Raw genomic sequence first — 94362 nt, 5'->3', positions numbered from 1 at the left:
TCGTCCGGGCCCAGCCACAATTCGGGCAGGATGATGATGTCGGCTTCGGGGTCGTCTTCGATGGCGCATGCCGGGTTGACCGGGATCTGGTTGCCGCAGGTGAAGGGGTGCTTTTCGGGCGACACGATGCGCACGTTGAACACGTTTTTCGCAGTTTCCGACCGCACCAGAGTCTCCCAGACATTCCCGGTGGCCAGTAGGACGTCGACCATCCCATAGAGGGCGGAGCCGGCGGTCTCTTTCACGGCAACGATCAGGACTTCGATGGGCGCGGTGCTGGCCGTCATGCTGAAGCCTCTTTCGTTCTTGCCTGTGGCCCTGCGGCTGTTTTAGCTGATGGCACCTTCCCGGCTACGGGTCCGCCGTGCATTCGCCTGCTGACCCGGTTCTCTGTTGCCCCCGGTCGCGTTCGCGACCACACCCGCCCTCCCCTCATTTAGTGGCACAAATGCCCTGTTATTGTCAGATATCCATCTGAAAAGACCGCTTGTCAAGTTTCATCATGGTGTCAAGCCGCTCTGGAAGACCGGAAGCCATCCCAGCCTCCGCCCAAGCGGCCCATTCGAAGTCCATGAAACCGAAAGGAGACTGCCATGACACAGCATGACCAACACACCCGTAACGGCCTGAATCTCGACCAGATGGCGCAAACCGTTGAGGCGTTGAAGAACGATCCTGCACTGGCCCGGTTCCAGTTCCGCGCACGCAACCAGTGGATCGATGGCGGTGAAAACCGCTCGAGCATCCGGGACTTTTACGGCGCCGGTGCCGAGGACACCTCGCGCACGGAGCCGTTCGTGTTCACCAACGGCGAGCCGCCGGTGCTGCTCGGCGCCAACGAGGGCGCCAACCCCGTTGAGTATCTGCTGCATGCCCTTGCCGGCTGCGTCACCACGACGACAGTGCTGCATGCGGCTGCACGCGGCATCCGGATCCACCGGCTCTCTACCGAACTGACCGGTGACATCGACCTGCAGGGCTTTCTCGCCCTGGATGACTCGGTCCCTGTCGGTTACGAGTCGATCCGTATCCGGATGGACATCGAAGCGGATGCGACGGATGAGGAGATCGATCGTCTGCTGGCATTCGCCCGCGAGCATTCACCGGTCTGCAGCACGGTTTGCAAACCCGTTCCAGTGACGCTGGAGAGGGTGGCAAGAGATGCGTCGCAAACGGCGGAAGGTAACGAAGCTGTTGCCTGATAGCCGGGATGTGCTCTGCAAGCCATCCATTCGTACGTGGCCATCGCCGTCATCGCGAGCGTTCGCGCGGTTTTGCCGGCAGAAGAAACGTCCTGCCACAAAAGGTTCGCCGTGCCGACGCTCGCGATGAATGTCCAATGATAGTGATCGCGGAGCATGCAGACGCCGTCTCTCTACAAGAACCGCACCACCAGAAATAGTGCCACCATGGTGATGCCCAGGGCCACCTTGGCGGCGGTACCCAGTATCAGCCCGAGGGTGGCTCCCCAACCGGCACGCCCTGCGGCCACCAGGTCTCGACGGGCCGACAGTTCACCCAGCACGGCGCCTATGAAGGGACCCAGCAACAAACCGATGAGTCCAAAGAACATCCCCACCACGGCCCCCAGGGCAGCCCCGAGGATGGAGCGGCCGGAGGCCCCGTAGCGCCGAGCCCCGAAGGCACCTGCCACGAAATCCGCCAGAAAGGCCAGCGCCGCCAGCAGGCCCAGCACGATCAGGGTTTTGGATCCCACGTGGGCGAATCCCTCCGCCCAAGCCGCAGTCCACAGACCGGCAAATAGCAGCAGTGGGCCGGGCAACGCCGGCAGGATAAGTCCCGCGAGTCCCAGAATGACGAGCAGAGCGGCAAGGAACCAGGCAATGGCAATCATGGGAACGATATCAGTGGGAAGCGTTTTTCTCGGAGAGAGGGTGAATCGTACACCAAGCTGAGGGATTGGAAGACCAACTTTCTTGACCAGGGCAGGATCACACCAGAACCGTCGGGTCTCCGAAGCCTTGAGGCACATAAAGGTTATGAAGGCCCAGCCGGGCTACATCGGTCTCGCCGCAGAGCGCCATCGTGATATCCAGTTCCTTGTGAATGATCTCAAGTGCCCTGGTCACCCCCTGCTCACCCATGGCCCCCAGCCCATAGTTGTAGGCCCGGCCGATATAGGTGCCTCTCGCCCCCAGTGCCAGCGCCTTGAGAACATCCTGCCCGGAGCGGATACCACCGTCGAAGTGGACTTCAACCTGGTCGCCCACAGCATCCAGAATCGAGGGCAGCATGCGAATCGAGCTGACTGCCCCATCGAGTTGGCGTCCGCCGTGGTTCGATACGACGATCGCATCCGCCCCCACATCGACCGCGCGGCGCGCATCCTCAGGGTCCATGATGCCCTTGATGATCATCTTGCCGCCCCACATGTCCTTGAACCGGGCGATGCGTTTCCAGTCCAGGGAGACGTCGAACGCCTCTGCCGTCCAGGTGGAGAGTGAGGAAGGGTCCGTCACGCCTTTGGCGTGCCCCACGATGTTGCCGAAGAAGCGGCGCCTGGTGCCGAGCATTTCCAGCCCCCAGGGGATTTTCGTCATCAGATCGGCGATGGATTTCACCGTCAGCTTCGGTGGCGCGGACAGTCCGTTTTTCAGATCCTTGTGCCGCTGTCCCAACACCTGCAGATCCACCGTGACCACGATGGCCGAACATCGGGCGGCGCGGGCGCGCTCGAAGAGCCGGGCCATGAAATCATCGTCTTTGAGTGTGTAGACCTGAAACCAAAAGGGCTTGGTGGTGTGCTCCGCCACATCCTCGATCGAACAGATGGACATGGTGGACAGCGTGAAGGGTACGCCGAATGCCTCGGCGGCCCGAGCCGCCTTGATTTCGCCATCCGCCGATTGCATGCCCGTCAGCCCCACCGGGGCCAGCGCCACCGGCATGGCCACTGCTTCGCCGATCATTCGTGATCGCGTACTGCGCCCGGACATGTCGACCGCCACACGCTGGCGCAGGCGGATATGCGAAAAATCGGTGGTATTTTCGCGGAAGGTCTGCTCAGTCCAGCTACCGGATTCCACATAGTCATAAAACATCCGGGGGACACGGCGTTCATGGATGCAGCGAAGGTCTTCGATCCGGGTGATGACGGGCATATCGGTTCTCCCCCTCAATGTTCGGGCTCATGCCCAGCCTGTTGATTCGACCGGGCGGCAACGCCTTGTTCTTCACATCCGCCGTTCCATTCCTGCAACTGCTCGACTATCAGCGGAATTGCCGGCGGTTTCTGGTCGGCAAAAGGCATCTGCACCAGCAGGCCGCGATGGGATGCGGGCACGATCACCGGCTCCGGGGCACCGTCAAATGCCAACGAGATCACCGGTACGGCACCATCTCCCAGGGACTCCCCGGTGGAAGACCACCAGGCCTCGAGCCGGGTCGGTAGGTCCTCAATACCCAGTTCCTCGGACAGGACATCCAGGCTGGCGCGCATGGTCGGTGTGGGTTCGGTGAGCTGACCGCCGATCACGCGAACGGGCACCTCGGCGGGCCAGGGCCTGCGGTTCAGATCTCGCAAAAATTCACTGTCGGGTTGCAGGTCGATCTTGGCCGCGCCGGTGCCGTCACGCAAACCAGCCCAGAGGGAGAACCTGCCTTCAGGGATATCCGCCAACCATTCGCGCACCTCAAGCCAGACCCGCAGTCTGGCCCATTCGGAACCCTGGTTGGGTGTACCCACCATAACGGTGCCCATCACCCGGGGACCGGATAACTCGGACGTTTCTTCAACGGGATGTCGCCAACGGGAAACGAAGTCCCGGATGACCAATCCTCCCATGCTATGCCCGATCAGGGTCACCGAACGGCCTGCATCCAGTGTTTTCCAGTGTTCCGCAAGAAGGTCGGCACTCCGGTCAATGGCCTGATCATTGGGGTAGCGAAACTCCCATACCGTCAGGCAGGCCGCCTCCAGCAGAGGTATGAGGTCATCCCAGATTCCGCCCGGCTCATCCAGACCATGGATCAAGACTACATCAGGGACGGTGTCTTCACGAGCGTCGCCACGGGGGATGAACCCGATCAGTTCCGGCGGCAGCGACATGGCCTCGGGAAACCAGGTTTCCAGCCGTTCCTGTACGGTAATACGGAATTCCCGTTCCAGATCGGGATTGCGCTCCGTCCAGACGACCCACCCGGTAAACGGTGTAAAGACGACCAGCAGCAACAGCAAAAGGATGAACAGAGTCAATCGGCGCATCATCTCCGTATCCCAAAATTATCGTGAAACACGCGATGGCCGGCACGGATGCACAAGAGACTGGCCTGGAATCAGATCTCCTGCCCCAGCAACCGGCGCAAGCCATTCTTGTCCTTGAGCAGCAGGGTCTCCCCGGATACTTCCACCAATGCCTGCGTCCTGAGTCGAGCCAGGATTCGCGATAGGGTTTCGGGTTTCATGGACAGACGTGAAGCAATGACCTGCTTGGGCAGGTCCAGACGCACCTCTCCCGTATCGTCCTGAGGCTGTGACAGCAGGTAGGCTACCAGGCGGTAAGTGGCATTGTGGAGGGTGAGTTCATCAATATGACTGAGCAGACCATGGACCCGTCGGCTGAGACTACCCAGCATCTTCAGGGCCAGGCCGGGGGTCTCGGCGAGCAGGGACAGGAAGGTGTCATGGTCAAAGATCACGAGTTCCGTGTCCGCCAGAGCGGTGGCATTCACCGGATAACGCCGCTGCTCCATGAACATCACGGCCTCGGCAAAGAGCTGCCCTGTCTGGATGACTTCAACGACCTTCTCGTCCCCCTCGCGAGAAAGCAGGAACAGCTTAATCCCCCCACGCCGCACCAGAAAGAAATGGCGGGCGGCATCACCCTGCGTGAAAAGGGGCTCGCCGGCCATGCACGACCGCTCCCGGGCGGTGCTGCGGACGTACTCCAGCTGCGCCACCGACAGGGGTTCGAACAGGGGCAGGCGCTGCAATTCAGCGGGCTGGATCATGGAGTTTCCCACCTCGGGCAATTCACCATTGCCCCCGTCAGGTACGCAATGTTTGGTAGGCACCACGAAAATACAGCAACGGAGGCGCTTCCCGAGGAGTTGACAGGGCGAGCACCTCACCAATGAAAATGACATGATCGCCGCCTTCGTGAGTGGCCACGGTGCGACACTCAAAGCTTGCCAGCATATCGTGGAGAATCGGTGCCCCGGTGGACCAGACTGCGTGTCCAACCCCTGCCCAACGATCCGGATCACTGGATGCGAAACGGGCGGATACCTCGGTCTGGTCTTGCGCCAGCACATTGACGGCAAATGCGCCGCTGCCAAGAAACGCAGGCAGGCACTGGGCCTCCTTGCGCAGGCTGAAGAGCACCAGCGGCGGGTCCAGTGACACCGAACTGAAGGAGTTCGCGGTAAATCCCTGGGGGGTTCCGCCGTCCGGATCACGACAGGTGATCACGGTGATGCCCGTGGCAAAACGCCCCAGGGCATCACGCAACACGCGATCATCGGTGACCGGCTTCGGCTCGGGAAAGATCATGCCGGAAGGCTTCATCGGTTTGGCCTGCAGTGGAAGTGTGCCGCAAGGTACACCCGAGCTCCCGTACGACCTTGCGCCACGGAGGGAGCCAGGGATTTGTACTGATTATGAAGGAAAGCCGGGCAGCGCTGGGTTATGATGCCACGGTCAACCCTGTGATGCAGCTCACATGAATATGGACGCTCTTTCGGCCGTGTCTGCAAGAGACCCTGTTCCATAGCCCCAATATGCCAGCAAGCTGATGTCAAAAGACGAACACACCCAGGAAAACATCAAACTCATCCGAGAGCAGGCCCAGGAGGCCCTGCGAAAGGGTGATTTTGACCTGGCGGAACAGATGCTGGAAAAGGGGGAAACCAACCTCGCCGAGATCACCCAGAAACTGAGGATCTACCAAGCGGAACTGGAGATCCAGAATACCGAACTCAGGGAGGCACAGCTCACCACGCAACGGGCCCTGGACCGCTATACCGCCTTCTTTGCAGGCATTCCCATCGCTGCAATCGTGATGGATCGCCATGGCCTGATTCTGGACTCCAACGACCAGGCGCATCGACTACTGGGCTTGCGGACCAACCAGCTGCGTCGCTATTTCCTGCGTCGGCTGATCCCCAAAGAGGAAGAACGCAGCCTCCATCAGGCCCTGCTTCGCGCTGAAGAAAAGGGTCACCATATCGTTGAACACATGGACTTTATCCGCCCGGAGGGTGACTCCTTCATGGCGGAACTCCACCTTGCGCGACTCCCCGGCCGGGACGGCAATACCCATGAGTTCGTCTGCGCCGTGGTGGACCTGACGGAACATGTCCGTCACGAGATGGAAATCTCTCTGGCCCATGACGAACTGCGCAAAAGTGAAGCCCGCTACAAGATCCTGGCAGACTACTCTCCGGTATGGGATTACTGGCTGGGAGCGGACGGCCGCTACCGTTATGTATCCCCGGGATGCCTTGAGATCAGCGGCTATCAGCCCGAAGTCTTCATGAAAAATCCCCGCATGATGGATCAGATCCTGATCCCTTCCGATCTTTCCCGCTGGATTGCCCATCAGGCAAATATCAGGCATTCACAGGGACGGGTCTCCGCCTGCAACATGGAACTGCGCATTCGCCATGCCGACGGAGACATCCGCTGGATCGAGCACGAATGCCAGCCCGTCATCGGCGAGGATGGCCAATATCAGGGTAGAAGAGGCGTCAATCGGGATATTACCGAACGCAAGCGGGCAGAAATGCAAGTGGCTCAGATCAGCATGCTCTATGCCACCCTGAGCGCGGTCAATCAGGCCATCGTGCGCATCGAGGACGAACAGCTGCTGCTGGATAATCTGACCCGTATCGCCGTGGATTACGGCCGTTTCAATGCCTGTGTCATCAGCCTGTGTCCGGAACCCGGGGCAGATCCGGTGCCCAAGTCCTTCAACGGTTTAACACCGCAGCAATGCCGCTCCATGCCGCTCATGGAGGCTTGGCGCACCATCAACCGCCAGCCTTACGTCTACGCCCACCGCGATGACCCGGACGCCCCGCCCCAGTGGCGAGCCTGGGCCCAGCTCAACGGTGTCCACACCTTCGGGCATTACCCGCTCATGCGGGAATACCGCTTGGTCGGCATCGCCAGTTTCATGTCGGACACGGCGGAGAGTTTTACCCCACAGATCGACCGCCTGGTACAGGACATCACTGAAGATTTTTCCTATGCCCTGCAGCATCTGGCTCTGGAACAGAAGCGGCGGGCCACCGAAGCCGCTTTGCAGGAAAGCGAATCCCGCTACCGCAGCCTGTTCGAAAACAGCCACTCCGTCATGCTGCTGATCGATCCTGAAGACGGACGTATCGTGGATGCCAATCCCGGTGCCTGCCAGTTCTACGGCTGGGACCGAGCAGCCCTCTCGAAAAAGTGCTTTACCGACATCACGACCCAAGCCCCCGGGGAAACCAGGATTCAGCCGGCTCACCTGTCCCTGGAAAAACAGGAGCATTTAAGAGATACCCATCGCCTGGCCTGCGGGGAACTGCGGCAGGTCGAGATCTATACCGGGATGATTCAGGTCAAAGGCAGGAATCTGCTCCATGCCGTCGTACATGATATTACCGAAAGAATCCGCATCGAAGAGCGCCTGCGACTGGCAGATCGAGTGTTTCAGGCGGCAGCAGAAGGCATCATGGTCACGGATGTGCAACGGCGCATCGTGGCGGTCAACCCCGCCTTCACCGAGATCACCGGCTATTCGGAGCAGGAAGCCCTCGGCCATACACCGGCCTTGCTCAAATCGGGCAAACATGACGAAGGCTTCTACGAAGCCCTCATGCGGCAACTGCATGACTCCGGCACCTGGCGGGGAGAAGTCTGGAACAAACGTAAGGACGGTACGCTCTACCCCGAATGGCTGACCATCAGCGCAGTCAGGGATGACCAGGGCGAGATCACCCACTATGTGGGTGTGTTCAGCGATATCGGTCAGGTCAAGGAAGCCCAGAAACAGCTGGAGTTCATGGCCCATTTCGATCCTCTTACCGGCTTGGCCAATCGGGTCCTGCTCAAGGATCGCCTGAGCCACAGTCTGCTCAGAGCGCAGCGCCAGGGCAATACCCTGGCCCTGCTGTTCATCGATCTGGATCGATTCAAGACCATCAACGACACCCTGGGACATAGCCTGGGGGATCGTCTGTTGCAGACCGTTGCCAAGCGCATGGCCGATAACGTGCGCGCCTCGGACACGCTGGCACGACTGGGGGGAGATGAATTCGTGCTGCTCCTGGAAAACGATGCCTCCATGGCCAACATCCAGACCCTGTGCCAGAAAATTCTCGGCGTGCTGGCAGTCCCCATCAAACTGGATGAACACGAAGTGATCGTCACCGCCAGCATCGGCGTTGCGGTCTATCCGGAAGATGGGCGGGATGCGGACACCCTGCTCAAGCACGCAGACCTGGCCATGTATCAGGCCAAGAGCGACGGACGCAATGACTACCACTTCTTTGCCCCCAACCTCTCGGCGGGCGTCCTGGAAAGGCTGAAACTGGAGGCCGCCCTGCGCGGCGCCTGTTCCCGCAACGAACTGATCCTTCATTATCAGCCGCAGATTGAACTTAACACTCAAGGCTTCCTGGGTGTTGAAGCACTGGTGCGATGGCACCACCCCAGCCTGGGCATGACGGGTCCTGCGGACTTCATCCCACTGGCGGAAGATATCGGCATCATCGGCGAGATCGGCAACTGGGTCCTGAGAAATGCCTGCCGACAAATGAGCCTGTGGCGCAGGGAAGGCATTGACGTACCTCAGGTCGCCGTCAACCTGTCTGTCCAACAACTGGAACGGGACGCTCTGGTGACCCAGGTCAAGCAAGCATTGGCTGACTTTGATCTCCCGGCCCAATGCCTGGAACTGGAAGTCACGGAATCCCTGATCATGCGAGCCCCTGAAAAGACCCTGAGCGTATTACAGGAACTCAAGTCGCTTGGGGTCAAACTGGCGGTTGATGACTTCGGCATCGGTTATTCATGCCTGTCATATCTGAAGCGTCTGCCCCTGGACCGGATCAAGATCGACCAGTCCTTCGTCCATGACGTAGGGCGTGACACCAATGACGAAACCATCGTCCGGGCCATCATCGGCCTGGGCAGGAGCCTGGGACTGGAGACCGTGGCGGAAGGCATCGAGGAGGAACGTCAGCTGAACTTCCTGCTCAAGGAAGGATGCCTGGCAGGCCAAGGCTACTTGTTCAGCAGGCCCCTGTCCGCCGAAGCCCTGATCCTGCAGTGGAGAGACCGGATCCCGACTCAGGGCACCCAGCCACACTGACGCCATTGCTACCCCTGCGTTTCCGCAGAATCCTCCTCCCGCCCGACTATCCAGTCCGTAATCTCCAAATGGCTGACAATCGCCCCGCCGTCCGGATGACGCAGCTTACCGGCATGCATCAGAAACCAGCGTTGCCTATCCAGTGAATGGCAGGGATACTCGAAACCGAAACCTTCCAGTTTGCCTTTGAGCAACCCCTGCAAACCTTGCAGTGCCTTGCGGGCATAGAACGCCTCCTGACCGCCCACATCATCCGCCATCTTGCAGGCATCCAGATAATTGGCGCCCACTCCGAAAGCCCTGAGCGTCCGGTCATCGTGCCTTTCCGCAAAGGTGTGCCAGGCCTTGTTGATCATCAAAACGATCCCGTCATTGTCGATCACGGCCACCTGGTGATCGAGAGAGTCCAGCACGGCCTGCAACAGGGCCACATCCCGGACGGACGTAATATCCACCAGAGTGATCACGGCTCCCCGGGTGGAAGCCCCCTGCAGCGTGTAAGGCAGAATACGAAGCAGGTAATGGCGCCCCGATTCCGAGTTGACCTCGTGCTCCTGCATTCCGCCTTCACGCAGGCTGGTGCGCAGGTCATGCATGAGCCCCGGGTAATGCAGGGAATGGGTGAAATCATCGATGGGCCGCCCTACATCCCCGTCCCGGATCTTGAAGATCTGCGTCGCCTCCGGGGTGAAACGGGTAATGCGCATGGACTCATCCAGGAATAAGGTGGCGATGGATGCCGCCTTGGCCATGCCGTCCAGGTCGGCATTGAGCCGGTTGAGTATCTGGATCTTTTCCTGGTTTTCCGCGTTGACCGTATAGAGCTCTTCGTTGACGGACTGAAGTTCTTCGTTGGAACTTTGCAACTCCTCATTGGCGGCCATCATCTCCTCGTTGGTGGCCTGGAGCTCCTCATTGGACGCTTCCAACTCCTCGATGGTGGCCTGGAGGCTTTCCCGGGTCGCTGCCAGCTCCTGCTCCAGGGACTGGATACGTTCCATCGCTTCCGCATTCACATCCAGGGGCGGGGCACCATCCGACAGGTTGGCATTGCCGGTATCCAGGGGCTCAAAGGACAACAGCATGAACACAGCACTGCGATCATCGCCCACCAGCGGCTGGGCTGAGATGCACAATCGCTGCGATGACCCGTCAGGCAGCCTGAAGGTACTGGCCTCGGAGCGGACCGGCTCACGACTCTTGGCAGCGCGCCGCAACAACGCCTGAGCCACCGGCACGATACCGCTTGGCAACAACTTGGATATCTCCAACGAAATGCTACCGGAGGGAAAGTGCAGATAGCGCTGAGCCAAACCGAAGATATGGACCAACTCCATGGTCTCGGACAGCAGGATGCTTGGCGGTGCATGATCGCGCAGCAGCTGCTGCTGGGCCGCATCGATGGCAGAGGCATCCAGGCTCTGTCCCACCTGGGCACCCACCAGGCGCCGTCCCCGGCTCGACGATGGCCGGCGCGAACTCAGGAGCGAGGAACCGGAATGGGATTCCAGCGGCAAGGTGGTACTGCGCAGCATCTGGAATAACTTGTGTTTGCTGTTCACCGGGGTGAAATCCGAACTCAGGCCCGCCAGAGATTCACTGCTGCCCAGGAACAGATACCCGCCGGGAGCCAGGGCATACTGGAAGCGGCGCAGGGCGCGTTCCTGGGCTCCGGGCACGAAATAGATCAGGACATTACGGCAGGACACCATATCCATGCGTGTGAACGGCGGGTCTTCCAGCAGATTGTGGCGGGCAAAGACCAGCGTCTGCCGCAGATCGGGCTTGACCACGAAATGGCTGCCACGCTTGATGAAGAAACGCTCCAACCGTTCGGGAGACACTTCGGCCATGATGGCCTCGGAAAAGGTGCCGGCACTGGCGGCGTCCACATTTTTCTGTTCTACATCCGTGGCGAAGATCTTGATATCCGGCCAGCGCCGAGCGCGATCAAAGGCCTCGGCAAACAGGATGGCGATGGAATAGGCCTCTTCACCGGTGGACATCCCCGCTACCCACACCCGGATGGGATGAGAGGTGGAAGCCTGCTGCACGATCTGCTCCACCGCCTTGGAGGCGATGGTATCAAAGGCCTCCGGATCACGGAAAAAGTTGGTCACCGGGATGAGGATCTCACGGCGCAGCACCGATACCTCACCGGCATCGTTCTCCAGCAGTTCCAGGTAACGCTCGAAATCCGGCACGTGACGGACCTGCATGCGGCGCTCGATGCGCCTGAGTACCGTGGCCGGCTTGTACTCCCGAAAATTCACGCCGCCATGGTTATGCAGGAGGTGAAAGATGCCTTCCAGGGCCGAGCTGTTATCCAGGTCCGTGGCCATCCTGGGAGGGGGACCCACTCGGGTTTCCGGCTTTTGCAGGATGTGGTCCTTGATCCGTCGCCCCAGGGTTTCCGCCGGCAGGATCTCATCCACCAGCCCGGTGGCAATGACACTGCGGGGCATGCCGTCGAACTTGGCGCTTTCCGGGTCCTGGGCCAGCAGCAGGCCGCCGGCATCATTGATGGCCACCGATCCGCGTGTCCCGTCCGAACCCGTACCGGAGAGGATCACGCCGATGCAACAATCCCGAAACTCCCGGGCCAGGGAGGAGAAAAACAGGTCGATGGGCAGAGACAGCGCCTTGGGATTCTTCGGGCTCAGTCGCAACTGCCCCTCGGAAATGGTCATCAGATTGCCCGGCGGGATCAGATAGATGGTTTCCGCCTCGATCTCCATGGCATCCCGAACAGTCACCACCGGCATGCTGGTATGGCGGGCCAGCAGGTTGGCCATCAGGCTCTTGTGGTCGGGAGAGAGATGCTGCACCACCACAAAAGCGGCCCCCGTCCCCGTGGGCATGGCGTCAAAGAGCTGTTCCAGGGCTTCCAGGCCGCCGGCTGACGCCCCGATACCGACCACATGGCCGGAGAAATCGCTCCGGATCACTGCCGGCTCCCCGGAGCCCTCGCGCGCTTCAGGATCGTCCTCCCGCCCATCCTGGTCACTGGCATTCGGCATCTTGTTCTGCAACACCTCCGCCATGCCCATCTCCGCATCCGCAACATCATCGTCATGCTCGCTGCCGGTATCCGCGGATAGAGAATCCGGCAAGGCGTCTTTGTTCCGGGTCATGGGGTTCCTTTGCAGGATCGGGAGGACTCATGGGGGATTGTAGTGCATGGCAGCACGACTTCAGAACCGCCGGGCCGGGAGGAAAGCAAGAAACGGGGGAGGCGTTGGCAAAACGCAAAAAAAAACCCGGCAAGGCCGTACACATGAAGGCCTTGCCGGGTGATGAACATTTATCTGGCGGAGAGGGAGGGATTCGAACCCTCGGTACTCTTGCGAGTACAACGGTTTTCGAGACCGCCCCGTTCGACCACTCCGGCACCTCTCCAATAGGTCGAAAAGTTACCGATAAGGCGCAGGAACATCACCATGCGGCCTGACGGTAAAGTGGGCTATCATAGCCGATTCCAATATTTTTTTTAAGCCCTTGAAACGTCGACGCCCCCGATGGACGCTGAACCAGCGCCTGGAAGCCCTCGCCTTTGTGCTGATGCTGACGCTGATCCTGCTATTTACCTTCATGCGGCCGATGACGGAACTGGAGCGGACGCTCGTGCGCGGCGAACTGGTGGTGGCCACCCGCATCAGTACCACCACCTACCAGCCATGGTCCGAAGGTTCCGACGGGCTGGAGTATGATCTGACCACCGCCTTTGCCGACAGCCTGGGCGTGCGCCTCAAACTGGTCGTCCCTGGACGATTCGATGAGATCCTGCCCATGGTCGCCGGCGGCCGGGTAGACATGGCTGCGGCCGGCATCACGATGACGCGCGCCCGTCTCGGGGAGGTCCGGTTCGGCCCTGCCTACCATCAGGTCACGGAACAGGTGGTCTATCGCAGCGGCGAACCTGCTCCCGAGTCACTGGACGAGTTGCAACAGCATCCACTGACCGTCATTGCCGGCAGCAGTCATGTGGAAACCCTGGCGATGCTCAGACGCCAATACCCCGACCTACAGTGGGAAGAACTGGCGGGCATCACCCCCGAGGAACTGCTCAGGCAGGTCTGGGAAGGCAAGGTGGCACTGGCCGTCGCCGACTCCATTGAGCTGGCCTCCATGCGCCGATTCTATCCGGAGCTACGCGCCGCCATGGACCTGTCCGAACCCCACTTTCTGGCCTGGGCCTTCCCCAGACACAAGGATCGGACCCTGATCCAGGCCGCAGAACGATTCTTCGAAGCATATGCCGCCGACGGCCGGCTGGCCCAGCTGCTGGAACGTCACTACGGCCACATGGAGGTGCTGGACTATCCGGGCATCCTCACGTTCATGAATCGCATTCGCGAGCGCCTGCCCCGCCACGAGCCCTTGTTTCGCGAGGCGGCCGAGTACTATGACGTGGACTGGAGACTGCTGGCCGCCATCAGTTACCAGGAATCCCACTGGAACCCCAACGCTGTTTCCAGAACCGGGGTACGGGGCCTCATGATGCTGACCCAGGCCACCGCAGGCCAGCTCGGTGTCCAGGACCGGACCGACCCCAGGGAATCGGTGTTCGGCGGCGCCGAATATTTCATGAATCTCCATGAGCGCCTGCCCATGGGCATTAGCGAGCCGGATCGCACCTGGATGGCCCTGGCAGCCTATAACGTCGGCATGGGCCATCTGCATGACGCCAGGCGCATCACCCGCGCACAGGACAAGGACCCGGACCGATGGATCGATGTCATGGAGCATCTGCCCCTGCTGAGCCAGCCGAACTGGTACAGCAATACCCGCTATGGCTATGCCAGGGGCTGGGAGCCGGTGCAGTACGTGCAGAACATCCGCGGGTTCTACGACATCCTCACCTGGTTCACCACGCCGGAACAGAGCCGCGAGCAGAGGCCACCATCGGACTCTGCCCCGCCCGCCACTCACCCGCCGGATCCCCTGGAGATATTACCCCTCGGACTGTGATCCTGATCTATCTGTCCCATTCCCGTTTCTGCGGGCACGAAAAAAAGACCTGAGGCACTCACCGCAGACTTCCGCCATCACCCCACCCGTCACCGCCATCGCATGGTTGTAAAGGGGTAGATCCAGCGCATCGGCAGCCCCCCCGAGCGCCCCGGTCTTGGGATCGTGGGCACCGAACACCACCCGCCCCACCCGGGCATGCACCATCGCCCCCAGACACATGATGCAGGGTTCCAGGGTCACATACAGGGTCGTTCCGGGTAGACGGTAATTACCCGCCGCCGCGGCAGCGGCCCGCAAGGCCTGGATCTCCGCATGAGCTGTGGGATCGCACAGGGCGATAGGACGATTCCTGCCCTCTCCCAGCACCTGTCCGTCCTTGACCAGCACGGCACCGACGGGGACTTCTCCCTCATCGGCGGACTGTTCGGCCAGCGCCAGCGCCCGTGCCATCCAGTATTGATCCTGCTTTAAGACCATATCACCCCACACGCGCCTGGAGCGCAGTTATGTCATACTGGAATCCCTTGTCACTCTCCTCCGCCTGCCCCACGTGAACAAGCGTCTCGACCCCAAAGAAATCGTTGACGAGTTCATCAGCGATCTGCGCCAGGACCTGCAGAACAACGGGATACAGATCCCCACCTTGCCAGACATTTCCATTCAGGCACTGTTCACTATCAACCGGGACGACAGCTCCATCGACGAAATCACCGCCGTGGTGGCCCGGGACACCGCCATGGCCGCCCGACTGATCCGTTACGCCAACAGTCCCATCTACCGGGGACTGAGCCGCTGCACCACCATCAAGTCGGCCATCACCCGGTTAGGCCTTGAGAAGACCAAGAATGTGGTATTGACCCTGGCCATGCGTGACGTCTTCAACACCGGACACCGGGGCATTCGCAGCCGCATGGAAACACTGTGGAGTCACAGTGTGGAGGTGGCCATCATCAGTTCCCTGCTGGCCTGGCAACACCGCCATCTGGATCAGGAAGTGGCCCTGCTGGCAGGACTGGTCCATGACGTGGGTATCATCCCGATCCTCAATAAGGCCAAGAATATCGACGTGATCGTGGAAAACGAAAAGTACCTGGACATGATCATTTCCAGCCTGCACATGAGCGTGGGCCGCGCCATCCTCAAGGCCTGGAACTTTGACCAGCAGATGATCGACGTGGCGGCCGAACACGACAACCTGAAACGGGACCCCGGTGACGACGTCCCCATCGACTATGTGGACATCGTCCAGGCCGCCAATATCGAAAGCTACCAGTCTACCGGCCATCGCCTGGCCAAGGTCGATCGCCTGAGTGTCCCATCACTCAGGCGCCTGGGCTGCACCCCCGAAGATCCCACCCTGCACTGGGACGCCGATCAGGCGGCCATGGAGCAGGTGAGCCGGATCTTCATGTAGGACCCGGCCCTTTCCGCGGAATCACTCCCACTCAATCGTCGCCGGCGGCTTGCCGGAGATGTCGTAGACCACGCGGGAAATGCCTTTCACTTCGTTGATGATGCGCCGCGAAACCTTATCCAGGAACTCGTAGGGCAGGTGCGCCCAGCGGGCGGTCATGAAGTCGATGGTCTCAACGGCGCGCAGGGCCACCACATAGTCATAGCGGCGACCGTCCCCCATCACACCGACGGATTTCACCGGCAAAAAGACCGCGAAGGCCTGGGAAACCTGGTCATACAGGCCGGCACCGCGCAGCTCCTCAATGAAGATGTGATCCGCCTGGCGCAGCAGGTCCGCGTAGGGCTTGCTCACTTCGCCCAGGATGCGTACCCCCAGGCCCGGCCCCGGGAAGGGATGCCGATAGACCATCTCGGACGGCAGTCCCAACTCCACGCCGATGCGGCGCACCTCGTCCTTGAACAGTTCCCGCAACGGCTCCACCAGACCCATCTTCATGGTCTCCGGCAGGCCGCCCACGTTGTGGTGAGATTTGATCACATGGGCCTTGCCGGTCTTGGAACCGGCGGACTCGATCACATCGGGATAGATGGTGCCCTGGGCCAGCCAGCGGGCATTCTTGAGCTTGGCGGCCTCTTCGTCAAAGACCTCCACGAACAGACGCCCGATGATCTTGCGCTTGGCCTCGGGGTCCGACTCCCCCGCCAGGGCCTTGAGGAAACGTGCTTCCGCATCCACCCGGATCACCCGCACGCCCATGTGACGGGCAAAGGTGGCCATGACCTGATCTCCTTCATGGAGACGCAAAAGGCCGGTATCGACGAACACGCAGGTGAGCTGGTCGCCGATGGCCTTGTGCAGCAAAGCACCCACCACGGAGGAATCCACGCCGCCGGACAGGCCCAGGATGACCTCGTCGGTGCCCACCTGTTCCCGCACCCGTTGAGTCATGTCGTCAATGATGTTGCCGGCGGTCCAGAGGTTCTCGCAACCGCAGATCTCATGAACGAACCGGGACAGGATGCGCTGTCCCTGACGGGTATGGGTCACCTCGGGATGGAACTGGACGCCGTAGAAGCGGCGCGCCTCATCGGCCATGCCGGCCATAGGGGCCGAGTCCGTGGAGGCCATCAGGGAAAAGCCTTCAGGCAAGGCGCAGACCCGGTCACCATGAGACATCCAGACATCCAACAGGCCGTGGCCCTCCGGGCTGGTATGGTCCTCGATGTCCGTGAGCAGGCGGGTATGACCATGGGCCCGGACCTGGGCATAGCCGAATTCCCGGTGGTCGGAGCTTTCCACACGCCCGCCAAGCTGGGCCGCCATGGTCTGCATGCCGTAACAGATGCCCAGCACCGGCACCCCCAGTTCGAACACGCACTGGGGGGCTCGCGGCGGGTCACTTTCGATGACGGACTCCGGACCACCGGAGAGGATGATGCCGCTGGGGTTGAAGTCGCGCACGGCGGCGGCGTCCATGTCCCAGGGGTGAATCTCGGAATAGACCCCGGACTCACGCACCCGCCGGGCGATGAGCTGGGTGTACTGGGAGCCGAAATCGATGATGAGAATACGATGGGCGTGAATATCCGGGGCAGACAGGGGCATCTTTTTCAATCCATCCGGTAGTTGGGGGCTTCCTTGGTGATGGTCACGTCATGGACGTGACTCTCACGCATCCCCGCCGAGGTGACCCGCACGAAACCGGGACGGGTTCGCATTTCCTCGATGTTGCTGCAACCCACATAGCCCATGGAGGAACGCAGCCCGCCCACCAGCTGATGGATGATGGCCACGATGGTGCCCTTGTAGGGGACGCGGCCCTCGATGCCTTCCGGCACCAGCTTGTCCACCACGCCGCTGCTTTCCTGGAAGTAACGATCCGAGGAGCCCTGCTGCATGGCACCCAGGGAGCCCATGCCCCGGTAGGACTTGTAGGAACGGCCCTGATAGAGTTCGACTTCACCAGGGGCCTCCTCGGTACCGGCAAACAGGCTGCCCAGCATGACGCAGTGGGCGCCGCCGGCGATGGCCTTGGCAAAGTCACCGGAGAAGCGCACGCCGCCATCGGCGATCAGGGGTACCCCCGTGCCTTCCAGGGCCTGACGCACGTTGTCGATGGCGGTCATCTGGGGCACACCCACGCCGGCGACGATGCGGGTGGTGCAGATGGAACCAGGCCCGATACCCACCTTCACGGCATCCGCGCCCGCTGCCACCAAGGCACGGGCGGCCTCGGCTGTGGCGATGTTGCCGCCGATGACCTGGACGTCCGGATAGGTTTTCTTCACCCAGGCCACCCGGTCGAGCACGCCCTGGGAATGGCCGTGGGCGGTATCCACCACGACCACGTCCACCCCGGCTTCCACCAACGCGGCACAGCGCTCCTCGGTACCGGCGCCCACGCCCAGGGCCGCCCCCACCCGCAGACGACCCCGATCGTCCTTGCAGGCACTGGGGAAGTCGGTGGATTTCTGGATGTCCTTGACGGTGATCATGCCCCGCAGGTGGAACGCATCGTTCACCACCAGCACCTTCTCGATGCGGTGCTTGTGCAGCAAATTCTGGACCTCTTCCCTGCCGGCCCCTTCACGGACGGTGACCAGGCGGTCCTTGGGCGTCATGATCTCGGATACCGGCGAATCCATGCGGGTCTCGAAGCGCAGGTCGCGACTGGTGACGATACCCACCAGATCGACCCCCTTGACCACGGGGACACCGGAGATGGAGTTGGCGCGGGTGATGGCCAGCACATCACGGATGCTGGTGTCCGGGGTGACGGTGATGGGGTCGCTGATGACCCCGCTTTCATATTTCTTGACCAGACGCACCTGCTGGGCCTGGGCATCGATGCTCATGTTCTTGTGCACGATACCGATGCCCCCCTCCTGGGCGATGGCGATGGCCAGGCGGGCCTCGGTGACCGTATCCATGGCAGCGGAAACCAGAGGGATGTTCAGGGTGATGTCGCGGGTGAGGCGAGTGGAGAGGTCCACGTCTCTGGGAAGCACCGCCGAATGGGCGGGGACCAGGAGGACGTCGTCGAAGGTGAGGGCTTCCTGGACGATGCGCATGATATTTCTCGGGGGGAGGTATTGGTTAATCGGACGATTATAGAGGGGCACCCGGGTGGGGTAAACCCGACCAGGCCTGTGGGGACTAGATATGATGCCGGTTTCCGTGGCATGGTTCCCGGTTATTTTCCTCAACCACGGAGCGCCTGCCCTTGCCTGACCAGGTCCCGGAACCAGAGATTTACAGTGTCTCCCGCCTGAACCAGACGGTGCAGGAGCACCTTGAAAGCGGTTTTGCCTTGTTGTGGGTGGAAGGCGAACTGTCCAATCTGGCGCGCCCCGCCTCCGGACACTGGTATTTTTCTCTCAAGGACGCAGGGGCCCAGGTGCGCTGTGCCCTGTTTCGCAACCGGGCCCAGGGGGTGCGATTCCGCCCCCGGGACGGCATGCAGGTACTGGCCCGTGCCAGGATCAGCCTCTATGTCCCACGGGGTGACTATCAGCTCATCGTCGAGCATCTGGAGGAAGCCGGTGACGGCGCCCTGCGACGGTCCTTCGAGGCCCTGCACCGCAAGCTCAAGGCGGAAGGGTTGTTCGATACCGCCCTCAAACGCCCCCTGCCCCGGTTTCCCCGGCGCGTGGGGGTCATCACGTCCGCCACTGGCGCGGCGGTCAGGGATATCCTGGCGGTCCTCAAGCGCCGCTTCCCGGCCCTGCCGGTGATGATCTACCCGGTGCCCGTACAAGGGAGCGAGGCAGCACCGCGTATTGCCGCGGCCCTGGAAGCGGCCTCCGCACGGGGGGACTGTGACGTGCTGATCCTGGCCCGGGGCGGCGGCTCCCTGGAGGACCTTTGGGCCTTCAACGAGGAGATCGTGGCCCGCGCCATTCGCACCTGCACCATCCCCGTGGTCAGCGGCATCGGCCATGAAACGGATATCACCATCGCCGATTTTGCCGCCGATCAACGTGCCCCCACCCCGTCGGTGGCCGCCGAACTGGTCAGCCCCGACGGCCGTGAACTGCTGCAGCGGGTGAATCAGCTGGAGCGGCTGCTGAGTGAACGTTTTTCCCGCAGACTGCAGGCACGCAGCCAGCAACTGCAGGCCCTGGAACAACGGCTGCGGCACCAGCATCCCGAGCGGCGCCTGCGGGCCCGCGCCCAGCGCCTGGATGAGTTGGAATCAAGACTGCGCCAGGCCCTGGCACGGCGGATGCGGGAACAGCGCGCCGAACTGGCTCATCTCTGGACCCGTCTGGGGCGATGTTCTCCCCAAGCCCGGATAACCGACATGGCGCAGCAGCGGCGGGATCTGTCCCTGCGCATGGAACGGGCCATGGCCCTGCGTCTGGAACGCCTGGGTGCGCGAGTATCCCTGCAGGCCCGCACCCTGCACGCGGTGAGCCCCCTGGCTACCCTGGGGCGGGGTTACAGCATCCTGCTCAGCGCCGAGGGCCGAGCGGTGCGCGCGCCGGAGCAGGTCAAGTCCGGCGAGCGCCTGGAAGCCCACTTGGCCCAAGGCCGACTGTGGTGCCGGGTGGAATGAGCCCAGGAAATCAGTCCGTGACTGGATTCCCGCGTGCGCGGGAATGACGCCCACCTCGACGATCACGGCCAGGATCCAGCCGCTGGATTCCCGCGTGCGCGGGAATGACGGCGGGTGGGCATGGGAATGATGGGGCTGGATGTGGAAATGACGGGGTTGGATACGGAAATGACGGGCTAGACGCCGGGATGACGCGAGGGAAGCAGGGAATCCAGATAACGGACATCAACAACCCCGTTTCCCGGCCCTCGTCCCCGAACAACCCGCCCGGGCATCCCCGGCTCCCCCAGATGCTCCAGCACCGCGGCGGCGCCGGAAAAATCATCCTCCACCGTATACCCACTCACGGTGATGACCGTGGTGATCGCGGCCCCCCGCGAGGCCCGCAGCCCCTGGGCGGAGTCCTCAATGGCCACGCAGGCCCGGGCCGGCAGGTCCAAATGTTCCAGAACATAGTGGTAGATATCCGATGCCGGCTTCTTCGCCGGCACCACGTCACCGGCACCGATCACCCGGAACCACCGTACCGATGCCTCCCCCAGGTTGGCTCTAAGCAACGATTTCACGTTGGTCAGCGACGTGGTGGTGGCGATTGCCAGCATCAACCCCGCCGACCGGGCTTCGTGAATGAGCCGGCAGACCCCCGGCCGCAGAGGGATCTCGCCCCGCTCCAGCATGTCCACGAAGTGCTGGGTCTTGCAGGCATGCAGATCGCCGATGAACCGGTCCAGGTCGCCGGGCGGTGTGAACCCCGGCGCAAATTCGTCCAGGTAATGGCGAATCCGCTCCTTGCCGCCAGCCACCTGCAACAACTGCCCATAGAGGGGCACGGTCCAGTCCCAGTCCAGTCCCATCTCCCGGAAAGCGGCATTGAAGGCAGGCCGATGTCCATCCTGCTCCGTATCCGCCAGGGTGCCGTCCACATCGAATATCAGGGCCTTCAGATCAGACATACCGCCTCCTCGTGGTAATCATCGTTTTGGTGGACTCTGCCGGGCGGACGCTCGGCCTTTTGCTTGCACCCGACCCGATTCTCTGGTATCTAGACTCGCCTTTTGACACTCAGGAGTTTGCGAGCGATGGCCTCCAGCAAGAGTACGCCAAACGGTTCCGGCAGTCTTTCCCAGTACGGTCAGGGTATCGCCCCCTACCAGCCGGCCGAGGGCGAGGAGTACATGTGCAAGCCCCAGAAGGATCACTTTCGCGCCATTCTGCTGGCCTGGAAGCAGGACCTGATGGAAGAAGTGGACCGCACTGTGGGCCACATGAAGGAAGACGCCGCCAACTTTGCCGACCCGGCGGACCGCGCCACCCAGGAGGAAGAATTCAGCCTGGAACTGCGCACCCGCGACCGGGAGCGCAAACTGATCCGCAAGATCGATGAAGCCCTCAAGGACATCGAAAGCGGCGACTATGGATACTGCGAGGCCTGCGGCGTGGAAATCGGTGTCCGTCGCCTGGAAGCCCGCCCCACCGCCACCCTGTGCATCGACTGCAAGACATTGCAGGAGATCAAGGAAAAGCAGATGGCCTGATGGAGCGGCCGGTCGGCGAACCGCGGCTGCAACCCTTGCCCCGTGAGCAGACGCTGCCCTGCCACGGGGCGGCCTGATTCGCCGACCGGCCACCCATGACATACGTCGGCCGTTTCGCCCCCTCCCCCACCGGCCCCCTGCACCAGGGTTCCCTGGTCGCCGCTGTCTTCTCCTTTCTGGATGCCCGCGCCCACCAGGGCACCTGGCGGGTGCGCATCGAAGACCTGGACCCACCCCGGGAACAGCCCGGCGCCGCCGACGCCATTCTGCGCACCCTGGAAGCCCATGCCCTGTACTGGGACGGGGACATCCTCTACCAGAGTACCCGCCTTGATGCCTATGCCGAGGCCATGACGGCGTTGCGCGATCGCGGGCAAGCCTACGACTGTGGCTGTACCCGCAGGGAGATCGCCGCCATCGGCCGCACCGGACTGGAAGGCCCGGTCTATCCGGGTACCTGTCGGCAGGGACTGGCACCCGGACGGTCTCCCCGTGCCCTGCGGGTATGCACCCATGACGATCCCATCGGCTTCCACGATCGTCACCACGGCCTCGTCAGCCAGCGCCTGAGCCGGGAAATCGGTGACTTCGTGATCCGTCGCGCTGACGGACTCACCGCCTATCAGCTGGCGGTAGTGGTGGATGATGCCTTCCAGGACATCACCCATGTGGTACGGGGCAGCGACCTGCTGGACTCCACTCCCCGCCAGCTCCACCTGCAGCGACTGCTGGGACTGTCCTCACCGACCTATCTGCATCACCCCCTGGTCCTGAACGGCACCGGCGACAAGCTCTCCAAGCAGACTCACGCCCCGGCGGCAGATGACACCACACCCCTGACCAACCTGGCCGCCGTCATGGATTTTCTGGATCTGCCCCTGCCCGTGGATTGGCGGGATGCTACCCCGACCGCACTACTGGAACATGCCTTGGCGCACTGGCCGTTCCGGGCCTGATGCTGGCCTGAGCCCGTCGGATGCTGCATCCTTGCGGGTTTGAAGGATCAACATCAGGCTCCATTCCATGTCATCCCAGGACAAGACGCTTCTGCTGTTCCTGCTCGGCGTACTGCTGTTCGCTTCGCCGCTGGTGGCGTGGTGGACCCGGCCGGGCATGCCCTGGTACCTCCCGTACCTGCTCTGGGGCCTGGTCATCGGCCTGGCCTGGCTGGTGCAATGGCGACGAGGCCGCCATGATTTCTGAGATCGGTCTGCTCTACGGGGTCGGGGTCGCCTATCTGGCAATGCTGTTCTTCATCGCCCATGCGGCGGAAAAGGGCTGGCTGCCCGCCCGGCTGGTACATCACCCGCTGGTCTACACCCTGTCGCTGGGGGTCTATGCCACTTCCTGGAGCTTTTACGGCAGCGTAGGCTTTGCCAAGAACGAGGGTTATCAATTCCTCACCATCTATCTCGGGGTCACCCTTGCCTTCCTGCTGGCCCCCCTGCTGCTGGCCCCCCTGCTGCGTCTGGTGAGGGAATATCAACTGACGTCCCTGGCCGACCTGTTTGCCTTCCGCTATCGCAGCCAGTGGACCGGGGTCATCGTCACCCTGTTCATGCTGGCGGGCATCCTTCCCTACATCGCCCTACAGATCAAAGCGGTCACCGAATCCGTCTCCGTGCTCACCCAGCAGGACACGCCCCATCTCCTGGCCCTGGGCTTCTGCGCCACCCTGATGCTGTTCGCCATCCTCTTCGGCGCCCGTCACATCACCCCCCGGGAAAAGCATGAGGGCCTGGTGGTGGCCATCGCCTTCGAGTCCGCCGTCAAGCTGCTGGCCCTGCTGGCCGTGGGCGGCTTCGCGCTGTTCGGGATCTTCGGCGGTTTCGGCGGACTGGATGCGTGGCTGACCGCCCACCCGGAAGCCCTGGAGGCCCTGTACGAACCGGTGCGTGAAGGCCCATGGATGACGCTTATGGTGCTGGCATTTGCCGCCGCCTTCCTGCTGCCTCGCCAGTTCCACATGACCTTCGTGGAAAACATGAACCCCCGCTCCCTGCAGGTGGCCACTTGGGCCTTCCCCTTGTTCCTGCTGCTGCTCAACCTGCCGATCCCCCTGATCCTCTGGGCCGGTCAGGCCACCAGCCTGCAGACCGCCCCTGATTACTACGTACTGGGGCTGCCGGTGGCGGCAGACCAGAGTTGGCTGGCCCTGTTCACCTTCATCGGCGGGATTTCCGCCGCCAGCGCCATGATGATCGTGACCACCCTGGCCCTGGCCGCCATGTGCCTGAATCACCTGATCCTGCCGGCCCATTATCGCCAGCAATCCCTGCCCCGGAACAATCTCTACGGCTGGCTGTTGTGGGGTCGGCGGGTCCTGATCCTGCTCATCATCGGCATGGGCTACGGCTTTTACTGGCTGCTGGAATTCAACCAGGGCCTGGCCCAGATCGGCCTCATCTCCTTCGTGGCCGTGGCCCAGTTCCTGCCCGGCATCCTGGCTCTGCTGTTCTGGCCCCGCGCCAACCGGGTGGGATTCATTGCCGGACTCATGGGCGGCATCGTGGTGTGGCTGCTGGCCCTGATCGTCCCGCTGATTCACGATTCCGGCCTGCCGATGGTGGACTTCAACCTGATGCGATGGATGGGGGCCGAGGAGGAAAACCGCTGGGCCTTCGCCACCTTCTGGTCACTCACCCTCAACAGCCTGCTGTTCGTCGCCGGCTCCCTGCTCACCCGCCCTACCCGGGAGGAGCTGGAAGCCTCCCAGAGCTGCCGCCGTGAACAACTCACCCCGAGCCGGTTGCTGGGGGATGGAGAGATTCGCAACGTCGAGCAGCTGCAAACCAATCTGTCCCAGGTCATCGGCCCACAAACCGCCACCCTGGAGATCCAGCGCGCCCTGGGCGACCTGAAGCTGGATCTCCGTGAACAGCGCCCCAATGAACTGCGCAAGCTGCGGGCACGCCTGGAACGCAATCTGTCCGGCCTCATGGGGCCGCTGCTGGCGCGCATGATCGTGGACAACCGACTGGAAGTACCGCCCCAGACCCAGGTCGCCCTGGCGGACAGCCTGCGCTTCGTGGAGGAACAGCTAGAACACTCCACCGTGCGGCTCAAGGGACTGGCGGCGGAGCTGGACACCCTGCGCCGCTATCACCGCCAGGTACTCCATGAACTGCCGCTGGGGGTCTGTTCCATCGCCTCGGGCGGCGACATCCTGATCTGGAACAACACCATGGCCGCCATCTCGGGCATCTCCTCATCCTTTGCGGTGGGACAAACCCTGGACGGACTCAAGGATCCCTGGGACGGGGTGCTGCGCACCTTCATCAACGGTGATGATCGGCATCTCTACAAGCTGCAACTCACCGTGGACGGCCGCCAACGCCGCCTGAACCTGCACAAGGCCGCCATCGAATCCTCGGGGCTGGGCAGCTCCGTGGCCCATGGGCTGGGGGGGATGGTGGTGCTGGTGGAGGACCTGACGGAGCTGCACAATCTGGAAAGCGAGGTAGCCCACAATGATCGCCTGGCCTCCATCGGCCGCCTCGCCGCCGGGGTGGCCCACGAAATCGGCAATCCGCTCACCGGCATTGCCTCTCTGGCCCAGAACCTGCGTTACGAAAAGGACCCGGCGGAAGTGGACCTGACCGCCCGGCAGATCCTGGAACAGACCCGGCGCATCAACGACATCGTCCAGTCCCTGATCACCTTCAGCCATGCCGGCGAGGTCCCCCGACTGCGCCCGGCCCCGGTGAACATGCGGGCCTGCGTGGACGAGGCCATCCACCTGGTACAGTTGAGCGACAGCGGCCGGGATATGGGCTGCTTCAACGCTGTGCCCGACAGCCTCATCGCCCGCGGCAACGCCCAGCGACTGCTGCAGGTCTTCGTCAACCTGATCAACAACGCCCTGCAGGCCAGCCGACCCGGTGACCGCATCGTCATCCGCGGGGGATACGTCCTCGGCAGCGTGGAGATCCAGGTGGAAGATGAGGGCAGCGGCATCCCGGAGTCCGTGCTGGACCGGATCTTCGAACCCTTCTTCACCACCAAGCCACCGGGCGAAGGCACCGGCCTGGGGCTGTCGGTGGTATACAGCATCATTCAGGACCACGGCGGCATGGTCTACGCGGACAACCTGCCCGAGGGCGGGACCCGTTTCCACATCCGGCTGCCGGCCGTCGAAGAGGAGACCCTGGCTTGAACCGAATCCTGATCCTGGAAGACGAGGCGGTGATCCGCCGCGCCCTGCGGCGTCTTCTGGAACACGAAGGCTATCGCATCGAAGAGGCGGCCTGTATCGCCGACGCCCGCCGTCTGTGCGGGGAAGCCCGCTTCGACCTGCTGATCTGCGACCTGCGTCTGCCCGACGGGGAAGGCATTGAGATGCTCGCCCACTGCGGCGACACCCCGGCGCTCATCATGACCAGCTATGCCAGTGTGCGCTCTGCGGTGGAGGCCATGAAACAGGGGGCAACGGACTATATCGCCAAACCCTTCGACCATGACGAGATGCTGTTGTGCGTGGCCCGCATCCTCAAGCAGCGACAACTGGAACAGGAAAATGCCCAGCTACAGTCCCAACTCGGCCAGGCCTATCCGGTGGAAGGCATGGTGGGAGAGTCACCCGCCATGCAGCAGGTGTGCAGGACCCTGGAGAAAGTGGCCCCCACCGATGCCACGGTACTGATCCGGGGAGAATCCGGCACCGGCAAGGAGCTGGTGGCACGGGCCATTCACAAAAAAAGTCGGCGCGCCCGGGCTCCCCTGGTCTCGGTCAACTGTGCCGCCATACCCGAGGGTCTGCTGGAATCGGAACTGTTCGGTCACGAAAAGGGGGCCTTCACCGGGGCCGCCCAGAGCCGCCAGGGATTGGCGGAGGCCGCCGACGGGGGCACCCTGTTCCTGGACGAGATCGGCGAACTGACCCCGGCCGCCCAGTCACGGCTGCTGCGGGTGCTGCAGGACGGCGAGATTCGCCGGGTGGGCGCCAACAGCAGCCGCAAGGTGGACGTGCGCCTGCTGACAGCCACCCACCGGGACCTGGAACAGATGGTGCGCGAAGGCAGCTTCCGCGAAGACCTCTACTACCGGCTCAAGGTCATGGAAATCAGCCTGCCGTCGCTGCGCGAGCGGCTGGAAGACCTGCCCCGCCTGGCGGACTTCCTGCTGGAAAAGGCCTGCCGCCGTCTCAAGCAGGCGCCGGCACAGATGGATCCGACGGCCCTGGCGGCCATGCAGGCCCATCGCTGGCCCGGCAACGTACGGGAACTGGAAAACGCCCTGGAGCGAGCGGTGATCCTCGCCGACGGCGACCGGATCACCGCCGAACACCTGGGCCTGTCCCCCGGACCGGCCCAGGAGGAGAGCCCGGATACCAGCCTGGAAGACTATTTCCGCCGCTTCGTACTGGAAAACCAGGCCCAGATGACCGAAACGGAACTGGCCCGGCGACTGGGCATCAGTCGCAAGGCCCTCTGGGAACGACGCAACCGCATGGGCATCCCCCGCCCCAAGATCTGAGCTTGGGTGTTACCTTGGGTAACACCTGTTACCCAAGGTAACACCCCCCAGGCGCACCCATATCCCAACTCCTTGTTTCCACAGGGAACAAAAACCTGGCACACCTTCTGCATCCATGATCGCCAAGACCACGGCCATCCATGGATACCATGCAGACAGATCCAGGCAACAGCGCAGACCGGCAACGGGGGGTCCTCATTCCCGTGATGGAATTTCTGGGCCGCCACGAGCCCTTTGCCCGGATGGACCCGGTCCATCTGGAATTCCTCGCCAAGCGCCTGCGTCTGGTTTTCTATACCCGTGACGAGCAGATCCTGACCCCCAAGTCCGGGCCCGCCGACCGCTTCTTCATCGTCAAGCAGGGTCGGGTGCTGGGGGAGTCCCTTGACCCCAACGGCAACCCCGTCAGTACCGCCTGGGTCCTGGCACCGGGGGAATGCTTTCCCATCGGTGCCCTGCTGGCCCGACGGCCGGTGAAGACCCGTTATCGGGCGGCCGAGGACACCTTCTGCTTCGAGATGGACCGGGACGACTTCAACCATCTGCTCAAGATGTGTCCCGAGTTCCATGATTTCTGCACCCGCCGCCTGGCCAGCCTGCTGGACACCGTCCAGCGCCATGTGCAGTTCAGTACCGCCTCGGGGCTGGGCGGCGATACCTCCCTCAACACCACCGTCGGCGAACGCCTCCAACGCGAACCCGTCACCCTCCGCCCCGACGCCCCCATTCGCCAAGCCCTGCAGGCCATGCAGGATGAACGCATCGGCAGCGTCATCATCACGGACGCAGAACAAAGACCCTTAGGCGTATTCACCCTGCACGATCTGCTCAAGCGCGTGGCCCTGCCCGAGATCGGCCTGGATCAGCCCATCAGCGCCGTGATGACCCCCGACCCGGTCACCCTGCCCTCCAGCGCCTTTGCCTTCGAGGCCGCCATGCTGATGGCCAGTCACGGCTTCCATCACCTGTGTATCGTCGACCGGGGCCGGCTGCGGGGCGTGATCTCCGAAGGCGACCTGTTCTCCCTGCAGCGGGTCAGCCTGGCCAATCTGAGCCGCTCCATGAGCCAGGCCGAAGACATCAATGCCCTGGCCCGCCTGGGCACCGATGTCCACCTGCTGATCGGCCAGATGATCGCCCAGGGGGTACGGGTGGACCAGATCACCCAGATCATCGCCATGCTCAACGACCAGCTCACCCGCCGCATCATCACCCTCTGCCTGCACGAGGCCGACGGCGACATCCCCGAATTCGACTGGCTCTCCTTCGGCAGCGAAGGCCGCCAGGAACAGACCCTCAAGACCGACCAGGACAACGGCATGCTGTTCCTGCCCCAGGACGGCATGACCGCGGACCAGATCCGTGCCCGGCTGCTGCCCCTGGCGGAGCAGATCAACGAAGCCCTCCGGATCTGCGGTTTTCCCCTGTGCCGGGGACGGGTCATGGCCGGCAACCCGGAGTGCTGCCTGAGCCTGGAAGAATGGCGCACCCGCTTCTCCCGCTGGATCGAACAGGGCACCCCCGAACATCTGCTCAAGGCCAACATCTACTTCGATTTCCGCGTCCTGTACGGCGGTGAGCAGCCGGGTGCCGAACTGCGCGCCTGGTTCCTGGAAAAGACTTCCAAAAACAGCCGGTTCCGCCGTCAGATGGCGGAAAACGCCCTGCGCCTGCGCCCCCCTCTGGGGCTGTTCGGTGACTTCAAGGTGAGTTCCGGCAGCGGGCGTCACCCACGCAGCCTTGATCTGAAGGTCAATGGCACCACCCCCTTCGTGGACGTGGCCCGCATCTTCGCCCTGGCGCTGGAGATGCCCGACAGCAACACCACCCGCCGCTTCGAGGCCTGTGCCGAGGCCGGCGTCATGAAGCGGGAAGACGTGGCGGCCTGGCTCAATGCCTATCACTACATCCTGCTGCTGCGCATGCGCAATCACCATGAGCAGGCCCAGGCCGGCCAGCCCCTGAGCAACTTCATCAACCCCGAACGTCTGGATGAACTGGAGCAGCGGATCCTCAAGGAGTCCTTCCGACAGATCCGCAAGCTGCAGTCACGCCTGGCGCTGGAATATCAGCTGTAAGCACATCAAGGTAGAGCCCGGGCCCAAGGGAATACAGAGCCCGTCACCCACAACAGGACAAAGGACGGCAACCCTTTGGTTCATGAATTAAAGATGGAGGCAAGACAGCATGCAGTCCGACCCTAACCCGGCATACCGATTTGATCGGAGGAGTCAATTATGAGTGAAAAAATGAGAGATCTTCTCAAAAAGATCCTGGCGGAAGAAAACAGCATCAGCGACAGGACCAAGGAGCAGATTCGGCAGACCCTGGCCGGTACCGCGACCGCCGGCGGCATCGCCGAGCAGAGGACGGCCTACTGGAAGGCCAATCTGAGCATCCTCGGCTGGTGTCTGGCGGTGTGGTTCATTGCCGGCTTCCTGCTCCCCATCTTTATGGTGGATGCACTCAACACCATGTCCATCGGCGGTTATCCGCTGGGCTTCTGGATGGCACAGCAGGGCGCCATCTACACCTTCCTGGTACTGATCTTCTTCTACGCCTGGTGGATGAACCGCCTGGACAAGAAGTTCGACGTCCACGAAGAATGATAACGACTGGGGGATAATCCTATGGATCTTAAATTAATGATCTACCTGGTGGTTGGTGCCACCTTTGCGCTGTATATAGGCATCGCCATCTGGGCCCGGGCGGGCAGCACCGGGGAGTTCTACGTGGCCGGCAAGGGCGTCAACCCGATCGCCAACGGCATGGCCACGGCGGCCGACTGGATGTCCGCGGCCTCCTTCATCTCCATGGCGGGTCTGATCGCCTTCTTGGGCTACAGCGGCTCGGTCTATCTGATGGGCTGGACCGGCGGCTACGTGCTGATGGCCCTGCTGCTGGCACCGTATCTGCGCAAGTTCGGCAAGTTCACGGTGCCCCAGTTCGTGGGTGATCGCTTCTACTCCAACGGCGCGCGCATCGTGGCGGTGATCTGCCTGCTCATCATCTCCATCACCTACGTGATCGGGCAGATGCGCGGTGTGGGTATCGCCTTCTCGCGCTTTTTGGAAGTGGACATCCTCTGGGGCCTGATCGCCGGTATGAGTATCGTGTTCGTGTACGCCGTACTCGGCGGCATGAAGGGGATCACCTATACCCAGATCGCCCAGTACGTGGTGCTGATCTTCGCCTACACCGTGCCTGCGGTGTTCATCTCCATCCAACTCACCGGCCACTTCCTGCCTCAGACCGGTCTGGGCGCCACCCTCTCCGGTGACGACAGCCGTTACCTGCTGCAGGCACTGGACGGCATGATGGTGGATCTGGGCTTTGCCGAGTACACCACCAACGCCACCTTCAGTACCCTCAACATGTTCCTGCTGACCATGGCGCTGATGATCGGTACCGCCGGTCTGCCCCACGTCATCATCCGTTTCTTCACCGTACCCCGCGTGCGTGACGCCCGTAAGTCCGCCGGTTGGGCCCTGATCTTCATCGCCCTGCTCTACACCACCGCTCCGGCCGTGGGTGCCATGGCCATGTACAACCTGGTGAACACCCTCTACCCCGGCGGGGTGGGCAATACCAGCGAGGCCATGGTCTACGACGAGCGTCCGGAATGGATGCGCACCTGGGAAAACACCGGCCTTTTGGTGTTCGAAGACAAGAACGATGACGGCCGTATCCAGTACTACAATCAGGGCAACCCGCCGGCCTTCGCAACCGAAGACAACCTGCAGGGCAATGAACTGGTACGCCTGGACCGTGACATCATGGTGCTGGCCAACCCGGAAATCGCCAGTCTGCCCAACTGGGTGATCGCACTGGTGGCGGCCGGTGGTATCGCGGCGGCCTTGTCTACTGCGGCGGGTCTGTTGCTGGCCATCTCCTCGGCCATCTCCCATGACCTGCTCAAGGGGGTGTTCATGCCCAAGATCTCGGAGAAGAACGAGCTCATGGCGGGACGCATCTCCATGGCGGGCGCCATCCTCCTGGCCGGCTACCTGGGGCTTAATCCGCCGGGCTTTGCGGCCGAGGTGGTGGCGCTGGCCTTCGGTCTGGCGGCCTCCTCCCTGTTCCCCGTGCTGATGATGGGCATCTTCTACAAGCGGATGAACAAGGAAGGCGCCATCGCCGGCATGCTCACCGGCCTGATCAGCACCCTGGTCTACATCTTCCTGTACAAAGGCTGGTTCTTCATTCCGGGCACCAACCTGCTGGCCGACAACGCCAGCGGCTGGATCCTGGGCATCTCGCCCCAGGGCTTCGGTACCATCGGTGCGGTGCTCAACGTCACCGTGGCGCTGATCGTCTGCAAACTGACGGCCCCGCCGCCGAAGGAAATCCAGGCCCTGGTGGAGAGCGTGCGCGTACCGCGTGCCGACACCGCCTGATCTTGTAACCAACCGGGGGACCCGCGCCGCGGGTCCCCTTCGCACCGAAACCGGATCAAGATGTCTGCGCTGGAATCATTCCGTAAGGCGTGACTCCAGCACAGATTCCTTGTTGAAAGCCTGGCCGGACTGATGGCCAGAATGACGTCGGATGGGCATGATACGGGGTTTCCCCGCACCAGCCCGGAAGACGAGACGGATGGACGTACAGACCCTGATCAGCCAGGTCAAGGAGGCTGAGACACGACATGACCTTGAGCAACTAGGCCATCGGCTCCCGGCATTGCAGATACAGCTGATCCGCGCCGGCGTGAACGCCGACGAACTGGGACACATCATCTCGGACCTGGCAGATGCCTTCACGGGACGTTTCATCCATCTGGCAGAGGTCTCCCTGGGTCCGGCCCCCATGCCCTACGCCTGGGTGGCCTGCGGATCACAGGGGCGACGGGAACAGACCGTACACACGGATCAGGACAATGCCCTGATCCTGTCCGGACCTGCCGACCGGGGAGTGTCAGGGTATTTCGACCAGTTGGCGGAACAGGTGACCACGGGGCTGGATGCTTGCGGCTTCGTCCTCTGCTCGGGAGAAGTGATGGCCCGCAACCCGAAGTGGCGCCAGCCGCTGGATACCTGGGAGAGCGACTTCAAGCAGTGGATCGAACAACCGGAACGAAAATCCGTGATGCTGGCGCAAAACTTCCTGGATCTGCGCTGTATTCATGGGGAAGCCGATCTGCTTGAGCGTTTGCGCCGCCGCATCCTGGCCTTGACCCGGCACAACGCCGGATTCATGGCGGCACTGGCCGTGGAAGCCCTGCACGATCGCCCGCCGCGCCGGCTACCCGGCGACTGGCTGACGGTACTAACCCGACAAGCGCCGCTGCTGAATATCAAGCGTGTCGGCATCTTGCCCATCGTCAGCCTGGCCCGCCTGCTGGCCCTGGCGGACGGAGTGATGGTGCTGGGTACACGGGAACGACTCCAGGCAGCCGTCGACTCGGGACGCCTCAGCGAGGCCGGCGGACGGGACCTGACGGCGGCTTGGGACTGCATTACCTTGTTGCGGGCCCAGCACCAAGTGCGCTGCCTGGAACAGGGCCGAAAGGCAGATAACCGGGTCGCTGTCGACACGTTGTCGCAGGAAGATCGGCAACGGTTGCGGGAGGCATTCAAGATGGTGCGGATCATCCAGAGCACGACGGGCCGGCGCGTCGCCGGTTTTTTGCTCCAATAAGGTGCGCAACCGCACAGGAATGTGGCAGCAACAATAAGCTCGGGTTATTCTGGAATAAATAGCGCCGTTGCAGGCCGTGACCGGAACCAGGCATCCAGGGTCGACACACAGCGACAAGACACAGACAGCACAGTCCGTAGAGACCCGGGAACAGGATTTCTGCCGACCCCGATGGCGGTTGGCGATGTTTCAAATGTCTTTTTGAGGAGGAACCCATGTCGGAAGTGAAGATTCACGAAGTACCGAAAGACTTTGCCGCCAGCGCCCATGTCAATCTGGAGCAATACGAATCCATGTACCGGCAGTCGGTGCAGGATCCCGACGGCTTCTGGGCCGAACAGGCCAAGACCTACCTGGACTGGTTCCAGCCCTGGGACTCCGTCCTGGAAGGCAGCTTCGACGGTGAAGCCCGGGTCACCTGGTTCAAGGGCGGCAAGCTGAACGTCGCCCACAACTGCCTGGACCGTCATCTGGACACCCGGGGCGATCAAGCCGCCATCATCTGGGAAGGCGACGATCCTGCCGAAGACCGCACCATCACCTACCGGGAACTGCACACCGAGGTCTGCAAGTTCGCCAACGTGCTCAAGTCCAAGGGTGTGAGCAAGGGTGACCGGGTCTCCATCTACCTGCCCATGATCCCCGAAGCCGCCGTGGCCATGCTGGCCTGCGCCCGCATCGGCGCCGTGCACTCCATCGTGTTCGGCGGTTTCTCCCCCGACGCCCTGCGTGACCGTATCCAGGACGCCGAGGCCAAGGTGGTCATCACCTCCGACCAGAGTCTGCGCGGTGGCCGCAAGGTGCCCCTGAAGGGCAATGCCGACAAGGCTGCCGCCCAGTGCCCCACCATCACCACCATGGTGGTGGTCAAGCGCGGCGGCGAGCCGGTGGAATGGAAGGAAGGCCGTGATGTCTGGTACCACGAGGAAGTAGCCGCCGCCAGTGCCGAGTGCCCGGCCGAGCCGATGGACGCCGAAGACCCGCTGTTCATCCTCTACACCTCCGGCTCCACCGGCAAGCCCAAGGGCGTCATGCACACCACCGGCGGCTACCTGCTGCAAGCGGCCATGACCCACAAGCTGGTGTTCGACTACAAGGACGGCGAAGTCTACTGGTGCACCGCCGACGTGGGCTGGGTCACCGGCCACAGCTACATCATCTATGGCCCGCTGGCCAACGGCGCCAAGAGCCTGATGTTCGAAGGCGTGCCCAACTACCCGGACAACGGCCGTTTCTGGCAGGTGTGCGACAAGCACAACGTGTCCATCTTCTATACCGCCCCCACCGCCATCCGCATGCTCATGGGTGTCGGGGACGAGTTCGTCACCAAGCACAAGCGCTCCACCCTGCGCCTGCTGGGCACCGTGGGCGAGCCCATCAACCCCGAGGCCTGGGAGTGGTACCATCGGGTGGTGGGTGACGGCCGCTGCCCCATCGTCGACACCTGGTGGCAGACCGAGACCGGCGCCCACATGATCGTCAACCTGCCGGGTGCCGTGGACATGAAGCCCGGTTCCGCCACCAAGCCATTCTTCGGCGTGGAACCCCTGCTGGTGGACGATCAGGGCAACGAGATCACCGAGACCCCGGCGGAAGGCAACCTGTGCCTCAGAAACCCCTGGCCGAGCATGATGCGCAGCCTGTGGGGTGACCACAAGCGCTTCGTCGAGACCTATTTCAAGATGTACCCGGGTCTGTATTTCACCGGTGACGGTGCCCGCCGTGACGAGGACGGTTACTACTGGATCACCGGTCGCGTGGACGACGTGCTCAATGTTTCCGGTCATCGCCTGGGCACCGCCGAGATCGAATCCGCCCTGGTGCTGCATCCCAAGGTGGCCGAGGCCGCAGTGGTGGGCTATCCCCACGACATCACCGGCCAGGGCATCTACGCCTACGTCACCCTCATGGCGGGCGAGGAAGGCAGCAAGGAACTGGCCGATGAACTGGTCAAGCTGGTCCGCACCGAGATCGGCCCCATCGCCAAGATCAATCTGATCCAGTTCGCCGCCGGCCTGCCCAAGACCCGCTCGGGCAAGATCATGCGCCGCATCCTGCGCAAGATCGCAGCCAACGAACTGGAGAGCCTGGGTGACACCTCCACCCTGGCCGATCCAGAGGTGGTGAACGTGCTGATCGACAGCCGCCTGAACAAGTAAGCAGGCATCCCCGCCCTTCTCCCGCAACAGGAGAAGGGCGGCTTCCTACCCGCCCCAGCGCTCCCGCAGGCCCTCCCGGTTCAGTCGCAGCCACTGCAGTGCGATGATGGTCATGGCGGTGTCCACCTGCATCCGATCCAGCTGGTCAAAGGCCTCTTCCGCGGGCAGCACATGCACCCGGATCTCCTCTCCCTCATGGGCCAGACCATGAATCCCCCCGGCGCCGGACAGATCCGCCCGCGCCACGAACAGGGAAATCCGCTCCGTGGAACTACCCGGTGTGGCGTAATAGTCGTGCACATGCACCAGTTCGTCCAGATGACAACCCGCCTCTTCCAGGGCCTCCCGCCGCGCCACTGATTCGGCCCGTTCACCCGCATCGATCAAACCAGCGATGATCTCCATCAGCCAGGGACCATGGGGCGACTCAATCGCACCCACCCGGAACTGCTCCACCAGCAACACCTCGTCGCGCACCGGATCATAGGGCAAGACCCCGGCGGCATGGCCCCGATCCAGGAGCTCCCGATCGACGACCATCGGTTCCCCGCCTTCAAAGCGGCCATGGGACAGACGCAGATGCCGCAGGTGAAAGAAACCCCGATACAGGTCCTGGAGCTTGAGTATTTCCCATTTCATGCAATGATCACCTATGAACGGCAAGGGTATAGTACGCCTACCACATCATGACGCCGGGCCGGACCCTCGGGCCGGCCCCTGACATCGAGTATACTGACCGCCATGAAAGACCTGCTCAAACTTCTGGAATCCCTGATCGGCCGCGAGGCCATGGTGGACGGCATTCACTGCGAAGTGATCGAGATCCTGGAGGCCGGCCCCCGGGTGGTGGTGGGCCAGATGGATGGCGAACATGTGATCCAGCCGGACCAGCATGGCGAGCCCCACCGACGGGTGCTGCGCACCTTCACCCTGCCGGTACTCAATGACGAAGCCACGGACATCCACCCCGTCATCATGACCATGGCGGGCGCCCCCCTGTCGGGCCGGATCCGCGAGGCCCTGCTGGAACAGCACCGGCTGCCCTGACCAGCCTCTAAGGCTCCACCTTGCCCCGCAGGGCCTTGGTCCTGCCACGCTGAATCTTGCCCTCCAGACGCCGCCGCTTTGAGGCCAGAGTGGGCCGCGTCGCCTTGCGTATCTTGACCGGCTTCATGACGTCCAGGATCAGATCCTTCAGACGGGCGAGGGCATCTTCCCGGTTCTGCTCCAGGGTGCGAAAACGCTGCGCCTTGATGATCACCACCCCCTCCTTGCTGATCCGCTGATCGGCGCGTTGCAACAGCCGGTCCTTGTACACCCTTGGCAAGCTGGATCCGGGGATGTCAAAACGAAGATGTACGGCGGAGGACACCTTGTTTACGTTCTGCCCCCCGGCACCCTGGGCCCGGATCTGAGTCAGTTCGATTTCCCACTCGCCCAGGGCCACACTACTGGATATCTGCAACACGATTCATCCCCGAGATAAGCCGGGCGATGCCTTGCCAAGCCCACCCCGGCGGTTATCGAACGGCATTGTTCAGAAAATTTAAATTAAAGTCTGCGCCCAATCAGCCGATCTACTGACTGAGGAGCCTTGCAGGCGCCTCGGACATTCACGCAAAACCCAAAGGTGTTCATTATGGACGTCAACGCAATCGCCAGTCTGGCCACCCGGATGTCCCAGCAGCAGCTCGCTCAGGACGTCGGCACGGCGGTGCTCAAAAAGGCCATCGACACGCAGGCCCAGGGTGCCCTGGCCCTGGTGGAGGCATTGCCGGACGTGAGCAGTGCCGCACTCCCCGCCAACGTGGGTACCATCATCAATACCACGGCCTGAGCATTTCAGGCAGTCCCTGCCCACAGGTGGGTCACATCCCCCGGTGGGCATGGCTTTTCACGGCAGACTCCCTGTATCATGGCGCCCCCTCGAAAACCCCGGCCTACGGGTACACGCCCTCTTGACCATCAAAGACAATACTGCGGGAGTGGGAGTCCTTCATGCAGGATAACAGCATACTCAAGCTGGCCTATGAACTCTCGGAAACCAGCCGCGACAAGGTCGGCCTGATCGAAAAGATCATGCGCCAGACCCAGATCCTGGCCCTGAATGCGCGTATTGAAGCCGCACGGGCCGGCCCGGCCGGGGCGGGATTCGGCGTCGTCGCCCAGGAAATCAGCAGTGTATCCACCCGCATCAATCAGATCGCCGCGGATTTCCGTGAAGATGTAGACCTGTACGCCAGCCACATCCAGGAGGCCGGCCACCGAATGAGCAGCGAACTGCGAGGTCGACGCTTCACCGACCTGGCCCTGAATGTGGTGGAACTCATCGACCGTAACCTCTATGAGCGCTCCTGCGATGTGCGATGGTGGGCCACGGAAGGGGCACTCGTGGCGCTGGCGGAAAACCCTTCAGACCCCAACCTGCAAGCCTTTGCCTGCGATCGCCTGGCCACCATATTACGTTCCTACACGGTCTATCTGGACCTGTGGGTGGCCGACTGCAACGGCCGGGTGATCGCACACGGGCGCCCCGACACCTACCCCTCGGTCCTGGGCGGCGACGTCTCCTCGACCCAGTGGTTCCGAAATGCCATGGCAACTCGCCATGGAGATCAGTACGCGGTTGCCGACATCGAAATCAATCCCGCACTGGATGATGCCCCCACCGCCACCTATGCCACGGCCATTCGCAGCAAGGGCGAGACACACGGCACTCCCCTGGGAGTCCTGGGCATCTTCTTCAACTGGGCGCCCCAGGCGCAGACCATCGTATCCGGCGTGGCCCTGGATGATGCAGAACGCAACCGCAGCCGCGTGATGCTGCTGGACGCCCGACATCGCATCATCGCCGATTCACAGGGCCGGCACTCCCTTGAGGAGCGCTATCCACTCAACCCCGGCACCCGAAGCAAGGGGGTGGATATCGGCGACGGCCGCTTGGTGGCCTTCGCTCGAACCCCGGGCTATGAAACCTACGAGGGACTCGGCTGGTTCGGGGCCATTGAGTATCGGATGGACACCACCTCCACCTCCGCCGTCGACGCTCACACGGAAAACATGGCTTCCAGATCGTGACGTGAATAGGCTTTGAAGGCCAGCAAGGTGTTGGTCTTCTCCAGCCCCTCAATGGTAAGCAGATGGCTGGTGACCAAGGCGGCCAGGTCGTCGTTGTGCGGTACACGGGCGATGGCGATCAGGTCGTAATTGCCGCTGACCGAAAATACCTCGGATATCTCCTTCATGCCCGCCAGACGATCCGCGATCGCATTGATTCGGCTGCGTTCCACATTCATGAGAATGATGGCTGTGACCATGCTGATTGGCTCCTGATGCGTTGGTGATTGGGAGCAGGCTAACCCGAACCGCCCCACGGGTCCATGACCCCTTGGCGGCTCGGCGGGGTATCTCCCGTCTACTGACTGATGCCGTGCTCCCGGGTGGCGCTGAAGGTGATATCCGGCCACTTCTCCACGGCCATCTGCAGATTCACCCGGGTCGGTGCGATGTACACCAGATCACCCCCGTGATCGATGGCCAGATTGCTCGCCGCCTTGTCCTTGAACTGTTCCAACTTGCGTTCATCGTCACAGGTCACCCAGCGGGCGGTCTGCACCGACACATTCTCGAAGGCCGCATCCACGTTGTACTCGGACTTCAGGCGGTGGGCCACCACATCGAACTGCAATACCCCGACCGCCCCCAGGATCAGATCATTGTTGGTGATCGGCCGATACAGCTGGGTCGCCCCCTCCTCGCAAAGCTGCTGCAACCCCTTGGTCAGCTGCTTCATCTTCAGGGGATCCCGCAGCTGGGCACGGCGGAACAGTTCCGGCGCAAAGTTGGGAATCCCCGTGAAGGATAAGGCTTCTCCCTGGGTGAAGGTATCCCCGATGCGGATGGTGCCGTGGTTGTGCAGACCGATGATATCCCCGGGATAGGCCTCTTCCAGGTGTTCCCGGTCCGAGGCCAGGAACGTCAGGGCATCGGAGATGCGTACATCCCGCTTGATCCGGACATGATTGAGCTTCATGCCCTTGGTGAAGGTGCCGGAGCAGATACGCATGAAAGCAATACGATCCCGGTGCTGGGGGTCCATGTTCGCCTGGATCTTGAAGACAAAACCGGAAAAGGTCTCTTCCTCGGGTGACACTTTCCGCACATCAGTGGGGCGGGGCTGAGGGGCGGGAGCGAATTCCACGAAATCGTCCAACAGCTCCTGGATGCCGAAGTTATTGATGGCGGAACCGAAAAACACCGGCGTCTGGCGCCCGGCCAGGTATTCATCCTTGTCGAACTCATGGGAAGCGCCCATGACCAGTTCCAGTTCTTCCCGCAGTTCTGCCGCCTGAGAGCCCAGCACCTCGTCGAGCCGGGGGTTGTCCAGCCCTTGGATGACCTCACCCTGCTGGATCTTGCCGCCGTGGGTGGGCGAGAACAGGTGCACGGCATCCCGCTTGAGGTGATATACCCCCTTGAAGCGCTTGCCCATGCCGATGGGCCAGGTCACCGGAGCACACTGGATCTTGAGCACATCTTCCACTTCATCCAGCAGTTCGATGGGCTCGCGCCCTTCCCGGTCCAGCTTGTTGATGAAGGTCATGATGGGGGTATCGCGCAGACGGCAGACCTCCATCAACTTGATGGTGCGTTCCTCGACACCCTTGGCCACGTCGATGACCATCAGCGCCGAGTCCACCGCAGTGAGGGTGCGATAGGTGTCCTCGGAGAAGTCCTGGTGGCCAGGGGTGTCCAGCAGGTTGACGATGCGGTCCTTGTAGGGGAATTGCATCACCGAGGATGTGACGGAAATACCGCGCTGCTTTTCCAGTTCCATCCAGTCGGAAGTGGCGTGCCGGGCGGCCTTGCGGCCCTTCACGGTGCCCGCCTGCTGGATCGCACCGCCGAACAGCAGCAGCTTTTCGGTCACTGTGGTCTTGCCGGCGTCCGGGTGCGAAATGATGGCGAAGGTGCGGCGACGGGCGGTTTCGGTGGTGTAGCTGGAGGGCATGAGCGGCACGGCCTGTGGGTAAAACCGTGTATTTTACGCCAGATGGGGGGATGGCCCAAGGATTGCGGGGCAGATTCAGTCCCCGGACACTCTGCCCCGCTCCCGGATCGCCCGCCGCTCCTCCGGACTCATCTGCAACCAGCGCTCCCGCAGGTGCTCACGCTCCTCCGGCGACAGGCGCTGGAAGTGTTCCAGCCGTTCCCGATGCAATCGACGCTCATCCTCGGGCAGGGCCTCAAGCCGACGACGCTGGTCACGCAGCTGCCGGCGCTCCTCGGGCGACAAAGACTCAAGGCGCCGCAGATCACTACTGAAACGGTCCCGCTGTTCCGGGCTCATGTCCTGCCAGCGATCGGCGACACGCAGCAGGTGCAGGCGACGACGCGGGGACAGATCATCCCATTGCTCCGCCAACGGCGCCAGTACGGCGCGTTCGGCTCGGCTCAGTGCCGACCACTCCGGCGCGGATTCGGCCACCGGCGCCATCATGCGCTCGCCGCGCCCGGGATCTCCCGGCCCCCGCTCAGGAAAAGGACCCAGGCCTCGCTCGGGCGGCGCCCCCGGGGCCACGCCCGGCAGACACAACAGCAACGCCACCATCAATCCAGGCAGATACCGACTCATCCCATCTCCTCCATCACCCATTGCAGAAACGCCGGATCATCCATCCAGAAACCCTCATCCAGCTCCAGCACCCATTCGATGTCATCCAACTCCGCCAGGACCACCGGTAAGGGCGGGTGCTGCATGGTCTCCAGATTGAACACCATCACCACCGCCAGCATCACCGAAGCCGCCGCCGCAAGGCCTCCCAACGGCATCCACCCGCGCCTCTTTCCACTCCCCGACACCGGCCGGGGCCGTGCCGCGGCACCCGCCTTTGCAAAGGCTTCCCGGCGGGCACTTTGCAGACGCATCGCCTCCTGCAGGGACAGGCCGGCCTGCCGGTCAAGGGTCCGGCGGGCCTGGGCCAACCACGGTTCCATCTCGCGATCTTCGGGACTCATCGGTAGGCCTCCAGGTGCTGTCGCAAAGTCTGCAGGGCGCGGTGCAGATGGGTCTTCACACTGCCCTCGCTGACGCCCAGGGCCGCCGCCGTGGCGGCGGTATCAAGCCCCTCCCAGTGACGCAGCAGGAAGGCCTGCTGCTGGCGAAGGGGTAGTTGTCTCAGGGCCGATTCCAGGTCCACGGCAAAACGGCCATCCTCCAGGGATCGATCGGGCTCGGGCGTGAAGGTATCCGGCAGTGTCAGCATGGGGTCCTCCTGGGGTTCATCCCCGAGACCCAGTACGGCCATCACCCGCTGCCGGACGCGCCGACGTCGGTAAACATCCCGGATCCGGGTCTGCAGGATGCGCCAAAACAGGGGTTCCCAAGCTTCTGCCGGCCGGTCGCGATAACGGGAGATCAGCGCGGTCATGGCATCCTGCACCACGTCCAGCGCTGCCTCCCGATCGCCCAGGGCCAGGGCCGCCATCCGCACTCCGCGCCCCTGCACCTGTGCCAGGAATTGATCCAGGGTCGCGGGTGATGCCGCCTCGGCGGGCGTGGCGGCATGCACCTCGGCATCATCCACACACACCTCCGTTCGCAAGGCAAGACCTGGCATCACAGTGACTCCGGCTCGGCATCAAGGCTCCTTGTCATGGTCTTCAGCCGCGTTGCCGTTCGAACCAGGCGCGGCGTTCATCCGGTGTCATGTCCCGCAATCTTTCTCGCAGTTCAAGACGTTCCTGCGGGTCCAGGCTGCGCATTTGTTCACGCATGCTGCGCATATTATCCCGCATTGACTGGCGTTCTTCCGGGCTCATGGCCTCCCAGGCCGCGCGCCGCTCTTCACGCTGGGCACGAAACGCCTGTCGTTCCTCATCCGTCATCCGGGGAGCCTCGGCCTTGTCTTGCCTGGATTCAGCCCGGCGATCCTCTCGCCACGAACGTTCCCCGGGCTTGCCTTCCGCCGCTGTCAGGTACTGTTCACGACGCTCGGCACGGGTGGCCTGCATACCCTCGCGGCAGGCAGCCCTGACTTCGCCCGTCAGATCCCGGCAGGCCTGCCGGGGCGCATTATCCCGGTCCACGGCGCCGGGACTACCCGCAACAGCCAGGCCCCCCAGAGACAGGGACAGGACAACGGCGCCGGCCAACATGGAAGCGCCCAGGGCGCGGCGGGGGAAGTGCGGTTGGGATGGTTTCATGATCGTCTCCTGGTTATGCCGGCCTCATCATCCGGCCTTCAACCCGCAATACGCACGGCCCGGACATCGGTTGACCCGGCACGACAACAACAATCAACCCCATAGGCAGAGATGACTGCAGCCATATCCGTGAATTGATAGAATCCATCCGGATCGCTCCCTACCCGTCCCATCATTTGCATGAAGGCGCCATGCCTGAAGATACACTCCCCCAATCATCAGATACGCGCGCACGCGCGGCCAAGGCCGTCAAGGAGGGAGATATCGAACTGGTTCGGCAACTCATGGAAGAAAACCAGCTCGACCTGCCCGGGCTGCTGGAGACCTTGCGGGTCTACCAGAGCGAGCTGGAACTGCAAAACCGAGAGCTGAGAGAGTCCCAGAACCTGAACCAGCGGCTGCTGGATAATTACGCCGCGTTCCTGGGCGGCCTGCCCATCGCCGCCCTGGTGGTGGATCGCTACGGCCTCGTCCTCCAGGCCAACCCGGCGGCCGAAGCACGCTTTGATTTCAGACTGCACTCAAGCCGCCACGTCTTGCTGCGACGCCTGGTCCATCCCGAGGATGAAACAAAGTTCAACCAGACCCTGCTGCAGGCGCAGGCCGAGGGCCATGCCAGCGCGCATCAGATCACGCTGCTGTCCGGGCGGGGACGAGGCAAACCGTTTCCGGCGGAATTGCATATCGCCCGTCTCCCGGGACGAGAGGATGGCCCCTGCGAGTTTTCCTGTGCCGTCGTGGATCTCACCGAACAGGCGCGCCACGAGGAGGCGCTGCGTATCGCCCATGAACAGCTCCGTGAACAGGAGATCTGCTACCGCATCGCCGCCGATCACTCCCCCGACTGGGATTACTGGTTCCACCCGGAAGGCAGGTACGTCTATGTCTCTCCCGGATGTCAGGACATCAGCGGTTATCCCCCCAAAGCCTTCAAAGATGATCCGCTGCTCATGGAGCGCCTGCTCATCCCCGAGCATGTCGAGCATTGGCAAAGACACCTGCAGGAAGTGAAGGAAGGCTCTGAAAGCCCGCATGTGTGCATGGAGTTCAGCATTCGCCGTGCCGATGGGGAACTACGGCACATTGAGCACCAATGTCTAGGCATCGTGGACAGGGATGGCAGGTATCTGGGACGACGGGGCGTCAATCGTGACATTACGGCCCGCAGGAAGGCTGAAACCCAGGTGGCCCATCTCACCCGGCTCTACAGCACCCGCACCGCCGTCAATCAGGCCATCACCCGCCTCGAAGATGAAGTACGCCTGCTGAAAACCACGGCACGTGTTGCGGTGAAACAGGGAGGCTTCAGCGCCTGCATTTTCACCACAAAGGCACGCCCGGGGCAGCCGTCAAGGATATGGGCCTCCCACGGCCTGTCATCAGCACAGTTGGCCGTTATCCCGACAGACGCGCTCTGGGAGTCCATCCGGAAGCACACCTGGACCTTCATCAACGAGCACCCCCTGATCTGCAGCAACTGCAACCACCCCGATATCCACGTGCCCGCCCGGTGGCGATCATGGGCCATTAACGAGCAAATCCAAAGCTGCGGACATTTCCCCCTCTTCGTCGGTGACGAATTGGTGGCCGTTGCCAGTTTCCTTGCCGCCGAGCCCGACCACTTCACGCCCCAGGTCATCGACCTGCTCAAAGGCGTCATGGAGGATCTGTCCCATGCCCTGAGGCAAATGGCCCGGGAGCGGCAACGCAAGGCCAAGGAAGCGGAATTTCAAAAACAGGAGAGCGAGACCCGGGCCTTCACTCAGGCCATCATCGACTCCCTCATCGCCAACATCTGCGTGCTGGATGCATCGGGAACCATTGTCGCCGTCAATCGCTCCTGGCGGGAATACGGCCGCAAGGGACAGGCCCGGGAAGAGCGGGTGTCCCAGGGCGTCAACTATCTTGAGGTCTGCGACCGGGCAGCCGCGCAGGGTGATGAGGATGCGCGCCGCATCGTGGAAGGTATCCGCCGTGTCATCGCCGGAGACCTTGAGGTCTACGAAGATGAATACCGCCTTGATCCACAGACCCACATGATCCGGGTCACCCCCCTGGACAACACCTCGGTGCGACAGCGTCATCTGGTGATCAGTCATCAGGATATCAGCGATATCAAGCGCAACGAGGTCGCCCTGGTGGTGGCCAAGGAAGAGGCCGAGCGGGCCAACCGGGCCAAGTCCGAGTTCCTCTCCAGCATGAGCCACGAGCTTCGCACCCCCATGAACGCGGTGCTGGGATTTGCCCAGCTCATGGAAATCGATCTGACGCTGAATCAGGAGCAACAGGAATACGTTCAGGAAATACTCCGGGGCGGCCGGCACCTGCTGCAACTGATCAACCAGGTACTGGACCTGGCCACCGTGGAGTCGGGCCGCATCGAGCTGTCACTGGAAAACGTCCCCCTGCGGGAACTCATGGACGAATGCATCATGCTGGTACGTCCCCTGGCCCAGGAACGCCAGATCCGCATCCACAGCCGCTGCCCACCCTACTGCGTGGCCCTTGCCGACCGCATGCGCCTGAAGCAGATCCTGATCAATCTGCTCTCCAACGGCATCAAGTACAACCGCCATGCCGGCCTGCTGGAAATCAGCGGTGAAGATCAGCCGCAAGGGGGGGGCGTCACCATCAGTGTCACGGATACCGGCCGCGGTATCGCCCCTGACCGCCTGGCGGAACTGTTCGAACCCTTCAACCGGCTGGACGCGAATGCGCTGGAGACCGAAGGGACAGGCATCGGGCTCGCCATTTCCCGGCGTCTGGCCGAGGTCATGGGCGGCAGTATCGACGTGGACAGCCGGACGGACACGGGCAGCACCTTTCGGGTGCACCTGCCGCGGGGGGAGTGGATCGACGACAGCACCCTGCTACCCCACCAGGATGGCCCGGTGAGCCGGGACCCGGCCCGACAGCAACCACCGCGCACCATCCTGCATATCGATGACAATCCGGCCAATATCCGGCTGGTCGCACAGATCCTCCGGCGTCGCGGTCACCTGCGGCTGCTCAACTCACCCAACCCCAGATTCGGCCTGGAACTGGCCGGTGCGCACCAGCCTGACCTGATCCTGCTGGACATCAACATGCCCGACCTGGACGGCTACCAGGTCCTCAGAAGACTGCGGGCCAACCCTGCCACGGCCGGCATACCCGTCATGGCATTGACCGCCTTTGCCACTCACAGGGACATGGAGCGAGGTCGTTCGGAAGGTTTCAATGCCTATCTCACCAAGCCCCTTGATGTACCCCAGTTCCTGCAGATCCTGGAAAAGCTGCTGGCTCAGGCCCCAGGCGACGCACCCTTGCCCGCGCCCCCCCGGCACTGACCGAAGGCCGACAGCAGTTCATCCAGGACTTCCAGCCGGAAAGGCTTCTCGATATAGGTGTAAAAACCCCGCTCCAGGGCCTCGGTGACCCGCAACTCCCCGGCATCGGCACTGACGGCCACCACGGGGATGCCCGCCGTGCCCCTGTCCGCCCGCAGCCGTCGCAACACCTCGAAGCCATGGATGTCGGGCAGACCAAGATCCAGCAGGATCAGGCCCGGCCGTTCGGCGCCCGCCCGCGCCAGACCGGACTGCCCATCCACCGCCTCCAACAGCCGAATCCCGGGGCGGTGGACCAGCATGCGGCGCACCAGACGCAGGTTGGCCGGGTTGTCCTCCACATAGAGCACTTTGAGCACCCGCGTACAGCCTGATACATCACGGTCGTCCTGTAATCCGACCTCTTCCTCACTCCCGGCGAAGCCGAGAGACGCATCCTTCAGGGCAGGCTCATCAGTGGATGCCCGCAGCAGGTCCAGAGTAAAGACGCTGCCCTGATCCGGTGCGCTCTCCACACGGATCTCGCCCCCCATCATCTGCATCAGACGCAGGGACAGGGACAGACCAATCCCGATACCGTCCTCGGAGCAAACCCCACGACTCATGCGCACGAACGGCCGGAACAGGTTGGCGATCTGTTCCGGAGTCATGCCCAGACCGTCATCCTCGACGCTGATCAGTAGCCGTTCCCGTTGCCGGGCAACGGAGACCCGTACCGTCCCCCCGGGATGATTGTACTTGATGGCATTGGAGAGCAGATTGATCAGTACCTGGCGCAATCGGGTAGGGTCGGCACGAACCAGCCATTCCGGCCCTGAAACAACGGTCACCGTGATTTCCTTGGCCTGGGCCGCCTGCCGCAGGGTAGCCACACACTCCTGAATGAGGGCATCCACGCTGACGGAGTCCGCCTGCACATGCAGACGTCCGCTTTCCAGCATGGAGAGGTCCAGAATATCGTTGATCAGGGCCAGCAGATGCCAGCCGGCCCGCAGGATCTCGCCAATCGGCTCGCTCACGGCAGGATCTTCGGCGTGCTCGTGTTCCAGAATCTGGCTGAAACCCAGAATGGCATTGAGCGGGGTACGTAGCTCGTGGCTCATGTGGGACAGGAATTCGTTCTTGGCCCGATTGGCCCGCTCCGCCTCGTCCCGCGCCTTGGCAAGACGGTATTCATCCCGTTTGCGCCGGGTGATATCCAGTGCCTTCATGCAGGCGGCATAGGCCAGTCCCTTCTCATCCCGCAGGGCAAAATGCTGCGCCAGCAAGATCACTTCACCTGTCTCGAGACTCAGGTGGTGCTCCCGCTCCACCACGTCGTCCCGGCACATGGCTTCATGATCCGCCTGTCGGAACAGCCGTGCCACGGCATCAGGCAGGCATTGTTCGTCCACATGCCCGACCACCTGGTCCAGCGCCACACCCAGGCCGACCAGGAAACGATGACTCACCATCTGGTAGGAACCGGCCCGGTCCTTGACGTAGGCCCACAGGGGGGACTTGTCCATGATCTGCCTCAGCCGGGACTCGCTCTCCCGCAGGCCTCGGTGAACCCCGAGCATCTCTGCATTGTCCTGCAGTTCCTGATTGACGATGGATAGCTCCTCAGTCGGGACGGGAGGTGATGCCGAGGTCACTGGATATGCTTCGCGTTCCATAAGATATCAAGAGTCCTGTCGACAATGACTACTGATGCCATCACTACCGATGCTATAGGCTTATGCCTGGATTTCCAAGCAGCGGGCAGTAAGAGTCATGGTGCTGGCTACAGTTGCATGGCCAGGACCAAGGCATCTTCCCGGCCTCGGCCGGCGGGGTAATATCGCTTGCGGATACCCACTTCATTGAATCCCAGAGTACGGTAGAGACCAACCGCAGGGGTGTTGGATGGGCGCACTTCCAGAAAAACCGTCTCGGCCTGACGCTCTCTGGCGATATTCAGCATGGCATTGAGCAAGTGACGCCCGAACCCCTGACCCTGGCATTCGGGGCGAATGGTGAGATTGAGTACATGGCACTCACCCACCCCCAGGGACATCACTCCGTAGCCGATCAGTTCGCCGCCGTCCCCGGACGTCAGAACCCAGCAGGAATACCCCACCCGCAGACAGTCACGAAAGATCCCTTCCGACCAGCAAAAGTCATAGGCCCTGGGCTCAACCTCCATGACGGCCTGAAGGTCATCGGCACGCATGGGGCGAAGCTGCAATGGAATGGCGATCACGGCGTCCATGGGAGGGATGATTGCCGCTATGCGACCGGTTTATCAGGCGACCTGATCATCAAGCGGCGGGCCACGCACAGATCCTCCCAGGCCTTGCGCTTGTCCAAGGGTTTTCTCAGCAGATAGGCCGGGTGATAGGTGACCACCACAGGGATGCCCTGGTAATCCCGGGGCCGTCCACGCAGGCTCCCCAGGGCCGCATCCGTATCCAGCAGATTCTGCGCCGCAATACGTCCCAGGGCAACGATGACCCGGGGCCGGATCAGGGCAATCTGGCCATCCAGAAAGGCCCGACAGGCCCGGGCCTCTTCCGGCTTCGGATCACGATTGCCGGGCGGACGGCACTTGAGGATATTGGCGATGTAGACGCCCTCCCCCCGCGCCAGACCCAGGGCGGCCAGCATGCTGTCCAGCAGCTTGCCGGCCCGGCCCACGAAGGGCTCGCCACGGCGGTCCTCGTCCACCCCCGGGGCCTCGCCGATAAACAACCAGGGGGCCTGGCGATCGCCGACCCCGAAGACGGTCCGGGTGCGGCTTGCCGCCAGTTCGGTGCAGCGGGTACAGGTTTCGACCTGCCGTGTCAGGGTTTCCCAGTCAGGTACCCTGTCGCCCAGGGAGTCGGCCTGCCGGGGAACGGGTGCTGCTTTCGCGGCCGAGGGCCGCTCCCACGCAGGTGTTTCCACACAGGGGGCACGGGGCACCCACTGCGGGATGCCCATGGCCTCAAGATAACGACGCCGCAAGCCCTCTTCCATGCCGGATCAGACGTCGCCGCGCTGGGGATGGGCACGACGATCCGGCATCACCAGACGGTTCAGGGCATTGAGATAGGCCTTGGCGGAGGCGATCACGATGTCCGTATCCGCCCCCTGGCCATTGACGATGCGCCCACCTCTTTCCAGCCGGACCGTCACCTCGCCCTGGGCATCGGTGCCGCTGGTGATGTTGTTCACCGAGTAGAGCAGCAACTGTGTGCCGCTGGGCACAATGGTCTCGATGGCCTTGAAGGCTGCATCCACCGGGCCGCTGCCCTCGGCCCGGCCGCTGCGCTCGGCGCCGTCCACACTGAGGGTGACATTGGCCACCGGCGTCTCCCCCGTCTCGGAGCAGACCCGCATGGATACCAGTTTGAGCTGCTCGCTGTCCATGGCCATGGTGGCCTCCGATACCAGGGCCTGAAGGTCCTCATCGAAGATCTCATGCTTCTTGTCCGCCAGTTCCTTGAAGCGGGCAAAGGCCTCGTTCAGTTCCTCCTCGGCCGTGAACTCGATCCCCAGATCCTTGAGGCGGGTGCGGAAGGCATTGCGACCGGAATGCTTGCCCAGCACGATACGGTTTTCCGACCACCCCACATCCTGCGCCCGCATGATCTCATAGGTATCCCGATGCTTGAGCACCCCGTCCTGATGGATGCCGGACTCATGAGCAAAGGCGTTGACACCCACGATGGCCTTGTTGGGCTGCACCGGGAAGCCGGTGATGCTGGACACCAGGCGGGAGCAGGGCACGATATGGGTGGTATCCAGGGTGGTGTCGCAGGGGAAGACATCCTGACGGGTTCGCACCGCCATGACGATCTCCTCCAGGGCTGCGTTGCCCGCCCGTTCACCCAGACCGTTGATGGTGCACTCCACCTGGCGGGCGCCGTTGAGCACGGCGGCCAGGGAGTTGGCCACGGCCACGCCCAGGTCATTGTGACAATGGACCGAGAACACGGCCTTGTCCGAATTGGGCACCCGCTCGATGAGATTCTTCATCAACTCGCCGAACTGCTGGGGGATGTTGTAACCCACGGTGTCGGGGATGTTGATGGTCCTGGCACCGGCGTCGATCACCGTCTCGATCACCCGGCAGAGGAAATCCAGTTCGGAACGGCCGGCGTCCTCAGGGGAGAATTCCACGTTATCGGTCCACTGCCGAGCCCGCTTGACGGCGGCCACCGCCTGAGTAAGCACCTCGTCGGGGGACATCTTCAGCTTGTACTGCATGTGAATGGGCGAGGTGGCGAGGAAGGTGTGGATGCGGGCGGAATTGGCCTCTTTGAGGGCCTCACCGGCACGATCAATGTCCACATCCTTGGCTCGGGCCAGGCCGCAGACGGTGCTGTCCTGCACGGCACGGGCCACTGCACGCACGGACTCGAAGTCACCGGGGCTGGCGGCGGGGAAACCGGCCTCGATGATGTCCACCCGCATCTTTTCCAGGGCCTTGGCGATACGGACCTTTTCTTCCCGGGTCATGGAGGCGCCGGGGCTCTGCTCGCCGTCGCGCAAGGTGGTATCGAAGATGAAGAGTTTGTCTTTGCCTGCCATTGTCTCTGACCTCTGCCACCGGAGGGATCCGGTCGCTTGCTCTCTGGGGAAATTCTACATGACCCGCACCCGGCCTGGGGCGGATGTCATGGGATCAACGGACGCGTTTGGCCTCGCCAGGCATGAGAGAGTGTGCCGCTAGCGCGGCAGTCGCAGCAGGGATAGCAGACGGGCAATGCGGGACGCACGCATCCGGATACCGCACCTTGAGGGCGGGCCCTGGATGAAACCATGCTGTGCGAGCAGATTGGTCATGGAGGCCTGATTTCTGGACTTGGTCTTGACTCTAACAAAGCCCGCCCCAGGATGCAAAGCCTGCTGCAACCTTCAACCAGCGCGCGCCTGCATTGAACCACGGTTCGCTCCGAGGGCCGTGCCCCCCCGTTGGGGCCCGGCCTGCCGGCAAAATCCACCGTTGGCCACGGACGATTGGACGATCAGGAGATTCAATGGGAAAATACCGCCCATTCCAAAGACACCCGCCCCCTCTGTCAGGACCTCGCCCATGCCCGCCCGACTCATCGATGGCCGCGCCATTGCACAGACCGTTCAACAGGAAGTCCGCCAGGCAGTGCAGGCCCGCCTTGCCTCGGGCAAGCGGGCGCCCGGACTGGCCGTGGTGCTGGTGGGAGACGACCCGGCGTCCCATGTCTATGTCCGCAACAAGCGCCGCACCTGCGAAGCCATCGGCATGGAGTCTCGCTCCGTGGACCTGCCGGACAATGTCTCCCTGGGGGACTTGCTGGATGTGATCGACGAGCTCAACGCCGATCCCTCCGTGGACGGCATCCTGGTCCAGCAGCCGCTGCCCAGGCACATCGACACCGAGCAGGTGGTGGAGCGGATGGACCCGGCCAAGGACGTGGACGGATTTCATCCCTACAACATGGGTCGACTGGCCTTGCGCCTGCCCCGGCTGCGTCCGTGTACTCCCTATGGCGTGCTGCGACTGCTGGAAACCACGGGGGAAACCTACAAGGGACGCCATGCGGTGATCGTCGGCGCCTCCAACATCGTGGGTCGGCCCATGGCCCTGGAACTGATGCTGGCGGGTGCCACGGTCACGATCTGCCATCGTTTCAGCACCGACACCCCGCAGCATGTGGGGCGTGCGGACATCGTGGTGGCCGCCGCAGGCAAGCCGGGACTGGTGCGCGGGGACTGGATCAAACCGGGGGCTACCGTGATCGACGTGGGCATCAATCGGCTGGAGGACGGCAGTCTGGCGGGAGACGTGGAATTCGAGGCGGCAGCGGAACGGGCCGCCTGGATCACCCCGGTGCCCGGCGGCGTGGGGCCGATGACCGTGGCGATGCTGATGAAGAATACCCTGCAAGCCTGCGAGGATGCGGAGCGGGTGGCCAGCTGCTTTTTGCCGTAGGCCTCTTTCCTCGCTGGCTTTCCCCCCTCACCCCAACCCCTCTCCCACAAGGGGAGAGGGGCTTGAAAGCTTGCCTTTGCCTCAACCCCAGGGCTTGGAAGCCTCCCTTCTCCCCTCGGGGGAGAAGGGCCGGGGATGAGGGGGATGCCCCACCCCACCGCCGGGGCTATTCCCTCAGCCGCGCCGCCAGGTGGTGCCGCCCGGACCATCCTCCAGCACGACGCCCTGCCCCTTGAGGGTATCCCGAATCCGGTCCGCCTCGGCAAAGTCCTTGCGCCGACGCGCCTCCAGCCGGGCCTCGATCAAGGTCTGGATCTCGGCCTCGTCCGGCCCCTGGCCGTCCCCCCCCTGTAGGTAGGCATCCGGGTCCGCCCCCAGAATCCCCAGCGCACCCCCCAGTTCCCTGAGCACCCCGGCCAGACGGCCGGCCGCTTCCGGTTCAGCCTCCCGCAGACGATTCACCTCATGGGCGATGTCGAACAGCACCGCCAGCGCCACCGGCGTGTTGAAGTCATCCTGCATGGCGGCATCGAATCGTGCACGGAACCGAGTCCCCTCCCCTTCCGGCGGCAGGAGATTGATCCCACGCATCGCCGTATACAACCGGTTCAGGGCGGCACGGGCATTGTTGAGCGGCTCGTCACTGTAATTGAGCGGACTGCGATAGTGGCTACCCAGGATGAAATACCGCACTTCCTCAGGCTGATAATGTTCCAGCACCTGGCGCACGGTGAAGAAGTTGCCCAGGGACTTGGACATCTTCTCCTCATTCACCCGCACAAACCCGTTGTGCATCCAGTAATTCACATAATGCTCGCAGGAGGCCGCCTCGCTCTGGGCGATCTCGTTCTCATGGTGGGGAAACTGCAGGTCCTGGCCGCCCCCATGGATGTCGAAATGATGTCCCAGGTAATGGGTGGACATGGCCGAGCATTCAATATGCCAGCCGGGACGCCCCGGCCCCCAGGGGGAATCCCAGGCCGGCTCACCCGGCTTGGCCGCCTTCCAGAGCACGAAATCCAGCGGATCCCGCTTGGACTCGTCCGGGGCCACCCGTTCGCCGGCCCTCAGGTCCTCAATCCGTTTGCCCGACAACTTGCCATAGCCCTCGAACAGGGAGACGCTGTAGTACACGTCCCGGTTGTCCCCCACATAGGCATAGCCTCGCTTGAGCAAGGTATCGATCAGGTGCAGGATGTCGTGGATATGAGCGGTGGCCCTGGGCTCGAAGCTGGGCCGCGCCACCCCCAGGGCATCGGCATCCTCGTGCATGGCCTGGATAAAACGGTCGGTCAGGGCCTCGATGGATTCACCGTTTTCCGCCGCCCGGCGGATGATCTTGTCATCGATGTCGGTGATGTTGCGCACATAGGTCACCTCGTAGCCCAGGGCCTTGAGGTAGCGGTAAACCACATCGAACACCACCAGCACCCGGGCATGACCCAGATGACAGTAGTCGTACACCGTCATGCCGCAGACATACATGCGCACCTTGCCGGGTTCCATGGACTGGAACGGGTCCTTGCGGCGGGTGAGGGTGTTGTAGATATGGAGCATCGAGGATTCTTCGGTCTGGTTCATCAGTAGCAGGATCTTATCAAGCCAGGGGGTACGGGGCCATCACCCCGGACTTTGCCCGCCCACGCCTCAGCGGCTATCATCGCAGCTCGTCAACCGTATCACCGACGGACATCCACCAATGAAATCAATGATTCGACAGCTTGCCCTTTGCCTCACCCTGCTGTCTGCAACCACGGGAACTCAAGTCATGGCCGAAAACACTGCCCCCAGGGTCACCCTCGAGACCAACAAAGGCACCATCGTCCTTGAACTCTACGCCGACAAGGCCCCCGAGACCGTCGCCAACTTCCTGGCCTACGCCGGCGAAGGCTTTTATGACGGCACCATCTTCCACCGGGTGATTCCCGGCTTCATGGTCCAGGGTGGCGGGTTCACCCAGGACATGCAGCAAAAACCCACCAAGGACCCGATTCGCAACGAGGCCAACAACGGCCTGAGCAACGAAGTGGGTACCGTGGCCATGGCCCGCACCCCGAATCCTCACTCCGCCACGGCCCAGTTTTTCATCAATGTCCAGCACAACCGTTTTCTGGACTTCACCGCCGAGACCCCCCAGGGCTGGGGCTACGCCGTGTTCGGCAAGGTGGTGGAAGGCATGGACGTGGTGGAAAGCATCGTTGGTGTGAGCACCGGCAACCACGGCATGCATCAGGATGTTCCCCGTGAACCCGTCATCATGACCCGCGTCAGCGCAGAGTGATTTCACGGCTGTGAGCGAGACGCTATTCATATCGGATCTGCATCTGGACAAGGAACGTCCACACAGCCTTCGACTCTTCGAGCGCTTCCTGCAAACCCGTGTCCCCGGTGCGGACGCCCTCTATATCCTGGGTGACCTGTTTGAGTACTGGGTCGGAGACGACGATCCAGCCCCTCACCTGGACCGGGCCTTCGACCTGCTCAGCGCCCTCAGCGAGCAGGGCATGTCCCTGTTCTTCGTTCACGGCAACCGTGATTTCCTGGTAGGTGAGACCTTTGCCCGGCGCTGCGGCTGCCAGCTGCTGGAGACGGAGACCGTGGTGGAACTCTACGGCACGGCCGCCCTGATCATGCACGGCGACAGTCTGTGCACGGACGACGTGGACTACATGGCCTTTCGCACCCTGGTCCGCGACCCGCAGTGGCAGGCCGCGTTTCTCGCCCGCCCCCTGGACCGGCGCCACGCCGAGGCGGAGGCGGCCCGCGCCCGGAGCCGTTCGTCCACCCGCAACAAGTCCGCCGAGATCACCGACGTGAATGCCCGGGCCGTGACGGACGCCCTGCGCCGCCATGGTGTCCAGACCCTGATTCACGGCCACACCCACCGCCCCGCCATCCATGACCTCACCGTGGCAGGACGCCCCGCCCGGCGCATCGTCCTGCCCGACTGGTACGACACCGGGGGACTGCTGGTGTGCCGCCCGGATGGGATGTCCCTGGAAAACCTCTGAGCCGATCCGTGGGAGACGCCGTCCCGCCGGTGAACCGAGGGCTATCGCTCCTGCAGACGGTACAGGGACAGGCCGATGTTGGCCTGCTGAACGAAATGCCGGAAGGCGCGAAAATCCTCCTCGGTCAGCGGCATCCCGGTATAAGCACGATCACAGTAGATGAGCCCGATGGGCTTGCCCTCGGAATAAATGGACATGAGAAAACAGGGATGCCGACCCACCACCGCCACATCGTGGGCGGTGTGCAGGCGGCTGTCGTGGCCGGTGATCCAGTACCCCTCACGGCTATAGAGGGCCTGATGGAACAGATTGGGCGGTGACTGACTCAGCGGGAAGGAAATCGCCCGCGAAGGATCATTCCTGCGCCAGCCCAGCGCCACCTTCTCCCGCAACAGGCCCCTGTCCGTGGACAGCATCGTGAAAATGGTCCGGTCCATACCGATGCCACGCTGTATACCCTCCAGGATCATCTCCAACAGGCAACTGATGTCCAGCTTGCCGCCGCTGAGCATCCCCGAAATCTCCTGCAGGATCTGAAACTGTAACTCCTTCCGGTCCGGCACCGCGATGGCCGCGGATTCTTCCTCCGCATCCAGTTGCCGCGCCTTGTGCTGAATCAGCTCGGCAGCCTCCACGGCACCAAACTGACGCGCAATGCGGGCAGCGGCATCGGTATTGGCCCGCAGGCCTTGCTTGACCTCATCCCGTGTCTGACCCGTGATCTCACCAATCCGGTCCAGACAGGCATTATAGGGCTGCGATCCGGTCGTCTCCTTCAGGATGACGACCACCTCACAACCCAGGTTGACGATTCGCATCCGGGGGTCGAAGACCTTCGGACTCTTGCGAATGGCCTCTTCGATCAGGCCTTTCAGGTTCCAGCTCTTGCACAGAGATACATCCAACTCCGCCAGCCGGAACCCCAGCACCTGGCGCTCCGCCGCATCCTGGGGAATATGGCCCTCTTGCAGCAGGCCTTCCAGACGCTCGCCTTGATCCCGACAGAAACACCAAAAGGCGATACGGCCGATGTTCTGCAGCAAGGCCGCAATGAACACTTCCTCGGGATGGGCATCTCCGGCGGCAATGGCGATTGCTTTGGCGTGAACCGCGGCATGAATGGCCTGCGCGATCTCCTCGTGGGCCCGGCGCTTGTTCCTCGGGGAGAGGATGGCCTCAAAAAACGAGCAGGCCAGTACCAACTCACGGATGACGTCGATCCCCAGGATGACGATGGCGCGACTGACCGTGACGATCTTCTTGCGATAGGGGTTGTAATAGAGGCTGTTGCTCAGCTTCAGTAGCTTGGCCGTCAGGTTGGGGTCCTGAAGTATCGCGGTGGCCAGATCCATAGCACCCTTGCGCTCGTCTCCGATGATGTCATGGATGGTCTGAACGGTACTGGAGAAGATCGGCATCTCCTGTTCCCGCAGCATGTGTGTCCAGTCCTCCAGCGTGGTGGGGTCTGCAGCAGGGGGAACAGCGAGGTTATTATTCATGCGGCATCAGGTCATGGCAGGGGGATGCGCAACGGCACGGAAGGGCAGCCGCTGCATGTCTTCGTCAAGAATCCGTCCAAGATTGCCTGATACCGATCATCAGGTCCATCACATTGGTCCCGGTCGGCCCCGTGGTCACCAGATCACCACAGGCCTTGAGCAGCGCGTGGGCGTTGGCACCGGCCAGGGCCTGCTCCAGGTCCAGCCCCAGGGCGCGGGCACGGGCCACCGTCCCGGCATCCACCAGGGCACCGGCCGCCTGGGTGTTGCCGTCGGAACCATCGGTACCGGCGGCCAGCAAAGTCACGCCGGGATGCCCCTCCAGCACCCGGGCCGCCGCCAGGGCCAGATGCTGGTTGCGCCCACCCTGTCCCGGATCGGCCGGCAGGGTGACCGTGGTCTCGCCACCCCAGATATGGATGCCCGGCGGCCCGGCCAGTAGTTCCCGGGCCAGGCGCTCGCCACAGACCGCAGCCTCTCCGCAGAGGAACTCCCCATGCAATGTCACGTCCATGCCGCAACGTTCGGCTGCGGCCGCGGCACCCTGACAGGCATCCCGCAAGGTGGCGATCACATGGACAGGGACGGGGACCACCGGGGCATCGGCGCAATCCGGCACCCGGGCCGCCATCGAGGTCACCCACTCACGGATGCCCGACGGCAGCTCGGGCAGAGGGCGCAGCACCGAAGGCGGCACCAGCAGACCGGAGCCGATCACCGCCGGATCATCCCCCGGCACATCCGAGATCAGATAGGCCTCGGTACGCCGCTGCCCCAGTCGGCTTCGCAGGCGCCCGCCCTTGATGCAGGAAATCGCCGTGCGCACCCGGTTCATGGCCACGATATCCAGACCGGAGCCCAGCAACCAGCCGTTGATGCGCTGCAGTTCTCCCAGCCCTGCCCCCGGCGGCAGAACCTCCACCAGACTGGAGGCACCACCGCTGATGAGAAATACCAGATGTCCCTGCTCGGGGGTCAGCCGGATGAAGTCCAGCAGCCGACTGCCGGCCAGCAGGCTGTCCGCACCCGGCAGGGGATGATCCGCCTGCAGACAGATGAAGCGCTGATCCCGCGCCAGTCGGGAATCATCATGGCCGTGGCGGGTAATCACCAGTGCGCGCACCAGACGGGTGCCCAGGGTCAGGCGCGCCCCTTCCGCCATGGCCGCCGCAGCCTTGCCGATGGCCACCAGATGGATCGGGTCCCGCCCCTTGAGCCGCCCCAGGGCACGACGAACCACCGTGCCGCCATGGACTGCTTCCAATGCGGCATGGAAACAGTGCTGCAAGCAGTCTCGATCACGCATCGGCGGACAATGGCAGCCTCAGCACAGGCTATCCAGTCCGCGGGCCAGATCCGCCTGGATATCCGTCGGGTCTTCCAGCCCCACGGCCACCCGTACCAGCCCTTCAACAATCCCCTGCTCCACCCGCTGCTCGGGCGTGATGCGTCCGTGAGTGGTGGTGGCAGGATGGGTGATGGTGGTCTTGGCATCTCCCAGGTTGGCGGTGATGGAGAGCATTTGCGTGCTGTCGATCACCCGCCAGGCCGCCTCCCGGCCCCCCTTCACCTCGAAGGCGACAATGCCGCCGAAGGCGGCCTGCTGACGGGCAGCCAGGGCATGCTGGGGATGGGAGGCCAGACCGGGATAATGCACCCTCTCCACCGCCGGATGCTTCTCCAGCCAGTGGGCCAGGGTCAGGGCGGATGCGCTATGGGCACGCATGCGCAGGGGCAGGGTTTCCAGCCCCTTGTGAAAGACCCAGGCATTGAAGGGGCTCATGGTGGGACCGGCAGTACGCAAGAAACCGAAAACCTCTTTGCCCACCCGTTCCGCATCTCCGACCACGGCGCCACCCACGCAACGGCCCTGGCCATCCAGATACTTGGTGGCAGAATGGATCACCAGATCCGCCCCCAGGCTCAGGGGACGCTGCAGGACCGGGGTACAAAAACAGTTATCCACCGCCAGCAGGCAGTCGTGGGTATGGGCCAATTCCGCCAGGGCACGGATGTCCACCAGTTCGGTGAGCGGATTGGAGGGAGTCTCGGCGAACAGCATCCGGGTATTGGGGCGCAGGACCCGCGCCCAGGCCTCCAGATCCGACAGGGGCACATAACTGACCTCGATACCGAAGCGGGTGAGGTAATTGCTGAACAGGTTGGTGGTGGAACCGAACACGGACCGGGACGAGATGATGTGGTCCCCCGCCCTGAGCAGGGACAGACAGGTGGACAGGATCGCCGACATGCCGGACGCCGTGGCCACGCAGGCCTCCCCCCCTTCCAGGGCAGCCAGGCGGTCCTGAAAGGCACGTACCGTGGGATTGGTGAAGCGGGCGTAGATATTACCCGGCGTCTCGCCGGCAAACCGGGCCGCCGCCTCCGCGGCACTGGCGAAGACGAAGCTGGAGGTGGCGAAGATGGGATCGGAATGTTCCTGTTCAGCCGTGCGGGTCTGACCGGCGCGAACGGCCAGGGTATCGAAACCGGGACGACGGGAACCGGAAGTATCCAGAGGATGGGACATGGGCACTCCTGTAACACCCGCCCCGTCGGGCAAAGAAAAAGACCCGCCAAAGCAGGTCGTCACCCGCTTTAGCCGTATTTCTTGAGCGCCCGCAAGCTGGAATCAAATCGGCGCTGTCCACCTGCCTGAATGCATCGGGAACCGGCTACAGGGCAAGGGATTCCCTTGATTCTGGAAAAACGATTGCGAAGTGTCAATGCCTGGGCTTGCCCGTCAGCGACATGGACAGGACTTCATCAGCCCAATGGCCCGCTTCCAGCATGGCCTCGCTGATGTCGGTGGTGGACAGTCCGGCACAGCCTGCCGCCTCGATATCGCCCTGCTCGCAGGCCCGGGCACAAGCCAGTGCCTCGGCCATTTCCCCCGTCCCCCGGAGCAAGGCTGCCTTGACCGCATCCCCCAGGGGCAACGGCTGAATGATCTGCTCCAGGGGGCGCTCCATGATCAGATCCAGGGCGGAGAACAGGCCACAGGTGAAGTAGTTTTCCACCGGACCCAGGCCGGCGCGGCGGGCCAGGCCCTCGCACAAGGCAGCCCGCTCCAAGGCCAGCTGCACCAATCCCGCCGGACGATCCGCCAATCCTCGTATCACCAGCATGCAGGCCCAGGTAGCCAGCTTGCGGCGTCCCAGGATCAGGATGGCCCGGGCCAGGGAATCCACCTCCCGGCTCAGACCGAAGAACGGCGAGTTGATCAGCCGCAGCAGTTTGACCGCCAGACCGGCATCCTGAGCGATGAGATGCTGCAACTGGTGGACATCCAGGGCCGGGTCCTGCAGACCGGCCAGCAAGCGCACTACGGTGAGCTTTCCGGCCTCCAGGCCGATCGCCTTGAAGAGCCGTGGACGGCTGAGAAAATAGCCCTGAAAATAGTGGAAACCCAGATCACGAAGAAACTCATAATCTTCCAGGGATTCCACCTTTTCAGCCACGATGCTCACATCATGGCGGGAAAGCAATCGGTGGACAGACCGCAGCTCGTCCGGCCTGGCCCGGGCCGTATCCACCTTCACCTGGTGCACCGCGGGCAGGAGACGGTCCCCGGCACCGCCGGGGACATAATCGTCCAGGGCCAGGATATAGCCCCTGCCGGCCAGTCGCTTGAGGGTCTCCAGGGTGGCTTCATCCCCCGGCAGGTCGGGCGGCAGGTCCACGATCAGCCGCCCGGCGGGCACGTTCAGGGATTCCAACTCCCTGAGCAGGCGCGGGGTCATATTGATGGCCGCCAGACGGGAGCCGACGAGGGTATCAAGACCGATTTCGCCGAAGACGCTCAAAATGACATGGGAGGTCGCCGCATCGCTGCCGGTGGCCGACCGGAGGCTGGATGCGGAACGGAACAGCAGCTCATAGGCATAGACACCCAGTTGCCGGTTGTAGATGGGTTGCCGGGCGATATAGGTGCTGTCGCTGTTTGAAGCCGCCTTTTCCATTGATTCGTAGACTTCCGCTGCTGATCCTCGCCAAAGGGGGACGGTGTCTCTCTCCCTACACGGCCACCACCTGCACCCGATCATGCACGCGGCAGAGCAGATCATAACCGATGGTCTGCGCCGCCGCCGCCACTTCATCCACCGGCAACCCTTCGCCCCAGAGCGTGACCACGTCCCCCACCTGGACCGTCTCCAAATCGGTCAGATCCACGGTGATCATGTCCATGGAGACGCGGCCGATCAGCGGCACCCGCTGCCCGCGCACCAGCACCGGAGTACCGGTGGGGGCATGGCGAGGGTAGCCGTCGGCGTAGCCGATGGCCGCCACCCCCACCCGGGTAGGCCGCTCGCAGCGCCAGGTGGCGCCGTAACCCACGGTTTCTCCCGGCGTCAGGGTGTGAATAGCAATCAGCCGGGTACTCAAGGTCATCACCGGGCGCAACCCCAGGCCGGCAGCCCGGGCATCTGCCAGCGGTGAGCTCCCATAGAGCATGATGCCGGGACGAACCCAGTCGGCGTGGGCCTCGGGAAGGGCCAGGATGGCAGCGGAGTTGGCCAGACTGCGCTCACCGGGCAGATGCCGGGTGGCCGCCTCGAACCGGGCCAGCTGGGCGGCATTTTCCGGCCGCCCGGGTTCGTCGGCGCAGGCCAGGTGGGTCATCAGACCGGGCACCGCCGTCACGTTCGGATCAGAGATCAGGGCCGCCACCAGATCGGAGGCGCGCAGCGGGGAAAAGCCCAGGCGTCCCATGCCGGTATCCAGTTTCAGCCAGACCCGTACCGGGCGATGCAGACGGGTGCCTGACAACAGGTGCAACTGGCTGTCCTCATGCACGCTCACGGCCACGTCCAGCTGGGAGGCGGCGCGCAGATCCCGCTCGTCCTTGAAGCCCTGCAAGGCGAGGATGGGCTGATGATACCCGGCCTCTCGCAGGGCTGCGGCCTCATCCAGACAGGAGACCGCCAGGGCATCCACCCAAGGTGCCAGGCATTCAGCCACCCGGAGCATGCCGTGGCCATAGGCCTCGGCCTTGATCACGGCCATGACGCGGCTGCCGGGAGCCGCTTCCCGGACCCGGGCCAGATTGGCCGGCAGATGACCGAGGCACAGGCGCGCCGAGGCGGTTCTTTTCACTAGAAACCCTCGTTGGAATAGATTTCGGGCACGTAGTTTTCGAAGCGGGTGTACTGGCCCAGAAAGGTCAGCCGCACGGCACCGATGGGGCCGTTACGCTGTTTGGCGATGATGATCTCCGCGGTGCCCTTGTCCGGACTGTCATCGTTGTAGACCTCATCCCGGTAGATGAAGACGATGAGATCCGCATCCTGTTCGATGGCGCCGGATTCACGCAGATCCGACATCACCGGGCGTTTGTTGGGACGCTGCTCCAGACCTCGATTGAGCTGGGAAAGGGCGATCACGGGGACCCCCATTTCCTTGGCCAGGGCCTTGAGGCCGCGGGAGATCTCGGAAATCTCGTTGGTTCGGTTCTCCGAACTGCCGGGTACCTGCATCAGCTGCAGGTAGTCCACCACAATGAGGCTGAGCTGCTTGTGCTCTCGCATCAGCCGGCGGCAGCGGGAACGCAGGTCGGAGGGAGACAGCGCCGGACTGTCGTCGATATACAGCTGTGCCTCGGACAGCATGGACACGGCACTGGAAAAACGCGGCCAGTCATCATCTTCCAGACGCCCGGTACGCAGACGCTGCTGATTGATTCTTCCCAGCGAGGAGAGCAGACGCATGGACAGTTGCTCGCCGGGCATTTCCATACTGAACACCGCCACCGGCGACTTCTGCTTCAGCGCCGCATATTCGGCGATATTCATCGCGAAGGTGGTGTTATGGACACAAAAATCCTCGGCAATGAAGTTGTGCGTACCCTCTACCGTCAGGTCATAAACCTGATGTTCACCCTGATAGTCGATGGAGACGACTTCATCCCAGTAAATATCTGAAGTTGACAGACTGGCCAAATAGCCATCATCAAGAATCCCCGCCAACCGCCCGGCGCGGACACGGGAAATCCCTCTGCTTCCCCTGCCCCCCAGGTGAGGGTTGAAACCGGGCGGGCATTCCAGCCCTGCCTGCTGATGCCATTCACGCCAGCTCTTTTCACCCTTTCTAGCCAGCACATAGGTATTCACACTCAGAGGCAATGTATCCAGATTGGTATGCGGACGCTTGTTCGCCAATAGCGCATCCAGCTTCGCCAAGGCAACTTCCTTACCGAAGATGCCGATCTCACGAATGAAACGACGCAGGCTTTCCTGATCCAGGACCTCCAGTTCCATGGGTGAACGCCGTAACCTCGGATAGGCGTTTTTCTTGATCCGCACCTTGCTCAGAATACCGAACCGAAGCAGCAAGTGCTGTACCCCCCGGACCAGAAGAGGACTGGAAGAAGCATAGCTGATACGCCCCTGCCCATTGGCCTGAACAAAGGCGCTGCCATCGCAGGCAAACAGACGATTGATGAACAGGGCCAAGGAGTCTCGTTCCAGGGTATAAATGACGCTAGGGATATCCTTTTCCAGCGCCGAGCCCCCCCATACACCATGTCTTTCAAGAAAGCGACGCACCGGATTAGGGCTGTTTTTCGAAACATGTTCGTGAGCATCCACACCAAGATCCGCGGGTGACAAGGACAACACATCACACAAGCGTTCGAAGTGGATACCCATGGGCATGGACTGCCCGGATCGCCAATAACTGACCGTGGCCTTGCTAACCCCCAAAACTCGGGCCAGGTAATCCCCAGTGATTTCAAAATCGGACTGCACACGTCTCAGGGCAGAAGCAAAACGTGCCCGTGCCTGAATCAGATAATCCCGATCACGACTGACACGCATGGAGGGAGCACGGGTCATATCGGCGATGAGTTTGCAAGTCATACCGGCAAAACCACTCACTGCATCAGTAAAATCTTCACGCAGGCGAGGGCTCGTGTTGGTAAAAATCGGGCATGTCTGGGTGGTACCCCCATCACCGATAAAATACGCCAGTGTCTTCACTTCATGACTCGGCATCCATGTCTTCCCAAACACTGGAATACAGCGGGGCACCGCGACCTTCTCCCCCACTTGAATCTCCCCCAATGGCCGCCAACCCGATCCGGTGAGGAAGGGGTGGGTCAGGGTTGTGGAAATCTCGCGCCCACTGGCGGTCCGGACCCGATAGACAGGCTTGATGCCGTCATCCACGAAAGCCGTGGCCTGCCCCTTGCGCAAGCGAAAATCCTCCCCCAGGGTCAGCAAATCCGCCTGACGGCGAGCCACCCGCTCATCGATGGTTACCAAGGCGCCGGTCTGCGGATCGACCAGCCTGGACCCGGCCATGATGCACTTGCCCATTGACGGTCGTCCCGCTACGATCACCAGGTCCCCTGCCTGCAGGCCGGAGGTCATCTCGTCGAAGTCGTCATAGCCCGTAGACAGGCCGGTGATGGGGTTGTCCCGCTCGAAGAGCAGCTCGATGTGCTCCACCGTGGACTTGAGCAGGGTACGCATGCCGCGAAAACCCTGACGGTTGCGCGCACCCTGCTCGGCAATCTCGAACACCCGGCGCTCTGCCTCGTCCAGCAGTTCGCGGCTCTCCCTGCCCTGGGCATTGAACCCGCTGTCGGCGATGCCCGTGCCCACACTGATGAGCTGACGCAGCACCGAACGCTCGCGCACGATATCCGCATAGGCGCGGATGTTGGCGGCACTGGGGGTGTCCTTGGCCAGCAGGCCCAGATAGGCCAGGCCACCGGCCTCTTCCAGCTCGCCGTGGGCCTCCAGGCGTTCGGAAATGGTCACCACATCGAAGGGGGCCTGGCGGTTGGCCAGCTCGGCGATGGTACGGAAAATCAGGCGATGATCATGACGATAGAAATCCACCTCGGCCACATGGTCGGAGACCGTGTCCCAGGCATCGTTTTCCAGCATCAGGCCACCGAGCACGGCCTGCTCGGCTTCGATGGAATGGGGGGGGATCTTGAGGGCTTCGGTCCCGTTGCGGGACGCGGCGGTGCGGGGCTTTTCGGGCATGGTCAGGGTACCAATCGACGCGACGACAGACGCTCGGACCTGTCTTGATCACCCCGGACCCGGACCGGTTCCGGCATGGGTCCCGCGGGGCATGAAGCCCCGCGGGCGGGGCGGCATTACTCTTCCACACCGACCACGACCACCTTCACGGTGGCGTTGACATCGGTGTGCAAGTGCACGGCTACTTCGAACTCGCCGGCCTGACGCAGCGGGCCTTCGGGCAGGCGCACTTCACGCTTTTCCAGTTCCACACCGGCTGCCTTGGCGGCGTCGGCGATGTCGTTGGTGCCCACGGAACCGAACAGCTTGCCTTCAGTGCCGGCACGGGCGCTGATGGTCAGGGTCATGGCTTCCAGCTTGGTCTGACGGGCCTGGGCGGCAGCCAGAGACTCGGCGGCGGTCTTTTCCAGCTCCGCACGACGGGCCTCGAACTCGGCAATGTTCGCCTCGGTGGCGAACTTGGCCTTGCCCTGGGGCAGCAGGTAGTTACGGGCGTAACCGGAGCGCACGCGCACCTTGTCACCCAGGCTTCCCAGGTTTTCCACCTTTTCGAGAAGAATCACTTCCATCGGTCTATACCTCAGTCAAAGATCAAATACGTTATCTGCCGGGAGGCACGGGATGCGCAGGCATCAGGGACTGTCATTACCCGCGTGCGCAATCCGTCCACGAAGATCCACAAAGCTGTCCACCATCCCCAGCGTGGCCAGGACGACCATCATCTGCGGCAGGGCAAAGGCCATCACCACATAGGTCATCACCAGCCACAGGCGACTCAGGTTCAGCTTGCGATTGATCCCGTGGATCACCGCCAGCCCGTGCAGGAAAAAGGCGGCCAGAAATACCAGAGACAACTCGAACATCAGGGTCATGCCGGCAAACAGCCCCAGGACCAGCAACACCAGCAGCAGGATGGCCGGGACCCGGCCCATGCTCAGCTGCTGAAACTCCTGGGCAAAACCGCCGGGGTTGTAGAGCACCGATTGCCAGTAGCGGGCCAGCACCAGGGAGAGCGACAGCGCCAGCAGGGAGACGGCGGCCAGCATGCCCGTCATCACCGCAGCGGCCTGTCTGAAAGCCTCTTCCCGCTCCAGGGTACTCATGCCCGACTGGTCGAACAGCGGACCGACGGTCTGCTGCAGCACCGTGTACCACATCTGCGTGATGTCGGGTACGGACAGGTGGAGCATCAGCACCACACCGCAGCCGATGACGATGCCGGTGACCAGCGTGACGGCCCAGGACACCGTGCTTCGCAGCACAGCGGCCAAGGCCAGGGCCGGTATCCACTGCACCAGGGCGGTCACCAGACCCACCACCGGCGACAGGCCGGCAATCCAGCCGATCAGTCCCACCACCACCGCAGCCAGGACCACCACCGCCAGGGCCTGTTGCGGCCCCACACGCAGGGTCACCAGGGCCACGGCGGCACTGCTGAGCAGCGCCAGGGGCGGAATCAGCAGGCCGATCACACCAAAGCCGACGGTTGCGGTCACTGCCCGCAGCCGGCTTTGCATGATGAATGATGCCAGTTGCCTCATGGTCTCATGCACCCGCGCCCTGGGGCGCGGATGCCTGCCGTCCTCAGTGGTTGTCGGAGTACGGCAGCAAGGCCAGGAAGCGGGCGCGCTTGATGGCGGTGGCCAGCTGACGCTGATAGCGGGCGCTGGTGCCGGTGATGCGGCTGGGCACGATCTTGCCGGTTTCGGTGACGTAGTTCTTCAGGGTGTTCAGGTCCTTGTAGTCGATGAACTCGACCCCTTCGGCACTGAAACGGCAATACTTACGACGACGGAAAAAACGGGACATAGTCTATCCTCGGAATGAATCAGGTGAACAGTGGCTCAGTTCGCGGCAGCGGACGGACGATCATCATCGGCATCGTCGTCATCGCTATCGTCGGAGAAGGAGGAAGATGAGCTGCTGTCATCGTCATCCCGGTTCTTGGCCAGAGGGGAAACCTCGGTGAAGGCACGATCCATGCGCATCACCAGGTGACGGATCACGGCGTCGTTGAAACGGAAGGCGCTGACCAGTTCTTCCAGGGCGTTTTCCGGGCACTCCACGTTCATCAGCACGTAGTGAGCCTTGTGCAGCTTCTGGATCGGGTAGGCCAGCTGACGGCGGCCCCAGTCTTCCAGGCGATGGATCTCACCCTCGGCCCCTTCGATGATGCCGCGATAGCGCTCCATCATGGCGGGTACCTGTTCACTCTGGTCCGGGTGGACCATGAATACGATCTCGTAATGACGCATCTTTGATTTCCTTGCGGGTGACAGCCTCCCGACCAGCGGTGAGGCAAGGTGGATCTCCGGAGATACCCCGGAAAGGAGCGGAATCTTAGCCGTTCGGGGCGGTGGAAGCAATCCGGCGCTGCCGCACCGCCTCATACAGACACACCCCCGCCGCCACTGACACGTTCAGGCTCTCCACCCGTCCCAGCATAGGCAGCTTCACCAGGGCGTCACACCGCTCCATGGTCAGACGCCGCATGCCCTTGCCTTCCGCCCCCAGCACCAGGGCGGTGGGGCCGGCAAGATCGGCGCCATACAGATCCCCGGTGGCCTCGCCACTGGTTCCCACGATCCACAGATGGAACTCCTCCTTGAGCAGATCCAGGGTGCGCGCCAGGTTGGTGACCTGGATGAAGGGCACGCTTTCGGCGGCTCCGGAGGCCACCTTGCGTACCACCGGGGTCAACCCTGCGGCCCGGTCCCGGGGCGCGATCACGGCGGTGACACCCGCCCCGTCCGCGGTACGCAGACAGGCCCCCAGATTATGGGGATCGGTCACCCCGTCCAGCACCAGCAACAGCGGCGCCGTGCCGCTGCCCTCCAGCCCCAAAAGCAGATCGGGCAGATCCCGTTCCCCGAGGGCGGCCACCGGCTCCACCATCGCGATGACACCCTGATGACGGGCATCGCCGACGACGGCGTCCAGCTCGCGCCGCGCCACCCGGCACACGCTCACCCGGGCCTGGGCGGCCAGATCCAGTAGGGCCTGCATGCGCCCGTCCACCCGCCCTTCCTGAACACGCAACTCCTGCACCCGAGCCGGGGCGCGACGCAGCATGGCATCCACCGCATGCAGGCCGAATACACACTCACTGGCAGCCATGTCTCACTCCGGACGCTTGCGCCGACGGCGACGGGAAGATTTGGCCTTCTCGCCGGACTCAGACTCGACCTGCCCGGCTTCAGCCGGCAGTGCCGGGGCCGGTGCGGCCTTGGCAGTCTTGGGGGCCGAGTTGACGGCTGACGTGTCATCCTTCTTGCGCGGCCGCTTGCCGGCGGTGGGTGGGGACGATACCACCGCCTCCTGCGGCACCGGGGTGTCCGCCGTCTTCCTGTTCGACCGACGGCGGCGACGCCCTGAAGCAGGCGCCGGCTCACCGGCTTCATCCGCTGCAGCGGACGGGGCGGTTACGGTTGCCGCCTCTGATTCCGGCTTGCGCCCCTTGCGTCGACGGTTGCGGCCCGACTTACGGCCCTCGCCGTCCTCACTCCGGCCACGCTTTTCCCCCGGACCGGACTCCTCCGGCACGAAGTCGATCTTGCGCTCATCCAGATCCACCCGGGCCACCTTCACCCGTACCGGATCACCGAGACGATACACCCGGCCGCTGCGCTCACCGCTCAGGCGATGGCCTGCCGGATCGAAATGGTAATAGTCGTTGGACAGGCTGGTGACATGCACCAGGCCTTCCACGTAGATGTCCTTGAGTTCGATGAACAGACCGAAAGAGGTCACGCTGGTCACCACTCCGTCGAAGACCTCGCCCACCTTGTCCAACATGTACTCGCACTTGAGCCAGGCCGTCACATCCCAGGAGGCCTCGTCCGCCCGGCGCTCGCGCATGGAACAGCTTTCGCCCAGGGCCACCATGTCGATATGGGCATAGCAGAAGTCCTTGGGCTTCCCTCCGTCCAGCACATGATGGATGGCCCGGTGCACCAGCAGGTCCGGATAGCGGCGAATGGGCGAGGTGAAGTGCAGGTATTCCTCGTGGGCCAGACCGAAATGCCCCAGGTTATCCGGTGCATAGACCGCCTGAGATAGGGATCGCAGTAGCGCGGTCTGCACCAGCCGGGCATCGGGCCGTGCCTTCACCTGCTCCAGCAGGGCCGAGAAATCCGCCGGCGTGGGCTCATCGCCCCCGCGCAGAGACAGGCCCAACTCCCCCAGAAAGCGACGCAAGTCCTCCAGCTTGGAAGGCTTGGGTCCCTCATGCACCCGGTACAGGGTGGGCATACGCTTGCGCTTGAGGAACCCGGCCGTGGCCACGTTGGCGGCGATCATGCACTCTTCAATGATCTTGTGGGCGTCGTTGCGCTCATAGGCCACGATGCGCTCGATCTTGCGATCCGCGCCGAAGAGGATGCGGGTTTCCGTGGTCTCAAAGTCCACCGTGCCCCGGGTGTCCCGCGCCTTGCGTAGCAGCTTGTAAAGGCCGTAAAGGTCTTCCAGGTGCGGCACCAGGGATTCGCGACGGCGAATGGTCTCGGCCTTCTGCTCGACCAGGATCTCGGCCACCTCCGTATAGGTGAGGCGGGCATGGGAGCGCATCACCGCCTGATGGAACTTGGCATCCTTGATGCGGCCTCGGGAGTTGATGGTCATCTCGCAGGCCAGGCAGAGGCGGTCCACCTCCGGATTCAGGGAGCACAGGCCGTTGGACAGCACCTCCGGCAGCATGGGGATGACCCGCTCGGGGAAATAGACGGACGTGCCCCGGTGGCGGGCCTCCATGTCCAGGGGATCCCCCGGCCGCACATAGTAAGCCACGTCGGCGATGGCCACCCAGAGCTTGTAGCCCCGGCGACCGAGGGACTCGCAATAGACGGCATCGTCAAAATCCCGGGAGTCCTCCCCGTCGATGGTCACCAGGGGCATGTCCCGCAGATCCAGGCGCCATTCACTAGCCTCCCGGGGCACCTTGTCGGAAAAACCCTTGATCGCTTCCTGCACCGCATCGGGCCATTCGAACGGCAGGCCATGGGCGCGCACGGCGATGTCGATCTCCATGCCGGGGGCCATGTGCTCCCCCAGCACCTCGATAACCTCGCCGATGGGACGGGTGCGCTTGGTGGGCTGTTCCTTGATGCGGACCGTGACGATCTGGCCGGGTCGGGCCTCGCCCATGCACTCCGGCGGAATGAGGACATCCAGGGGCATGCGCTTGTTGTCGGGGGCCACGAAACCGATCCCTCCTTCCATGGCCAGACGCCCCACTACCGTTTCGGTATTGCGCTCCAGCACCTCAATGATGGCCCCTTCCCGACGCCCACGCCGATCGATGCCGATAACCCGGGCCACCGCCCGGTCGCCATGGATGAGGGCGCGCATCTGGCGAGGGGACAGGAACAGGTCCTCGCCCGGCTCGTCGGGCACCAGGAAACCGAAACCGTCCGGGTGACCGATGATGCGGCCGCGCACCAGATCGGACTGATTGACCGGCAGCCAGCCGCCGGCGCGGTTGCAGACCAGCTGACCGTCTCGCTCCATGGCGCGCAGGCGACGGCGCAGGGCTTCCTGATCCACTTCCTCTTCCAGACCCAGGCGACGGGCCAGGGGATCAAAACTGATGGGACCATCCGACTGGTCAACCACCTGCAGGATCAGCTCTCGACTGGGTATGGGCCGTTCGTACTTGCGGGCTTCGCGTTCGAAATGGGGATCTTGGGTCAAACTCTTTTTCTTTTTTGTCATGTAGTGGCCGATAAATTTTTTAGCGGAAGTGTTGACAACGCTTCCGGCGGGTACTAATATTGCGCCTTCAGTTGAGACGCAAGAGCAATACGCTTCTCACTGGAATTGCCGAGGTGGCGGAATTGGTAGACGCGCTAGTTTCAGGTATTAGTGGGGGAGACCCCGTGGAGGTTCAAGTCCTCTCCTCGGCACCAAAATTGATTTCCACAAATGGCCCGCTTGATGCGGGCCATTTGCGTTTTCAAGCGCCGGATTGTACGCCCTTTCCGCCGGAAAACCCAGCCCGGTCGCGATGGCCGGGCAAGACACAGACCGGCCATCCGGCGGCGAAGTTGTCGTTCCAGTGTCATGCGCACACGCGGCTGGCCCCTCTCGCGACGTCAGGGCGACAGAGGCATATCGCGCCAAAATCCATCAACCCAGCAGCAAAAAGATCAGGATGGCAACCCCTCCCAGCAGGGCGACGACCGACATGATGATCATGAGCCACCACATCAACATGTCCATCGGACCCGGCGCTCGGCAGATCGGACCTGCCCGCTCCTCCCGAGTCCGGGACTGAGCCGGGGTTCTTCGTCCGCCGAGCCTGCCCATGACCGGAAACCACATGGCGGGGGCTGTGTCAGTCCAGCGCCAGTGCCGATTCCGGCAAGGTCTGGCCACCGTCCACCACCAGGGTCTGGCCGGTGATGTAGCGCGCCTTTTCCGAAGCCAGGAACAGCATGGCCCAGGCCACGTCCTCCGGCTCTCCCAGGTAACCCATGGGGATGGATGCCTCCATCCGGCGCAGGTATTCCGGCCCCACGTCCTTCAAACCCTCGGTGCGGATATTCCCCGGCAGCACCGCATTGATGGTGACGTTATCACGGGCATATTCCAGGGCCGCCGAACGCATGAAGCCCAGCATCCCCGCCTTGCTGGCGCCGTAGTGCGCCCAGCCGGGGAAGCCCGTCATGGGTCCGGTGATGGAGGACGTGAGCAGGATGCGGCCGCTCTGCTGGCGTCGCATGGCCCAAGCGACGGATTTAACGCAGAAAAACACCCCCTTGAGGTTCACGGACATCACCCGATCCCATTCGGATTCACTCATGTTCTCGATGGTGGCCGAAGGGAAGATCCCCGCGTTGGCCACCAGGATGTCCACGCTGCCGAAATGGGACATGGCTTCACCGATCATGGCCTCCGCATCGGCGCGCTTGCTCACATCCGCCTGACAGGCCACGGCCTGACCGCCGTCTTCCTCGATCAGGGCCACCGTGGCCCGAGCAGCGGCCAAGTCCAGGTCCGAGACCAGGACACGAGCACCCTCGGCGGCGAAGACCCGCGCAATGGTGCGACCGATCCCCTTGCCTGCCCCGGTGACCACCGTACTGCGATCCTGAACCCTGTCGACCATGGACATACCTCCTGATTGACTGAAATCACGGAACCACTTCCCCCGCCGGGAGTGGGGAGGGCCAGAGATAAAGGGGAGTCCGGACGGCAGCGCCACCGGGACTCCCCTGCCCTTTATTGGAAAGGATGACGCATCAGGATGGTCTGATCCCGGTCAGGACCGGTGGAGATGATGTCCACCGGGATGCCGGCGATCGCCTGGATGCGCTCCAGATAGGCACGGGCGTTGGGGGGCAAGCGGTCGTATTCGGTGATCCCCAGGGTGGATTCCTGCCAGCCGGGCATCTCTTCGTACACCGGTTCGCACTCGGCATAGGATTCGGCGCCAGCCGGCGGTTCGGTGACCATCGTGTCGCCGCAACGGTAACCCACACAGATCTGCAGGGACTCCAGGCCGTCGAGCACATCCAGCTTGGTGATGCACAGTCCGCTGATGCTGTTGATGGAGACGGCCCGCTTCAGGGCCACGGCGTCGAACCAGCCGCAGCGACGGGGACGACCGGTGGTGGAACCGAACTCATGCCCTCGCCGGGCCAGGTGCTCACCCATGGTATCGAACAGTTCGGTGGGGAACGGACCAGCGCCCACACGGGTGGTGTAGGCCTTGGTGATCCCCAGCACGTAGTCCAGATCCAGCGGACCCACGCCGCTGCCGGTGCAGACGCCGCCGGCGGTGGTGTTGGAGGAGGTCACGAAGGGATAGGTGCCGTGATCCACATCCAGCAAGGTGCCCTGGGCGCCCTCGAACATCACCGACGCCCCCTCGTTGCGCAGGATACGCAGACGCTCCGGCACATCGATCACCAGAGGCTTGAGCTGCTCGCCCATGGCCAGGGACTCCTCCAGCACCTGCTGAAAGTCGATGGTGTCGGTGTGGAAATAATGCTTCAGCACGAAGTTGTGGTAGTTAAGCACTTCACCCAGCTTGGCGGCGAAGCGATCCCGGTGGAACAGGTCCCCCAAACGCAGACCGCGGCGGGCGACCTTGTCCTCGTAGGCCGGACCGATGCCGCGACCGGTGGTGCCGATGGCGGAGGCGCCGCGGGCCTTTTCCCGGGCCTGGTCCAGGCTGACGTGAAACGGCAGAATCAGCTGGCAGGATTCGGACAGGCGCAGACGCTCACGCACCGGCACGCCGTTTTCTTCCAGCATGGCCATTTCCTTGAGCAGAGCCTCGGGGGAGAGCACCACGCCGTTGCCGATCATGCACTCCACCCCTTCCCGCAAAATGCCGGAGGGGATCAGGTGCAGCACCGTCTTCTTGCCTTCGATCACCAGAGTATGACCGGCGTTGTGCCCCCCCTGGAACCGCACCACGGCGGCGGCCTTTTCGGTGAGCAGGTCCACGACCTTACCCTTGCCTTCATCGCCCCACTGACTGCCCAGGACTACCACGAATTTGCTCATGTTCAAGCGTCCACCACTGTCCACTGATTGTTTGTCTTGACCAGCACCCGGTCACAGCCCAGGGCCACTGCATCGTTATCCTGCCCATCCAAGCCCTGGATCACCCGCTCCCCCCGGCGACGCAGGTCGCCGATGGTGTCGACCAAGTCCAGGTCCGGGTCCGCCGGTGCCAGGATGCCTCCCGGCGCGGCACTTTCCGGGCACCGGGACAGGCGTACCAGGGTCTTAAGATCGGCGCTGAAACCGGTGGCGGGACGGGCACGCCCGAAGACGCGCCCGATGTCGTCATAGCGACCGCCGCGGGCCACCTCCTGGCCATTGCCGGGCAGATAGGCGGCAAAGACCAGGCCGGTGTGATAGTGATAACCCCGCAACTCTGCCAGATCCACATGCAAAGTCACACCCGGATGGGAGGCCCGCATCGCCCGCGCCAGGTGTTCCAGCGTGTCCAGGGCGATCATCACCGCATCGTCGGCACCGGCCAGCTCGGCACGGGCACAGTCCAGAGTGTCCCGGTCGCCGTTCAGATCCGCCAGGGCGCCCAGGCGCCGACGCTGATCCACGCCGATCGGGAGCTGATTCAGGCAGTCCCGGATCTCCGGCAGCGCCTTGCGCTGCAACAGATCGAACAGGCGGGTCTCCTGCTCCGGGTCCAGCCCCGCGTCGGCAGCCAGGCTACGGAAGATGCCCACATGCCCCAAGTCCACGCAAGGGGTGTCCACCTCACAGACCGCCAAGGTCTCCAGCATCAGGCGCAGGATCTCCACATCGCTGGCCAGACCGGCATGGCCGTACAGCTCGGCCCCCAACTGCAGCAGGCTGCGGGAACCGGCGAAGCCATCGGGACGAGTATGGAGCACGGTGCCCACATAGCACAGGCGGGTGACCCCCTCGCGCTTCAGACGATGGGCATCGATCCTGGCCACCTGGGGCGTCATGTCCGCACGCACACCCATGAGGCGACCGTTAAGCTGGTCGGTGAGCTTGAAGGTCTGCAGGTCCAGACCGTGGCCGGTGCCCGTGAGCAGGGACTCCAGATACTCCACGAAGGGTGGCATCACCAGCTCGTAGCCCCAGCCGTGATGGAGGTCAAGGATGCGGCGACGGCAGGTCTCCAGGCGCTCTGCCAGTGGCGGCAGGGCCTCCTCGATACCTTCCGGCAGAAGCCAGCGGTTGGAATCAGTCATGTCAACGGGTCGCTTGGATTGGCGTCGGGATGGTGAATGGCAAAAGGCCAAATGCGAGGCATTATAACCCGAGCCGGCCGGCATCACGAAAAATGCGGTTTCATGCCCGAACCCACCACAGGGCCAGGGCACCGATCAACAGGCTGAACAGACCGATCCCCCGCAACGCACTGTCGGGCAACTCGGCCACCTGCAACAGACCCCGGCGAAAGCCGGCGGGGTTGAGGAAGGGCAACAGGCCTTCGATGATCATGAGCAAGGCCAGTGCCGTCAGCAGATCGGACCACATAATGAGGGAAAGACCTCGCGATGATCAGCCCCGCCAGGGGGCCGGTAAGGATGTGACGCGGGTTGCCGGACGGCAAACGGCGGCCACGGGGGCCGCCGATGTCGATACTTCGTAAGAAACGGGATCAGTTCTCCCGAGTACTACGCATGCCCATGGGGTCCTGGAAGTAACGGAAGAACTCCGAATCCGGTTCCAGGACATAGAAGTTGTCCTTGCCCACCATGGTGTTGCGATAGGCCAGCAGGCTGCGATAGAAGGAGAAGAACTCCGCATCCTGCCCATAGGCCTGGGCATAGACCGCCGCGGAGGTGGCATCCCCTTCACCGCGGATCTGCTCCGCTTCCCGGTAGGCGTTGGCGATGATCACCGTGCGCTGACGGTCCGCATCCGCGCGGATGCGCTCCGACTGCTCCTGACCGCGGGCGCGGAAATCCTGGGCGATACGCTCACGCTCGGCGCGCATACGGCTGAACACCGACTCACTCACCTCGTCGGGCAGGTCCATGCGACGGATACGCACATCCACCAGGGATACCCCCAGTTCACTGGCGGTATCCAGGGCCTGCTGACGCACAGCCCCCATGATGGTGATACGGTCGCCGGACACCACCTGATCCAGGGTGTACTTGGCGAACTCGTTACGCATGCCGTCCCGCAGGATCTGGGCCATGCGGTCCTGAGCGTTGCGTTCGTCACCGCGGGTGGCGCGGAAGAATTGACCCACGTCGTCGATGCGCCACTTGGCATAGAAGTCGACGATGACGTTCTTGGCTTCGCTGGTGAGGAACCGATCCGGCGGGATGTCCAGGGTCATGATCCTGGCATCGAACTTGCGCACGTTGTTGACGATGGGAAACTTGAAATGCAGCCCCGGATCCAGATCCGTACGCTTGATTTCCCCCAGACTGAACACGATCACGCGTTCTCTCTCATCCACGGTGAAGGTGGACAGCCACACGACCAAGGCCGCAACGGCTAAACCAATCGCTGCGATCCTAAACATCAACGCACCTCCCGGGAACGGGGATCAGGCCGCTGCTGATTCAGGGGCTGCAGCGGCGCGGGACGGGTGGAGAGGGTGGACGGCGTGGAGCTGGCCGCGCGGGCATCCCGCAGGGCCTGGCCATCGCCACCCATGATCTTGTCCAGAGGCAGGAACAGGAGGTTGTTGCCGCCCTTCACGTCCACGAACACCTTGCTGGCGGATCCGAGCACCACCTCGGTGGTCTCGATGAAGAGACGCTCACGGGTCACTTCCGGCGCCCGCTGGTACTCGGTCAACAGCTGCGTGAAGCGGGATGCGTCACCTTCGGCCTGGGCCAGCACCTGATCCCGATAGGCCATGGCCTGTTCCATCAGGCGGGCCGCCTCGCCGCGGGCCCGGGGGAGCACGGTGTTGGCATAGGCCTCGGCCTCGTTACGGAAGCGCACTTCGTCCTCGCGGGCGCGGATGGCGTCGGCAAAGGCCTCCTGTACCGGCTCCGGCGGCTGGGCCTGCTGCATGCTCACGGCGGTCACGGCGATGCCGACGCCGTAGCTGTCCAGGGCCTCCTGGATGACGACGCGGGCGGAAGAAGCCACCTCACCACGACCGGCGCCCAGGATGAACTCCAGGGTGCTCTTGCCGATGCGCTCACGAATGGCGGATTCCATCACCTGACGGGCGGTGGAGTCCGGGTTGCGCACATTGAACAGGAAACGCTCCGGGTCCATCACGCGGTACTGGACGGCGATGTCCACATCGATGATGTTTTCATCACTGGTGAGCATCAGAGCCCGGTGCTGGATGGAACGGATGCTGTCGATGTCGACGATCTGAACCCGCTCGACGGGATAGGGCAGATGCCAGTTGGGACCCGGGGTGGCCACGGACTGGAAAGCGCCAAAGCGCAGCACCACGCCCCGCTCACCTTCACTGACGATGTAAAAGCCGGAGGCCAGCCAGATCACCAGCGCCAGGATGGCGGCCAAACTGATGCCGGCCGAGGCGTGCTTGCCCATGCCGCCACCGTTGCCGCCGTCACCACCACCACCGCCGAAGACGGCGCCCAGCTTGTTGGACAGTTTTTTCAGGACCTCATCCAGATCCGGTGGCCCCTGGTTGCCGCCGCCGCGGTTGCCACCGCCGCCGCCACCACCCCAGGGGTCTTTGCTGTTGTTTCCTGGTTCGTTCCAGGGCATGAGCTGACTCCGTTAATAAAACGCGATCAAGCGACTGATGATAACAGGAAAGGCCCGTATATCAGGCGTACAAACCGTCCATTCTAGTCATCCAGTAGTGTCGGTGTGAACCCGCCCCCCCGAAAAAGTTCCTCCAGGCGCCGCCGCGGCAGCCTGACCTTCAGGCGCAGCCCGCCGGTTTCGCTCACCTCTTCCGCCTCCACCGCCTCCAGGGCATAAAGGCCCGCCCGCTCCCGTCCGGCCTGGGGCGGCAGTTCCAACCACCCCTGGACGATGGACTCGGCGAAGTAATCCCCCAACCACTGCAGCAGCGCATCCACCCCCGCCCCGGTCTCGGCCGAGACCCAGGCCCGGGTGGGAACGCCGAGGGCACCCGGCTCAATGCGCGGCTCGGCGCCGGGAATGAGATCGATCTTGTTGAACACCAGCACCTGAGGAACATCCCTGGCGCCGATCTCCTCCAGTACCTCATCCACCTGCTGCAGGTAGATGTCCCGCTCGACAGCATGGGCATCCACCACGTGCACCAGCAGTGCCGCCTCCCGGGTTTCGGTGAGGGTGGCGCGAAAAGCCGCCACCAGGTCATGGGGCAGATGGCGCACGAAGCCCACCGTATCCGCGAGAATGATGCGCTGCTGCGAGGGCAGATTCACCCGCCGCAAGGTCGGATCCAGGGTGGCAAACAGCTGGTCGGCGGCATAGACCCCGGCCTGGGTCAGGCGATTGAACAGGGTGGACTTGCCGGCGTTGGTGTAGCCCACCAGGGAAACGGTGGGGATCTCCGCCCGCCTGCGCGACTGCCTGCCCTGCTCCCGCTGCTGCTCCACCTTTTCCAGCCGTTTCTGGATCTGTTTGATGCGAACGCCCAGAAGCCGGCGGTCCGTTTCCAACTGGGTCTCACCGGGACCGCGCAGGCCGATACCGCCCTTCTGACGCTCCAGGTGAGTCCAGCCCCGCACCAGCCGGGTGGACATGTGGCGCAGCTGGGCCAACTCCACCTGCAGCTTGCCCTCGTGGGAGCGGGCACGCTGGGCAAAGATGTCCAGGATCAGGCCGGAACGGTCAAGCACCCGGCACTGGAACAGTCTTTCCAGGTTACGTTCCTGGCTTGGCGACAGGCTGTGGTCAAAGATGACCAGTTCCGCGCCATGGGCCACTACCAGATCCCGGACCTCTTCCGCCTTGCCGCTGCCGATGAAATAGCGGGAGTCGGGCGCCTTGCGGGTGCCGGTGACCAAGGCCATCGGATCAGCACCGGCGGAGCGAGCCAGTTCCTTGAATTCGGTGCAGTCGTCATCACCGTCCTGCGCGGGGAGGTCCACATGGACCAAAATGGCGCGCTCGCCACTGCGGGGTCTTTCGAACAAGTGGGGTTAAAACCTCCGTACCGATAAGTCGAGCACCCATCCCTCTCCTCTTCGGAGAAGGATGGGCGGCGGAATCAGTGATGGTCGTCCTGGTCGCCCTCATCCCCCGTGGACAGCTTGACCGGACGGGACGGCACGATGGTGGAAATGGCGTGCTTGTAGACCATCTGACTCACGCTGTTCTTGAGCAATACCACGAATTGGTCAAAAGAATCGATCTGTCCCTGCAGCTTGATGCCGTTGACCAGGTAGATGGAGACCGGAATGCGTTCCTTGCGAAGGGTATTGAGAAAGGGTTCTTGTAGCGTCTGCCCTTTTGACATGGTCTGCTCCCGGGTAATAGTCATCATTATTGTGTGTCGGCAAGGGGGCATGATGAACCCCGCCCCTTGTCGGATGGCCTGAGTCTAGCATACCGCCTGAGTCAAAAATCCCACGCCGATCCCGTTCCGAAACAGGCATGGATCGGCTCGCGGAGGTCCTTCAGGGCGTCAGATGCGCCTTCACCCGACCCAGCACCCCGGCGGGGTCCGCACGCTCCGGATCAAACACCTCCACGTCAGGGTAGCTTCGCAGCCAGGTCATCTGCCGCTTCGCCAGCTGACGGGTGGCGGTGATCGCCTGGGTGACCATGGCGTCATGATCGATCCGGCCCTCCAGATACTCCCAGACCTGGCGGTAGCCCACGGCCCGCATGGAAGGCAGGTCCACACTCAGGTCACCCCGCTCCCGCAGGGCACTGACCTCGTCCACCAGCCCCTGCCTGAGCATTTGACGGAAGCGAAGGGCAATCCGTTCCCTCAACCGGATACGATCCGGCGGCATCAGGGCCAGGCGCAGTACCCGCCACGGTAGCTGCGAGCATCGAGGGCCGCCATGGAACGAGGACAAGGGGGCGCCGGTGATACGGTAGACCTCCAGGGCCCGCTGCAGTCGCTGGGGGTCGTTGGGATGGATACGGGCCGCCGATACCGGGTCAACCCGGCCCAGTTCGCGATGCACCGCCTCCCAGCCCTGACTCAGCGCCAGGGCGTCGATCCCGGACCGGATGGCGGGATCTGCCTCCGGCAGGGTATCCAGGCCGAAGTCCAGGGCCCGGAAATAGAGCATGGTCCCCCCCACCAGCAGGGGCACCCGCCCCCTTGCTGCGATGTCTGCCATCAGCGCCAGGGCATCATCCCGGAACCGGGCGGCGGAATAGGCCTGGGCCGGGTCCAGGATATCCACCAGATGATGGGGCACCCGCGCAAGTACATCGGCGCCCGGCTTGGCCGTGCCCACGTCCATGCCCCGGTAGATCAGCGCCGAGTCCACGCTGACGATCTCCAGGGGCAGTGACTCGCACAAACGGATGGCGAGATCGGTCTTGCCGGTGGCCGTCGGCCCCATGAGGAAGATCGCCGGTGGGAGTGATGAGGCAACCATCATGTCAGCGGCCTCGCAGGAACAGACGATCCAGCTGCTCCATGGACAGGCTGACCCAGGTGGGACGGCCGTGATTGCACTGGCCGCTGCGCTCGGTGGCCTCCATGTCCCGTAGGAGGGCGTTCATCTCCGGGATGCTCAGGCGCCGATTGGCGCGCACCGAACCGTGACAGGCCATGGTGGCCAGCAGTGCGTTGACCTGCTCCTCCACCCGACGGGACAGGCCGTGGGCCTTGAGATCGGCGATCACGTCCCGCACCAGGGTGGCCGTATCGCCCCCGGACAGCAGACTGGGCACCGCCCGCAACCGCAGCTGCTCGGGTCCGGCCCGGTCCACCTCAAAGCCCAGACGCCGAAAGTCCTCCTGATGGGCCTCGGCGGTGTCCGCCTCGGCCCGGTTCACGGCCAGGGTCTCGGGCACCAGCAGGGGCTGGGACTTGAGGCCTTCCGACCGGTAGGCCCGCTTGAGACGCTCGTAGGTTACCCGTTCATGCCCTGCATGCATGTCCACCAGCACCAACCCGTCCCGGGTTTGGGACAGGATATAGACCCCCTGCAACTGGGCCAGGGCGTATCCCAGGGGGTGATCTTCCGGATACGTTTCCGGGTCGGTGGATTGCCTCGCGTCCGGCTCCGGATGCAGGCGGGCATAGACAGCCATGGACTCGGCCACCGGCAGGTGCAGGCTGCCCTGGCGTACCGGGCCGCCCCCGAAGCCACCGGCGCTCACGCGGGAGGGTGACGGGCGCACGACGGAGGGAGGCGAGCCGGGTGCCGCGGACGAGATGGCATCGGGAGCCGGCATTGTGGCCGGCGCCCCCCCATCGCTCCTGGCAGGCTGCCCGGCACCCGGCACCGCCCCGGGACGCAATTCGGCCAGGGCCCGGTGCAGACCGCTGAACAGGAAATCGTGCACCATCCGCGACTCACGAAAGCGCACCTCGTGTTTGGCCGGATGGGCGTTCACATCCACCAGCACCGGGTCCAGGGTCAGGTAGAGCACGAAGGCCGGATGGCGCCCGTGATAGAGCACGTCCTGATAGGCCTGGCGCACCGCATGGCTCACCACCCGGTCCCTGACCATGCGCCCGTTGACATAGAAATACTGCAGATCCGCCTGGCTGCGGGAAAAGGTAGGCAACCCCATCCAGCCCTCCAACTTGAGGCCGGCGGCGGCCTGCTCGATGCAAACCGATTGCTCAATGAAGGCCTGACCGCAGACCTGGGCCACCCGGTGATCCCGTTCGGCCTGCCTGGAGGCCACCGGTAGCCGAAGCGTGGACTTGCCGTTATGACTCAGCTCCAGGCCCACATCGAAGCGGGACAGTCCGATCCGACGCACCACTTCTTCCAGGTGCCCGAATTCGGTGCGCTCGGTGCGCAAGAACTTGCGCCGAGCCGGAACATTGAAGAACAGATCCTTGACGTCGATGGTCGTGCCCACCGGATGGGGGGCCGGCTCGGGGGCGTCAAAGCGATCACCCCCGTCACCCTGCAAACGCCAGCCGCTGCCCTCCCCGGCCACCGCCGAGGTCAGGGTCAGGCGGGAGACCGAGGCGATGCTGGGCAGGGCCTCACCGCGAAATCCCAGGCTGGCCACCCGCTCCAGATCCTCCAGGCTGGCGATCTTGCTGGTCGCATGACGGGACAGCGCCAAGGCCAGCTCGTGCCGGGGAATGCCGCAGCCGTCGTCACGGATGCGGATGCGCCGCATCCCGCCCTGCTCCACATCGATCTGGACTCGCCCGGCACCGGCATCCAAGCTGTTCTCCAGCAGTTCCTTGACCACGGAGGACGGGCGCTCTACCACCTCACCGGCGGCGATCTGGTTGACAAGCTGGGGAGGGAGTTCCTGAATGGGCACGCGCGTCAGCTATCCCGCATGGGAATTTCCAGTACCTGGCCTACCCGGATGACATCGGAACTGAGGTTGTTGTGCGTGCGCAGCTGGGACACGGGCACCTGATAGCGGGTGGCAATACCGGAAAGGGTCTCGCCGCGCTGGATCACATGCCGCCCGCGCCGCTGCTCCGCCAGCAAGGTGCCCGGGGGGGCGTGACCGTCGAAAAAGGCCCGCAGCCCACCCAGCAGGGCCTCGGCCATGGACTGCTGGAAGGCAGACGTACGCAGCTTGCGCTCTTCGGCGGGGTTGGAAATGAAGGCCGCCTCCACCAGCACGGAGGGGACATCCGGAGAACGCAGCACGGCAAAACCGGCCCGCTCCACCCGGGGACTACGGACCTTCCCTACCCTATGCAGCTCACCGATCATGGTATCGGCCAGGGTCTTGCTGGCCTCCAGGGTGCCGTTCTGGGTCAGGTCCAGCAGCACCGAGGCCAGGACATCGTCCTTGTCGTTGATGGGCACGGCTCCCAGGCGCCGGTCCGCCTCGTTTTCCCGCTGGGCCAGCCAGCGCGCGGCCTCGCTGGTGGCGCCACGGTCGGAGAGCATGTAGACGGAGGAACCCTGCACCTGCGCATTGGGAGCGGCATCGGCATGGATGGAGATGAAGACATCGGCATGCTGCTGTCGCGCCCGGTTGATGCGTTCACGCAGAGGCAGGAAATAATCACCGGTGCGGATCATCACCGGTGTCATGCCCGGCTCCCGCTGCACCAGTGTCTCCAGACGGCGGGCAATGGCCAGCACCACGTCCTTCTCATAGGTGCCGGCGGGACCAATGGCCCCCGGATCCTTGCCCCCATGCCCGGCATCAATGGCCACGATTACGTCCCGGGAACGAATCACTTCCCGCGGGGCCTGGGTCGCGACCGGTTCGCTACCGCCCTCACCCTGCAGGTCGATCACCAAGCGATGGCCGGCCCCGTCGGCGGGCCGCAGCAGAAAGGTACGGGGATTGACGGGATGTCTGAGGTCGAGCACCACCCGCAGGTCCTGCTCATTGCGCGGGGCATGGCGCACACTGCGCAGAGGTCCCTGGGCATGATTGGCGGCGCGCAGGTCGACGGCGGCCCGGGCCTTGCGCAGATCCAGCACAACCCGGTCCGGGTTACTGAGGGTGAACACGGCATGGTCCACGGGACCACTGAGCTCGAATACCAGGCGCGTCACCTCGCCGTCCACGGAGGTGCGCAGTCCCCGCACTGCCGCCTGACCGGACGCCGACACGACGGCAGGCCACCACAGACCGACCGCCGTCGCGCCGGAGGCGAACAGCAGACTTCGCAGAAATTGCCGCCGCCTGGCTTGGTATCCGTCGTCGGTCACAGTTCCGACCCCCTGAAAACATTCAAACTCTCATTCCTATAGTGTGGCTGATAAGGTGCGAATTGCAAGCCCGAAAGAGCTGTAATATTAGCCAGATACGCAGCTGTCTTAGGGTGAATTCTCCAGTACTTGCCGGGTCCACTCGGTGCCGGTGGGCGTCCGGGGCGACAGCACCAGGCAGCGACCTGACCCGCTCGCCGTCAGGGACAGGCACAGATCGGGGGCCGGCAACCAACCCTGCCCTTGCTGCGGCCACTCCACCAGATTCAGTGCCTGCCCCCCCAGTTCCTCCCGAACCCCCAGGTACTCCAACTCCTCGGGATCTTCCAGCCGGTAGAGATCAAAATGCAGGATACGACGACCGGCGATGTCATAGGGCTCCACCAGGGTATAGGTGGGGCTCCTGACCGGACCCGCGTGCCCCAGCCCCCGCAGAAAACCCCGAACCAGGGTGGTCTTGCCCGCCCCCAGTTCTCCCTCCAGAAACACCACCCCCTCGCGGGGGCAGGCCGCCGCCAGGCGAGCCCCGAGGGCTTCGGTGGCGGCCTCGTCCGCCAGTTCCAGGATCATGGATTGATGACCTCGCGCAGATGACATAGAAGATCGGAAGCCAGCAGCCCCCGCTCACCGGATCGGGCCGCACGGTCGGCGGCCGCACCATGGACCCAGCACCCCAGGGCCGCCGACTCTCCCAGGGTCCCGCCGACGGGCAGCTGCTGGGCCAGCAATCCGGCAATGATACCGGTGAGCACATCCCCCATGCCGCCGCTTGCCATGCCGGGGTTGCCGGTATCACACAGACTCAAGCCGGACGCATCACGGATGAGGCTACCCGCTCCCTTGAGGACACAGACCCCGCCATAGCGCCCCGAAATGGCCGTGGCCGCACCGGGGCGATCGGCCTGGATCTCCGCCGTGGCGCGCCCCAGCAGGCGCCCCGCCTCCCCGGGGTGCGGGGTCAGGATCCAATGCTCCCGGTAATGCGGTGCGGCAGCCAGCAGGTTAAGGGCATCCGCATCCACCACCATGGGGCCGGTCCAGTCCTTGAGCCGCGCCCATACACGCCGCCCCCAGTCGTCGGTCCCCAGCCCCGGCCCCACGGCGACCACGCCGGCCCGGGCCAGCAGGACTTCCAGATCACCGGGGCGCTGGATGCCGTGGCACATCAGTTCCGGTCGCGCCTGAGGGATCAGACGGGCATGATCAGGGTGGGTGGCCAGAGTCACCAGTCCCGCACCCACCCGGGCTGCCGCCTCACCCGCCAGCCGCACGGCCCCTGGCATGCCCAGCCCCCCGCCGATCATCAGCACGTGACCGAAATGGCCCTTATGGGCATCCCGAGGCCGCCGGGGGAAGCCCCGAGGCCGTTCTGGAAGCACCCGTCGGGCCACCGGGGGCAGATCCTGATATACCGAATCCGGGACCCCCAGTCCATCCAAGAACAGGGCACCCCGGCAGGCAGGCCCGGCCCCGGTCATGAGCCCCAGCTTGAGGCCGATGAAGCTCAGGGTGAGATCGGCTGCCACGACACCCCCCATGACGGCGCCGGTATCCGCGTTCAGTCCCGAGGGGATGTCCAGAGCCAGCACAGGCTTGCCTGCCTGATTGATGCACCGGATCAGATGGGCCATGTCGCCTTCCACCGGCCGCACCAGCCCTGTCCCCAGCAAGCCGTCCACGATCACGTCCGCACCCTCCAGGGCCTCATCCGGCGTCGATAGAGGCTGACCGCAGGCCTGCCAGTCCTGCCAGGCCCGGGCGGCCTCGCCATGAAGCCGGACAGGATCGGTGGCCGCCACCACCCGGACCGACAGACCGGCCGCCAGGGCCAGGCGAGCCAGCACGTAGCCGTCCCCGCCGTTGTTGCCCGGCCCGCAACAGACAGCCAGGGTGCGGGCCTTGGGCCACTGCCGGCGCAGCCGGTCCAGGGCGGCGGCGCCGGCCCGACACATGAGGGTGTAACCGGGAATACCGTGACCCTCGATGGCTCGACGGTCCAGTTCTCTGACCTGGGCGGCGGTGTAAAGGCTTACGGGCAGATCGGCGGACATGGCAGGCTCGATACGGTGGCAAAGGGCTTTCCAACCGTAGTATAAGCCCTGGATGACCACCACTGATCTGCCCACCCTGGTGCAACGGATCAAGGCCTGGGCGCAGGAACTGGGCTTTGACCGGGCCGGCATCTGCGATACCGACCTCTCCATCCACGAGGCCCACCTGCTGCGCTGGCTGGACCAGGGGCGCCACGGCGAGATGGACTACATGGCCCGCCACGGCACCCGGCGCTCCCGCCCCGGGGAACTGGTACCGGGCACCCTGCGCATCATCTCCGTGCGGATGACCTACCGGCCGCCCCGGACCCGGGAGGCCTGGTCCGTGCTTGATGACCCCGAGGCGGCCTTCATCTCCCGCTATGCCCTGGGGCGGGACTATCACAAGGTGATGCGCAAGCGCCTGCAGACCCTGGCCGAGCGTATTGAATCGGTGATCGGCCCCTTTGGCTACCGGGCCTTCGTCGACAGCGCCCCCGTACTGGAAAAGGCCCTGGCCGAAAAGGCCGGGCTGGGCTGGATCGGCAAGCACACCAATCTGCTCAGCCGCCACCACGGTTCCTGGTACTTTCTCGGCGAACTCTATACCGACCTGCCCCTGCCCCTGGACGACCCTGAACGCAGTCACTGCGGTCGCTGCCGGGCCTGCCTGGACGTCTGTCCCACCGCGGCCATCGTCGCCCCCTATGAACTGGATGCCCGACGCTGTATTTCCTATCTCACCATCGAGCACCCCGGCAGCATCCCCGAACCCCTGCGTCCGCTGATGGGCAACCGGATCTACGGCTGCGATGACTGCCAGCTGGTCTGCCCCTGGAATCGCCGGGCCGGGGTGGCGGCGGAGCCGGACTTTCGTGCCCGGCACGGCCTGGATGATGTCAGCCTGGTGACCCTGTTCGAGTGGGATGAGCCGACCTTCCTGCGGCTCACCGAAGGGTCGGTGATCCGGCGCATCGGCCATGGGCGCTGGCTGCGCAATCTGGCGGTGGGGCTGGGCAATGCCCGGCCTTCACCGGCGGCCCGGGAAGCCCTGATCCGGCGACTGGAACACCCCGGCGCCTGTGTGCGGGAGCATGTGCGGTGGGCCCTGGCCCGGCATGATCAGGGATCTCTCTGACCCCCCCCTCGCCCCAACCCATCTCCCGCAAGGAGAGGGGGTTTTTGTCCGCCGGTTCACTGCCCCTCTCGCGGGGAAATCAAGAGAACACCGGTTACCGGGTCTCGGCCAAGAACCGCTCCACATCATCCACCATCTGCCGCGAACCGACATAGAACGGCACCCGCTGGTGCAGATCCTCCGGCAGGATCTCCAGGATGCGGCGAGCACCATCGCTGGCCTTGCCGCCGGCCTGCTCCGCGATCATGGCGATGGGGTTGCACTCGTACAGCAGGCGCAGCTTGCCCTGAGGGGCCTTCCGGGTGGAGGGATACAGGAACACCCCGCCCTTGAGGAGATTGCGGTGGACATCCGAGACCAGGGAACCGATATAGCGCGAGGTATAAGGACGATGGGTGTCCGGGTCCACCACCTGGCAATGCTTGATGAACTGCTTCACCCCCGCCGGGAAATGGGCATAGTTGCCTTCGTTGATGCTGTAGATGGTGCCGATCTCAGGGGTACGGATGTCCGGATGGGAAAGACAGAACTCACCGATGGTCGGGTCCAGGGTGAAGCCGTTCACGCCCTTGCCGGTGGTGTACACCAGCATGGTGGAGGAACCGTAGATCACGTAACCGGCCGCCACCTGTTCCGTCCCCGGCTGCAGGAAGTCCGACAGATCCGCCGACGTGCCCCGCTCGGTACGGCGATGGTAGATGGAAAAGATGGTGCCGACGGAGACATTCACGTCAATGTTGGATGAACCGTCCAGTGGGTCCATGCAGAACACGTATTTGCCGTCACGGGACAGACCGTCATCGAAAATGGTGATTTCCTGGTCTTCCTCGGAGGCGATGGCACAGCACTCGCCGGTGGAGCGCAGGGCAGCGATGAAGTGATCGTTGGCGAACAGGTCCAGCTTCTGCACATCCTCACCCTGGACGTTCACGTCCCCGGCCCGGCCCAGGATGTCCACCAACCCCGCCTTGTTGATCTTCTTGTTCACCACCTTGGCCGCCACGCCCACATGATGCAGCAGCCGAGACAACTCGCCCTTGGCATAGGGAAAGTCCGCCTGACGCTGAATGATGAACTCGTTGAGGGTGGTGATGTTGTAAGTGCCGGTTGCTCTTGTCATGATTTGTCCGTCAGCAATCTTGATCGGCGAGAGCATACCATGGGTCCCGTCCCATGACCCTCAAGGCCCCGGGCCGCCGCCTCTTGCCCACCGCCGTCCAGGCATACCGGTCAGCGGCATGACATGACAAGCGTCTATACTGCGGTACAGCAATCCGACCCGACACCCCGGTATCGGGTATGGCCGTCATACCCCAATGGAGCCCCCCATGAGTCAGTCCACGGAAGCCGGCACAGCGACCACAGCCAAGCCCGCCACGCCCTCCCTTTGGCGTCCCAGGCTGGGGCTGGTGCTTGGCCCCCTGGTTTTTCTCGGCATGCTGCTGGCGGGGCCGCCCGGGGATCTCGCTGCCAATACCTGGGCCGTGGCGGCCCTCACCGCACTGATGGCCATCTGGTGGGTAACCGAAGCCATTCCCATCCCGGCCACCGCCCTGCTGCCCATTGCCGTGCTGCCCCTGCTGGGGGCCGGCACCATCGCCGAGGCGGCGGCGCCCTATGCCAACCCCCTGATCTTCCTGTTCCTGGGGGGGTTCATGATCGCCCTGGCCATTCAGCGCTGGAACCTGCACCGACGCATCGCTCTGCTGATCCTGGGCCTGGCCGGACAGCGGCTGGATCACCTGGTGGCCGGGTTCATGGTCGCCACGGCGGGGCTGAGCATGTGGGTGAGCAATACCGCCACCGCCGCCCTGATGCTGCCCATCGGCATCTCGGTGCTGATCCTGCTGGAGGACCGGGGAATGGAAAAGGAGCAGATCCGCAACGTGGGGCTGGCCCTGCTGCTGGGGATCGCCTTCGGCGCCAACATCGGCGGCATGGCTACCCTCATCGGCACCCCGCCCAACGCCCTGCTCGCCGCCTACATGAACGACAACTATGACCACCAGATCGGCTTTGCCCAGTGGATGATGGTGGGCCTGCCGCTGGCCCTGACCCTGCTGGTGGCCTGCTGGTGGGTGCTGTGCCGCTGGGCCTTTCCGGTATCCCAAAGGCCGCTGGAAGGCATCGGTGAACTGCTCAGCCAGCAGCGGGAGCAGCTGGGGCCGATGACCCGGGCAGAGCGGCGGGTGCTGTTCGTCTTCGTCGCCGTGGCCCTGGCCTGGATCTTGCGCCCGCTGCTGGAATCCCTGTTCCCCGGGGTATCCATCACCGATCCCGGCATTGCCATCGTCGGCGCCCTGGCCCTGTTCCTGATACCGGCGGATTTTCGGCGGCACCAGTTCCTGCTGGACTGGGAATCCACCCGCCAGCTGCCCTGGGGGGTGTTGATCCTGGTGGGCGGCGGCCTGAGTCTGGGTTCGGCTATCGGCGGTAGCGGTCTGTCGGATCACATCGCCGCCTCCCTGGTACAACTGAGCAACTGGCCCACCTGGACCTTGGTGGGGATCGTGGCGCTGAGCGCCATGCTGCTCAGTCACGTCACCAGCAACACGGCCACGGCGGCCACGTTGCTGCCGCTGGCGGCCTCCCTGGCGGTCAGCCTGGGCCACGACCCCCTGCTGCTGGCCATCCCCGTGGCCCTGGCGGCCTCCTGTGCCTTCATGCTGCCGGTAGCCACCCCGCCCAATGCCATCGTCTTCAGCAGCGAGCGAATCACGGTGCCGGACATGGTTCGGGCGGGCTGGCGCATCAGCCTGATTGCGCTGATCCTGGTCATCGCTGCCGTATTCGGCCTGGCGATGCCGCTGCTGGCCGGGACGTGAACCGGGCTTACTCCCGCGCCAGCCGCTTGTAATAGTTGATCAGTCCGTTGGTGGAGGCGTCATGCCCCGCCACCGGGTCCGGGTCACGCAACTCCCGAAGCACGGTGCGGGCCAGCTGCTTGCCCAGTTCCACCCCCCACTGGTCGAAGGAGTTCACGTTCCAGATCACACCCTGGACAAAGATCTTGTGCTCGTAGAGGGCAATCAGTGAACCCAGGGTACGGGGTGTCAAGCGCTTGAACAGGATGGAATTGGTGGGCCGGTTGCCCTCGAACACCCGATGGGGCGCCAGGGCCTGCACCTGCGCCTCGGGCATCCCCGCGGCCCGCATTTCCTCGCGACACTCCTCCAGGCTCTTGCCCCGCATCAGGGCCTCCGTCTGAGCAAAGAAATTGGACAGCAGGATGGCGTGGTGATCCCCCAGGGGATGATGGCTCAGGCAGGGGGCCAGAAAATCACAGGAGATGAGCTGGGTCCCCTGGTGGATGAGTTGATAGAAAGCATGCTGGCCGTTGGTCCCCGGCTCGCCCCAGATGGCCGGCCCCGTGTGCCAACTCACCCGCCGCCCCTGCCGGTCCACCGACTTGCCGTTGCTCTCCATGTCGCCCTGCTGGAAGTAGGCGGGGAACCGGTGCAGATACTGGTCATAGGGCAGGATGGCATGGCTGCGGGCACCGAAGAAATTCACGTACCACACCCCCAGCAGGGCCAGGATGACGGGCATGTTCTCCTCCGGCGGCGCGGTACGAAAATGCTCGTCCATGGCGTGGGCGCCGTCCAGCAGGGCCTCGAAGTGCGCCATGCCCAGGGACAAGGCGATGGACAGACCGATGGCCGACCACAGGGAATAGCGCCCCCCCACCCAGTCCCAGAACTCGAACATGTTGGCCGGGTCGATGCCGAAGGCGGTCACCTGCTCCCGGTTGGTGGACACGGCCACGAAATGTCGGGCGATGGCCGCTTCACTCCCCCCCTGCTCCAGGAACCAGCGCCGGGCCGAATGGGCATTGGTCAGCGTCTCCTGGGTGGTGAAGGTCTTGGAGGCGATCACGAACAGCACCGTTTCCGGGTCCACTTGAGCCAAGGTCCGGGTCAGGTGGGTGGCATCCACGTTGGAGACGAAATGCATCTGCAAGCGCTCATGACCATAGGGTTTCAAGGCCTCGCAAACCATCAGCGGCCCCAGGTCGGAGCCACCGATGCCGATGTTCACCACATGCCGGATCGGCCGGCCGGTATGCCCCGTCCACTGCCCCGACCTCACCCGCGCCACGAAGTCGCCCATGTGCGACAGCACCTCGCGTACCCGGGGCATCACGTCCTCGCCATCCACGCACAGGGGGCGATCACTGCGGTTGCGCAGGGCTACATGCAATACCGCCCGGTCCTCGGTGGTGTTGATGCGCTCACCGGCAAACATGCGATCCCGCCACTGAGGCACCTGGGCGGTCCGGGCGAGATCCAGCAGCAGTTCCCGGGTTTCGAGCGTGATGCGGTTCTTGGAGTAGTCCAGCAGGATGTCTTCGAACTGCAGGCTGAAGCGCTGAAAACGCTGGGGATCCTGGGTGAACAGCTCCCGCATGTGAAGATCGCGGATGGCCTCATGGTGGGCCTCCAGGGCTTGCCAGGCGAGGGTTTTGGGTAGAGGTTGGCTCATGGGTCACTCCGTTGATGACGGTATTTCTGTTCGAGGATACAGGCCGGCCCGGGGACAACAAGCCCCGGATCAGCGGTTTGTGTTCACGAACGCGAGACCATTTATTTATTATGATGGTCCCACACACATCATAAACACGGAGCGCTTCATGGCCGTGACGTCATCAGGCGGCGCGGACATGACATCGGCCTATGCGAATTCTCTTCGCCACCAGCGAGGCACACCCCCTCATCAAGACCGGCGGACTGGCGGACGTCTGCGGCAGCCTGCCCCCGGCCCTGAAACGACTCCGGCACGATATCCGTCTGATCCTGCCCGCCTACCCGGCTGCCCGTGCGGCCGCCGGCAAGCTGGAAACGGTGGCCGAGTTCACCGTGGCCAGCAGCGATCAGCCCGTCAGGATACTCGAAGGATTGCTGCCCAAGACCCGGGTCAAGCTCTATCTGGTGGACTCTCCCCTCCATTTCGACCGCGCCGGAGACCCCTACCGGGCCGTCGATGGGCGCGACTGGCAGGACAACCACCTGCGCTTCGGCATCTTCGCCCGGGCCATCGTGAAACTGGCCCTGGATCAGGCCGGCCTGGGCTGGAAGCCCCAGGTCCTGCACTGCAACGACTGGCAGACCGGCCTGGCACCGGCCCTGCTGAGCCAGCATGAGGAACGACCGGCCACCCTGTTTACCATCCACAACCTGGCCTACCAGGGCCTGTTTCCCCGCCATGCCCATGAGGACCTGATCCTGCCGCCGGAATTCTGGGGCATGTACGGCCTGGAGTTTCACGGGCAGCTCGCCTTCATCAAGGGCGGACTGGTCTTTGCGGACCATCTCACCACGGTCAGCCCCACCTACGCTCGGGAGATCCGTACCGCCCAGTTCGGCCATGGCCTGGACGGCCTGCTCAATGCCCGCGCCCAGGATCTGACCGGCATCCTCAATGGTGCCGATTACCGGCACTGGGACCCGGCGGGGGATCACCATCTTGCCCGGCGCTACAACGTCGAACAACCGCAGGGCAAGGCCGAATGCAAGGCCGCCCTGCAGGCCCAGTTCGGCCTGGAAGTGAACCCGGACATACCGATCCTGGGCCATGTGGGACGCATGGTGGCGCAGAAGGGGGTAGACCTGATCCTGGCTGCTTGCGAGCCCCTGGTGGCCACCGGTCAGGCCCAACTGGTCATCCTGGGTAGCGGCGACCGCACCCTGGAGTCCCGGGCACGGGCCATGGCCACCCGCCACCCCGGGGCCATGGGCCTGCATGTGGGTTACAACGAGGCCCTGGCCCATCAGATCGAGGCCGGCGCCGATCTGTTCCTGATGCCCTCCCGGTTCGAGCCCTGTGGCCTGAACCAGCTCTACAGCCTGCGCTACGGTACCCTGCCGGTGGTCCGGCGCACCGGCGGGCTGGCGGACACGGTGATCGACGCCGACGCCCGGCATCTGGCCGAAGGCTCGGCCACCGGCCTGGTGTTCGACGCCCCCACCACCGAAGCCCTGGGCGAAGCCATCCACCGTGGCCTGGCCCTGTACCAGGACCGGGTCACCTGGACCGGACTCATGGCACACGGCATGCGTCAGGAGTTCAGCTGGGAACGCAGTGCCCAGGCCTATCAGGATCTCTACAAGCGACTGGTGAACCGATGATGCGCACCAAGGATACGTCCCGCCTCCTGGTCCCCAAGGACCGGGATCTGCGGGCCCGGGTCAAACTGTTCGGCAATCTGCTGGGCAACATCATCCGGCGCCTGGAAGGGGAAGCGGTGCTGCAGGCGGTGGAAACCCTGCGCAAGGGCTTCGTGGCGTTGCGCAAGAAGGACAACCCGGACAAACGGGAACGCCTGATGCGCTACATCGACGCCCTGGACCCGAAAAGCCTGGAGACCATCATCCGGGCCTTCAGCATCTATTTCAGCCTGGTCAATCTGGCCGAGGAGGAATATCTGCACCGGGAACGGCGCCGCCAGGTCACCGAGGGGGGGCCACTGTGGCTGGGTTCCTTCGACCAGACCATCCGGGCATTCCATGCCCGGGGCATCCCCCCCAAGACGCTGGAGACCCTGCTCGACCAACTGGGATACATGCCGGTATTCACGGCGCATCCCACCGAGGCCCGCCGGCGCACGGTAATGGAGGCCCTGCGGCGCATCTTCCTGGCGGCGGAACGCCTGGACATGCCTCGCCTGGGACGGGAAGAGCGGGAAGAACTGACCCGCCGACTGGAGGTGCAAATCCAGATCCTATGGCGCACCAACGAGGTCCGGGTGAAAAAGCCCCAGGTGCAGGACGAGATCAAGTACGGGTTGTTCTATTACGTGGAAAGCCTGTTCGCCGCCGTGCCGCAAACCTACCGATTGATGGAAAAGGCCATCCGGCGCAGCTACGGTAGCAACGAGGACGGCGACCCTCTCATCAGGGTACCCAGCTTCCTGCGCTTTGGTTCCTGGATCGGGGGGGACCGGGACGGCAACCCCTACGTCACTCCGGTCATCACCGAGATGGCCAGTCGCCTGGCCATGGAGCAGGTACTATCCGAGTACTTGCACCGGGTTCACACCCTGCGTTTCGTGCTGACCCATTCCCTGCTCATGTGTCGGCCCACCGAGGCCTTCCTGCAAAGCCTCAAGGATGACGAGAATATCTCCAGGGCGGTGTTCAAAGATCTGCCGGACAAGATGGAATCGGAACCCTATCGGCGCAAGCTCTACATCATCCGCTACCGGCTCCGCGAGACCCTCGATACGGTACGGCGCCGCCTCGACGGCGAGGCGGCGATCTTGCCCACCCATGCGGCCTATGGCACCAGCGAGGCCCTGCTGCAGGACCTTTACCTGATGCGCGACTCCCTGATCAGCCATGGCGACGGCAATGTGGCCCGGGGAGAACTGACCGACCTGATCCGCCTGGTGGAAACCTTCGGCTTTCACCTGCATCACCTGGATATCCGTCAGGAGTCCACCGTGCATACCGCAGCAGTGACGGAAATCCTGGCCCAGTGGGCGCCCGACATCGATCATGAGCAACAGGACGAGTCCAGCCGCCTGCAGCAACTGGCGGCACTGCTGGACCGGAAGGACCTGCCGACACTCTCCCACAAGACCCTCTCCGCGGCCACCCGGGAGACCCTGGAGGTGTTTCACGTCATGGCGCGCCTGCGCAGGGAGGTGGGTCCCGAGGGCATCGGCACCTATGTGATCTCCATGACCCACGCAGCCTCCCACGTCATGGAAGTGATGTTCCTGGCCCGGCTGGCCGGGCTGTGCGGCTGGACCGAGCAGGGCGACTCCTTCTGTCACATCCGGATCGCGCCCCTGTTTGAAACCATTGAGGACCTTCGGCATGTGGAGGCGGTGCTGCAACAACTGCTGGGCAACGCCACCTACCGGGAATTACTGCGGGTCTCCGGCAATCTCCAGGAGGTCATGCTGGGCTACTCGGACTCCTGCAAGGACGGCGGCATCCTCGCCTCTGCCTGGAATCTTTACCAGGCCCAGCATCAGATCATCGCCATCACCGCCGCCCATGAGGTGCAGTGCCAGCTCTTCCATGGCCGGGGCGGCACCATCGGGCGTGGCGGCGGCTCCACCCATGAGTCCATCCTGGCCCAACCGCCGGGCACGGTGCAGGGCCGGATCAAGTTCACCGAGCAAGGGGAGGTGCTCTCCTACAAGTACAGCAACACGGAAACGGCGGTCTACGAGCTGAGCATGGGCGCCACGGGCCTGATCAAGGCCAGTGCAGGACTGATCGGTCTGGGTAACGAGGACCAGACGGCCCATCTTGAGGTCATGGATACCCTGGCCCAGCAAGGGGAAAAGGCCTATCGCACCCTGACGGACCGCACCCGCGGGGTGCTGGACTATTTCTACGAAGCCACCCCCGTAGAAGAGATCGGCCAACTCAACATCGGCTCCCGCCCCTCCCACCGCCGCACGGCTGACCGCTCCAAAAGCTCCATCCGTGCCATCCCCTGGGTATTCGGCTGGGCCCAGTCACGCCATACCGTACCCGCCTGGTACGGGTTGGGCACCGCCCTGCGGCAGTGGCGAAACGATGACCCCCAGCGCCTGGAACAACTGCGGCAGATGTACCAGGAATGGCCCTTCTTCCGCGCACTGCTCTCCAACAGCCAGATGTCCCTGGCCAAGGCGGACATGGACATTGCGGGAGAATACGCGCGACTGTGTCACGACAGGGCCCTGGCGGAACGGGTATTCGGACTCATACGAGAAGAATACCTTCGCACCGTGGAGGAGGTGCTGATCGTGTCCGGCAAGGGCACCCTACTGGATGACAACCCGGTGCTGGCCCTGTCCCTGATGCGCAGAAATCCCTATCTGGACCCGCTCAATCACATCCAGATCACCTTGCTGCGGCGACACCGGGCCCTGCAGGGAACCGGGACCGGCGCAGCGGATGACCCGTGGCTCTCACCCCTGCTGCGCTCCATCAATGCCATTGCCGCGGGCATGCGCAACACCGGCTGACAAAAGGAAGAAT

Annotated in this window: 77 protein-coding genes and 2 tRNA genes; 27 read left to right on the top strand and 52 right to left on the bottom strand. The window is 63.4% G+C overall.

The window, feature by feature from the left end; genetic code table 11:
• A partial coding sequence (locus LQ956_RS12040) for a type 1 glutamine amidotransferase family protein (RefSeq protein ID WP_488349784.1) occupies positions 1 to 287 on the bottom strand: 287 nt, incomplete at its 3' end.
• Positions 288 to 593: 306 nt separating this feature from the next.
• Here LQ956_RS12040 and LQ956_RS12035 point away from each other — a divergent pair.
• On the top strand, positions 594 to 1202 hold the full coding sequence (locus LQ956_RS12035) for an OsmC family protein (RefSeq protein ID WP_238630070.1): 609 nt from the start codon (positions 594 to 596) through the stop codon (positions 1200 to 1202).
• Positions 1203 to 1375: 173 nt separating this feature from the next.
• Here LQ956_RS12035 and LQ956_RS12030 read toward each other — a convergent pair whose 3' ends face one another.
• The 5 genes from LQ956_RS12030 to LQ956_RS12010 form a co-directional block, all read right to left on the bottom strand.
• A complete protein-coding gene (locus LQ956_RS12030) occupies positions 1376 to 1855 on the bottom strand; it encodes a DUF456 domain-containing protein (RefSeq protein ID WP_238623467.1) in 480 nt (159 codons plus the stop codon).
• Positions 1856 to 1952: 97 nt separating this feature from the next.
• On the bottom strand, positions 1953 to 3122 hold the full coding sequence (locus LQ956_RS12025) for an alpha-hydroxy acid oxidase (protein WP_238623466.1): 1170 nt from the start codon (positions 3120 to 3122) through the stop codon (positions 1953 to 1955).
• Between the two features lie 14 nt (positions 3123 to 3136).
• Positions 3137 to 4225 carry an esterase/lipase family protein gene (locus LQ956_RS12020; RefSeq protein WP_238623469.1) on the bottom strand — a complete coding sequence of 363 codons (1089 nt, stop codon included), beginning with the start codon at positions 4223 to 4225 and terminating at the stop codon, positions 3137 to 3139.
• A 71-nt stretch (positions 4226 to 4296) separates the two neighbouring features.
• Positions 4297 to 4971 (bottom strand): Crp/Fnr family transcriptional regulator, encoded by a 675-nt coding sequence (locus LQ956_RS12015; RefSeq protein ID WP_238630069.1) that lies wholly within the window; start codon positions 4969 to 4971, stop codon positions 4297 to 4299.
• 37 nt (positions 4972 to 5008) lie between these two features.
• On the bottom strand, positions 5009 to 5527 hold the full coding sequence (locus LQ956_RS12010; protein ID WP_238623464.1) for a flavin reductase family protein: 519 nt from the start codon (positions 5525 to 5527) through the stop codon (positions 5009 to 5011).
• A 226-nt stretch (positions 5528 to 5753) separates the two neighbouring features.
• Here LQ956_RS12010 and LQ956_RS12005 point away from each other — a divergent pair, with 226 nt between their 5' ends.
• Positions 5754 to 9317, top strand: coding sequence for an EAL domain-containing protein (locus LQ956_RS12005; RefSeq protein ID WP_238630068.1), 3564 nt, complete (start codon positions 5754 to 5756; stop codon positions 9315 to 9317).
• A gap of 8 nt (positions 9318 to 9325) precedes the next feature.
• Here LQ956_RS12005 and LQ956_RS12000 read toward each other — a convergent pair whose 3' ends face one another.
• Together LQ956_RS12000 and LQ956_RS11995 are read right to left on the bottom strand one after the other, a co-directional pair.
• Positions 9326 to 12451, bottom strand: a complete 3126-nt coding sequence (locus LQ956_RS12000) for a chemotaxis protein CheB (protein ID WP_238621395.1) — start codon at positions 12449 to 12451, stop codon at positions 9326 to 9328.
• A gap of 175 nt (positions 12452 to 12626) precedes the next feature.
• Positions 12627 to 12716 (bottom strand) — tRNA-Ser (locus LQ956_RS11995).
• Positions 12717 to 12815: 99 nt separating this feature from the next.
• Between LQ956_RS11995 and mltF the strand changes: the two genes are divergently transcribed.
• Positions 12816 to 14288, top strand: coding sequence for a membrane-bound lytic murein transglycosylase MltF (mltF, locus tag LQ956_RS11990; protein WP_238621394.1), 1473 nt, complete (start codon positions 12816 to 12818; stop codon positions 14286 to 14288).
• Here mltF and tadA read toward each other — a convergent pair.
• The gene (tadA, locus tag LQ956_RS11985) at positions 14271 to 14768 is read right to left on the bottom strand and encodes a tRNA adenosine(34) deaminase TadA (protein WP_255722475.1); all 498 of its coding nucleotides are present in this window, start codon (positions 14766 to 14768) and stop codon (positions 14271 to 14273) included. The genes mltF and tadA overlap by 18 nt on opposite strands.
• A 73-nt stretch (positions 14769 to 14841) precedes the next feature.
• Here tadA and LQ956_RS11980 point away from each other — a divergent pair, with 73 nt between their 5' ends.
• Entirely contained in the window at positions 14842 to 15705 is an 864-nt protein-coding gene (locus LQ956_RS11980; protein WP_238621392.1) for an HDOD domain-containing protein, read from the top strand.
• Positions 15706 to 15726: 21 nt separating this feature from the next.
• Here the strand turns inward: LQ956_RS11980 and guaA are convergent, their stop codons facing one another.
• Positions 15727 to 17313, bottom strand: coding sequence for a glutamine-hydrolyzing GMP synthase (gene guaA, locus LQ956_RS11975; RefSeq protein WP_238630067.1), 1587 nt, complete (start codon positions 17311 to 17313; stop codon positions 15727 to 15729).
• Positions 17314 to 17318: 5 nt separating this feature from the next.
• Positions 17319 to 18779: an IMP dehydrogenase gene (gene guaB / locus LQ956_RS11970; protein ID WP_238621390.1), complete on the bottom strand. Its 1461-nt coding sequence runs from the start codon at positions 18777 to 18779 to the stop codon at positions 17319 to 17321.
• 152 nt (positions 18780 to 18931) lie between these two features.
• On the opposite strand from guaB, the gene xseA reads away from it, so the two are divergent.
• Entirely contained in the window at positions 18932 to 20266 is a 1335-nt protein-coding gene (gene xseA, locus LQ956_RS11965; RefSeq protein WP_238630066.1) for an exodeoxyribonuclease VII large subunit, read from the top strand.
• Between the two features lie 176 nt (positions 20267 to 20442).
• On the opposite strand, the gene LQ956_RS11960 is transcribed toward xseA, so the two are convergent.
• Positions 20443 to 21219, bottom strand: a complete 777-nt coding sequence (locus LQ956_RS11960) for an HAD family hydrolase (protein WP_238621388.1) — start codon at positions 21217 to 21219, stop codon at positions 20443 to 20445.
• A gap of 126 nt (positions 21220 to 21345) precedes the next feature.
• Here LQ956_RS11960 and dksA point away from each other — a divergent pair, with 126 nt between their 5' ends.
• From dksA to acs, 10 genes are all read left to right on the top strand, one after another.
• Positions 21346 to 21801: an RNA polymerase-binding protein DksA gene (gene dksA / locus LQ956_RS11955; protein ID WP_238621387.1), complete on the top strand. Its 456-nt coding sequence runs from the start codon at positions 21346 to 21348 to the stop codon at positions 21799 to 21801.
• 95 nt (positions 21802 to 21896) lie between these two features.
• Positions 21897 to 22757 carry a tRNA glutamyl-Q(34) synthetase GluQRS gene (gene gluQRS / locus LQ956_RS11950; protein ID WP_238621386.1) on the top strand — a complete coding sequence of 287 codons (861 nt, stop codon included), beginning with the start codon at positions 21897 to 21899 and terminating at the stop codon, positions 22755 to 22757.
• A 67-nt stretch (positions 22758 to 22824) separates the two neighbouring features.
• The gene (locus tag LQ956_RS11945; protein WP_238621385.1) at positions 22825 to 23004 is read left to right on the top strand and encodes a hypothetical protein; all 180 of its coding nucleotides are present in this window, start codon (positions 22825 to 22827) and stop codon (positions 23002 to 23004) included.
• Complete coding sequence (locus tag LQ956_RS11940; RefSeq protein ID WP_238621384.1) at positions 22994 to 25957, top strand: ATP-binding protein; 2964 nt, start codon at positions 22994 to 22996, stop codon at positions 25955 to 25957. Before LQ956_RS11945 ends, LQ956_RS11940 begins: the two co-directional genes overlap by 11 nt.
• Positions 25954 to 27276: a sigma-54-dependent transcriptional regulator gene (locus tag LQ956_RS11935; RefSeq protein WP_238621383.1), complete on the top strand. Its 1323-nt coding sequence runs from the start codon at positions 25954 to 25956 to the stop codon at positions 27274 to 27276. The genes LQ956_RS11940 and LQ956_RS11935 overlap by 4 nt, the downstream gene beginning before the upstream one ends.
• 149 nt (positions 27277 to 27425) lie before the next feature.
• On the top strand, positions 27426 to 29354 hold the full coding sequence (locus LQ956_RS11930; protein ID WP_238621382.1) for a putative nucleotidyltransferase substrate binding domain-containing protein: 1929 nt from the start codon (positions 27426 to 27428) through the stop codon (positions 29352 to 29354).
• Positions 29355 to 29630: 276 nt separating this feature from the next.
• Positions 29631 to 29885, top strand: a complete 255-nt coding sequence (locus tag LQ956_RS11925) for a DUF4212 domain-containing protein (protein ID WP_238621400.1) — start codon at positions 29631 to 29633, stop codon at positions 29883 to 29885.
• A 21-nt stretch (positions 29886 to 29906) separates the two neighbouring features.
• Positions 29907 to 31673, top strand: a complete 1767-nt coding sequence (locus LQ956_RS11920) for a sodium:solute symporter family protein (RefSeq protein WP_238621381.1) — start codon at positions 29907 to 29909, stop codon at positions 31671 to 31673.
• A gap of 199 nt (positions 31674 to 31872) precedes the next feature.
• Positions 31873 to 32913 (top strand): DUF294 nucleotidyltransferase-like domain-containing protein, encoded by a 1041-nt coding sequence (locus tag LQ956_RS11915; protein WP_238630065.1) that lies wholly within the window; start codon positions 31873 to 31875, stop codon positions 32911 to 32913.
• A gap of 215 nt (positions 32914 to 33128) precedes the next feature.
• On the top strand, positions 33129 to 35072 hold the full coding sequence (acs, locus tag LQ956_RS11910) for an acetate--CoA ligase (RefSeq protein ID WP_238621379.1): 1944 nt from the start codon (positions 33129 to 33131) through the stop codon (positions 35070 to 35072).
• A 45-nt stretch (positions 35073 to 35117) separates the two neighbouring features.
• Here the strand turns inward: acs and LQ956_RS11905 are convergent, their stop codons facing one another.
• On the bottom strand, positions 35118 to 35711 hold the full coding sequence (locus LQ956_RS11905; protein ID WP_238621378.1) for an NUDIX domain-containing protein: 594 nt from the start codon (positions 35709 to 35711) through the stop codon (positions 35118 to 35120).
• Positions 35712 to 35813: 102 nt separating this feature from the next.
• On the opposite strand from LQ956_RS11905, the gene LQ956_RS11900 reads away from it, so the two are divergent.
• Complete coding sequence (locus LQ956_RS11900) at positions 35814 to 36119, top strand: hypothetical protein (protein WP_238621377.1); 306 nt, start codon at positions 35814 to 35816, stop codon at positions 36117 to 36119.
• 7 nt (positions 36120 to 36126) lie between these two features.
• On the opposite strand, the gene arfB is transcribed toward LQ956_RS11900, so the two are convergent.
• Positions 36127 to 36540 carry an alternative ribosome rescue aminoacyl-tRNA hydrolase ArfB gene (gene arfB, locus LQ956_RS11895; protein WP_238630064.1) on the bottom strand — a complete coding sequence of 138 codons (414 nt, stop codon included), beginning with the start codon at positions 36538 to 36540 and terminating at the stop codon, positions 36127 to 36129.
• 171 nt (positions 36541 to 36711) lie between these two features.
• Between arfB and LQ956_RS11890 the strand changes: the two genes are divergently transcribed.
• Both LQ956_RS11890 and LQ956_RS14980 read left to right on the top strand, forming a co-directional pair.
• Positions 36712 to 36909 carry a YjfB family protein gene (locus LQ956_RS11890; protein ID WP_238630063.1) on the top strand — a complete coding sequence of 66 codons (198 nt, stop codon included), beginning with the start codon at positions 36712 to 36714 and terminating at the stop codon, positions 36907 to 36909.
• 161 nt (positions 36910 to 37070) lie between these two features.
• Complete coding sequence (locus tag LQ956_RS14980; protein ID WP_274521521.1) at positions 37071 to 38150, top strand: cache domain-containing protein; 1080 nt, start codon at positions 37071 to 37073, stop codon at positions 38148 to 38150.
• Here the strand turns inward: LQ956_RS14980 and LQ956_RS11880 are convergent.
• The 6 genes from LQ956_RS11880 to LQ956_RS11855 form a co-directional block, all read right to left on the bottom strand.
• Positions 38120 to 38389 carry an Lrp/AsnC family transcriptional regulator gene (locus LQ956_RS11880; RefSeq protein ID WP_238630062.1) on the bottom strand — a complete coding sequence of 90 codons (270 nt, stop codon included), beginning with the start codon at positions 38387 to 38389 and terminating at the stop codon, positions 38120 to 38122. The two genes, LQ956_RS14980 and LQ956_RS11880, sit on opposite strands and share 31 nt — an antisense overlap.
• A gap of 98 nt (positions 38390 to 38487) precedes the next feature.
• A complete protein-coding gene (locus LQ956_RS11875) occupies positions 38488 to 40083 on the bottom strand; it encodes a peptide chain release factor 3 (protein ID WP_238621373.1) in 1596 nt (531 codons plus the stop codon).
• Positions 40084 to 40158: 75 nt separating this feature from the next.
• A complete protein-coding gene (locus LQ956_RS11870) occupies positions 40159 to 40707 on the bottom strand; it encodes a DUF3106 domain-containing protein (protein WP_238621372.1) in 549 nt (182 codons plus the stop codon).
• Complete coding sequence (locus LQ956_RS11865; RefSeq protein WP_238621371.1) at positions 40704 to 41090, bottom strand: hypothetical protein; 387 nt, start codon at positions 41088 to 41090, stop codon at positions 40704 to 40706. The genes LQ956_RS11870 and LQ956_RS11865 overlap by 4 nt, the downstream gene beginning before the upstream one ends.
• On the bottom strand, positions 41087 to 41692 hold the full coding sequence (locus LQ956_RS11860; RefSeq protein WP_238621370.1) for an RNA polymerase sigma factor: 606 nt from the start codon (positions 41690 to 41692) through the stop codon (positions 41087 to 41089). Before LQ956_RS11860 ends, LQ956_RS11865 begins: the two co-directional genes overlap by 4 nt.
• A 43-nt stretch (positions 41693 to 41735) precedes the next feature.
• Complete coding sequence (locus LQ956_RS11855; protein ID WP_238630061.1) at positions 41736 to 42278, bottom strand: hypothetical protein; 543 nt, start codon at positions 42276 to 42278, stop codon at positions 41736 to 41738.
• Positions 42279 to 42469: 191 nt separating this feature from the next.
• Here LQ956_RS11855 and LQ956_RS11850 point away from each other — a divergent pair, with 191 nt between their 5' ends.
• The gene (locus LQ956_RS11850; RefSeq protein ID WP_238630060.1) at positions 42470 to 45607 is read left to right on the top strand and encodes an ATP-binding protein; all 3138 of its coding nucleotides are present in this window, start codon (positions 42470 to 42472) and stop codon (positions 45605 to 45607) included.
• Here LQ956_RS11850 and LQ956_RS11845 read toward each other — a convergent pair.
• The 4 genes from LQ956_RS11845 to LQ956_RS11830 form a co-directional block, all read right to left on the bottom strand.
• Positions 45562 to 47265 carry a PAS domain-containing hybrid sensor histidine kinase/response regulator gene (locus tag LQ956_RS11845; protein WP_238630059.1) on the bottom strand — a complete coding sequence of 568 codons (1704 nt, stop codon included), beginning with the start codon at positions 47263 to 47265 and terminating at the stop codon, positions 45562 to 45564. The two genes, LQ956_RS11850 and LQ956_RS11845, sit on opposite strands and share 46 nt — an antisense overlap.
• A 107-nt stretch (positions 47266 to 47372) precedes the next feature.
• Positions 47373 to 47840, bottom strand: coding sequence for a ribosomal protein S18-alanine N-acetyltransferase (rimI, locus tag LQ956_RS11840; protein WP_238621366.1), 468 nt, complete (start codon positions 47838 to 47840; stop codon positions 47373 to 47375).
• A gap of 17 nt (positions 47841 to 47857) precedes the next feature.
• Entirely contained in the window at positions 47858 to 48586 is a 729-nt protein-coding gene (locus tag LQ956_RS11835; protein ID WP_238621365.1) for a uracil-DNA glycosylase, read from the bottom strand.
• A gap of 6 nt (positions 48587 to 48592) precedes the next feature.
• Positions 48593 to 50143 (bottom strand): 2-isopropylmalate synthase, encoded by a 1551-nt coding sequence (locus LQ956_RS11830; protein ID WP_238630058.1) that lies wholly within the window; start codon positions 50141 to 50143, stop codon positions 48593 to 48595.
• Between the two features lie 505 nt (positions 50144 to 50648).
• Here LQ956_RS11830 and folD point away from each other — a divergent pair.
• The gene (gene folD, locus LQ956_RS11825; protein ID WP_238621363.1) at positions 50649 to 51524 is read left to right on the top strand and encodes a bifunctional methylenetetrahydrofolate dehydrogenase/methenyltetrahydrofolate cyclohydrolase FolD; all 876 of its coding nucleotides are present in this window, start codon (positions 50649 to 50651) and stop codon (positions 51522 to 51524) included.
• 174 nt (positions 51525 to 51698) lie between these two features.
• Here folD and cysS read toward each other — a convergent pair whose 3' ends face one another.
• Positions 51699 to 53081, bottom strand: coding sequence for a cysteine--tRNA ligase (gene cysS / locus LQ956_RS11820; protein WP_238630072.1), 1383 nt, complete (start codon positions 53079 to 53081; stop codon positions 51699 to 51701).
• A 151-nt stretch (positions 53082 to 53232) separates the two neighbouring features.
• Between cysS and LQ956_RS11815 the strand changes: the two genes are divergently transcribed.
• Together LQ956_RS11815 and LQ956_RS11810 are read left to right on the top strand one after the other, a co-directional pair.
• Positions 53233 to 53805 carry a peptidylprolyl isomerase gene (locus LQ956_RS11815; protein WP_238621397.1) on the top strand — a complete coding sequence of 191 codons (573 nt, stop codon included), beginning with the start codon at positions 53233 to 53235 and terminating at the stop codon, positions 53803 to 53805.
• A gap of 10 nt (positions 53806 to 53815) precedes the next feature.
• A complete protein-coding gene (locus LQ956_RS11810) occupies positions 53816 to 54535 on the top strand; it encodes a UDP-2,3-diacylglucosamine diphosphatase (RefSeq protein ID WP_238621362.1) in 720 nt (239 codons plus the stop codon).
• Between the two features lie 41 nt (positions 54536 to 54576).
• Here the strand turns inward: LQ956_RS11810 and LQ956_RS11805 are convergent, their stop codons facing one another.
• From LQ956_RS11805 to rnr, 12 genes are all read right to left on the bottom strand, one after another.
• A complete protein-coding gene (locus LQ956_RS11805) occupies positions 54577 to 56034 on the bottom strand; it encodes an HDOD domain-containing protein (protein WP_238621361.1) in 1458 nt (485 codons plus the stop codon).
• Between the two features lie 64 nt (positions 56035 to 56098).
• Positions 56099 to 57322, bottom strand: coding sequence for a glycerate kinase type-2 family protein (locus LQ956_RS11800; RefSeq protein WP_238630057.1), 1224 nt, complete (start codon positions 57320 to 57322; stop codon positions 56099 to 56101).
• A 36-nt stretch (positions 57323 to 57358) separates the two neighbouring features.
• Entirely contained in the window at positions 57359 to 58564 is a 1206-nt protein-coding gene (locus tag LQ956_RS11795) for an O-succinylhomoserine sulfhydrylase (RefSeq protein WP_238621546.1), read from the bottom strand.
• Between the two features lie 193 nt (positions 58565 to 58757).
• Positions 58758 to 59996, bottom strand: coding sequence for an EAL and HDOD domain-containing protein (locus LQ956_RS11790; RefSeq protein WP_238621547.1), 1239 nt, complete (start codon positions 59994 to 59996; stop codon positions 58758 to 58760).
• A gap of 55 nt (positions 59997 to 60051) precedes the next feature.
• A complete protein-coding gene (gene alr, locus LQ956_RS11785; protein WP_347402049.1) occupies positions 60052 to 61131 on the bottom strand; it encodes an alanine racemase in 1080 nt (359 codons plus the stop codon).
• Positions 61131 to 64028, bottom strand: coding sequence for a replicative DNA helicase (gene dnaB / locus LQ956_RS11780; protein WP_238630056.1), 2898 nt, complete (start codon positions 64026 to 64028; stop codon positions 61131 to 61133). The genes alr and dnaB overlap by 1 nt, the downstream gene beginning before the upstream one ends.
• 116 nt (positions 64029 to 64144) lie before the next feature.
• Complete coding sequence (rplI, locus tag LQ956_RS11775; RefSeq protein ID WP_238630055.1) at positions 64145 to 64597, bottom strand: 50S ribosomal protein L9; 453 nt, start codon at positions 64595 to 64597, stop codon at positions 64145 to 64147.
• Between the two features lie 63 nt (positions 64598 to 64660).
• Positions 64661 to 65545 (bottom strand): DUF2232 domain-containing protein, encoded by an 885-nt coding sequence (locus LQ956_RS11770; RefSeq protein ID WP_238630376.1) that lies wholly within the window; start codon positions 65543 to 65545, stop codon positions 64661 to 64663.
• Between the two features lie 67 nt (positions 65546 to 65612).
• Complete coding sequence (gene rpsR / locus LQ956_RS11765; protein ID WP_090208543.1) at positions 65613 to 65837, bottom strand: 30S ribosomal protein S18; 225 nt, start codon at positions 65835 to 65837, stop codon at positions 65613 to 65615.
• Between the two features lie 35 nt (positions 65838 to 65872).
• Positions 65873 to 66283 carry a 30S ribosomal protein S6 gene (gene rpsF, locus LQ956_RS11760; protein ID WP_238621551.1) on the bottom strand — a complete coding sequence of 137 codons (411 nt, stop codon included), beginning with the start codon at positions 66281 to 66283 and terminating at the stop codon, positions 65873 to 65875.
• 85 nt (positions 66284 to 66368) lie between these two features.
• Positions 66369 to 67145, bottom strand: coding sequence for a 23S rRNA (guanosine(2251)-2'-O)-methyltransferase RlmB (rlmB, locus tag LQ956_RS11755; RefSeq protein ID WP_238621552.1), 777 nt, complete (start codon positions 67143 to 67145; stop codon positions 66369 to 66371).
• Between the two features lie 3 nt (positions 67146 to 67148).
• Positions 67149 to 69737 (bottom strand): ribonuclease R, encoded by a 2589-nt coding sequence (rnr, locus tag LQ956_RS11750; protein WP_238630054.1) that lies wholly within the window; start codon positions 69735 to 69737, stop codon positions 67149 to 67151.
• 107 nt (positions 69738 to 69844) lie between these two features.
• Between rnr and LQ956_RS11745 the strand changes: the two genes are divergently transcribed.
• A tRNA-Leu gene (locus tag LQ956_RS11745) sits at positions 69845 to 69931 on the top strand.
• Between the two features lie 428 nt (positions 69932 to 70359).
• Here LQ956_RS11745 and fabG read toward each other — a convergent pair.
• The 13 genes from fabG to LQ956_RS11680 all read right to left on the bottom strand — a co-directional run bounded on the left by fabG (position 70360) and on the right by LQ956_RS11680 (position 84267).
• Positions 70360 to 71133, bottom strand: coding sequence for a 3-oxoacyl-ACP reductase FabG (gene fabG / locus LQ956_RS11740; RefSeq protein ID WP_238621554.1), 774 nt, complete (start codon positions 71131 to 71133; stop codon positions 70360 to 70362).
• A gap of 113 nt (positions 71134 to 71246) precedes the next feature.
• The gene (locus tag LQ956_RS11735) at positions 71247 to 72539 is read right to left on the bottom strand and encodes an adenylosuccinate synthase (protein WP_238621555.1); all 1293 of its coding nucleotides are present in this window, start codon (positions 72537 to 72539) and stop codon (positions 71247 to 71249) included.
• A gap of 2 nt (positions 72540 to 72541) precedes the next feature.
• Entirely contained in the window at positions 72542 to 73726 is a 1185-nt protein-coding gene (locus LQ956_RS11730; protein ID WP_238621556.1) for an ATP phosphoribosyltransferase regulatory subunit, read from the bottom strand.
• Positions 73727 to 73826: 100 nt separating this feature from the next.
• Positions 73827 to 74015 carry a DUF2065 domain-containing protein gene (locus LQ956_RS11725; RefSeq protein WP_238621557.1) on the bottom strand — a complete coding sequence of 63 codons (189 nt, stop codon included), beginning with the start codon at positions 74013 to 74015 and terminating at the stop codon, positions 73827 to 73829.
• A 124-nt stretch (positions 74016 to 74139) separates the two neighbouring features.
• Positions 74140 to 75018 (bottom strand): protease modulator HflC, encoded by an 879-nt coding sequence (gene hflC, locus LQ956_RS11720; RefSeq protein WP_238621558.1) that lies wholly within the window; start codon positions 75016 to 75018, stop codon positions 74140 to 74142.
• On the bottom strand, positions 75018 to 76196 hold the full coding sequence (gene hflK, locus LQ956_RS11715) for an FtsH protease activity modulator HflK (protein ID WP_238621559.1): 1179 nt from the start codon (positions 76194 to 76196) through the stop codon (positions 75018 to 75020). Before hflK ends, hflC begins: the two co-directional genes overlap by 1 nt.
• An 83-nt stretch (positions 76197 to 76279) precedes the next feature.
• Entirely contained in the window at positions 76280 to 77563 is a 1284-nt protein-coding gene (gene hflX / locus LQ956_RS11710) for a ribosome rescue GTPase HflX (protein ID WP_238621560.1), read from the bottom strand.
• Between the two features lie 74 nt (positions 77564 to 77637).
• A complete protein-coding gene (hfq, locus tag LQ956_RS11705) occupies positions 77638 to 77886 on the bottom strand; it encodes an RNA chaperone Hfq (protein WP_238621561.1) in 249 nt (82 codons plus the stop codon).
• Positions 77887 to 78046: 160 nt separating this feature from the next.
• A complete protein-coding gene (miaA, locus tag LQ956_RS11700; protein ID WP_238621562.1) occupies positions 78047 to 78991 on the bottom strand; it encodes a tRNA (adenosine(37)-N6)-dimethylallyltransferase MiaA in 945 nt (314 codons plus the stop codon).
• Position 78992: 1 nt separating this feature from the next.
• Positions 78993 to 80852 carry a DNA mismatch repair endonuclease MutL gene (mutL, locus tag LQ956_RS11695; RefSeq protein ID WP_238621563.1) on the bottom strand — a complete coding sequence of 620 codons (1860 nt, stop codon included), beginning with the start codon at positions 80850 to 80852 and terminating at the stop codon, positions 78993 to 78995.
• A gap of 5 nt (positions 80853 to 80857) precedes the next feature.
• The gene (locus LQ956_RS11690; protein WP_238630053.1) at positions 80858 to 82216 is read right to left on the bottom strand and encodes an N-acetylmuramoyl-L-alanine amidase; all 1359 of its coding nucleotides are present in this window, start codon (positions 82214 to 82216) and stop codon (positions 80858 to 80860) included.
• Between the two features lie 108 nt (positions 82217 to 82324).
• Positions 82325 to 82786, bottom strand: a complete 462-nt coding sequence (gene tsaE / locus LQ956_RS11685; protein ID WP_238621565.1) for a tRNA (adenosine(37)-N6)-threonylcarbamoyltransferase complex ATPase subunit type 1 TsaE — start codon at positions 82784 to 82786, stop codon at positions 82325 to 82327.
• The gene (locus LQ956_RS11680; RefSeq protein ID WP_238630052.1) at positions 82783 to 84267 is read right to left on the bottom strand and encodes an NAD(P)H-hydrate dehydratase; all 1485 of its coding nucleotides are present in this window, start codon (positions 84265 to 84267) and stop codon (positions 82783 to 82785) included. Before LQ956_RS11680 ends, tsaE begins: the two co-directional genes overlap by 4 nt.
• A gap of 52 nt (positions 84268 to 84319) precedes the next feature.
• On the opposite strand from LQ956_RS11680, the gene queG reads away from it, so the two are divergent.
• Positions 84320 to 85384 (top strand): tRNA epoxyqueuosine(34) reductase QueG, encoded by a 1065-nt coding sequence (queG, locus tag LQ956_RS11675; protein ID WP_238621567.1) that lies wholly within the window; start codon positions 84320 to 84322, stop codon positions 85382 to 85384.
• 94 nt (positions 85385 to 85478) lie between these two features.
• Here queG and fbp read toward each other — a convergent pair whose 3' ends face one another.
• Positions 85479 to 86504, bottom strand: a complete 1026-nt coding sequence (gene fbp / locus LQ956_RS11670) for a class 1 fructose-bisphosphatase (protein WP_238621568.1) — start codon at positions 86502 to 86504, stop codon at positions 85479 to 85481.
• Between the two features lie 208 nt (positions 86505 to 86712).
• On the opposite strand from fbp, the gene LQ956_RS11665 reads away from it, so the two are divergent.
• Positions 86713 to 88209 (top strand): SLC13 family permease, encoded by a 1497-nt coding sequence (locus tag LQ956_RS11665; RefSeq protein ID WP_238621569.1) that lies wholly within the window; start codon positions 86713 to 86715, stop codon positions 88207 to 88209.
• A 7-nt stretch (positions 88210 to 88216) separates the two neighbouring features.
• Here the strand turns inward: LQ956_RS11665 and pgi are convergent, their stop codons facing one another.
• Entirely contained in the window at positions 88217 to 89866 is a 1650-nt protein-coding gene (pgi, locus tag LQ956_RS11660; RefSeq protein ID WP_238621570.1) for a glucose-6-phosphate isomerase, read from the bottom strand.
• Positions 89867 to 90057: 191 nt separating this feature from the next.
• Here pgi and glgA point away from each other — a divergent pair, with 191 nt between their 5' ends.
• Both glgA and ppc read left to right on the top strand, forming a co-directional pair.
• The gene (glgA, locus tag LQ956_RS11655) at positions 90058 to 91509 is read left to right on the top strand and encodes a glycogen synthase GlgA (protein WP_238630051.1); all 1452 of its coding nucleotides are present in this window, start codon (positions 90058 to 90060) and stop codon (positions 91507 to 91509) included.
• Positions 91509 to 94349, top strand: a complete 2841-nt coding sequence (gene ppc, locus LQ956_RS11650; protein WP_238630071.1) for a phosphoenolpyruvate carboxylase — start codon at positions 91509 to 91511, stop codon at positions 94347 to 94349. The genes glgA and ppc overlap by 1 nt, the downstream gene beginning before the upstream one ends.
• Positions 94350 to 94362: the final 13 nt, after the last annotated feature.

The organism is Ectothiorhodospira lacustris, assembly GCF_022227845.1.
Taxonomy (GTDB): domain Bacteria; phylum Pseudomonadota; class Gammaproteobacteria; order Ectothiorhodospirales; family Ectothiorhodospiraceae; genus Ectothiorhodospira; species Ectothiorhodospira lacustris.
This window is presented reverse-complemented; position numbering and strand designations above follow the sequence as displayed.

What these genes read in the sequence shown, in the direction of transcription:
- LQ956_RS12035 (WP_238630070.1), top strand. Translation starts at nt 594, where the DNA reads ATGACACAGCATGACCAACACACCCGTAACGGCCTGAATCTCGACCAG.
- LQ956_RS12030 (WP_238623467.1), bottom strand. Translation starts at nt 1,855, where the DNA reads ATGATTGCCATTGCCTGGTTCCTTGCCGCTCTGCTCGTCATTCTGGGA.
- LQ956_RS12025 (WP_238623466.1), bottom strand. Translation starts at nt 3,122, where the DNA reads ATGCCCGTCATCACCCGGATCGAAGACCTTCGCTGCATCCATGAACGC.
- LQ956_RS12020 (WP_238623469.1), bottom strand. Translation starts at nt 4,225, where the DNA reads ATGCGCCGATTGACTCTGTTCATCCTTTTGCTGTTGCTGCTGGTCGTC.
- LQ956_RS12015 (WP_238630069.1), bottom strand. Translation starts at nt 4,971, where the DNA reads ATGATCCAGCCCGCTGAATTGCAGCGCCTGCCCCTGTTCGAACCCCTG.
- LQ956_RS12010 (WP_238623464.1), bottom strand. Translation starts at nt 5,527, where the DNA reads ATGAAGCCTTCCGGCATGATCTTTCCCGAGCCGAAGCCGGTCACCGAT.
- LQ956_RS12005 (WP_238630068.1), top strand. Translation starts at nt 5,754, where the DNA reads ATGTCAAAAGACGAACACACCCAGGAAAACATCAAACTCATCCGAGAG.
- LQ956_RS12000 (WP_238621395.1), bottom strand. Translation starts at nt 12,451, where the DNA reads ATGACCCGGAACAAAGACGCCTTGCCGGATTCTCTATCCGCGGATACC.
- tadA (WP_255722475.1), bottom strand. Translation starts at nt 14,768, where the DNA reads ATGGTCTTAAAGCAGGATCAATACTGGATGGCACGGGCGCTGGCGCTG.
- guaA (WP_238630067.1), bottom strand. Translation starts at nt 17,313, where the DNA reads ATGCCCCTGTCTGCCCCGGATATTCACGCCCATCGTATTCTCATCATC.
- guaB (WP_238621390.1), bottom strand. Translation starts at nt 18,779, where the DNA reads ATGCGCATCGTCCAGGAAGCCCTCACCTTCGACGACGTCCTCCTGGTC.
- LQ956_RS11960 (WP_238621388.1), bottom strand. Translation starts at nt 21,219, where the DNA reads ATGTCTGATCTGAAGGCCCTGATATTCGATGTGGACGGCACCCTGGCG.
- dksA (WP_238621387.1), top strand. Translation starts at nt 21,346, where the DNA reads ATGGCCTCCAGCAAGAGTACGCCAAACGGTTCCGGCAGTCTTTCCCAG.
- gluQRS (WP_238621386.1), top strand. Translation starts at nt 21,897, where the DNA reads ATGACATACGTCGGCCGTTTCGCCCCCTCCCCCACCGGCCCCCTGCAC.
- LQ956_RS11945 (WP_238621385.1), top strand. Translation starts at nt 22,825, where the DNA reads ATGTCATCCCAGGACAAGACGCTTCTGCTGTTCCTGCTCGGCGTACTG.
- LQ956_RS11940 (WP_238621384.1), top strand. Translation starts at nt 22,994, where the DNA reads ATGATTTCTGAGATCGGTCTGCTCTACGGGGTCGGGGTCGCCTATCTG.
- LQ956_RS11930 (WP_238621382.1), top strand. Translation starts at nt 27,426, where the DNA reads ATGCAGACAGATCCAGGCAACAGCGCAGACCGGCAACGGGGGGTCCTC.
- LQ956_RS11920 (WP_238621381.1), top strand. Translation starts at nt 29,907, where the DNA reads ATGGATCTTAAATTAATGATCTACCTGGTGGTTGGTGCCACCTTTGCG.
- LQ956_RS11915 (WP_238630065.1), top strand. Translation starts at nt 31,873, where the DNA reads ATGGACGTACAGACCCTGATCAGCCAGGTCAAGGAGGCTGAGACACGA.
- acs (WP_238621379.1), top strand. Translation starts at nt 33,129, where the DNA reads ATGTCGGAAGTGAAGATTCACGAAGTACCGAAAGACTTTGCCGCCAGC.
- LQ956_RS11905 (WP_238621378.1), bottom strand. Translation starts at nt 35,711, where the DNA reads ATGAAATGGGAAATACTCAAGCTCCAGGACCTGTATCGGGGTTTCTTT.
- LQ956_RS11900 (WP_238621377.1), top strand. Translation starts at nt 35,814, where the DNA reads ATGAAAGACCTGCTCAAACTTCTGGAATCCCTGATCGGCCGCGAGGCC.
- LQ956_RS11890 (WP_238630063.1), top strand. Translation starts at nt 36,712, where the DNA reads ATGGACGTCAACGCAATCGCCAGTCTGGCCACCCGGATGTCCCAGCAG.
- LQ956_RS14980 (WP_274521521.1), top strand. Translation starts at nt 37,071, where the DNA reads ATGCAGGATAACAGCATACTCAAGCTGGCCTATGAACTCTCGGAAACC.
- LQ956_RS11880 (WP_238630062.1), bottom strand. Translation starts at nt 38,389, where the DNA reads ATGGTCACAGCCATCATTCTCATGAATGTGGAACGCAGCCGAATCAAT.
- LQ956_RS11875 (WP_238621373.1), bottom strand. Translation starts at nt 40,083, where the DNA reads ATGCCCTCCAGCTACACCACCGAAACCGCCCGTCGCCGCACCTTCGCC.
- LQ956_RS11870 (WP_238621372.1), bottom strand. Translation starts at nt 40,707, where the DNA reads ATGAGTCGGTATCTGCCTGGATTGATGGTGGCGTTGCTGTTGTGTCTG.
- LQ956_RS11865 (WP_238621371.1), bottom strand. Translation starts at nt 41,090, where the DNA reads ATGAGTCCCGAAGATCGCGAGATGGAACCGTGGTTGGCCCAGGCCCGC.
- LQ956_RS11860 (WP_238621370.1), bottom strand. Translation starts at nt 41,692, where the DNA reads ATGCCAGGTCTTGCCTTGCGAACGGAGGTGTGTGTGGATGATGCCGAG.
- LQ956_RS11855 (WP_238630061.1), bottom strand. Translation starts at nt 42,278, where the DNA reads ATGAAACCATCCCAACCGCACTTCCCCCGCCGCGCCCTGGGCGCTTCC.
- LQ956_RS11850 (WP_238630060.1), top strand. Translation starts at nt 42,470, where the DNA reads ATGCCTGAAGATACACTCCCCCAATCATCAGATACGCGCGCACGCGCG.
- LQ956_RS11845 (WP_238630059.1), bottom strand. Translation starts at nt 47,265, where the DNA reads ATGGAACGCGAAGCATATCCAGTGACCTCGGCATCACCTCCCGTCCCG.
- rimI (WP_238621366.1), bottom strand. Translation starts at nt 47,840, where the DNA reads ATGGACGCCGTGATCGCCATTCCATTGCAGCTTCGCCCCATGCGTGCC.
- LQ956_RS11835 (WP_238621365.1), bottom strand. Translation starts at nt 48,586, where the DNA reads ATGGAAGAGGGCTTGCGGCGTCGTTATCTTGAGGCCATGGGCATCCCG.
- LQ956_RS11830 (WP_238630058.1), bottom strand. Translation starts at nt 50,143, where the DNA reads ATGGCAGGCAAAGACAAACTCTTCATCTTCGATACCACCTTGCGCGAC.
- folD (WP_238621363.1), top strand. Translation starts at nt 50,649, where the DNA reads ATGCCCGCCCGACTCATCGATGGCCGCGCCATTGCACAGACCGTTCAA.
- cysS (WP_238630072.1), bottom strand. Translation starts at nt 53,081, where the DNA reads ATGCTCCATATCTACAACACCCTCACCCGCCGCAAGGACCCGTTCCAG.
- LQ956_RS11815 (WP_238621397.1), top strand. Translation starts at nt 53,233, where the DNA reads ATGATTCGACAGCTTGCCCTTTGCCTCACCCTGCTGTCTGCAACCACG.
- LQ956_RS11805 (WP_238621361.1), bottom strand. Translation starts at nt 56,034, where the DNA reads ATGAATAATAACCTCGCTGTTCCCCCTGCTGCAGACCCCACCACGCTG.
- LQ956_RS11795 (WP_238621546.1), bottom strand. Translation starts at nt 58,564, where the DNA reads ATGTCCCATCCTCTGGATACTTCCGGTTCCCGTCGTCCCGGTTTCGAT.
- LQ956_RS11790 (WP_238621547.1), bottom strand. Translation starts at nt 59,996, where the DNA reads ATGGAAAAGGCGGCTTCAAACAGCGACAGCACCTATATCGCCCGGCAA.
- dnaB (WP_238630056.1), bottom strand. Translation starts at nt 64,028, where the DNA reads ATGCCCGAAAAGCCCCGCACCGCCGCGTCCCGCAACGGGACCGAAGCC.
- rplI (WP_238630055.1), bottom strand. Translation starts at nt 64,597, where the DNA reads ATGGAAGTGATTCTTCTCGAAAAGGTGGAAAACCTGGGAAGCCTGGGT.
- LQ956_RS11770 (WP_238630376.1), bottom strand. Translation starts at nt 65,545, where the DNA reads ATGCAAAGCCGGCTGCGGGCAGTGACCGCAACCGTCGGCTTTGGTGTG.
- rpsR (WP_090208543.1), bottom strand. Translation starts at nt 65,837, where the DNA reads ATGTCCCGTTTTTTCCGTCGTCGTAAGTATTGCCGTTTCAGTGCCGAA.
- rpsF (WP_238621551.1), bottom strand. Translation starts at nt 66,283, where the DNA reads ATGCGTCATTACGAGATCGTATTCATGGTCCACCCGGACCAGAGTGAA.
- rlmB (WP_238621552.1), bottom strand. Translation starts at nt 67,145, where the DNA reads ATGGCTGCCAGTGAGTGTGTATTCGGCCTGCATGCGGTGGATGCCATG.
- rnr (WP_238630054.1), bottom strand. Translation starts at nt 69,737, where the DNA reads ATGACAAAAAAGAAAAAGAGTTTGACCCAAGATCCCCATTTCGAACGC.
- fabG (WP_238621554.1), bottom strand. Translation starts at nt 71,133, where the DNA reads ATGGTCGACAGGGTTCAGGATCGCAGTACGGTGGTCACCGGGGCAGGC.
- LQ956_RS11735 (WP_238621555.1), bottom strand. Translation starts at nt 72,539, where the DNA reads ATGAGCAAATTCGTGGTAGTCCTGGGCAGTCAGTGGGGCGATGAAGGC.
- LQ956_RS11730 (WP_238621556.1), bottom strand. Translation starts at nt 73,726, where the DNA reads ATGACTGATTCCAACCGCTGGCTTCTGCCGGAAGGTATCGAGGAGGCC.
- LQ956_RS11725 (WP_238621557.1), bottom strand. Translation starts at nt 74,015, where the DNA reads ATGTGGTCCGATCTGCTGACGGCACTGGCCTTGCTCATGATCATCGAA.
- hflC (WP_238621558.1), bottom strand. Translation starts at nt 75,018, where the DNA reads ATGTTTAGGATCGCAGCGATTGGTTTAGCCGTTGCGGCCTTGGTCGTG.
- hflK (WP_238621559.1), bottom strand. Translation starts at nt 76,196, where the DNA reads ATGCCCTGGAACGAACCAGGAAACAACAGCAAAGACCCCTGGGGTGGT.
- hfq (WP_238621561.1), bottom strand. Translation starts at nt 77,886, where the DNA reads ATGTCAAAAGGGCAGACGCTACAAGAACCCTTTCTCAATACCCTTCGC.
- miaA (WP_238621562.1), bottom strand. Translation starts at nt 78,991, where the DNA reads ATGATGGTTGCCTCATCACTCCCACCGGCGATCTTCCTCATGGGGCCG.
- tsaE (WP_238621565.1), bottom strand. Translation starts at nt 82,786, where the DNA reads ATGATCCTGGAACTGGCGGACGAGGCCGCCACCGAAGCCCTCGGGGCT.
- LQ956_RS11680 (WP_238630052.1), bottom strand. Translation starts at nt 84,267, where the DNA reads ATGTCCGCCGATCTGCCCGTAAGCCTTTACACCGCCGCCCAGGTCAGA.
- queG (WP_238621567.1), top strand. Translation starts at nt 84,320, where the DNA reads ATGACCACCACTGATCTGCCCACCCTGGTGCAACGGATCAAGGCCTGG.
- fbp (WP_238621568.1), bottom strand. Translation starts at nt 86,504, where the DNA reads ATGACAAGAGCAACCGGCACTTACAACATCACCACCCTCAACGAGTTC.
- LQ956_RS11665 (WP_238621569.1), top strand. Translation starts at nt 86,713, where the DNA reads ATGAGTCAGTCCACGGAAGCCGGCACAGCGACCACAGCCAAGCCCGCC.
- pgi (WP_238621570.1), bottom strand. Translation starts at nt 89,866, where the DNA reads ATGAGCCAACCTCTACCCAAAACCCTCGCCTGGCAAGCCCTGGAGGCC.
- glgA (WP_238630051.1), top strand. Translation starts at nt 90,058, where the DNA reads ATGCGAATTCTCTTCGCCACCAGCGAGGCACACCCCCTCATCAAGACC.
- ppc (WP_238630071.1), top strand. Translation starts at nt 91,509, where the DNA reads ATGCGCACCAAGGATACGTCCCGCCTCCTGGTCCCCAAGGACCGGGAT.